General features: G+C 50.6%; 87 protein-coding genes, 6 tRNA genes, 1 other RNA gene and 2 pseudogenes. 24 read left to right on the top strand and 72 right to left on the bottom strand.

The annotated features are described in order from the left end of the window. Window positions 1–102: 102 nt before the first annotated feature. The 8 genes and pseudogenes from der to DB48_RS12315 all read right to left on the bottom strand — a co-directional run bounded on the left by der (window position 103) and on the right by DB48_RS12315 (window position 9,012). Window positions 103–1,572, bottom strand: coding sequence for a ribosome biogenesis GTPase Der (der, locus tag DB48_RS12350; RefSeq protein WP_041510547.1), 1,470 nt, complete (start codon window positions 1,570–1,572; stop codon window positions 103–105). 94 nt (window positions 1,573–1,666) lie between these two features. Next, the gene (gene bamB, locus DB48_RS12345) at window positions 1,667–2,854 is read right to left on the bottom strand and encodes an outer membrane protein assembly factor BamB (protein ID WP_041510546.1); all 1,188 of its coding nucleotides are present in this window, start codon (window positions 2,852–2,854) and stop codon (window positions 1,667–1,669) included. A gap of 11 nt (window positions 2,855–2,865) precedes the next feature. Next, the gene (locus DB48_RS12340; protein ID WP_041510545.1) at window positions 2,866–3,489 is read right to left on the bottom strand and encodes a tetratricopeptide repeat protein; all 624 of its coding nucleotides are present in this window, start codon (window positions 3,487–3,489) and stop codon (window positions 2,866–2,868) included. 14 nt (window positions 3,490–3,503) lie between these two features. After that, window positions 3,504–4,775 (bottom strand): histidine--tRNA ligase, encoded by a 1,272-nt coding sequence (hisS, locus tag DB48_RS12335; protein ID WP_041510544.1) that lies wholly within the window; start codon window positions 4,773–4,775, stop codon window positions 3,504–3,506. Between the two features lie 153 nt (window positions 4,776–4,928). Beyond that, complete coding sequence (ispG, locus tag DB48_RS12330; protein ID WP_041510543.1) at window positions 4,929–6,044, bottom strand: flavodoxin-dependent (E)-4-hydroxy-3-methylbut-2-enyl-diphosphate synthase; 1,116 nt, start codon at window positions 6,042–6,044, stop codon at window positions 4,929–4,931. A gap of 19 nt (window positions 6,045–6,063) precedes the next feature. Then, on the bottom strand, window positions 6,064–7,071 hold the full coding sequence (locus DB48_RS12325; RefSeq protein WP_041510542.1) for a RodZ domain-containing protein: 1,008 nt from the start codon (window positions 7,069–7,071) through the stop codon (window positions 6,064–6,066). Beyond that, window positions 7,071–7,859: a type IV pilus biogenesis/stability protein PilW gene (gene pilW, locus DB48_RS12320; protein WP_041510541.1), complete on the bottom strand. Its 789-nt coding sequence runs from the start codon at window positions 7,857–7,859 to the stop codon at window positions 7,071–7,073. Before pilW ends, DB48_RS12325 begins: the two co-directional genes overlap by 1 nt. Window positions 7,860–7,891: 32 nt before the next feature. Beyond that, window positions 7,892–9,012 (bottom strand): annotated as a pseudogene (locus DB48_RS12315) (bifunctional tRNA (adenosine(37)-C2)-methyltransferase TrmG/ribosomal RNA large subunit methyltransferase RlmN). Window positions 9,013–9,156: 144 nt separating this feature from the next. Between DB48_RS12315 and DB48_RS12310 the strand changes: the two are divergent. Continuing rightward, on the top strand, window positions 9,157–10,290 hold the full coding sequence (locus tag DB48_RS12310) for a CNNM domain-containing protein (RefSeq protein WP_041510540.1): 1,134 nt from the start codon (window positions 9,157–9,159) through the stop codon (window positions 10,288–10,290). A gap of 91 nt (window positions 10,291–10,381) precedes the next feature. Beyond that, window positions 10,382–12,127 carry a bifunctional metallophosphatase/5'-nucleotidase gene (locus tag DB48_RS12305; RefSeq protein ID WP_041510539.1) on the top strand — a complete coding sequence of 582 codons (1,746 nt, stop codon included), beginning with the start codon at window positions 10,382–10,384 and terminating at the stop codon, window positions 12,125–12,127. 118 nt (window positions 12,128–12,245) lie between these two features. On the opposite strand, the gene DB48_RS12300 is transcribed toward DB48_RS12305, so the two are convergent. From DB48_RS12300 to DB48_RS12290, 3 genes are all read right to left on the bottom strand, one after another. Further along, on the bottom strand, window positions 12,246–12,746 hold the full coding sequence (locus DB48_RS12300; RefSeq protein ID WP_041510538.1) for a GNAT family N-acetyltransferase: 501 nt from the start codon (window positions 12,744–12,746) through the stop codon (window positions 12,246–12,248). A 227-nt stretch (window positions 12,747–12,973) separates the two neighbouring features. Continuing rightward, window positions 12,974–13,276, bottom strand: coding sequence for a hypothetical protein (locus DB48_RS12295; protein ID WP_011865085.1), 303 nt, complete (start codon window positions 13,274–13,276; stop codon window positions 12,974–12,976). A 127-nt stretch (window positions 13,277–13,403) separates the two neighbouring features. Further along, complete coding sequence (locus tag DB48_RS12290; protein ID WP_041510537.1) at window positions 13,404–13,628, bottom strand: DUF3820 family protein; 225 nt, start codon at window positions 13,626–13,628, stop codon at window positions 13,404–13,406. Between the two features lie 571 nt (window positions 13,629–14,199). Here DB48_RS12290 and DB48_RS12285 point away from each other — a divergent pair. The 4 genes from DB48_RS12285 to DB48_RS12270 all read left to right on the top strand — a co-directional run bounded on the left by DB48_RS12285 (window position 14,200) and on the right by DB48_RS12270 (window position 16,890). After that, a complete protein-coding gene (locus tag DB48_RS12285; protein ID WP_041510536.1) occupies window positions 14,200–14,943 on the top strand; it encodes an AAA family ATPase in 744 nt (247 codons plus the stop codon). Beyond that, the gene (locus DB48_RS12280) at window positions 14,903–15,328 is read left to right on the top strand and encodes a hypothetical protein (protein WP_041510535.1); all 426 of its coding nucleotides are present in this window, start codon (window positions 14,903–14,905) and stop codon (window positions 15,326–15,328) included. The genes DB48_RS12285 and DB48_RS12280 overlap by 41 nt, the downstream gene beginning before the upstream one ends. A 241-nt stretch (window positions 15,329–15,569) precedes the next feature. Further along, a complete protein-coding gene (locus DB48_RS12275) occupies window positions 15,570–16,394 on the top strand; it encodes a zinc-dependent peptidase (RefSeq protein WP_041510534.1) in 825 nt (274 codons plus the stop codon). A gap of 22 nt (window positions 16,395–16,416) precedes the next feature. Further along, the gene (locus DB48_RS12270; RefSeq protein WP_041510533.1) at window positions 16,417–16,890 is read left to right on the top strand and encodes a nuclear transport factor 2 family protein; all 474 of its coding nucleotides are present in this window, start codon (window positions 16,417–16,419) and stop codon (window positions 16,888–16,890) included. Window positions 16,891–17,386: 496 nt separating this feature from the next. Here the strand turns inward: DB48_RS12270 and DB48_RS12265 are convergent, their stop codons facing one another. From DB48_RS12265 to DB48_RS12240, 6 genes are all read right to left on the bottom strand, one after another. Continuing rightward, the gene (locus tag DB48_RS12265) at window positions 17,387–18,835 is read right to left on the bottom strand and encodes an HDOD domain-containing protein (protein WP_041510532.1); all 1,449 of its coding nucleotides are present in this window, start codon (window positions 18,833–18,835) and stop codon (window positions 17,387–17,389) included. Between the two features lie 349 nt (window positions 18,836–19,184). Then, a complete protein-coding gene (gene aceA, locus DB48_RS12260; protein ID WP_041510531.1) occupies window positions 19,185–20,510 on the bottom strand; it encodes an isocitrate lyase in 1,326 nt (441 codons plus the stop codon). Between the two features lie 107 nt (window positions 20,511–20,617). Continuing rightward, entirely contained in the window at window positions 20,618–22,252 is a 1,635-nt protein-coding gene (gene aceB / locus DB48_RS12255) for a malate synthase A (protein ID WP_041510530.1), read from the bottom strand. A gap of 1,484 nt (window positions 22,253–23,736) precedes the next feature. Continuing rightward, window positions 23,737–25,524 carry a tetratricopeptide repeat-containing diguanylate cyclase gene (locus DB48_RS12250; protein WP_160290149.1) on the bottom strand — a complete coding sequence of 596 codons (1,788 nt, stop codon included), beginning with the start codon at window positions 25,522–25,524 and terminating at the stop codon, window positions 23,737–23,739. 36 nt (window positions 25,525–25,560) lie between these two features. Further along, on the bottom strand, window positions 25,561–25,782 hold the full coding sequence (locus DB48_RS12245; RefSeq protein ID WP_041510529.1) for a hypothetical protein: 222 nt from the start codon (window positions 25,780–25,782) through the stop codon (window positions 25,561–25,563). 84 nt (window positions 25,783–25,866) lie between these two features. Next, window positions 25,867–26,694, bottom strand: coding sequence for an SAM-dependent methyltransferase (locus DB48_RS12240; RefSeq protein ID WP_235375392.1), 828 nt, complete (start codon window positions 26,692–26,694; stop codon window positions 25,867–25,869). Between the two features lie 377 nt (window positions 26,695–27,071). On the opposite strand from DB48_RS12240, the gene DB48_RS12235 reads away from it, so the two are divergent. Then, complete coding sequence (locus tag DB48_RS12235; RefSeq protein WP_041510528.1) at window positions 27,072–27,572, top strand: outer membrane protein assembly factor BamE; 501 nt, start codon at window positions 27,072–27,074, stop codon at window positions 27,570–27,572. A gap of 127 nt (window positions 27,573–27,699) precedes the next feature. Here the strand turns inward: DB48_RS12235 and DB48_RS12230 are convergent, their stop codons facing one another. After that, complete coding sequence (locus DB48_RS12230) at window positions 27,700–28,032, bottom strand: RnfH family protein (RefSeq protein ID WP_041510527.1); 333 nt, start codon at window positions 28,030–28,032, stop codon at window positions 27,700–27,702. 28 nt (window positions 28,033–28,060) lie between these two features. Continuing rightward, window positions 28,061–28,492: an SRPBCC family protein gene (locus DB48_RS12225; protein WP_041510526.1), complete on the bottom strand. Its 432-nt coding sequence runs from the start codon at window positions 28,490–28,492 to the stop codon at window positions 28,061–28,063. 203 nt (window positions 28,493–28,695) lie between these two features. Between DB48_RS12225 and smpB the strand changes: the two genes are divergently transcribed. From smpB to DB48_RS12210, 4 genes are all read left to right on the top strand, one after another. Then, entirely contained in the window at window positions 28,696–29,187 is a 492-nt protein-coding gene (gene smpB, locus DB48_RS12220; protein ID WP_011865070.1) for an SsrA-binding protein SmpB, read from the top strand. Window positions 29,188–29,309: 122 nt separating this feature from the next. Then, window positions 29,310–29,665, top strand: a transfer-messenger RNA (tmRNA) gene (ssrA, locus tag DB48_RS19920). Window positions 29,666–29,830: 165 nt separating this feature from the next. Beyond that, window positions 29,831–31,024 carry an integrase domain-containing protein gene (locus tag DB48_RS12215; protein WP_041510525.1) on the top strand — a complete coding sequence of 398 codons (1,194 nt, stop codon included), beginning with the start codon at window positions 29,831–29,833 and terminating at the stop codon, window positions 31,022–31,024. 433 nt (window positions 31,025–31,457) lie between these two features. After that, a complete protein-coding gene (locus DB48_RS12210) occupies window positions 31,458–36,323 on the top strand; it encodes a DEAD/DEAH box helicase (RefSeq protein ID WP_041510579.1) in 4,866 nt (1,621 codons plus the stop codon). Window positions 36,324–36,463: 140 nt separating this feature from the next. Here the strand turns inward: DB48_RS12210 and DB48_RS12205 are convergent, their stop codons facing one another. The 10 genes from DB48_RS12205 to DB48_RS12160 all read right to left on the bottom strand — a co-directional run bounded on the left by DB48_RS12205 (window position 36,464) and on the right by DB48_RS12160 (window position 44,820). Next, a complete protein-coding gene (locus DB48_RS12205; RefSeq protein ID WP_041510524.1) occupies window positions 36,464–37,033 on the bottom strand; it encodes a recombinase family protein in 570 nt (189 codons plus the stop codon). A gap of 164 nt (window positions 37,034–37,197) precedes the next feature. Further along, window positions 37,198–38,298, bottom strand: coding sequence for a tyrosine-type recombinase/integrase (locus tag DB48_RS12200; protein ID WP_041510523.1), 1,101 nt, complete (start codon window positions 38,296–38,298; stop codon window positions 37,198–37,200). Further along, complete coding sequence (locus DB48_RS12195; RefSeq protein WP_041510522.1) at window positions 38,285–38,776, bottom strand: helix-turn-helix domain-containing protein; 492 nt, start codon at window positions 38,774–38,776, stop codon at window positions 38,285–38,287. Before DB48_RS12195 ends, DB48_RS12200 begins: the two co-directional genes overlap by 14 nt. Next, the gene (locus DB48_RS12190) at window positions 38,769–38,969 is read right to left on the bottom strand and encodes a helix-turn-helix transcriptional regulator (RefSeq protein ID WP_033538542.1); all 201 of its coding nucleotides are present in this window, start codon (window positions 38,967–38,969) and stop codon (window positions 38,769–38,771) included. Before DB48_RS12190 ends, DB48_RS12195 begins: the two co-directional genes overlap by 8 nt. Window positions 38,970–39,069: 100 nt before the next feature. Beyond that, window positions 39,070–39,984, bottom strand: coding sequence for a hypothetical protein (locus DB48_RS12185; protein ID WP_041510521.1), 915 nt, complete (start codon window positions 39,982–39,984; stop codon window positions 39,070–39,072). A 1,886-nt stretch (window positions 39,985–41,870) separates the two neighbouring features. Then, window positions 41,871–42,155, bottom strand: coding sequence for a ParE family toxin-like protein (locus DB48_RS20620; protein ID WP_443018650.1), 285 nt, complete (start codon window positions 42,153–42,155; stop codon window positions 41,871–41,873). Further along, window positions 42,152–43,048, bottom strand: coding sequence for a viperin family antiviral radical SAM protein (locus DB48_RS12175; protein WP_052813773.1), 897 nt, complete (start codon window positions 43,046–43,048; stop codon window positions 42,152–42,154). The genes DB48_RS20620 and DB48_RS12175 overlap by 4 nt, the downstream gene beginning before the upstream one ends. 64 nt (window positions 43,049–43,112) lie before the next feature. Continuing rightward, window positions 43,113–43,814, bottom strand: coding sequence for a hypothetical protein (locus DB48_RS12170; protein WP_041510519.1), 702 nt, complete (start codon window positions 43,812–43,814; stop codon window positions 43,113–43,115). Further along, on the bottom strand, window positions 43,805–44,158 hold the full coding sequence (locus tag DB48_RS12165; RefSeq protein WP_041510518.1) for a hypothetical protein: 354 nt from the start codon (window positions 44,156–44,158) through the stop codon (window positions 43,805–43,807). Before DB48_RS12165 ends, DB48_RS12170 begins: the two co-directional genes overlap by 10 nt. Continuing rightward, entirely contained in the window at window positions 44,155–44,820 is a 666-nt protein-coding gene (locus DB48_RS12160) for a hypothetical protein (RefSeq protein ID WP_041510517.1), read from the bottom strand. The genes DB48_RS12165 and DB48_RS12160 overlap by 4 nt, the downstream gene beginning before the upstream one ends. Before the next feature lie 536 nt (window positions 44,821–45,356). Between DB48_RS12160 and DB48_RS12155 the strand changes: the two genes are divergently transcribed. Beyond that, window positions 45,357–45,749 carry a group I intron-associated PD-(D/E)XK endonuclease gene (locus DB48_RS12155; RefSeq protein WP_041510577.1) on the top strand — a complete coding sequence of 131 codons (393 nt, stop codon included), beginning with the start codon at window positions 45,357–45,359 and terminating at the stop codon, window positions 45,747–45,749. Window positions 45,750–45,848: 99 nt separating this feature from the next. Here the strand turns inward: DB48_RS12155 and DB48_RS19705 are convergent, their stop codons facing one another. The 5 genes from DB48_RS19705 to DB48_RS12130 all read right to left on the bottom strand — a co-directional run bounded on the left by DB48_RS19705 (window position 45,849) and on the right by DB48_RS12130 (window position 50,042). After that, window positions 45,849–46,790: an HNH endonuclease gene (locus tag DB48_RS19705; RefSeq protein ID WP_052813772.1), complete on the bottom strand. Its 942-nt coding sequence runs from the start codon at window positions 46,788–46,790 to the stop codon at window positions 45,849–45,851. A 480-nt stretch (window positions 46,791–47,270) separates the two neighbouring features. After that, window positions 47,271–48,368, bottom strand: a complete 1,098-nt coding sequence (locus DB48_RS12145) for a 5-(carboxyamino)imidazole ribonucleotide synthase (RefSeq protein ID WP_041510516.1) — start codon at window positions 48,366–48,368, stop codon at window positions 47,271–47,273. Continuing rightward, the gene (gene purE, locus DB48_RS12140; RefSeq protein WP_011865050.1) at window positions 48,368–48,850 is read right to left on the bottom strand and encodes a 5-(carboxyamino)imidazole ribonucleotide mutase; all 483 of its coding nucleotides are present in this window, start codon (window positions 48,848–48,850) and stop codon (window positions 48,368–48,370) included. The genes DB48_RS12145 and purE (DB48_RS12140) overlap by 1 nt, the downstream gene beginning before the upstream one ends. Window positions 48,851–48,859: 9 nt before the next feature. Continuing rightward, entirely contained in the window at window positions 48,860–49,792 is a 933-nt protein-coding gene (locus tag DB48_RS12135) for a sodium-dependent bicarbonate transport family permease (protein WP_041510515.1), read from the bottom strand. A gap of 1 nt (window position 49,793) precedes the next feature. Continuing rightward, window positions 49,794–50,042 carry a hypothetical protein gene (locus tag DB48_RS12130; protein ID WP_041510514.1) on the bottom strand — a complete coding sequence of 83 codons (249 nt, stop codon included), beginning with the start codon at window positions 50,040–50,042 and terminating at the stop codon, window positions 49,794–49,796. 138 nt (window positions 50,043–50,180) lie between these two features. Between DB48_RS12130 and DB48_RS12125 the strand changes: the two genes are divergently transcribed. Next, window positions 50,181–51,122 carry a LysR family transcriptional regulator gene (locus DB48_RS12125; RefSeq protein ID WP_041510513.1) on the top strand — a complete coding sequence of 314 codons (942 nt, stop codon included), beginning with the start codon at window positions 50,181–50,183 and terminating at the stop codon, window positions 51,120–51,122. 234 nt (window positions 51,123–51,356) lie between these two features. On the opposite strand, the gene DB48_RS12120 is transcribed toward DB48_RS12125, so the two are convergent. The 3 genes from DB48_RS12120 to DB48_RS12110 all read right to left on the bottom strand — a co-directional run bounded on the left by DB48_RS12120 (window position 51,357) and on the right by DB48_RS12110 (window position 52,569). Then, window positions 51,357–51,764 (bottom strand): DoxX family protein, encoded by a 408-nt coding sequence (locus DB48_RS12120; protein WP_041510512.1) that lies wholly within the window; start codon window positions 51,762–51,764, stop codon window positions 51,357–51,359. Window positions 51,765–51,788: 24 nt separating this feature from the next. Next, window positions 51,789–52,211, bottom strand: a complete 423-nt coding sequence (locus DB48_RS12115) for an organic hydroperoxide resistance protein (protein WP_041510511.1) — start codon at window positions 52,209–52,211, stop codon at window positions 51,789–51,791. Window positions 52,212–52,353: 142 nt separating this feature from the next. Further along, the gene (locus DB48_RS12110; RefSeq protein ID WP_041510510.1) at window positions 52,354–52,569 is read right to left on the bottom strand and encodes a TIGR02450 family Trp-rich protein; all 216 of its coding nucleotides are present in this window, start codon (window positions 52,567–52,569) and stop codon (window positions 52,354–52,356) included. Between the two features lie 420 nt (window positions 52,570–52,989). On the opposite strand from DB48_RS12110, the gene DB48_RS12105 reads away from it, so the two are divergent. From DB48_RS12105 to DB48_RS12095, 3 genes are all read left to right on the top strand, one after another. Next, a complete protein-coding gene (locus DB48_RS12105; protein ID WP_041510509.1) occupies window positions 52,990–53,778 on the top strand; it encodes an alpha/beta fold hydrolase in 789 nt (262 codons plus the stop codon). Window positions 53,779–54,014: 236 nt separating this feature from the next. Next, the gene (locus DB48_RS12100) at window positions 54,015–55,100 is read left to right on the top strand and encodes a M35 family metallo-endopeptidase (RefSeq protein ID WP_041510508.1); all 1,086 of its coding nucleotides are present in this window, start codon (window positions 54,015–54,017) and stop codon (window positions 55,098–55,100) included. A 139-nt stretch (window positions 55,101–55,239) separates the two neighbouring features. Then, window positions 55,240–55,656: a hypothetical protein gene (locus DB48_RS12095; RefSeq protein WP_052813771.1), complete on the top strand. Its 417-nt coding sequence runs from the start codon at window positions 55,240–55,242 to the stop codon at window positions 55,654–55,656. A 138-nt stretch (window positions 55,657–55,794) separates the two neighbouring features. Here the strand turns inward: DB48_RS12095 and hpf are convergent, their stop codons facing one another. Next, the gene (hpf, locus tag DB48_RS12090) at window positions 55,795–56,151 is read right to left on the bottom strand and encodes a ribosome hibernation-promoting factor, HPF/YfiA family (protein ID WP_041510507.1); all 357 of its coding nucleotides are present in this window, start codon (window positions 56,149–56,151) and stop codon (window positions 55,795–55,797) included. Between the two features lie 640 nt (window positions 56,152–56,791). Here hpf and DB48_RS12085 point away from each other — a divergent pair. The 5 genes from DB48_RS12085 to DB48_RS12065 all read left to right on the top strand — a co-directional run bounded on the left by DB48_RS12085 (window position 56,792) and on the right by DB48_RS12065 (window position 60,254). Beyond that, entirely contained in the window at window positions 56,792–57,100 is a 309-nt protein-coding gene (locus DB48_RS12085; RefSeq protein ID WP_082035633.1) for a hypothetical protein, read from the top strand. A 4-nt stretch (window positions 57,101–57,104) separates the two neighbouring features. Continuing rightward, on the top strand, window positions 57,105–58,811 hold the full coding sequence (locus DB48_RS12080; RefSeq protein WP_041510506.1) for a PepSY-associated TM helix domain-containing protein: 1,707 nt from the start codon (window positions 57,105–57,107) through the stop codon (window positions 58,809–58,811). Next, a complete protein-coding gene (locus DB48_RS12075) occupies window positions 58,808–59,140 on the top strand; it encodes a DUF3325 domain-containing protein (RefSeq protein ID WP_041510505.1) in 333 nt (110 codons plus the stop codon). The genes DB48_RS12080 and DB48_RS12075 overlap by 4 nt, the downstream gene beginning before the upstream one ends. An 82-nt stretch (window positions 59,141–59,222) precedes the next feature. Further along, window positions 59,223–59,750 (top strand): hypothetical protein, encoded by a 528-nt coding sequence (locus DB48_RS12070; RefSeq protein WP_152619151.1) that lies wholly within the window; start codon window positions 59,223–59,225, stop codon window positions 59,748–59,750. 63 nt (window positions 59,751–59,813) lie between these two features. Beyond that, entirely contained in the window at window positions 59,814–60,254 is a 441-nt protein-coding gene (locus DB48_RS12065; protein WP_041510504.1) for an OsmC family protein, read from the top strand. A 262-nt stretch (window positions 60,255–60,516) separates the two neighbouring features. On the opposite strand, the gene DB48_RS12060 is transcribed toward DB48_RS12065, so the two are convergent. The 10 genes from DB48_RS12060 to DB48_RS12015 form a co-directional block, all read right to left on the bottom strand. Beyond that, window positions 60,517–63,831 (bottom strand): S41 family peptidase, encoded by a 3,315-nt coding sequence (locus DB48_RS12060; RefSeq protein ID WP_041510503.1) that lies wholly within the window; start codon window positions 63,829–63,831, stop codon window positions 60,517–60,519. 389 nt (window positions 63,832–64,220) lie between these two features. Continuing rightward, window positions 64,221–64,988 (bottom strand): hypothetical protein, encoded by a 768-nt coding sequence (locus DB48_RS12055; RefSeq protein ID WP_041510502.1) that lies wholly within the window; start codon window positions 64,986–64,988, stop codon window positions 64,221–64,223. Continuing rightward, complete coding sequence (locus tag DB48_RS12050) at window positions 64,978–65,604, bottom strand: sigma-70 family RNA polymerase sigma factor (RefSeq protein WP_041510572.1); 627 nt, start codon at window positions 65,602–65,604, stop codon at window positions 64,978–64,980. Before DB48_RS12050 ends, DB48_RS12055 begins: the two co-directional genes overlap by 11 nt. A 93-nt stretch (window positions 65,605–65,697) precedes the next feature. Next, window positions 65,698–66,066, bottom strand: coding sequence for a hypothetical protein (locus tag DB48_RS12045; RefSeq protein ID WP_041510501.1), 369 nt, complete (start codon window positions 66,064–66,066; stop codon window positions 65,698–65,700). Between the two features lie 131 nt (window positions 66,067–66,197). Then, the gene (purE, locus tag DB48_RS12040; RefSeq protein ID WP_041510500.1) at window positions 66,198–66,707 is read right to left on the bottom strand and encodes a 5-(carboxyamino)imidazole ribonucleotide mutase; all 510 of its coding nucleotides are present in this window, start codon (window positions 66,705–66,707) and stop codon (window positions 66,198–66,200) included. A 325-nt stretch (window positions 66,708–67,032) separates the two neighbouring features. Next, window positions 67,033–67,650, bottom strand: coding sequence for a transglycosylase SLT domain-containing protein (locus DB48_RS12035; protein ID WP_041510499.1), 618 nt, complete (start codon window positions 67,648–67,650; stop codon window positions 67,033–67,035). A gap of 122 nt (window positions 67,651–67,772) precedes the next feature. Further along, window positions 67,773–68,213, bottom strand: a complete 441-nt coding sequence (locus DB48_RS12030) for a hypothetical protein (RefSeq protein ID WP_041510498.1) — start codon at window positions 68,211–68,213, stop codon at window positions 67,773–67,775. Window positions 68,214–68,215: 2 nt separating this feature from the next. Continuing rightward, window positions 68,216–69,805: a glutamate--cysteine ligase gene (gshA, locus tag DB48_RS12025; RefSeq protein WP_041510497.1), complete on the bottom strand. Its 1,590-nt coding sequence runs from the start codon at window positions 69,803–69,805 to the stop codon at window positions 68,216–68,218. Between the two features lie 180 nt (window positions 69,806–69,985). Then, on the bottom strand, window positions 69,986–72,820 hold the full coding sequence (locus tag DB48_RS12020) for a M16 family metallopeptidase (protein ID WP_041510496.1): 2,835 nt from the start codon (window positions 72,818–72,820) through the stop codon (window positions 69,986–69,988). A gap of 88 nt (window positions 72,821–72,908) precedes the next feature. Next, window positions 72,909–73,331 carry a YqaA family protein gene (locus DB48_RS12015; RefSeq protein ID WP_041510495.1) on the bottom strand — a complete coding sequence of 141 codons (423 nt, stop codon included), beginning with the start codon at window positions 73,329–73,331 and terminating at the stop codon, window positions 72,909–72,911. Window positions 73,332–73,610: 279 nt separating this feature from the next. Between DB48_RS12015 and DB48_RS12010 the strand changes: the two are divergent. Continuing rightward, window positions 73,611–74,860 (top strand): annotated as a pseudogene (locus tag DB48_RS12010) (dicarboxylate/amino acid:cation symporter). A gap of 130 nt (window positions 74,861–74,990) precedes the next feature. Continuing rightward, complete coding sequence (locus DB48_RS12005) at window positions 74,991–75,176, top strand: hypothetical protein (RefSeq protein WP_041510494.1); 186 nt, start codon at window positions 74,991–74,993, stop codon at window positions 75,174–75,176. 10 nt (window positions 75,177–75,186) lie between these two features. On the opposite strand, the gene DB48_RS12000 is transcribed toward DB48_RS12005, so the two are convergent. From DB48_RS12000 to recA, 14 genes are all read right to left on the bottom strand, one after another. After that, complete coding sequence (locus tag DB48_RS12000; protein WP_041510493.1) at window positions 75,187–75,372, bottom strand: hypothetical protein; 186 nt, start codon at window positions 75,370–75,372, stop codon at window positions 75,187–75,189. A gap of 298 nt (window positions 75,373–75,670) precedes the next feature. Continuing rightward, window positions 75,671–76,804, bottom strand: coding sequence for a sodium ion-translocating decarboxylase subunit beta (locus DB48_RS11995; RefSeq protein ID WP_041510492.1), 1,134 nt, complete (start codon window positions 76,802–76,804; stop codon window positions 75,671–75,673). Window positions 76,805–76,812: 8 nt separating this feature from the next. Further along, on the bottom strand, window positions 76,813–78,612 hold the full coding sequence (gene oadA / locus DB48_RS11990; protein ID WP_041510491.1) for a sodium-extruding oxaloacetate decarboxylase subunit alpha: 1,800 nt from the start codon (window positions 78,610–78,612) through the stop codon (window positions 76,813–76,815). Window positions 78,613–78,631: 19 nt separating this feature from the next. Next, on the bottom strand, window positions 78,632–78,871 hold the full coding sequence (locus DB48_RS11985) for an OadG family protein (protein ID WP_235375391.1): 240 nt from the start codon (window positions 78,869–78,871) through the stop codon (window positions 78,632–78,634). A 513-nt stretch (window positions 78,872–79,384) separates the two neighbouring features. Continuing rightward, window positions 79,385–79,476, bottom strand: a tRNA-Ser gene (locus DB48_RS11980). An 8-nt stretch (window positions 79,477–79,484) separates the two neighbouring features. Continuing rightward, window positions 79,485–79,561 (bottom strand) — tRNA-Arg (locus DB48_RS11975). A 52-nt stretch (window positions 79,562–79,613) separates the two neighbouring features. Then, window positions 79,614–79,690 (bottom strand) — tRNA-Arg (locus DB48_RS11970). 25 nt (window positions 79,691–79,715) lie between these two features. Then, window positions 79,716–79,792, bottom strand: a tRNA-Arg gene (locus DB48_RS11965). A gap of 38 nt (window positions 79,793–79,830) precedes the next feature. Further along, a tRNA-Arg gene (locus tag DB48_RS11960) sits at window positions 79,831–79,907 on the bottom strand. A gap of 21 nt (window positions 79,908–79,928) precedes the next feature. Continuing rightward, window positions 79,929–80,020: transfer RNA gene (locus DB48_RS11955), tRNA-Ser, on the bottom strand. Window positions 80,021–80,233: 213 nt separating this feature from the next. Then, a complete protein-coding gene (gene csrA, locus DB48_RS11950; protein WP_011865020.1) occupies window positions 80,234–80,431 on the bottom strand; it encodes a carbon storage regulator CsrA in 198 nt (65 codons plus the stop codon). 306 nt (window positions 80,432–80,737) lie between these two features. Beyond that, window positions 80,738–83,362 carry an alanine--tRNA ligase gene (gene alaS / locus DB48_RS11945; protein WP_041510489.1) on the bottom strand — a complete coding sequence of 875 codons (2,625 nt, stop codon included), beginning with the start codon at window positions 83,360–83,362 and terminating at the stop codon, window positions 80,738–80,740. 316 nt (window positions 83,363–83,678) lie between these two features. Continuing rightward, window positions 83,679–84,131 (bottom strand): recombination regulator RecX, encoded by a 453-nt coding sequence (recX, locus tag DB48_RS11940; RefSeq protein ID WP_152619150.1) that lies wholly within the window; start codon window positions 84,129–84,131, stop codon window positions 83,679–83,681. A 63-nt stretch (window positions 84,132–84,194) separates the two neighbouring features. Further along, window positions 84,195–85,256, bottom strand: a complete 1,062-nt coding sequence (gene recA / locus DB48_RS11935) for a recombinase RecA (protein WP_041510488.1) — start codon at window positions 85,254–85,256, stop codon at window positions 84,195–84,197. A gap of 330 nt (window positions 85,257–85,586) precedes the next feature. Between recA and mutS the strand changes: the two genes are divergently transcribed. Continuing rightward, on the top strand, window positions 85,587–88,154 hold the full coding sequence (gene mutS / locus DB48_RS11930) for a DNA mismatch repair protein MutS (protein WP_041510487.1): 2,568 nt from the start codon (window positions 85,587–85,589) through the stop codon (window positions 88,152–88,154). A gap of 272 nt (window positions 88,155–88,426) precedes the next feature. Here mutS and rpoS read toward each other — a convergent pair whose 3' ends face one another. The 10 genes from rpoS to DB48_RS11880 form a co-directional block, all read right to left on the bottom strand. Then, entirely contained in the window at window positions 88,427–89,401 is a 975-nt protein-coding gene (gene rpoS, locus DB48_RS11925; RefSeq protein WP_041510486.1) for an RNA polymerase sigma factor RpoS, read from the bottom strand. A 77-nt stretch (window positions 89,402–89,478) separates the two neighbouring features. After that, window positions 89,479–90,363 carry a peptidoglycan DD-metalloendopeptidase family protein gene (locus tag DB48_RS11920; protein WP_041510570.1) on the bottom strand — a complete coding sequence of 295 codons (885 nt, stop codon included), beginning with the start codon at window positions 90,361–90,363 and terminating at the stop codon, window positions 89,479–89,481. Window positions 90,364–90,472: 109 nt separating this feature from the next. After that, window positions 90,473–91,108: a protein-L-isoaspartate(D-aspartate) O-methyltransferase gene (locus tag DB48_RS11915; protein WP_041510485.1), complete on the bottom strand. Its 636-nt coding sequence runs from the start codon at window positions 91,106–91,108 to the stop codon at window positions 90,473–90,475. Continuing rightward, the gene (surE, locus tag DB48_RS11910) at window positions 91,105–91,854 is read right to left on the bottom strand and encodes a 5'/3'-nucleotidase SurE (protein ID WP_041510569.1); all 750 of its coding nucleotides are present in this window, start codon (window positions 91,852–91,854) and stop codon (window positions 91,105–91,107) included. The genes DB48_RS11915 and surE overlap by 4 nt, the downstream gene beginning before the upstream one ends. Beyond that, a complete protein-coding gene (gene truD, locus DB48_RS11905; RefSeq protein WP_041510484.1) occupies window positions 91,847–92,914 on the bottom strand; it encodes a tRNA pseudouridine(13) synthase TruD in 1,068 nt (355 codons plus the stop codon). The genes surE and truD overlap by 8 nt, the downstream gene beginning before the upstream one ends. A gap of 9 nt (window positions 92,915–92,923) precedes the next feature. Next, window positions 92,924–93,409 (bottom strand): 2-C-methyl-D-erythritol 2,4-cyclodiphosphate synthase, encoded by a 486-nt coding sequence (ispF, locus tag DB48_RS11900; protein WP_041510483.1) that lies wholly within the window; start codon window positions 93,407–93,409, stop codon window positions 92,924–92,926. Beyond that, window positions 93,410–94,141 carry a 2-C-methyl-D-erythritol 4-phosphate cytidylyltransferase gene (gene ispD / locus DB48_RS11895; RefSeq protein ID WP_041510482.1) on the bottom strand — a complete coding sequence of 244 codons (732 nt, stop codon included), beginning with the start codon at window positions 94,139–94,141 and terminating at the stop codon, window positions 93,410–93,412. It lies immediately after the preceding gene. Between the two features lie 41 nt (window positions 94,142–94,182). Then, window positions 94,183–94,485: a cell division protein FtsB gene (ftsB, locus tag DB48_RS11890; RefSeq protein WP_041510481.1), complete on the bottom strand. Its 303-nt coding sequence runs from the start codon at window positions 94,483–94,485 to the stop codon at window positions 94,183–94,185. Window positions 94,486–94,584: 99 nt separating this feature from the next. Beyond that, window positions 94,585–95,880, bottom strand: a complete 1,296-nt coding sequence (eno, locus tag DB48_RS11885) for a phosphopyruvate hydratase (protein WP_041510480.1) — start codon at window positions 95,878–95,880, stop codon at window positions 94,585–94,587. A gap of 131 nt (window positions 95,881–96,011) precedes the next feature. Beyond that, a complete protein-coding gene (locus DB48_RS11880) occupies window positions 96,012–97,649 on the bottom strand; it encodes a CTP synthase (protein ID WP_041510479.1) in 1,638 nt (545 codons plus the stop codon). Window positions 97,650–97,726 lie beyond the last annotated feature (77 nt).

Raw genomic sequence — 97,726 nt, 5'->3', positions numbered from 1 at the left:
GCAGGATTTTTAGATAAGTAGTTATTCTACAATTAAAAATACTAATACCGTTATCGAGCGTTTTAACAAGCTAGAATGATCAATTGTTTATTACGATTAGTATTACTTCTTCTTGTCCTTGATATGGCTCATCATGCGCTTACGACGGCGCTCCTGGCTCACGGTGAGCTTCTTGGTGTTGAGCCCTTCGAACGGGTTGCCCCCTTCCTGGAAGCGTACCTGAATCGGCGTCCCCATCACCTTGAGAGAGCGACGGTAGTAGTTCATCATGAAGCGCTTATAGGAATCGGGCAGCTTCTTCACCTGGTTACCATGGATAACCACGATAGGCGGGTTATATCCACCGGCATGAGCGTATTTAAGCTTAACGCGGCGACCGTTAACCAGAGGCGGCTGGTGATCGTCCTGGGCCATCTGCATGATTCGGGTGAGCATAGAGGTGCTCACACGGCGCGTGGCGCTCTCGTAAGCTTCCTCTACCGACTCGAACAGGTGTCCAACACCCGTGCCGTGTAGCGCCGAGATAAAGTGAATGCGGGCGAAGTCGATAAAGCCAAGACGACGGTCAAGCTCGCTCTTCACACGCTCCTTCACGTCCTGATCGATACCGTCCCACTTGTTGACCGCGATCACCAAGGCGCGACCTGCATTCAGGGCAAAGCCCAGCAGGCCAAGATCTTGCTCGGCGATCCCCTCGCGGGCATCGACCACCAGCAGCACCACGTTGGCGTCTTCGACCGCCTTAAGGGTCTTGATCACCGAGAACTTCTCGACGGTTTCATGCACCTTGCTGCGACGACGCACACCGGCGGTGTCGATGATCACATACTCCTGACCATCGCGCTCTAGCGGAATATAGATGCTGTCGCGAGTCGTACCCGGCTCGTCATAAACCACGACGCGCTCTTCCCCCAGGATGCGGTTAGTCAGGGTCGACTTACCCACGTTAGGCTTACCGATAATCGCCAGCTTAATTGGCAAGTCCTGCAGACGCTGCTGCTCGGCCTCGGCCTCTTCCTCTGTGTACTGACGCTCATCGGCTTCCTCTTCGCCTTCACCTTCACGGTTCAGCCCCATGGCCTCGGCGTAGGGGGTCAGCGCGTATTCGATCATGTTGGTCACACCGCGCCCCTGGGCGGCGGCCATCTGGTATACCTCACCCAGGCCCAGGGCCCAGAACTCGCCACAGGCGGAGTCGGCGTCGATACCATCAACCTTGTTGGCCACCACGAAGGTGGTCTTCTCGCGGCGACGCAGATGCTCGGCAATCGCCTCGTCGGCGGCCGTCATACCCGCGCGGGCGTCGGTGAGAAACAGTACCACATCGGCTTCTTCGATCGCCGCCAGCGACTGCTCGGCCATGCGGGTCTCGATCCCCTCTTCGGTACCGTCGATACCGCCGGTATCCACCACGATAAATTCGTAACCAGACAGATGTGCACGACCATACTTACGATCCCGAGTCAGACCTGGGTAGTCAGCTACCAAGGCGTCTCTGGTGCGCGTAAGACGATTGAACAGGGTCGACTTACCTACGTTTGGTCGGCCTACCAGGGCCACAACTGGAATCATTTTTTTGCCTCTAATCTACAAATCTATCTGAATATCTTAAATAAAAAGCCCCCAGCACAAGGTCCAGGGGCTTTAAAAACTGTTAAAGCTCGCCTTAGGGAAGCGTAATTCTTGCTACCTTGCCGCCACGACTCTGGACGTAGATCTTATCATCTATTACCAGTGGCTGGCTAAATAAACCTGAACTATCCACGTCGACGCGGCCAACCAGCTTGCCAGAGGTACGATCGATGAAATGCAGATAGCCTTCGAAGTCACCCACCACCAGGTAGTCTTTGAAGACGACAGGTGAGGTCAACTCGCGGTTGGTCAGCTCGCTGTTGCTCCAGCTTTCCAGGCCGTTGCGCTTATCGACCGCATAGATGCGACCATGGTCATCCACCAGGTAGAGGTTCAGACCGGCAGAAGCCAACTCGTTGAAGCTGGAATATTTACGGCTCCAGACGACACGTCCGCTGCGCAGCTCCATCGACACCAGGTTACCGTTATAGCTCACCGCATAGATGTTCTCGCCCACGATAAGCGGCTTCATATCCACGTCGGCCATACGGGTAAACTCGTTACCGCCCTTAGGTGTATAGATAGGCTGCTCCCAGGCGGCCTGACCATTGCTTTTCACCACGACAGCTATCTTGCCATCGGCGGTGCCGACGAAGAAGCCACCGGCCTCATAGGCGGCCGAGCCTGTGCCCCTCAGGGTCAGGGTGGGCAGCTTGCTCTCGTAAACCCAGAGCTTCTCGCCATCATCGACGTTATAGGCTTCCAGGCCACCGGTACTTGTGTGTACCACGACCACATCTTCGCCTACCGTCGGCCCCGACAGCAGCTCACCACCGGCGGTCACATGCCAGACCATCTCGCCGGTCTCGGCATCGACGGCGCCCAGCAGGCCACTCTCACCACCGAAGAACACCTTGTTACGGGCAGCGGTAATGCCTGAAGAGAGACGTGCGCCCTTGTTCTTAGACAAGGCGCCTTCCTTAAACCAGGAGCTGATATCCAATGACCAGACCTGCTCGCCGCTGGCTTCGTCGTAGGCGGTCACTTCGCCGTAACGATCCATGACGAACAACTTGCCGTAACGCACGGCAGGACGGATCTTAGAGTAATAATCACCGACACCACTGCCGACGGAAGCACTCCAGCTCACCTCGGGAAAGACACTCGCTTCGATCTGCGGCAGCGGACTTACCGGCTCTTCTTCAACGTCGTTGGAAGAACAGGCCGACAACAACCCCAGGCTCAAGCTGCAAGCCAGTAATGTTTTGCACCAAGACTTCATGGGCAGCTTCCTTATGCCTTGTTCAGGTTATCTAGCTTCATCTGCAAGGCTGGGCTTGAAGTCGCTCCGCCGTTGTCCAGGGCCGACTGATAGGCGCTCTTAGCCTTATCGGCTTCGCCTTGACGCACCAGGAAATCACCTTTTAATTCATCACGCTGTACGGCAAACGATGGCGTGTTCAGCTGCTCCAGGGTAGCCAACGCCGTTGCCAGCTGGCCTTGCTCGGCCTGCACGCGGGCAAGACGCAGGGTAGCAACCGCCACCAAGCCTTCTTCTGGCTTGCTGATGAGGATCTGCTTCAGGGCCTGTTCGGCCTTGTCCAGCTCACCGGCTTCTACCGCGGCCTTAGCCACGATCAGTTGTAACAATGCCTGATAGCCCTGCTGACCGTCATGGTCTTTAGCAAAGCTCTCGGCGGCCGCCAGCATGCTAGAGTCGGCTTTGACCGAGTTGCTAATAGTTTGGAAGGCTTCAGAGGCTTCTTCTGCCTGAGCCACCTTGTAATCTGAATAGTAGTTCCAGCTGTATAGACCACCCAGGCCTACCACGGCACCGATGACAATCGAGTTGCCATAGTCTTTCCAGAACTGTTTGATAGCATCGACTTGTTGTTCTTCTGTGCTATAAATTTCCACGTTTCTCTTCCTCTTTAAATCAGTTCTGCAACGTAAGCTGCTAACGAATCCTGTGCAACTAATTCTTGTTCTTTCTCTTCACGCAGATATTTCAGCGCCACCTGGCCGTTAGCCAGTTCGGTCTCGCCGATCACTATGGCGAGTTTGGCGCCACTCTTATCGGCACGTTTCATCTGCTTCTTGAAGTTACCGCCGCCGCAGTGAGTCATCACCTTGAGGCCGTCCACTTCACGTAACTGCTGTGCCACCTTGATGGCCGCGATACGACAATCATCACCCATGGCGGTGACATACACATCGACCGGACCCGATACGTCGTCGGTCAGGCTTAAGGTTTCCAGCATCAGGACGATACGCTCGAGCCCCATGGCAAAACCGACTGCCGGGGTGTCTTTGCCCCCTAGCTGGCCGACCAGACCGTCGTAACGACCACCGGCCAACACTGTGCCCTGAGCACCCAGGCTATCGGTGACCCACTCGAATACGGTGCGGTTATAGTAATCTAAACCACGCACCAGACGAGGGTTAATTTCGTATTGGATGCCAACGGCTTCAAGTAGTTCACACAAATGTGCAAAATGACCACGACTTTCTTCGCCGAGGTAGTCCATCAGCGCCGGGGCATCCCCCAAGAGCGCCTGAACTTCAGGGTTCTTGCTGTCGAGCACACGCAGTGGATTTGAATACATGCGGCGCTGGCTGTCTTCGTCCAGCTTTTCTTTGTGCTGCTCCAGGAAGGCAATCAGGGCCTCACGGTAGGCGGCGCGCTCCTCGGCGTCCCCCAGGGTGTTCAGCTCCAGCTTCACGTGCTGACTGATCCCCAGCTTCTGCCACAGGCGGTGAGACATCATCAGCACTTCGGCTTCGATATCGGCCGAGGCAATACCATAGACCTCGACACCAAACTGGTTAAATTGGCGGTAACGCCCCTTCTGTGGACGCTCGTGGCGGAACATAGGTCCCATGTACCACAGACGCTGCTCCTGATTATATAGCAGGCCGTGCTCGTTACCCGCACGTACGGTAGAGGCCGTGCCTTCGGGACGTAGCGTCAGCAGATCGCCATTGCGATCGGCAAAGGTGTACATCTCTTTCTCGACGATATCTGTCACTTCGCCGATAGAACGTTTGAACAGGTCGGTACTCTCTACGATGGGGGTGCGGATCTCGCTGTAACCATAGGCCGCAACGGTATCACGCAACACTGCTTCTAGTTTTTGCCATAGCGGGCTCTGGGTCGGCAGAATATCGTTCATTCCGCGAATCGCTTGAATCTGTTTTGCCACTGTATCAACTCGTCCGAAATTTAGCTGTAAAAAATAAAAAAGCGCCTCGCATTATAGGCGCATCATCAATAAACGCAAAACCGGCGCGGCGCGCCAGTGAGCTGCGCCACAATCGGGGCCGTTCGCCCCGGATTCTGCGCAGCAAGCAAAGGGTTATTCCGTGATATCGGTTGTCGGAATACGTGCGTCGACGCTGGCCACCTTGGCGCGGATCTTCGCCTCGAGCTGATCGACGATATGCTCGTTGTCGAAGCGCTCTTTCTGACGCACGCCGTCGTCGTAATAGCCGCTCTTACGGTTACCACCGGTTAGGCCAATATCCGATACCAGGGCTTCGCCCGGGCCGTTGACCACACAACCTATGATAGAGACATCCATAGGGGTCACCACATCTTCCAGGCGACGCTCCAGCTCGTTCACCGTGGCGATCACATCAAACTCCTGACGCGAGCATGATGGGCAGGCGATGAAGTTGATGCCGCGTGAGCGAATACGCAGGGATTTGAGAATGTCGAAACCGACCTTGATCTCCTCGACAGGATCGGCAGCCAGCGAGACACGCAGGGTATCGCCTATGCCTTCGGCCAGCAACATGCCCAGACCCACCGCCGATTTTACGGCGCCGGCACGGGCGCCACCGGCCTCGGTGATCCCAAGGTGCAGCGGCTGTTTGATCTGCTTGGCCAGCAGGCGGTAAGACTCCACCGCCAGGAAGACGTCAGACGCCTTAACGCTCACCTTAAACTGATCGAAATTGAGTCTGTCGAGAATATCCACATGACGCATGGCCGACTCGAGCAAGGCCTCCGGGGTCGGCTCCTTGTACTTGTCCATCAGATCTTTCTCTAACGAACCGCCGTTAACACCGATACGAATGGGAATGTTTTTGTCGCGGGCACACTCCACCACGCTACGGATACGCTCTTCGTTGCCTATGTTGCCCGGGTTGATACGCAGACAATCTACGCCATATTCCGCCACCTTGAGCGCGATACGGTAATCGAAATGAATGTCGGCGATCAGCGGGATCTTAGTCTGCTGCTTGATCACCTTGAACGCCTCGGCGGCATCCATGGTCGGCACAGAGACACGTACGATATCGGCGCCAACATTTTCCAGCGCGCGGATCTGAGCCACCGTGGCCTCCACATCTGTGGTGCGGGTGTTGGTCATAGACTGCACGGCGATGGGCGCGCCATCACCGATAGGCACATCGCCCACATAGATGCGTGTCGAAGGGCGGCGAATGATTGGGGACTCGTTGTACATCTTAATTCACTCTTTTACTTCAAAGATTGACGGCGTTACCGACCGTCAGTCTGGCAACTCGGCCACTGGGATACTTAGCCAGATCGATTGGTTCACCATTGAGGTGCATGGTCAATGACTGCGGCGCCCCCAATATAACCTTAAACGGCGCCTGACCAAAGACATTCATCTCTTTGCCCGCCAGCTTAAGGCCATTAACAAGTACCTTGCCGTTGGCATCGGTCACCTTGATCCAGCAATCGCCGCTCAGACTCAGGGCCAACTCGGCATCGTCCACGGCCTGAGCCGTGTCATCTGTCCTGGATGACTCGAGGGCTTGAGGCGCTTGAGACTGAGAGATTTGGGACTGGGTCGCTTGGGATGCTTGAGTGGCTCGCGCTAAGGGCTCGGCGGTTGCAGGCTCTGCTGCCGATTCAGTAACAGTCGGTTCAGAAGCCGTCTGTTCAGAAGCAACCTGGCTCAAGGACGCGCCTGGCATCTCGATACCCGTATCGGCCTGTGGATCCTGGGCGGGCATCAGGCTGGGCTCTCCAGGCAAGGTCGAAAGCTCGGCGGCTTCTTCCACCGATGGCTTGGAGAGATCCAGATCCGCCACCATGGCCGACTTTTGCACCCACCAAAGTACCAATAAGGCTAATAAGACGAAGATGATCAAATAAGTCACCAACATCAGGCGACCATCTCTGGCCTGACGCGTGGTCTTGCGGGAGAAGCTCTGCATGGTAGGGGCATCGACCACAGGAAAGCTTTCGGCCAAGTAGGCATCTACCCTGGCCATCTCCAGGCCCAGGATGCGGGCGTAATTCTTCACATAGCCTTTGACATAGGTTGCCGACGCTATGTTGTCATAGTTGTCCGCCTCAAGATCTTTAACAATCGATGGGCGCAGATTGAGTCTCTCGGCCACGCTGGTTAAAGTCATCTGGCGCGACTCACGCGCCGCCTTTAACCACTGGCCCAGGGTTTCACCGGTTTCCTTTGGTTTCTCAGCATCATCCTTGAGCATATCGATTTGATTATCAGTCATTAGTGCATGCTAGCTCTATACTGCTTGGCCTCATTGGAAGCGGGAAACTTGGCCAGGAGAAGAATGCCAAATTTTCTCACCGCTTCAGGGTCATTTAGGCCTTGCTCAATTTTAATTCCCAACGCCAGACTCTGAGCCGATTCGGGCACCACTCTATGGTAACGCGCCAAACCTTTCTTGGCGGCGGAGTAGTTCCCCAGATCCAATTCGATCTCAGACAGTTCTAATAGGGAGTTGGCACGACGCGGGTCATAGTTAAGTGCCATCTCGAAGTAGCGTTGTGCTTTTTGTAGATCACCCGACTTGCGGCTACAGATCCCCAGGTTTTCATAGCTGGAGGCCGAACGGGTGTATTTGGGCATCTTTACTGCCCGAAGAAACATCTCTTCGGCCTGGTCGTATTTTGCCTGCTGGCAAAGAAACACGCCGAAGTTATTCATGGAATCGCCGCTGGCATCGCTGGCGTTGATGGCGTTGCGATACGCCTTCTCGGTCAGGGCTAACTCGCCAACCGATTGATAGTAATAGGCTAAGGCCACGTGTACATCTTCGATGTTAGGGGCAAACTCGAGCGCCTTATCCAGATTGTACTTGGCTTGTTCGCTGTTGCCCTTTTGCAGGTAGGTCAAACCCAGCTGCACCCGTTGACGGGCCGCAGCAACGTTGTCGAAGGTTCGCTCTTGAACGGGCACATCTGTGCCACTGTATGTTCTCTCAGTTACGCATCCTGACATCAGCGTCGAAGTCAGGATGACTAACAGGGTCAATGTTGGCTTTTTGCTTAACATTCGCAAGCCTATCTAGTAGCAGATACAATAAGTTAGTTTATTGTGACTGAAATCTGACTATCTTGCATGCGTTTTTTCGCCAAACGTTTGGTTCGGTCGCGAATATCCCCGGCCAACTGGCCACAGGCCGCGTCAATATCGTCTCCGCGGGTCTTACGGACGATGACGGTAAGGCCATATTCCATCAGCACCTTAGAGAATCTGTCGATACGCGAGTTCGATGAACGACCATAGGGCGAGCCCGGATACGGGTTGAAGGGGATCAGGTTGATCTTACAAGGAGTATCCTTCATCAGCTTGGCCAGCTCATGGGCCTGATCTGTGCTGTCGTTGATATGATCAAGCATCACATATTCCAGGGTCACACGGCCGCGGTTAGCGTTAGATTTGGCCAGGTAACGACGGATCGCCGCCAAAAACTCCTGCAGTGGATACTTCTTGTTAACCGGTACCAGCACGTCACGCAGCTCATCGTTTGGCGCGTGAATGCTCACCGCCAGCGCTACATCCAGGTTATCGCCTAAGATATCCAGCGCAGGCACCACGCCCGAAGTCGATACGGTCACGCGGCGCTTAGACAGGCTGAAGCCGAAATCGTCCAGCATGATGTCGATAGCCGGCATGACATTTTTCAGATTCAACAGCGGCTCACCCATGCCCATCATCACCACGTTAGAGATGGGACGCTCACCGGTTTCTTTCTGGAAACCAAGAAAGTGAGACACACGCCAGATCTGGCCGACAATCTCAGACACGGTAAGGTTACGGTTAAAGCCCTGCTGGGCGGTAGAGCAGAAGGTACACTCGAGGCACAACCCACCTGTGAAGATACACATAGGGTGGCACGGTCATCTTCCGGGATGTAAACGGTCTCAACCTCCTGACCATTACCCACATTGATGGCAAACTTAATGGTGCCATCGGCAGACTTCTGATAGCTGGAGATCTCTGGAGCCACCACCTCACAACGCGCGGCCAATTTGGCACGTAACGCCTTGTTGATGTTAGTCATCTGTTCGAAGTCGCTGACGCCAAAATGGTATAGCCACTTCATCAATTGATCGGCACGAAAAGGCTTTTCACCCATCTCGGTAAATAGCGCTCTCAATCCCTTACGATCGAGATCCAATAAATTGATCTTTTTTTCACTCATTTTGACTAACCTCAACACCAAAACCTGCCACAGGGCGGCGAATTATACAGATATCAATAAATTTTAGCCAGTAAGGAAATAGACTATGCTAGAATCCCCCCAAGCTAATATTGGCTTGCTACTCGGAGTTGTTTTACCTCCCCCATGATAACCCTTATTGTTATTGTCTTTGTCGCTATCGGGATCTCTTTTCTCTGTAGTGTATTCGAAGCCGTGCTTCTGTCTGTTACCCCTAGCTTTATTGCGAACCTAAAAGAAACCCATCCCGCGGCGGCCGAGCGTTTGAGCCACCAAAAGGAGAATGTGGAATCGCCACTGGTTTCTATCTTGACCCTAAACACTATTGCCCACACCGTAGGTGCCGCCGTTGCCGGTGCGCAGGCAGCCAAGGTGTTTGGCGACGAGATGCTGGGTGTCTTCTCTGGTGTGCTGACCTTTCTTATCTTGTTCTTCTCTGAGATCATTCCAAAGACACTGGGCGCAAACTACTGGCGCAGCCTGGCCCCTAGCGTGTCTCTGGTTCTGCTGTGGATGGAGCGCATCACTAAGCCGCTTATCTGGATGTCTCAGCAGGTCACTCAAAAGCTCGGTAAGGGCGACGACGGTCAATACATTCGTCAAGAGATGAGTGCTATGGCCAAGATAGGTCACGAGTCGGGTGAGCTGGACGAACAGGAATCTATGATTCTGACCCAGATGCTGTCGGTCAAGGAGATGCCGGTGACCGCCATCATGACCCCAAGAACCGTGATGTTCAGCGTGCCAGCTTCGATGACCCAGGCCGAGTTTGCCAAGCTTCATAAGAAGAGCCCCTTTACCCGTATCCCGGTTTTCGATGGCGATCGCGACAATATCGTGGGTTATGTCAACCGCAACACCATCTTGTTGTCGGAGCGAGACACCCCCATGGCGCCTATCTCTGCGGTACGGCGTAACCTAGTGATCGTGCCGGAAACGGCCAAGATCTTGCCGCTGTTCCAGCTGATGATTAAGCGCAACACCAAGATCGCCATGGTGGTGGACGAATATGGTAGTGGCCACGGTATTGTCACCCTAGAAGATATTATCGAATCCCTGCTGGGCTTAGAGATTGTCGACAGTAATGACCCTGTGACCGATATGCAGCAACTGGCGAGACGCCTATGGAAACGCCGCATGACTCACAAGGGCATACGCATCTCGGATGAGGGCTCGTCTGAAGATGAGGATCTCCCCAAAGGCGAACAGCAAGCCACCAGTATCACAGAGGCCGAGCCGCTGGATAAGGTGAGCAAATAACTTAAGAAAAGTTAATAAAGGGAAGCAAATGCTTCCCTTTTTCATTTAGCCCTGCTGAGGTATACTTGCCCGCTTCACAAATGAGGCCTACATGACCAACAGATACTCCCTAAAGCTTGCACACATCAACGACACCCACTCTCACTTCGATCCTTCGCGCGTCCAGTTTCTGCTCAGCCATGAGCAACAAAGTTATGAGGTCTATAACCACAGCGGCGGCTATGCGAGGATCGGATATCAGGTGCAACAGGCGCGCAGTCAGGCGGCCGATGCCGGGCAAGATTTTCTGTTTCTTCATGGGGGCGACAGCTTTCAGGGCACCCTCTACTTCAACCAATTTAAGGGCGTAGCCAATGCCGACCTGCTCAACCGCCTAGCACCCGATGCCATGGTCCTCGGCAACCACGAGATAGACGCAGGCAATCAGCCGGTTAAGCAGTTTCTCGATAACATCAATTTTCCGCTGCTGGCAGGCAACATGGATCTCAGCCAGGAAGATCCCCATAAGCAAGACAAGCTGACTGGGCACCCCAAGCTGTTTGACTATATTCCCGAGCACCGCTCGGCCAAGGTACTCTTAAAGCCGTTAGGCGATAGGCAGCTTGCCATCATAGGCATCACCCTAGATCAGATGAAAGAGATCGCCAGGCCAGATGAAGATACTCACTTTGCCGACGCCATTGAGACCACCGCCAATACGGTAGCCACGCTAAAGGCGCAGGGCATAGATCATATCCTGGTACTAAGCCACTTAGGCTGGGATAAAGACAAAATATTAGCCCAAGAAGTGGCGGGGATCAGCCTGATCGTCGGTGGTCACTCTCACACGCTTCAGGGCGACTTCAGCGCCATCGGCCATAATGCGCTGCCCTATGGCTATCGCGTCGACAACACACCGATACTACATGCGGGCAAGTATGCCGAAACTCTGGGGCTGTGCGACCTAGAGTTTGACGACCAAGGCCTAGTGACCTCCCTTGCCGGACACAACTACTTCATGCTCGACAAGCACCTGCTTATCGAAGGGGAGCAAGAGGTCACCGCCGCCACCTATGACGCACTCAAGCGGCAGCTCATGGCGCATCCCGGGATCTTATGGGATGACGAACTCACAGAGATCAATCAGGTGATCACCCAGCACTATCGCCCGGCCATCGACGCGCTGGAGCATCAGGTGCTGGGATTTGTGCCCAAAAACTTGATCCACACCCGCCTGCCCAGCAAGGCACTGCCCCACGGCAGCGAGATCGCCCCCTGGGTCTGTAAGAGCATCTATCACGAGACTCGCAACCTGGACATTCAGGTAGATTTTGCCCTGCACAATGCCGGTGGAGTCAGACAATCGCTCAACAAGGGCACGGTGACCATGGCGGACATTCTCGGGCGACTGCTCCCTTTCGCCCTGCCCCTGGTGAAATATCGCATCCAGGGCCGTTACCTGTATCAAACCTTGGAGTCGGCCATCAACTCGGCCACCAACAACAGCATTACCGGCACAGGTGCGGGAAGCTTCCCCTATACCTACGGCCTTAAATATTGCTACGACGGCAGACAGCCGCTGGGCGCCCGCATCCTGCAACTGGAGATCTTGACGGAAATAGCCGGTGAGATGCAGTGGCATAGCGTGATGCCAGACCGCTTGTATAGCGGCGTTTCCTCGGCCTACACGGCGTCGGGCAAGGAAGGTTATCAGGCGCTACTTAGCGCAGAACAGCAGGAATCGATTGAGGCGCTTACCCTGCCCCAGGCCTTCATCCGCTTCATGCAGCGAGAAGAGGGGCTACACGGCGTCATGCCGCCTCATGTGTTATACACGAGTCACCTGGATGGCCATTAGCGCGAGCTATATAAGGCTAGAAAGTTTGGCGCCTTGCTGGCCGGCTATGCACGCCTAGGTTATCGCGAGGGTGTGGTGAGGGTATTGCAAGTGACTAAACCAGGAACTTTGCCAGAGACTAAACTAGGGACTTTGCCAGATAGTAAGCCATAAACACCTGGCCAGCCTTTTCCTGATACCGCTTGTGTCGCAGCGCAAACCCCTCTGCCACAAACAGTGGCCGCGACAGGCTGGAGGCATCGACCCTTAGCTCATCCATCCCCTGCGAAGCCGCCCAGGATTCGAGTTGTTGCAATAACTGTCGCGCAATCCCCTGCCCCTGATATTCAGGGTGCACATAGAGGCTGTCGATATAGCCCCGCGAGGCATACTGGGTCTCGACATTGATGAAACCGACACAGCGGGGATACTCCCCCGTCATACAAGCGGTATCGACGGCCAGCCAGGCCTGAGAGCGGGTCAGGCGTTTATGCCAGTGATAACCGGAGCGCGGCGCCTGGGACCAGGCAAGCTTCTGCGCCGCACTGTAATGGGTCTCATCGATGGCGCGCACCGCCAGATGATAGACCCCACTGACCGCTTTGCTATACCCCTTACGATAGGGAATTATCTTAATCATCGCCTTGTTCTATCGATACGTGTTCTATCTGTATGAGTTCTGTCTACAGGTGCTCTGTCAATATCAGGCAGAGAAGCTCAGGCGCTCATCACCCCTTTGCCAATCCATACGGCCACCTGTTTGCGTAAATTGCAGCTGATTTTAGTCCCTATTAGGTAAAAAAATAGTGCCGATAACAAGTTATCGGCACTATTTCTTATATTCATCCGGCTACTTAGCCGCGCAAATTACTTCTTGTCGATGCGACCCACAAACAAGAGTTCATCGAAGGTACGGTTAAGTGTCTTGCTGGTAAAGTCATTCATCCACATCTGCTCTTGAACGACAACAACGTCACCTTTTTTCACCTCGGCCTGAGGTCCTGCCGCCCAGAAAGTCTTATCGGCTTCTTTGATCTGCACATAGGTATAACCGCCACCATTCATGGTATCGACCACAGTACCTTGATGCACTACACCAGCCGCCCAGGCACTCGAGATCCCCAGGGCTAAGGTGGCCGCAGCGGCTAAACGAACTAATTTAGTTATCATTGTCATTCCTTAAGTGTTTGCCTTTAACCCCTGCATTAAAACATGGCCTTAGCCATAAATCTCTACCCGGGTGTCTTAAAACAGCATTCAATGAATCAGTTTTAGATCAAGCTCTCATTCCCGAATTTTATCCCTGCTTACGTGGAACTAATAAAGGCTTGAGCATGCCCTCCAGGCCATTGAGCTTCACCTCATAGATCAGCGCCAACTGCTGACCTAACTTCCCCTCGGGAAAGCCTTTACTATGAAACCAGACTAAATAAGGCTCTGGCAGCTCGAGTAAGCGTAACCCGGCATATTTACCAAAGGGCATTTTTTGATTTATCGCCTCGATTAAGGCCTGTTGATCCATCTTGACTATCCTAAACGGCTATTGGAAAAAGTACGCTGCCCAGCTTACGTGACTACAAGCGTCAAACCAAGAAGCTTTGACGACATCGCGATTACACATGCTCATTTCCCGCGCGTCGCATTGAAACATAAGGTAAATTTTCGCAGCGACAAGCCAACCGACTTCAAAGTTTTAGCCACTACAGATATAACATTTGAGAATATAAAAACCAACAAACAAGCAAAATAGAAATAAGAGTAGGGTGAAACTCTTACGCTTTTAAGGCATAAGTATGAAAAACAAGCCGCTAAAACCAACACAAAAACAGTAACACACTGTTTTATAAAAGCTTTAAGATAACTTTTTACTCCAAAAGCCCTTAGCGTCAAATATCCGCCAAACAAGCCGAAACGTCAACTTAATGACAAGCGCCATAATCAAAAAAAACGTCAATTTTCATGTAGTTGACCAACAATTAATTAACACCTAAATTGGAGTCATGCCCAAACAGGTGAGATCGCGAGATAGCAGTACATCACTTGGGAACCTAACAACAAACATCGGCAATCATTGGCAGTCGAGAGGAAATAGAATGATCATTTTAGTTGGCGGTGAAAAAGGCGGTAGCGGAAAGAGCTGTTTAGCCCAAAACATAGCGGTATTTCTCACGGTAGAATGCGGCGCGTCGGTCATCATGGTCGATTGTGATCCCCAGCGGACCACCTCGGACTGGATTCAAGCTCGTAACAACAACGGCACCCTGGCTGGCATCAACTGTGTACAGCTCTACGGCAAGATACGTAACGATCTGCTCAGCCTAGAGCAACACTATGACTATGTGCTGGTCGACTGTGGTGGCCAGGACAACCTGGCACTGCGTGCCACCATGTCTGTCGCCTCACATGTGTTGATGCCACTGCGTCCGAAGCGCAGAGACTTGAAAACCGTCAGTCACATGGATGATATCGTCGCGACCTGTATGATGATTAACCCTAAGATGCGCGCATCTTTCGTGATCACCCAATGCCCTAGCCTGCCAAATCAGGCTAACCGCATCATGGAAGCTAAAGAGGTGTGTAAGACGTACGACATCAACGTACTCGACGCCATCACCTACAGCCGAAACATTTATGATGACAGCGAAGAATCGGGTCTGTCTGTCATGGAAACACAACCAAAAGGCAAGGCCGCCGAAGAGATCCGCAGCATCGCCTGTGAAATGCTACAGGCTTCCAGTGCCACAGAAATTCGCAATCGTCTCGCCGAAAAACAGATGGATAAGTTAAGGGGTAACTATGGGTCTGGCCGATCTCAAGAAAAGCTCTACGCAGTCTAGTGCCGCGAGACAAAACCGTAAGCGACTGAATATTTCGCTCGATGCCTTGATCGATGACTTCATCGACGATGCGACCCACTATGCCGCCGGGCAGCCGAGCAATGTACAGCAGATGGCCGAGGTTATCGCCTTAGAAACGGGTTTCGATGGTGATTTTTTAAATCGCCACGCATCTCAGGCGACACCTAAGGTGGTACCCAAGGGAACAGGGCCTTATCGCAAGGCGACCTTCACCCTGAGCGAGTCTGCTATCGCGCACCTCGCCGAATTGGCCAGCGGCTGCGATGTAGCTAAGTCTAAACTGATCCGTTTTCTCATCGAGCATCATTACTCGTTATCTGAGAGTGAGCGGCAACAGAAGGAACAATCAATCATAGTCGATTAAATTAGGCGATTAAATTAGCCGATAAAATTAGTCGATTAACATATATCCCCAGACGCGCTGGGCACATCATCACCCAGCGCGTCGCTCCTTTCAGCCCGTCTCCCTAACCTTTCTGGCAGCGACAGATTTCATTTTCCGAACTTAGGGCTGCCAGCTTTTTTTCTCCACTGCTTTTTTCTCTCCCTAAGATTGAATTTGCGGCAAGCAACACCATATCTTGCTATATCATAGGGAGATTTTTATGCTAGCCATCTTTATTCTCGCGCTGGTCAGTAGCGCCGCCATAGGTTACATACTGTTTAGGCCAAAGTATGTCAGGTATCGCCGCGCGCAGATCGCCAAGCGCCCCTTTCCCGAGAGCTGGCGCGCCATACTCAAACGCCGCATGCCCTATTTTCGCGCCCTGCCCAGCGACCTGCAGCTACAGCTCAAGCGCCACATCCAGATCTTCATCGCCGAGAAGCGCTTCGTCGGGTGTCAGGGCATAGCAATTGATGATGAGATCCGGGTCACCATCGCCGCCCAGGCTTGTCTGTTACTGCTCAATCGCGACACTGACTACTACCCTAAGCTGAAACAGATACTGGTTTACCCTAGCCTGTTTATCGTCAATCAGATGCAGCAAAATGGCGACGGAACCTTCTGGGAACGAAAAAATATTCTTTCGGGTGAGTCCTGGGAGTTTGGCAAGGTCGTGCTCTCCTGGCATACCGCCAAGGAAGACGCGGCTCAGCCTTACGATGGCCACAACGTGGTGATCCACGAGTTTGCCCACCAGCTAGATCAAGAAGATGGCCACTCCAACGGCGCGCCCATCCTGGCTAATGCTAACGACTACCAGTCATGGTCAAGCATCATGACTCAGGAGTTTGAACAGCTGCGCGAAGACGCCAAGTACCATCAGCCCAGCCTGTTTAACTATTACGGCGCTACCAACGAGGCCGAGTTCTTCGCGGTGATCACCGAAACCTTCTTCGAGCGTCCCCATGACTTTTATCAGCAGCACCCGGCCCTCTATCAACAGATGAGTCAATTTTTCAAACTAGATCCGGTAAACTGGCATTAAACGGATTTAAAAGGAGAACACCATGGCCGTCAGACATCACTCGCTGACCTGGATACTTGCAGGCTGCGCCCTGCTGCTCAGCAGCATTAGCCGCGCCGAGACCCCACTAGAGGCGACTCAGACCTTAGACAAGTTGCACAGTTACGCCGCCAGCGCCGATTGGGACAAGTATTTTGCCCTCTATACCGATGACGCCCATTTTATCGGTACCGATGCAACGGAAAACTGGACCATGAAGGAGTTTGCCGCCTATGCCCGTCCCACCAAGGGCTGGCACTACACCCTGGTATCCAGGCAGCTAGAACAGCACGGCGAGGTGATCGTCTTCGATGAGCATTTAAGCAGTAAGTCCTATGGCAACTGCCGCGGCACAGGCACCCTGGTCCTCACCCCTGAGGGCTGGAAGATATTGCAATATCACCTGAGTTTTCCAATCCCCAACGCCATGGCCAAACGGATCACGGCGCAGATCAGCGCCGCCAGTAAAAGCAAATAGTGCTAGGGCCTGTTGACCTTGCAGTTTGGGGGTTATACCAATCGTAATAAACAATTGATCATTCTAGCTTGTTAAAACGCTCTATAACTGTATTAGTATTTTTAATTGTAGAATAACTACTTATCTAAAAATCCTGCTTGGTTCTCAAGCGTTTTTCCTGCGCTATTTCTGATCACATGTTTACTGTGATTGGTATTACTGCTCGCCATTCACATAGTACGACCAATAGTACGACCATGTGAATGGCTTCATTGCTTACTCTTGCATCAACCAAAGCACGATTAGATTGAACAAATCTTAAAGCAACAGAAGGCTGACAGGTAAAAGGCTCTAGGGCCTGTTTATCTTTCGCGTTCATTTTTTGCAGGGTTCGTCTTGAGCACGTTCAACGCTTTGTTACTCGGCTTTTATATAGAATTACTATATCTCAAGCCTCGAGCCGCGATTTTAACGTGCTCAATTAGAACAAAATTTGTTCTCAAAAGGTCAACGGGCCCTAGTGCACCGAGACAGAGAGGCAGAGATTGGTCAGCTGAGCGAAATGGGTAAAACGATCGAAATCCGCATCAACCAGCTTGCGCTCTGAGCTGTGCCTGTCGGCATATAACAGGCCAATCACCTTGTTATCCACCAATATCGGCGCCAACATGAAGCCCATTGGCGAGGTATGGCGCCTGAGCGCTTCGTCGGTATAGAGGCGCCACTTTTCCGAGCCTGGGTTGTCGATAAACAGCGGCTTCTTGAGATCGACACTCTCGCCAAACACATTCTTGTCTAGATTGAGCTCGACGACAAATTCGTTCTTCATCTTGTCGCTGTTCTCGCCAACCACCACCCTAGGTTGCAGGCGCTTACGATTTGGCGAGAGTAGCATGACGGCGCAGCGATCCATGCCTATGCCATCGAGCAGGCCGCTGAGGGTAATAGTGATCACCTCATTAAAGTTCGCCTTATTGATGGCACAATCTGTGAGCTCCCGAAGCTTCTTCAGCTGCAGCTCGACATTAAACTCGCGTACCTTAACCGGCTCATCCTCTGGCTCAGCCGCCAGCGTCAACTGATGGGTATCGGGCAGGAAGGCCACCAGCACCTTGGCACCATAAGTATCGGCCAACTTTCGGGTGGCATGGCTACACTGGATCATCCGCCCTTTAAACTCACCCACCTCTAGGTCCAGCATGTCTGCTGCCTGCTTGATACGGTGATTCAGCTCGGTAATATCTTTGCTGTCGCTCGCCATCAACTCGCTGATCTTATTAGCAAGATAGATGGAGCGGATCTCGGGAGTGCGCTCATTGGGATTCGACAAGGACTTCACCAATACCTCGCCAAGTCCCCAGTTTTTAGCGATACCCATGGACAGCTGGGTAAAGGAGGTTCCCAGCACCTCTCTGACCACGGCGCTGGCTTCTTTTTCATCCACCTGATTGAGACGCGCATTGAGCTGCTCAGTCGTTTCACCGCCCATGCTCCAAAAGGCACTCTCTCCCAGGTGATAGAGCAGTGCGGCGATAAACACCTCTTCCTGCAGCTCTTCGTCGTGATCTTTAAGCATCATCTTGGCCAGCATGGCTGCCTGGAAGGCTCTTGCCATCAGGGTGAGTAGCCTCTGGTAGACATCCTCTGATAATCCTTTGTTTTCTAAAAGGCTACTGAGGAGCTTAGCGGTAATACAGATATTACGTATGGTATCGAAGCCCAGGACGACGGCCGCGCGGCTCACGGTCGTAACGTGGGAGATCCCCTTGTTATAGATGGCGCTGTTGGCCACCTTAAGAATTCGCGAGGTCAGCGCGTTATCATGCATCACGCTGCGGCCGAGTATCGCCAGGGAGGAAACATCGTCTTTGGCAAGCTTCTCTAGGGTCTTCACCGTCGAGCTAAGTGCCGGCATCTCCTGTTCGCTGATGCGTTTGGTCCAGTACTCTGCACCTTTTCCTGACATAGCAGTGTTCAATGCTTATCTACTCTTTATATGAAGAAATAAGGATAGCGCTTAGTTGCCTGGCGCCGTCTTTGATGAATTATAGGCAGAAAAACTTATAACATAACAATTACATCTGTCGCCAGAGGCAAATCACGTTTATCACCTACACCCGATTCACATGGCGAGGATTTCACCTTTATATCGACGAGCGGGCACAAAAGATAAGAAGAAAATAAAAAAAGGCGGCTCAAGAGGGACCGCCAAGGCAAGCAAAAATAACAATTTGGAAAGGAAAGAAAAACCTCGCACCGCACGTAGGAACACGGTGCGAGGAACAACCGCTGCTAAAGGACAGCAAGTCGAAACTTTAGAACTGCTCCTCTTCGGTCGAGCCAGTCAGCGCCGTAACCGAAGACTGACCGCCCTGGATCACATTGGTCACCTTATCGAAGTAGCCTGTACCCACCTCTTGCTGGTGTGCCACGAAGGTGTAGCCCTTCTTCGCCGCCGCAAATTCGACTTCCTGTACCTTCTCAACATAGTGCTTCATGCCTTCACCGCGCGCATAGTCATAGGCGAGGTCGAACATGTTGTACCACATGTTGTGAATACCGGCTAAGGTGATGAACTGGTACTTATAACCCATGTCCGACAGCTCCTGCTGGAAGCGGGCGATGGTGGCATCGTCCAGGTTCTTCTTCCAGTTGAAAGACGGTGAACAGTTATAGGCCAGCAGCTGATCTGGGTATTGTGCGTGAATCGCCTCGGCAAAGCGGCGCGCCTCTTCCAGATCAGGCTTGGCGGTCTCACACCAGATTAGGTCGGCGTAAGGCGCGTAGGCCAGACCGCGAGAGATAGCCTGGTCGATGCCGGCATTTACACGGTAGAAACCTTCAGAAGTACGCTCGCCGGTGATGAAGTCGCGATCGTATGGGTCGCAGTCAGAGGTCAGCAGATCCGCCGCGTTTGCATCGGTACGGGCGATAACCAGAGTCGGTACGCCGCTCACGTCGGCCGCCAGACGCGCAGACACCAGCTTCTGTACCGCTTCTTGAGTCGGTACCAGTACCTTACCGCCCATGTGACCACATTTCTTCACTGAGGCCAGCTGATCTTCAAAGTGCACACCGGCTGCGCCAGCGTCGATCATGTTCTTCATCAACTCGTAGGCGTTAAGCACACCACCGAAACCCGCTTCTGCATCGGCTACGATAGGCAGGAAGTAGTCGGTGTAGGCCTCATCTTGTGGGTCAACCTGGTTGCTCCACTGGATCTGATCGGCGCGGCGGAACGAGTTATTAATGCGCTGAACCACTGCAGGTACTGAGTTTGCCGGATAGAGAGACTGGTCCGGGTACATGGTGCCCGCCAGGTTCGCGTCGGCAGCCACCTGCCAGCCCGACAGATAGATAGCCTCGATTCCCGCCTTAGCCTGTTGTACCGCCTGACCACCAGTGAGGGCACCCAGTGAATTGACATAGCCTTTCTTAGCGCCGCCGTTAACCAGCTGCCATAGTTTTTCCGCACCGCGAGTTGCCAGGGTATTTTCCGGGACAATCGAACCGCGTAAGGCCACTACGTCCTCTGCTGAATAGGGGCGACGAACGCCGGCCCAACGTGGATTTTCAGCCCAATCTTGTTTAATCGCATCAATCTGTTCTTGACGTGAAATCTGTGTAGTTGCCTTAGTCATAATCTTCTCCATCTCAGGTGTTAGCATCCAGCTCCCTCAATACCACTCACATTCAAAGGCGCTAAATAGGTTTTGGGTATTACCCTTTCATTTATAAAATCATCGCGTTAAGCATTGTCGCCCTGGGTCAATATCTCGTAGCCTGGCAGGGTGAGGAAATCCACCAGCTCATCAGAGGTGGTGATCTCTTCCAGCAAGACTGCCGCTTGAGTAAAACTGCCGTGGGTAAAGCGATCTGGTCCCACCTCGAGTTTGACGTTGGCCAGCTCTTCGACCAGCATCTCTTTAAACAGCTCCTTGGTGACCAGCTTGCCGTTTGAGAGCTTCTGCTCATGTTGGATCCACTGCCAGATAGAGGTGCGCGAAATCTCTGCCGTCGCCGCATCTTCCATCAGGCCATAGATGGGTACACAGCCGTTGCCGCGGATCCAGGCCTCGATATATTGCAGCGCGATACGGATATTGAGGCGCATACCCGACTCGGTGCGTTCGCCTTCGCAAGGCATGAGGAGATCCCTTGCCTGGATTGGCGCATCGACATCACGAGTGATGTGCAGCTGGTTGACGTGATCCTCACCTATATACTCGTTGAAGATCCCCATGGCAGTGTCCGCCAGACCTGGATGTGCTACCCAGGTACCGTCGTGGCCATTACGCGCCTCAAGCTCTTTATCGCCGCGAACCTTAACCAGCACAGCCTCGTTTTGCGCTGCGTCTTTGGCAGGAATAAAGGCCGCCATGCCTCCCATCGCCAGGGCGCCGCGCTTGTGACAGGTCTTAATCAGCAGACGCGAGTAGGCGCTCAGGAACGGCTTATCCATGGTGACCGCCTGACGGTCGGGCAAGATGCGATCGCTATGTTTCTTCAATGTCTTGATATAGCTAAAGATGTAGTCCCAGCGGCCGCAGTTGAGCGCCACTATGTTTGAGCGAAGTTCATAGAGGATCTCTTCCATCTCGAACACCGCGGGTAAGGTTTCGATGAGGCAGGTACACTTAATGGTGCCCGGCGTCAGACAAAAACGTTCTTCGACAAAGGCAAACACCTTTGCCCACCAGCGTGCCTCCACATGACTCTCGAGTTTAGGGATGTAGAAATAAGGTCCGCTGCCCTTCTCCAGCAATTGACGATAGTTGTGGTAGAAGTAGAGGCAGAAATCAAACAGCGCGCCAGGGATCGCCTCACCATTGAAGGCCACATGCTTCTCCTTAAGATGCAGGCCGCGAACGCGAGCGATAAGCACCGCGGGATCATCATTAAGGGTGTAATGCTTGCCTGTTTCGGGGGCGGTATATTCAATCTCGCCACGCACCGCATCACGCAGGTTAATCTGTCCCTGGATCACCTTAGTCCAGCTTGGGGCCAATGAATCTTCAAAGTCGGCCATAAAGACTTTAACGTTGGCATTTAGGGCGTTAATGATCATCTTGCGGTCCACCGGACCGGTGATCTCGACGCGTCTGTCCTGTAGATCTTGCGGGATACCGCGGATCTGCCAATCGCCGTCTCTTATGGCACGAGTCTCGGGTAAGAAGTCCGGCAAGGCGCCGTTATCGATCGATGCCTGCTTCTGCTTACGCATGTCGAGCAGATTTGGCACCTCTGCCGCAAACTGATCACATAAGACTTCAAGCAAGCTAAGCGCGCCTTCGTTAAGCACTATCTCTTGCCCTGGTACTGTCGCCCCCAGGATAGACAATCCCGTATCCAGCTGATGTTTATTCATTACCTGTTCAGTCATCCCGATATCTCCCAAGCGCTCATTTACCGTTAATTTCAATTCATCCAGCCCACAACATTAGGGCTTGCCACGCCTCTATTACTGGCCATACAGCTTGAAACACCAGTAATGGGTTACAAATGTACGTTTTGAACAAAACCTACTAACAAACTGTTGGGATTGCAACAATACAACTGGCGAGAAAAACAGCTAAAAGACCGGAGTTACATCACAAAAAATTGGTAAGACCAAAATCGCAACCCACACATTACCCATTGATTTTTATCCACTTAACACTCTTGCGTCAACATTAAAAACAACAGAACCTTAAACTTGTCAGACAAATTAACCAACAACCAATCAAAGAAAGTTATTACGTAATTTAATTACACCAAGTAAGATTAACAGTACACACAATCAAGCTTAAAGCCTGTTAGAATTTAGAGCCGTTCGTTTTGCTTTCCTTGCGAGTAAACCATAATAAACCATTAATATTCAGTGAATTACCTGGCTCACAGAACAAACAAAAATCAAACAAGTGTTTTAATTTGACGTTTACGTAAACGCAAGACAAGACAAACGCAATGACTTGTCACAAATCGGTAACGTTTGTCGATCAACATCACGATTTTTTTTGGTTTGATGCAAAAAAAATCCAAAAAAACCGAATAAATTGCATACTTACCCCAAAATAGTCATTCATCATTCGCGCCAAGCTCCGCTCTCTATGCGGGCAGACTTGCCCTCCTAAGGCTAATTGCCTAAGTGATCCGATACACAAACCACATCAGAAGCTGTGAGGAAGGAAGCTAAAGCCTAAAAAATAATGCTGGAAATCTAGTGCCTAAAACCCAAAAGCTAATATCCAAAACCTAATATCCAAAAGCTAAGGCCTAAAGCCAGGAAACCTCCCCTAAGCCATTCAAAAATAAGCTATAAAAACAAACCTCTAGTGATATCGACTTTATTCTCAAACCAAGATACGAGTGCTTTCCTATATGGATTGATTCATGAGATAAGAGTTAAAGAGGGGCGATACGATGAAAGGCAAGCAGACGGGCAATTAGTGGGCACAGGCAAAGGCAAAGGCAAAGGCAAAGGCAAAGGCAAAGGCAAATGATTAAGCCAAGGCTCTAAGATAACTCCAATACCAGATCAGATGAACATGCCCAACAAGGGATTAAATACCCGCGATTAATAGCGACCTACGGCATGAACACATAGGCCCATGGCGTTTTCACCAACGTCAGAGGGAGCCACTTAAAAGAGTCACTTAAAGCACTATTAAGTAGGAGATACATCACGGGAGAAGCAAGTTAGATGGCCTAAAACCAGATTTAATGCGCAGGACGAGAGGCCAATCAAGAGTTCAGCTTAATCGCATTCAAATACATAACTTCAAGGGGTTAAAGGGTAAAGGCGATAAGCCAGCACTATGTATTAATACTGAGCATTAATACTGGGCACTAAACGCTAGCCTATAAATACTAAGCACTAAATAGCCACTATGCATTTACTGCATTAGTGGCATTAGCACCGTTAGTCGGGTTTGCCGCCTTGTCTGACATGGTCGCCATACCTGGACGGTACATCACCACACAGTTGCGGCCATTGCGCTTGGCCTGATACATGGCGATATCGACGCGCTTCATGAGTGGGTCCAGGCTAAGGTCATCCTCCACACTGGTACAGACACCGAAACTTGCGGTAATACTTAAGTCGCTATAGTGAGGACGGGTCTGAATAGACTCTATGGCAAGGCGGCACTGCTTGGCGATCTTTAAGGCTGCCTGTTCATCTGTATAAGGTAAGAATATCGCAAACTCTTCACCGCCCATACGCACAAATAGATCGCGCCCCTTGAGACTCGGTGAAACGGCTTCCACCACGCGACGCAGCGCCCAGTCTCCGGCACTATGACCATAGGTATCGTTAATCGATTTAAAGTGGTCTAAATCGAACATCACCACACTAAACACGTTGCGATGGGCCAGCACATCGACAAACAGGTTTTCTGCAAAATCTTGTCCCGTACCACGATTCAATACGCCGGTTAACGGATCTCGTTGCGAGATACGCTTGTATTTGCGCTTTTGCACAAACATTGAGGCGCCGAAGATGATGAGGCAGATAGAGCAGCCAATGGCAATCATCAACGCCATGCTCTCGTTATACCTCTCCAGTTCAACCACTTTTTGCTGCGCCGTATAGAGTGCCCTGTCCTGATTCAGCATCTTGATCTCGCGTGCCTTCTCGGCATTCTCAAACTTAGCCATCTGATAGGCATAGGCCTTCGCCTTGGTCTCATCGATAGCGGCTTCACTCAGCTGCAAATACTTGTCCAGATAGCGATAGGCCTGCTGATACTCTCCCTCTACGGATAAGGCGTCAGCCATCACCTTATAGGCACGCTTCTTCGCGCTGAGGACGCTAGGATCGTCTGCTACGTCTATGACTTGTTGTGCATATTGCTTGGCACTGTCCACCTCTTTCTTCATCAAGTAGGTTTCGGCCAGCAAGGCGTTTACATCGTTGATCTCTAACTGGAACTTAAATGTCTTGTATTCGGTTAGGGCTGACTGGAATAGCCTCTCGGCCTGCTGTAGCTCACCCAATTTAAGGAGCGACGTCCCCTTACCTTTGTCGGCCATGGCGACAATAAGCGGTATGTTATGTTCATGACAGAAGGCTCTGGTATCGGCAAATAATTGCTTGGCCTCATCATATTGAGAGAGCTTTAACTCCCCTGCCGCCAGTAGCACCTGGGCGTAACACTGCTCCTTAGGAGAACTATCACGACTTAGGCTATAGGCCAGTGAGGCGTAGCGCTTCACCTCATCATAGACTTCGAGATCCAAATAGAGATTGGCGAGCCTTAGGTAGGAGGTCATCTTGATGGTGACATCATCTATCTGTTCGATACGGTCGAGATTCTTCGCCATCGCATCCAATGCCCCCTGATAGTTCTTCATGGCGATCAGTGCGGTGGCTTGATATAGATAGATGGAATTTTGAATTTCGGGAGAGTGGCTCAGTTGCTCGGCCTGAATGAGTAGATTAAAGGCGCGTTCATAGGCACCGTTAAACATCTCCTTGTTACTCTCGAGTGTTAACACCCGAGCCCTCTGTTCGCGGCTCAAGTGCTGGGTATTCTCTTTAAGGTAGGCAATTACCTCAGACGATTTGGCTGGCTCTGCAATCAGGGCGGCCTTTAACTCATCGATAACGGCGTCGTAGTCGACGTCACTCGCGGTGGCAAGCGGGCAAAATGCTATCGAAAAGGCACAAGCCAAGAATAGTCTGAGGTAATGCATATAAATTACTAAGGGTTACTTGCTGTCATCTGGGTTAGTGATAATCAGATATGACTGTACTTCGCTGGTATCGCCCGAGAGCGAATCGAGCTGCGCCTTATCGCCAGACAATACCGCCTGAATCTCCTCATCCGTCAGGCCATTGGCCTTCATCACTCCTTTAGGGTCAGCCTTGTAAGCCTCTAACAGCGCGGCATCCGAACCTAATTTCTGAAAAAAATCGCTTAGCTTAGACATATCATTCTCCATTGTTATGTAATAACACTAGTTGCTAGACAATAGTTTGACCACTCTAGGATTAATCAAACATAGTCTCATTTTTTAACCCAATAAGTCTTCTGAAATTCCGAGTTTTGCCAAAACCTTATGATTTACGCTGAGTGGCGCTGCAGGTGGTATTAACAGGGTAGTAATAGGACTTAACCTAGCATCGGGCAAGGCCTTAAGTAATAGACGTTCGATTCGAGGCGCCTGAGTCGGTAAATTGGGCGCCTCATAAAGAATGACCTCATGGTCTAAGGGATACCACTCGCTAAGCTGCTCGACCAAGACCCGTAAGCAGTCCGAATTGGTGTGAAACTTGGTAAGGGTGTGCTCACCGGCGATGGCGATCTGCCACAGCAGCAGATGGGTAGCAGGGTCCGGCGTATGGCAATAAAACATGAATTGGCTGGCCTCGAAGCTCTGATGACCAGATTGCCCCGGGTCGATCCCCACATCGGCCCATAAACAGGCCTCAGCCGAGATCCCTGGCTCCATTTTGGCCTCGAAACCTTCTTCCCGCGCCCGGCGAATGGCCATATGAGACACGCAGGCAAAGACACCAGGATGGCCATATAAGGCACAAACCACCCGCTTACCCGCCCTGACTTGGGTTAATATCGCCTCAACCATCTGCTGATAGGTATCGCGACGGCTCTTAACTTCTTCACCTTGGGCGTAATAGCGATGCAGCGATCTAACATCGCTATTCATCTTCTGCAGCCACTGGAGGGAAAAGGCATCGGGTACTAAAGAAAAAATGACATCGGCCAACTCGATATAACTCTTACTCAGCACAGTTATCTGACCGCCCAGGTTTAAACCTGTGCCTACGCAAACCAAACTGCCTTTTGTATAGGCTTCACCCATATCGATGCTTCCGTCCATTGCCCGGGTAATCAACCACCGTTTGCTCCTTGGCTTGTTGCAGCTTTTCAATTAAACAAATTAAGCCAATGCTACAAAGGTGTAAACCAAAATAACTTACCACAAATCGGGATAAAACAAATACTAACAATTAATTAGTCTGCCATTTTTATCACGCCTCTAGGCTTAGGCCACACTATTTGGACAAAATTCATGCAAGGCGATGAAACTAATCGTTAGCACGTCGGTCTGAACTACTCGCCCTCCCCTTGGGCGCCCCAAACACAAAGGCCTTAGCTGATCCGCAGGCAAGATCCAGAAAACGGCGATTGCGCTTGTCAGCATGGGGAATGCTTGGGTATCATGGCCGACAGATTTTTAGGGAAGTAGCGCATTCAATGACCATCAAAAAACATAGTATTACTCTATTAGGCGCAGCGGCGCTGTCTCTTTCATTAAGCGCATGTAGCGTATTTGACTGGCTGATCTATAAGCCAGATGTGCCGCAAGGCAACTACATGGAGACGCAACAGGTCGAAAAACTCAGAATCGAGATGACCAAAGAGCAGGTCGAATACATCCTGGGCCGTCCCGTGCTGCGCGACAGCTTCTCTGACGATACCTGGTACTATGTTTATCACTACAAGAGTGGTCGCGATGCCAGCATCACCCACAAAGAACTGGTGCTGCACTTTACCAACGACAAGCTTTCTAGCGTCGATGGCGACTATGAACTGGCGGCCGACTTTAACACGCCGCTGGATCAGAGCTCGCTGCCAGAACTTGGCGCACCTAAAGGCGATCTGGTTCCGCTGAACCCAGAGCAGCGCCCGGATACCAAACCACTCGTTGAAGAGAAAAAAGCGCAAGAACTCAACGAAGTTAAAGAATTTGAATAAAGGCGATGACTAGCACCAGGCCTGTTTTAGCGCCTGGGCTTTCAGACGAAAAAAGGGTCCTAAGCATTGCTTAAGACCCTTTTTACTATCTAAATTCTGTTCTCGCTCGCGGCCAGATAAAACCTGGTTAACTCACCTTGGCCCCTGTGGTCTTATTGGCCCGGCCTTCACTCTTAGCCTTTTCGGCCCGTTGACGACGCACATCTTTAGGATCGGCAATTAGCGGGCGATAGATCTCTACTCTTTGCCCTGGATGCAACACCTCATCATGCTTTACGGCGCGGCTGAAAATACCTAATTTAACCTTTTCCAGATCGATCTCAGGAAAGAAACGGCAGATATCACTCTGTTTCACCGCCTCGATACAGCTAGTGCCCGGCGGCACCATTACACTGATACGCTTCTGCTGGGTCGGCAAGGCATAAATTACTTCAACGGCAAACTTATCTTGATCGCTCATCTTACATCCTAGGGAGACTAAATAGCTGTTAGCTGTAAATCACTTTGGCGCGGCTGGTAAAAGCGGTCACCATAGAAGACATGAGTTCCTTGAACACCTTGCCAAAGGCCATATCCGCTAGCGAACTGGAAAACTCGAAGTTAAGCTCAAAGTCCACTTTGCAGGCATCTTCCGTCAGCTCGGTAAACTCCCACTGACCATGTAGATGCTTGAAGGGACCATTCTCTAGCGCCAGCTCAATCCGCTTACCTGGGATCACCTGATTACGTGTGGTAAAGGTCTTACTTATCCCCGCCTTAGAGACATCGACCGAGGCCACCATGGTTTTACCATCGAACTCAAGCACCTTACCGCCAACACAACCCGGCAGAAACTCCTTGTAGGACTCCACATCGTTGACTAACTCATACATCTGCATGGCACTAAAGCGCACTAATACGCTACGGGAAATCTTGGGCATATGACTGTTTAACCTGAAACCTTGGCCTTGACACCATAAAGCAAAAAACTGATTTTAACATGCTCGAATGAACGGGTCACCTCACCCTGCACTGACACCAAGCTCAAAAAAACACCATCTCGACCCGTTTACGCAGGCAAATTATACAAATAATCACGCGAGCCAATTCCAAATTGGGTAACCGCGCGTATAATAGCCCTCCTATGGCTAAGAAAAACGCAAAAAAATCAAAGAATCCACCGGCGACGATTGCACGCAATAAACGCGCAAACTTCGACTATAAATTTGAAGAGAAATTTGAAGCCGGCTTATCCCTGATGGGATGGGAAGTGAAATCGATCCGAGTCGGAAAGGTAAACCTGTCTGAGAGCTATGTGTTCCTCAGAGATGGTGAGGCCTACCTGTTTGGATGCACCATCACACCGCTCAATACCGCATCGACTCACGTGGTATGTGACCCTATGCGCGATCGTAAGCTACTGCTCAACCGCAGAGAGCTTGATAAGCTGCAGGGCTTGGTCGAGCGTCAAGGTTACTCTATCGTGCCTATCTCCATGTATTGGCGCAAGAATGCCTGGGTAAAGCTCGAAATCGGCCTGGGTAAGGGTAAGAAAGAGCACGACAAGCGCGACGACACCAAAGAGCGCGAGTGGAAGATTGAAAAATCTCGTACCATGAAACATGCCGCACGATAATAACCGCTGTTATTCAGCGACTTGTCTGGCATAAAACGTACGGATAACGAACAAACGATAGTAGCCCCCGTGATTAATCCTTGGAAATCGAGGACAACGCGGGTTACAATCGACATTGTACTGGGGGCGATTCTGGATTCGACAAGATTCACGAAACCCTAGGAGCATGCCGAGGGGCGGTTGGCCTCGTAAAAAGCCGCACAGTTATAGTTGCAAACGACGATAACTACGCTCTAGCAGCTTAGGCTAGCTAGCCATCTTGCTCACGTTTCTCAAATGGGCAGAGTATTAAGATGGTCACCTTTACATTTGATAGCGAGGGAACCATGTTCAGGGGTGAACCGCGAAACAGTACTGAACTCGCCAATAACAATCCTGTCTTTCGGAGTGTTGTTGGTTAACCAATAGAAAGACTAAGCATGTAGCGCCGAGGATGTAGGCTTTTTGGACGCGGGTTCAAGTCCCGCCGCCTCCACCAATATAAGGATTAAAGACGTCTCAGGACGTCTTTTTTTCTATCCAGTGCAAGCTAGAATCAACAACTTAGAGTCTACTAACGTCTTATAACGTCTCAGGAAAGCTTGAGGTTTTTGTAACACCTAATGTAACATCAGACCAAAATACGAATCTGGGTGTTACAATTATGGGCAATACCACTAAACAGCTCAGCGCAACTCAAGTCGCCAACGCAAAGCCAAAGGACAAAGAATACAATCTCTCCGATGGCAGAGGATTATCACTCAGAGTTAAAACCAGTGGCTCCAGATTCTGGCTATTAAACTACACTCGGCCCATAACCAAAAAGCGAGCCAACCTAGGCTTAGGTACCTACCCTGACGTATCGCTGGCGGAAGCGAGAAAACGAAGAGAAGCCGCACGTGAATTACTTGCTCAAGGTATTGATCCCCAGCACCACCAGCAACAACAAAAAGAAGCTATAAATATCGATGCCAAGAACACACTGAGATCGGTAACTGACAGTTGGTTTGAGATAAAAAAGCAGAAGGTCTCTGAAAACCATGGTCAGAAGCTATATCGACGTCTTGAGATGTACCTGTTCCCAGCACTGGGCGATACGCCGATCAGCTTGCTAACTGCTCCCCAAGTCATTCAAGTGCTCAAACCCGCCGAAGCAAAGGGCAATGTTGAAACCTGCAAACGCGTGATTAGCTGGTTAAACGAAGTTATGACCTTTGCAGTCAATACTGGCCTAATACACTCAAATCCATTGATTGGTATAGCTGCTGCCTTCGGTGTCCCAGAGAAACGGCAAATGCCTACTCTCAAACCAGCTGAGCTGCCTGAACTAATGGAGGCATTGTCATATGCCAGCATAAAACTGACAACTCGCTGCTTAATTGAATTTCAGCTTCACACAATGACTCGACCAGCAGAGGCGGCAGAAGCGAAATGGCAGGAGATAAACCTAGATAAAGCCCTTTGGGTAATACCCGCTGAGCGCATGAAGATGAAGCGTGAGCATATCATCCCACTAACGCCTCAAGTCATCGCACTATTAGAGCGCATGCAACCAATTAGCGCCCATTTAGACTATATCTTCCCCGCAGATCGTAACCCTAAAAACCATACCAATACCCAAACAGCCAATATGGCTCTCAAGCGGATGGGCTTCAAAGGCCGCCTAGTTGCTCACGGCCTGCGTGCATTAGCTAGTACTACGCTTAATGAACAAGGATTTGATGCGGAGCTGATAGAAGTATCACTGGCTCACGTAGATAAGAACACAGTAAGAGCAGCGTATAACCGCGCAGATTACATTCAGCGACGCAGAGAGCTTATGTGTTGGTGGAGTGAGCATATTCAAAAAGGAATGTAGATCTAGTCTAAGCTAGCAATTCAATACCGCTTGCCTGTTTACATTATGCCACTAAAAAGCACATAAAGCATTAATTTAAATGATTTTTAAAACAGAAAAACACTTATCCCCTGATATACTACTAAAATCTAGTAACTCTAATAGTTGAAACTAAAACTGACTCATCTATGTAATCAAATGTTTAATACTAACTAAGCTAAAATTTGCCCTCCCACACCTTTGAATTTTTCAACGAAAGCTGAACTTTATTGAAATGATTCTACTGATTTAATAGCCAGTTAGGTCAAACATCTGCGCGCTAAATGTGGAGTTAGGAGCATCACAAGTGTAGTATCAAGCCTAAAATTTAATGAATAGGTCACAGCAGCTCTATCTGATGGCCAAAATAATACGCTTTCCACAAAAATCAAATTTTCATTCTAAGGAGAATCCGATGACTGCGCTGGAAAAACTGCTAGCAGAATATCGCCAAGTATCGCGATCGGAACGTGAAAAAGGGACTTACTTCGAAGAGCTGATCCAAGCATATTTCAAGAATGAACCAACCTACGCTGATTTATACTGTGATGTTTGGATGTACAAAAACTGGGCAAAGGAATATGACCGTGACGGAAAGGATGTTGGTATTGATTTAGTAGCCAAAACACGTGATACCAATGAGTATCATGCGATTCAATGTAAATGTTATGACGAATCCTATCGCCTTCAAAAAAAAGATATAGACAGCTTCTTCACCGCTTCCGGACAAGCACCATTTAGTCATCGGATTATTGTCTCAACCACCAATAACTGGAGTTCAAACGCTGAAGCTGCATTGATTGGTCAAAATCCCCCTGTCACAAGAATAGATCTACAAGCCCTCGAAGATAGCGTAATTGATTGGTCAAAGTACCAGCCAGACACAACCGTTCAAATTAAGGTAAAAAATAAACCTCGCCCACATCAGCAAACAGCAATCACCAAAGTGAAAGAAGGCTTAGCAAAAGCCGAACGCGGAACCTTGCTTATGGCATGTGGCACAGGTAAAACCTTTACCTCACTTAAAATTGCTGAAGAACTAGCTGGGGCAGGGAAACGAGTATTATTTCTTGTGCCAAGTCTATCCCTCTTATCACAAACGCTCACCGAATGGACACAACATTCTGAAGTCCCGCTCCATAGTTTTGCCGTCTGCTCTGATAGCGACGTTGGTAAAAAACGTAACGCGAATGAAGATACTGTTCAAACGTTTACGCATGAACTCCGTTATCCTGCTACAACAAATGCCAAGCGGTTAGCTGAAGAAGTTGCCAAACGCCAAGATTCAAGTCACATGAGCGTTGTATTTAGCACGTATCACTCTATCGAGGTTATCGCTAACGCCCAGAATGAGTTTGGACTAGCACCATTTGACTTGATTATCTGCGACGAGGCACATCGGACTACAGGTGCAACCTTTGCAGGTGAAGATGAGAGCGCCTTCGTCAGAGTACATGACAAAAAAATCATTCACGGCATAAAGCGCCTTTACATGACAGCAACACCTCGAATCTATGGTGAAGCAGCTAAAGCTAGTGCGGATAAAGGTGATGTCGCTCTGGCATCAATGGATGACGAAAGCCTCTTTGGTAAGAACCTACATACTCTCACATTCTCAGAAGCAGTGAGTCGCGGCCTATTGTGCGATTATAAGGTCATTGTGCTCACTATGGACGAACACCACGTAACACGCCGTATTCAAAGTCTGCTAAAAGATGAAAACAACACAATCAAAGTTGATGATGCTGCAAAAATCATTGGTTGCTGGAAAGCCCTCAGTAAGCACCAGATGAAAGAAGGGCTTGAGCTTGACCCAGAGCCAATGAAACGTGCAGTGGCTTTCTGTCAGGTGATTGAGCGAAACACAGGCAAGACTCATAAGGTGAGTTCAAAGCAAATTGCTGAAATGTTCCAAGCCGTAGTCGAATCCTACCAAGAACATGAAAATGATGCTGACGACCTTGTATGTGAAGTACAGCATGTCGATGGCAGCATGAATGCCACCGAAAAGGAATCCAAAATTAACTGGCTTAAAGCTCAGCCAGAAGAAAATAACTGCAAGATCCTCAGTAACGTTCGTTGTCTATCTGAAGGTGTCGATGTTCCAGCCTTAGATGCTGTTTTGTTCCTAACCCCCCGAAATTCACAAGTCGATGTAGTGCAATCTGTTGGACGAGTGATGCGCAACGCCCCCGGTAAGGTTAGAGGCTACGTCATATTGCCAGTAGTGATTCCAAATGGCATGTCACCAAATGAAGCACTAAATGACAACCAAACCTATCGAGTAGTTTGGGAGGTGTTACAGGCGCTTCGCTCCCATGATGATCGCTTTGATGCCATGATTAACAAGCTTGATCTAACTGGTAATGAGCCGAAAAAGATGGAGATTGTTGCAATCAATGATCGCACTGTAGCGGCCTATAAGGGACAAAAAACCAAACAACGCAAAAAAGCTGCTCTAGTTGGCAAAGCCAAACAAGGTCACATCATTGGTAGCAAGAAAAGCACGCCACCATCTCTTCAAGGAGAATTAGCACTTGATTTTGAGGTCGGTGAAATCGAGCGTGCTTTAGTGGCAAAAATTGTCGACAAATGCGGTAATCGTCACCACTGGGAAGAGTGGGCGAAAGATATCGCCAAAATCGCACAAACGCACATTAGCCGGATCAAGACCATTGTAACTTCACCTGAGAATAAAGCAGAAAAAGCGGCATTCAAGGCATACGTTGAAGAGCTACGTGATGACCTAAATGATGCGATTACTGAAGAGGAAGTGATTGAGATGCTGGCACAGCATCTAATCACCGAACCTGTTTTTGAAGCACTTTTTGAAGGCTATAGCTTCAGCCAGAGTAACCCTGTTTCTCAGGCAATGGATAAGGTTGTTAAGCTACTTCACGAGCACAACCTAGACAATGAAGCCGATACCCTAGAAGGGTTTTATGCCAGCGTTAAGATGCGGGCAGATGGTATAGATAACGCGGCAGCTAAGCAGAAAATTATCGTTGAACTTTACGATAAGTTTTTCCGCAATGCTTTCCCTCGTCTTACCGAGCGGTTGGGTATCGTTTATACACCAGTCGAAGTTGTGGACTTTATTATTCATAGTATCAACCACTTGTTAAAAACTGAATTTGGGCAAGAGCTTGGCAGTGACGGCGTTCATATCCTCGACCCATTTACGGGAACAGGAACATTCATCACTCGCCTGTTACAAAGTGGTTTAATCAGCCAAGATCAGTTACCTCATAAATATGCCAAAGAAATCCACGCTAACGAACTTGTGCTGCTTGCTTATTACATTGCAGCAATCAACATTGAGGCCGTTTATCATAGCCTGGTCGGTGATGATTATAAGCCATTTCCTGGTATCTGTTTAACTGATACATTCCAAATGTATGAGCATGAAGATCGCATACAAGATCGTTTAGCTGAAAATAGTCGCCGTCGCACTGCTCAACGGAACCTTAAAGATATTCGTGTCATTATGGGCAACCCGCCATATTCAATTGGTCAGCGTAGCGAGAACGATAACAACGATAATGTGGAATACCCAATTCTTGATGCTCAATTGGCTAATACCTACGTTAAAAAGTCAAATGCGACACTATCCAAAGGAATGTACGATAGTTATATTCGTGCCTTTCGCTGGGCATCTGATCGACTTGGAGAGCGAGGGGTTGTTGGATTTGTGACAAATGGCGGGTTCGTCGAAGCCAACACCTCAGACGGAATGCGGAAGTGTTTAGCAGAGGAATTCTCAAACATTTGGATATTCCATTTACGTGGTAATGCCAGAACATCAGGAGAGTTAAGGCGTAAAGAAAAAGACAATGTATTTGGACAAGGGACTAGAACACCTATTGCAATTACTTTATTGGTCAAGAACCCTGATGCAAGTAAGCACGGCCAAATTTATTTCCATGATATTGGCGATTATCTCTCCCGTGAGGAAAAACTGGCAAAAATTGCCGATTTTGTAAGCATTGCAGGTATTAGTGAAAATGATGGTTGGACAAAGATCGTGCCAGATACTCACGGTGATTGGCTTAATCAGCGTGATGATAGTTTCAATGAGTTCATTGTCTTAGGTGCAAAAGGAAATAGCTCTTCAGCAATTTTTGATAACTATACTCAAGGAGTACTAACTTCGAGGGATGCTTGGTGTTATAACCCAAGCAAAAATACTGTTGCCCGAAATATGGAGAAAATGATTAATTTTTATAATAACGAGGTTTCGCGTCTTCAGGCAACATATCCAAATAAATCACCTAAAGAACTTGCCAATGTTGTTGATCAATTTGTGAATTCTGATTCAACCGAAATTAGTTGGTCTAGGGCTCTCAAAAAGGAGCTTACTAAGTGCAGGCAATTTATGTTCCGTTCTCATTTTATGGTTAAAAGCCTTTATCGTCCGTTTACTAAACAGTGGGTATATTTTAATCGCAATTTTAATGAAATGGTCTACCAGTTGCCTAAAATATTTCCAAATCAGTCAAGCGATAATATCGTCATCTGCATTTTGGGTTCAGGAAGTAAAAAAGAATTTTCTTGTATCGTTTCAGATTTGCTTCCTAATTATGACAATCTAGAAAAAGGACAATGCTTCCCGCTTTATCTCTACGACGAAGATGGCTCAAATAAACGTGATGCGATTACGGATGATGGTTTAACGCACTTCCAAAGCTATTACCCAAGCTTATCATTAAGCAAAGGGGATATTTTCTATTACATCTACGGCCTGCTGCATAGTGGAGAGTACCGTAACCGCTACGGCGATAACTTGAGTAAAGATTTGCCACGTATTCCACGAGTGAACAAGGCAGAAGACTTTCTTGCCTTTAGCCAAGCTGGACGAGCTTTGGCGAAACTTCACCTCGACTACGAATCTGCTCCTTGCTACAAAGCAACCTTAGATAGCTCCGCCAATGAAGATAGCCACTATCGCGTGCTTAAGATGAAGCATCCGAAAGTAAAAGTGAATGGTAAGAGTGTCAATGATAAAAGCACCATCATCTATAACGACCGTATAACGATTAAGGACATACCAGAGAATGCCTACCGCTACGTGGTCAATGGCAAACCTGCTATTGACTGGGTAATGGAGCGCCAATGCGTCAAAACTGATAAAGCTAGCGATATAGAGAATGATGCCAACCTATGGGCAGCAGAGACAATGAACAATCCGAAGTACCCTTTGGAGTTAGTACTTAGGGTGATCACGGTAAGTCTGGAAACCATGAAAATTGTGGATGCACTACCAGCATTACACTTTGACTAAGGTACATTTAAATACCGGGGCGGTAAAGACAGATTTGCCGCCCTATTTGATTTTTAAATCTGTATAGCTACATATCTAGCACTTCAAAAATTGTGCTGATTCAGACTTCCTTAAGACTATTTTAAATATGCATTATACCACTATAGCTTATTCCAGTGCCTTTTCACCGTGGCAATACCAATACCTAATGCTTCAGCCGTTTTAGATTGAGATAGGCCTTCCGCCTTTTTTGCCTGAACCAAAGCGGTAGTGTTATGCGCTACTGGCCGACCGAGCTTTTTGCCTTCGGCTTTAGCTCGTACAAGGCCTTCTTTTGTACGCTCTCTTATCCGGTTTCGCTCGAACTCAGCATAGGCTGAGAACATCTGCAACATTAGCTTGCCCTCAGCACTTGATAGATCAGCTACGGGTAAATCGAGGCAAACAACCTTGATGCCCTTCTTCATCAGCAAGTTAATGGTGTTTTGTACATCTATGTTATCTCGACCTAGCCTGTCGAGCTTAAGGACCACCAGCATATCACCACTTTCCATCTGATGATTGATTAGCATCTTAAACTTTTCGCGCTTCATCGCTTCGACAGAACCTGAAACCGTTTCGCTGATAACCCTGGAATCATTTACCTCATAGCCCTTCTGTCGAATAGCTATAATTTGATTTTCTGTAGTTTGCTCAGTCGTTGAAACCCGGCAGTAAGAAAAGATACGCATTATTCACTCACATCTGTAAAAGGTATCAAATATCTGGATATCATATAAATTTGGAATCATAAAATCCACACCCTAATTTAATGGTACCATTAATAAAGAGAAAAGACTGGTATCAATATACGAATGTTTATTGATACCAGCTGTTTAGGTCGATTTGCTAGCTTTTAGTTTGCCGCCATCATTTTTTGAAACTCCATGAACTGCTTAAATTGGTCTTCCATTTCCGGCGTGGTCTTCTCAGCAGGCTTTGACAACTTACGCAACAACTCGGCTTGTTTGTAGTCAGGCACATCCCCGTAGCTATAAAAGCTGGTCAACACGCTTTCATGCCCTAGGTTTTGACTCCACGCTTTAAACTCTTCAGGTGTTCGGCACAGATTTTCACCAAGCCTGACCAACGTGTTACGAAAGCTATGGGGGTTGAAATATGGCAGACCAACAGCCTCAAAGGCTTGTTTGAAAACTTTACGTATAGGGGTAGCATTACTCCAACTCTCTTTAAGCAAGCCAACCGCTGTAAACTGTTGATTGTCGTTGTGTGCCAACTTAGTCTTGGGAAACAACGGATCATTTGGCTTATACCCGAGGTCTTTAGTCAAACACTCAAGCCACTCTGCCAGAATTTGTGACGGCAACTCTCCCACGGGGAAAAAGTAAGTGACAAACGTTTTACTGAACTTGGTCTTAACCTCCCTAGCATCCTGATAGAAGCTTTGTTCAGCAAGATCAACATGCTTGATCTTAACCGAAGCAACCGCCCCATCTCTGGCGCCAGTCAAGAGAACGAATGCAAGTAACGCTCTATCACGCTTTTCTAATGCAGTCTCACTAGGCATCGCTTCCAAGGTCTGCAGAATTTGTTCAATCGTTGCCACGTTTCTTTTCCGCTTGGCATTGGCAATACGGGTATCTTTTTCAGACAGGTTGAAGTACTCAATATCGCTGTAGCTGATTTTCGATCTATAGCCTTTCTGGGTAACCAAATACTGGAAAAACATCTTCAAGTGACGAGTTGCCGTAAGCACCGTAGCCTTACTTAGTTGATCTCCTGTTACGCATGATTTTTGGCCGAGAAGATGCTTCTTAAACCCTATGGCATGCTTCGCCCGAAACCTATTGAAATCTAGATAGCCCGTATACTCTTCAAATCGGTTAATTGACTTCAACGCACCATCAATTGTTGAGTCATCTTGGCGTCTTGCATCCCTCAAATACTTGATGTAATCATGCAAAATTCGAACATTATTCGTACTACTCTTTTTCATGATCAAATCCCCCCTTTAAAGGACAATTTAAGAGAGCTTTTCCTCCCAGGTTTAAGTGTTTTTCAGCTATCGGTAGTTTCCCCCCGAGATCACTCCAAATTGCGTTTACATTGCGCCATGAAACATACTTATTTGCTTTGCTTCCACACACACTACAACGCCCAGCCATTTGAGCCATGCCAGCTGGTTTACCTATAAAACTGACGGACTCAATGTTTGGCTTATTTGATTGTTTGCACATGAAACAATACACCTCATTGGCGGCACATTGGTGCATGTAAGCTTTGCGCTTCCGCTTCAAAAAGATCTTTAGGTCAGCACCTTGTATGAGTAAAGGGCGGGTTTCATCGAAAACTGGCAAACCAGCACGAATCCAGTTACGCACCGTCCTGGGGTGAACTCCCAGGAGTTCGCTAACTTCAATGACCGTATAGCAACGATGAATTTTGATACGGTTAGGGTTGCAACGACTAGTCATTGTCGGCCCCCTTAGATACTGCGATACGCTTATCTAGCCACAGTTCAATATCTGACTGAAGCCAGCCTACAGCTCTGCCGCCAAGTGATATTGCTGGGGGAAAATCCCCAATAGCCATGCGTTTATAGATGCTTGGTCGGGATAAACCGACCATCTCTTTAACTTCAGGTAGTCGTATAATCTTATGAGACATTATAAGTCCTCTTAAGTGGTTAATAGTTCGCTTAAGAGGTTATTGAATTGATGCCTTGTAGAACCTTAATTAAGGAAACACGATCCTTAATTAAGGTTTGTCAGTTCTGTCTATTGTCTATAACAACAGCGACCTGCCTCAGTATATTTCTGATAGTTACTTCGTTTACGGTCATACCTTTGAGTTCAACTATAGTCTGCACTGCTGTAGTCACTCCTCTCTGTGAAGGGTCTATATTCAGCTCATTTAACAATGAACCGATAATCACCAACAACGTATTACGCTCTCTAGTTCCTAATGGTTTTTCGGCCGGTACTATTGAAGATGGCTCACCTTGAAGCGATCGAACAAAGCGTGTGAGCTCGGAAGTTCTAATAACAAATTGGTAACCAACATTTTCAAGGGCTAGGTAATCATCATTTTTAATATAATTACCATCTTCATCTTGCATAAGTGCTTCATTAATTGACATAAACTCATCAAGCTCAGTAGAGCTAAAGCGATCGAATACTAAACCATTATGACTTTCACTAAGGTCATCAATAGTTAGACCCTTTGATTTCAACAGGTTGTCCCGCCTAGATTCTAACGCATTGAAATTATGTCTATTACCCTCTAAATGAAGGCTTTTTTGCAGCTTGTAAATAACTTCAGCACGTTTTAAGCAAAAGCCGTTCACCTCTGGATACATTGGCCCAGGACCACCAACTTCCTCTTGGTGTAAAGTCTCAATCTCCTGAGACTCTGTGCCAATCATCGCTAAGTCCCATACTCCATCAAGTACATGAACCAATTTATCAAAGACAAGAGCGTTACTGTGATCATCTTGATTGCATACATAGTGACCCGCTTGAGCATAGACCTGATTATTGAATCTAACTGACATAATTAGATGCTTATCAAGCACTAACCTGTATAGGTCAGCTAGCAACACTGTCTCCTCAATTAAGTTGGATAGGTGTTTCGCAGCTTCTGCAACCGTAAAATAGTTCTTTAATTTAAATAACTTGCTCATTTTCGACTTTCCCCTTTTACTTGTTCAACAGGTAAGTCATGTACTCTGTCGATCAAAAGCATAAGAATCGACCGCTTATAAAATCCGTTCGGGCAGTAGTCATGGAACACGTTATGGTTACATAGAAGGCACTTTAGGAGTATGAAGAAGTCATTGATTTGGGAGGAAGAGCAGACAAATAAAAGCCCGTTGGCTTGGGCTTAAAGCGAAGGCTTTAGCTTATAATCAGAAAAAGAGATAGGTATATCGACGACTCAATCTGTCAGTAAGATGCCAGCATGCATTTAGCTCAATTAATGTTCAACGCTGGCCTTTATACTCACTTTCTGCAAATATTTTAAATTGGCTCCACGATAGACCCTTTTTATTGTAACACCCAATGTAACACCCCAAATTAACCATCACCTATAAAATAATAAAAAACAATCAACTAATGGTTTTATTTGAGCCCCGCCGCCTCCACCAATAAAAACAAAGGGTTAGCGGAAACGCTAACCCTTTGTCACATCTGAATGACGGCAAAGTTGCGGCAACAGAATACAACTACCGCTCTTTAAGTTGTCATGAGTCTTGTGAAGAATCTTTAGGGCTAGATCTATTCAGTTTAAACAGAAAAACAGATACGCCTGCAAATCTAGCTGAAGTCTGTAGGATATCCTCAGCTATCAGTTTTCCTTCAAATACGAGGTAAATACCTAAAACAAAACCGACTAGAGCAACGGACAGAACGAGGGATGCAAAAATTTGATATCTTTTCATAATAAGCCCACCAATGAAAAACATTACGAAGCTCAAATAGAAGCAAAGGGATTAAAACACTCTCATTTGCTACTCAACTTTGAGCTGTTAAATGCATTCATCGATCAGACTCAATAGGTATCACGATAAATCGACCTGTACATCGTACATCTAAATTCTTATTAGTTTTGCCTGATTTCGTCAAGCTTTCTTCAAAAAACCAGGTTAAACATCGTTAACGTAATCTATTATCATCCACTTCATCAATGATTTACTTAATTCAGTTTTATTTCGATCTAACTTACTGTTTTTAATCGCTTAGATCTTTACCGCTGTTTTTAGCACATTCAGCTGCCCCCCCACGTAAACGAGACGAAACCCAGCAGCCATGCGGCCTTGACTAGCCTTTCACCTCTAAAAGCGCCTGTATGAAACTGTAAAACACTGAAATTTACTTCGATCCTTTCAGATCTTTGATCACTTAAAAGTCCTAGGCGTGGCGCTGACTGCACCAATGAACTGCAATAATCTAAAACTGAAAAAAAATTAAGGTATAAAGCGCGCAGGGGGGTGAGGAAGAGTGCGGATTTCGTGGCGCAGATTCTCTGTAACGCTGGTTTAAGTGAAGAAATTACTTCACATCAAGTTTATCTAGGTTTGGGTCTGGTTGAGCTAGAAAGCTGCGCCAACTGTACCACTTATCTACTAGATGAGTGGTACAGTTGGCGCATGTTAGTCGAGGGACATTTACTTGGTGATCGGGTCCAGTCTGCCTTTTTCACTTTAGGCCTGTGATAACTGGCAGCTTAAGTAGCTAGCTTCATCTGAAGCATTAGAGGGGTCAATGAAATGCGCGCCATTCTAGTTACTTTAAACCTACCATGAATTAGCTTTGTAAAAAGTAAGCTATTAGCTAAACTCCAATACAATGCTATAGCTAACCTGCTTGCACATAGCTACCTCACAATCGACATGCTGTAAGGAATAGAATAACTAATCGCAAGAGTTATCCTAGTCAATAAGCTTATGATAACACAGTGGAATATTGGCAATTGATGACAACAACAATTGCCCACCCACACTAACAGAGCGAACGTTAAGCCGCTACTGCAATGCGAGCCCCTATGGTTATCCAAGTATTGAGTCAACTAATGCTTGTTCACCCAGAGATCAAACTCGGCATGACTCAGGCAGTAATAAGGGCCCGTTTGACAGCATGATCGCTGTACCAATAGCCTATATTGTCGGTTTACCCTATAGCTCAACCAATGCTTCTTCCGCTGTAGCACTTTGGGGCGCATGCCACGGACGACTTGATTTGCCATTACTCTTACGACCAACCGTTCAGCTCTTTTGGTTATCTTGCAAGAAGCCTTGGATATTACGAGTTGAACATCCAAATCACCTAGGGTGACGATACGTTGATGACTCATGCCGCCCCCAGCACCTGAGTCGCACTAACGTAGCGCTGGGCAAATTTTACCGCGTCAAATCCAGTTTCCGCCAAAGCCACATCAATCGGGGTGGTGAGTAATGGTCGGCTTTTGAAGTATCCCTGTGCCTGGTCCCCATTTTGGAAAAAAGCACCATCGGGACTAAGCATTAGATAGGAGTTAGTCATTGAATCATTATTCTCAACCGACATGACCTGCTTCACCGCTTGGTGCCGCGCCACAAAGGCTTCAAACTGCGGGTCACGGATGGTTTGAATAGAATCAAATACAGGAAGAACACGCAGTACCTTCCACTTATTGGGCTGAAGAGCTGTTATTAATGCCGTAAAGTCCTCCTCGACATTAAATTGGTTCACCACTGTGTTAATTTTCAGCTCAGTAGTTGGCGATTGACGCTTAACTTGATGAAAGATAGATTGTAAGCGCGCCGCTGACAATACCTTACCAGACGCCGTTATCCGCCCAATTTTTTGCTGACCTCCTATATGGCACGAGTCGTAACTAATCCCCAATAATTGCAATTTATGGCTGTGTTCTATGATGAATTGGTCGCTGATTAAATGACCGTTTGTGATAATCGACGTCTTAAAGCCAAGTTCGATAGCATAATCTAATGCTTCAATGAATAGCTGCTTCAACAGCAAAGGTTCGCCACCAGCAAAATTAAGCCGTACGCTTTGATATTGAAGTTGTTGCTGAATGGGATTTGGAGAAAGAAAGTAATCTGCCAATCTACTTAGCACCAACTTCATATCGTCCAGGTTTCGATGAAGTTCGTTGGGTTTCGCCCATTTGGCGTAACAGTAATGACAGTCGTAATTGCACTTTTCAGTGATGTGGTAGTTGATAACTAACTGGTTTGCTTTGCTCATAACACAACTCCTTATGGTAGACAGGAGTAGTGTTAATTTGTGCACTGCACAAAAAAGCGTTATGTCAGTCCGGTAGCAAACTTAATAGCGCATTAAAATTTTGTGCCTCTTGATACTCGTTACGCAGCCGTTGCACCAATCCGACCAACGCCAAATCACTTTGTAACAATTCCGGCTCCAGTTGATCTGCAAAGTTTATAGCAGCGCTGAGACCATGCTCTACCAAGCACAACAGTATATTATCTTTATGGCAGAGCAACAGACGCTGTGATCTTAGCAATTCATACAAAAGGCCGGTATTTCGAAGAGGCATGTCCATTTGTGGTAAACGCTGGGCGTCAAATGGGCATCTTAGGCGCAAGACCCGCAGATTGAATGTCTCATCCCGCATTTGGTCAAGAAATTGCTGAGCTGCTTCCGATAACAGATCAACCGTATTTACCGCCTGAGCCTTCAGTACAATCTCTTCACACAAGTTAGCGCTGGCCATTCGGGTAGCCGGAACCTCTAATATCGCTTTAACATATTGGGTATCGTCAAAAAAGGCATCCAACACCAACGCATTGAACAAACAGTCGACAGCTTGGGGCTTCAACCATTTTTTTCCTCGTTTATCCATGCTCTGATCGCTAAATCCATCATCTACTATGAGTGATGATGGGATAACCCCGTTTCGTAGATAGCTGTTGGCCTTGGAACGCAGTGCTTCGCTACCTTCAAGGCCAAACAACTGCTGTACCGCCTGATTGGTATTGACTAACGACATACAACCTTCTCCAACAAGCTGGCCTCAGTATATGAGCGATCAAGATTGACCGATGCTATCGCTTCCGCAGCAAGATACACAGACTTAGCATAGGAGTAAGAACAGGTACTGTTGGCATGCATTATTGCCCCCAAACAATAACCGGCACGAAAACTCTCCTCTTTTGAGGTAGTGAGAAAAGCACCAAATCGGGGTTCCTCGCGCTTTTTATATAACTCGGTATATTCCTGACACGCGTAAATCAAAAACTCTGCGCTACCGGGTTTAGCGTTAGAATTGACCAGCGCATAACTTGATTGGCTAAACAACATCAGTAAACTAAGAAAATAACCAACAGGTTTCATTGAGCACCTCCCGCATTTACCGAGTCACCCTGTCCGATAGCCAAATCTCCCTTCTCATTGCTCTGGTTAAGGTCATCCGTTGGCTTATTCGCAGCCTTGCCGGGATCTGCTTCAACTGCCACAGCGTTATTGCCGTCTATGTCGGCAACCCAATAATAGCTATACCCCAGTGTTATCAAGATCAAAAGATAAACAGCCAAATCCAGCAACGGCATGTCAGTATAATCATTAAAAGTTAACTTATTGGCTTTAGCAGCGATCCTCAACACAAAAAAAGCAACCAAGCTAACTTGTGCTTGATGCACAAAGGGCATAATGATTTTACGCACCAGAGGAGCATCACTTCGGTAACACAGCTTTAAATAATGAAAGACAAACAGTACTAGTCCAACAAAAAATAGGGTTTCGGCCAAATCCAGCTCAGACAATGAATATGAATATTCGAATATCTTTTTTGTCATGAGTAAACTCAGGGCAATGCCGAGTAAAAACATAGTCAATAGCCACAACCACTTCACTAAAAATGTCACTCCGCGCCCAATTCGCGCGGCGAGACTGACTTGTTGCGACTGATTCTGGTTTTGCTGAGTAGTTGTATTTTGCCAAGCACTGTCATTTTGATTCGCGCTGCTACTTTGCGATGCTGAGTCGATTTGCTGCATAGGTTTTACCAATGTCCATTTTTGTTGTCCTAACTTAAGTGATATCCGTAATCTTTGGCACCTAAGGTCATTTGACTGGAATTATGCTTTGTTGATACTCATTGTCAATCCTGGTCATTCTTATAAGATAACAAACAGTTACCGACACCTAACCTAAGCTAAACACATTTTTTAGCTAGCTGTATTAGTAACAAAAGAATGAGACAGCAACAGCACTTATCGTACCTGTTCGAACTTTCGCGGAAATCATGCCTGATAGAGTTAAATAAATTATTAGTTAAAGCAATCGCAAGCAATAGACAAAGGACTAAGCAATAACTAGATTATGTCTGAACGCGATTCACCAGTGAGATACTGAATTGGCATTTATGGAGAGTATGGGTTGAGCCCGAAATCCAAGCTTGGCCGCTTTGCCATGGACTACATTCCATAAGGAGTAGTTGTGAATCCTGATTGAAAGCATTCCGTTATGGGATCTTTCGGCCATAGTCATGCAGCCAATAGCAGACAAGTGGCATAAATTCAGGATCATAATTATGCCTATCAAACAAACTCAGGCTAAACCCGAAACAGCTAAGTTCTACAAAAGCATCTCTTTCGAAACATTGGCCGCATCTTGGTTCCAAATGGATGGCTGGGAAGTGTTTCTCCCCATGGCCGACCATGGCAGTAAGACTGACTTAGTTATTTCGGATGGCAGCTCGTTTTATCGAATCCAAGTAAAGTCTCTCGATACTCATAAAGAAAACGTCATTGTCCAGTCACAGTGGGATGGGGTCGATATCGATTATGTGCTGTTCTTTTCAAGATACGGTCAATGGGGTTACATCACCCAGCCATTTACAGGAAAGGTTAAACTTAATCAAAAAGGTCATTTACGATTCCATCAAAACGGCAAAAATTTTAATAGGATGTTTGCGCGCATTTAGCGAGCCCCCATTAATCATGATTTTTAGTAACACTAGAAATCAAGATTTATAGTCAGGTACATGACCACACTAAACTCTTTTGGAAGTTTATGATATCTCTCATACGTGCGATTTCTTTATTAAATTTTTAAATGCCACTTTGCGCCAACTTTCAAAAACATACTCCCTATGGAATTCCAAATATTTAATATGCCCACACTCAAATTTTCTTAATACTTTTAAGTCAGAACGAATAATTCCCAAATATATTTTATCAACATAATCCAAACTTTCTGAAATAATGATACTCCCATTATCGTCAAATGATATAAATCCAGCATCAAAAGCAGAATCAAGCCCAGGCATTAGTAACAAGCCATTATAAACATCCAAACGCTCATCATCATTACTATCCATCCATGGTTTAATGTGGGATGCTTTTAACAATGAGAGGTTTTTACTATTAGAAATAGAGCATCCTCCCCAGTAGTCAATAAGCTTTTTTCTGAATTTATTTTGACCTATTCGGCTTTTTGATGACGTTTCACACTCGGTTTTACTTGCATCAACATTAGACTTATAATTATCATCTACCTCTTTTAAATTATTAAATTTAAAAATCATTTCCTCGACATTGGATATTGTAAAGTTTACAAACTCATCAGACTGATTAAATATGGATTTTAGGCGTGTGACAACATATTCAATTTCTTTTGGTTTTGAGTCTACTCGATTCGATCTTGTTTGATCCCATTCATCTATCTCCAGAAAGCATTCCTTATCTGCAAGTATCATTCTGTCATCATTCAATAAGAGAGCGGCACCAATTTCTCCATCAAACCAGATTGCACAGAAATATGGAATTCCATAATTTACTTTATGTCCGTCCCCATCGTATACATCTCCGCCTGAACCAAACAAATGTGAGGCACCTTTATCCCCAATTAATGCGTTCTCAACAGAGGTAAATTGTTTATGTCTTCTCCAAGCTCTGTTGGCACTGCATGCTCTAAAATTTATCGCTGATGTATTTTTTAAAAATATTTCGCCCCAAGAAACCATGAACTTATCCCTTTTTTATGTAAATATTCTTGACTCTACTGTTCCTTATCTCAGAATTATCTACCAATCTTCCATACACTCTTACTTGTAGTAACTTAAATTATACCTTCTCCAACATGCTGTCCAATTTTTAGCCGACCGAACGTTTAGGTACACCAATTGGTACACATTTTATTTTGATAGATATTAAAAACATTAAATATCAATTAAATACAAAAAAATTCAGATGACGCCGCCCCACCAACATCAGGTTAGCGATAACCTTCAAAAGCCGCTAAGCCCTACCAGAGGGGATTAGCGGCTTTTTTGTGCCTATCACTTTTTAAGTCTGTCAATAACAAAACCAATTTACGCTTTCATATCAGATATTAAGCACAAAAAAGGCCCCGACAAATCTTGTCGGAGCCTTTAATATTGATGCGCTATCAATCTAGATCTTAGTTGCCTATCTATTGCACTAAACCAGAAATTAGACTGAGTTTAACACTTCACCAGTGACTGCTCGACGCTTTGCATCTGACTGGCCAGCTGGGTGTAGTCATCCAGCATGAAGTTGATGTGTCCTAGCTTACGGTTGGGCTTGGCGGCCTTGTTGTACCAGTGCAGGCTGGCATTACTGCTGAGCACCTCCATTGGTGGAGCAGCTACGCCCAACAAGTTAAGCATACCTGTCTTGCCAATGGCGGATGTGGCGCCCAGCGCGAGTCCGGCGACGGCGCGGATGTGATTCTCAAACTGGCATGTCTGGGCACCGAGCTGAGTCCAGTGACCGCTGTTATGTACCCGAGGTGCTAACTCATTCACCAGCAGCTTATCACCCACCACAAACAGCTCCATGGCGAGCACGCCCACATACTCTTGGGCTTGCAGCAGTTTGGTCATATAGGCTTGTGCCTGCTGCACCATCTCTGCGTTTAATCCTCTGGCAGGCGCCATTGAGCGCACCAGAATCCCGTTTTGATGTTGGTTTTCGGTGAGGGGGTAACAGCTGACCTCACCGCTTGCACTACGCACACCGATAATAGACACCTCGGCGTCGAAGGGAATCCATTGCTCAGCCAAATAATGGCCTTGTTTCAGCTCTGGCGATACCTTCGCAAGATCCTCATCACTGCGCACCATCCATTGGTTCTTGCCGTCATAACCCTCATCGAGCGACTTGATCACCATGGGGTAACCCAGTGTCTTGGCACTCTCTTCGAGGCTGACATCATAGGTAAAGGGGGCACAGGGAATGCCGAGCTGGGCTAGTAGCTGCTTCTCATGAATGCGGCTCTTGCACTTGGCGATGCTGTCGACATTTGGCCGTATGGTGCAGTGGGCTTCGAGTGCGCGAACTAGCTCCAGATCCACCTGCTCCTTCTCGACCGTTATTACTTCCGGTTTTCCCAAGGCTTCATAGAGTGAGCTGACACTCTCCCCTGGCTGCCAGGACGCAACAGGCCCCAGGCCTTCGACGCAGCTGAGATCCGTATCTGGGCCGCCATCGGCGACGAAGCTAAATTTAAGCCCTAAGGGAATGCCCGCCAGCGCCATCATGCGCGCCAGCTGACCACAACCGATAATGCCGATGCGCATTATTCCACCTCCAGCGGCACACCTGAGGTTTGGCTTGCACGCCAGTCACACAGACGCTGGGTCAGCTCGCTATCGCCCAGCGCTAAGATTTGCGCCGCCATCAGGCCTGCGTTGAAGGCGCCTGAATCGCCAATTGCCTGGGTGGCTACCGCAACTCCTTTGGGCATCTGTACGATAGACAGCAGGCTGTCCATCCCTTTTAGCGCCTTGCTCATCACGGGCACCGCAATCACAGGCAGATGCGTCATGGCCGCCGTCATGCCCGGCAGATGCGCCGCGCCGCCCGCACCGGCGATGATCACCTCTATGCCTTCATCGGCCGCACCATGGCTGAAACTCACCAGACGCTCTGGGGTACGGTGCGCCGATACGACCTGTTTACTGTAGGCGATACCCAGGGCATCGAGGACTGTGGTGGCATTTTTCATGGTCGGCCAATCGCTCTGTGAACCCATGATGATTGCTACTCTTGCTTTGTTCATATGTGCCTCTTAATTTGATAACCAATTGGTGAACAGCGCATAGGTAGGTATGCCCACCAATACGTTGAACGGAAAAGTAATTGCCAGTGAATAGGTGATAGACAGGCTCTGATTCGCCTCGGGAATCGCCACTCGCATGGCCGCCGGCACGGCGATGTAAGAGGCGCTCGCCCCCAGTACCGCCAGCAGGGTTGCCCCGCCAGTCGACAAGCCAATCTGTAAGCCTAAAATGCAGCCCAGCAAACCGCCAACCAGGGGCATGAAGACGCCGAATGCCAGCATGAAGTTCCCCATCTGCTTGAGCTCTTTTAGGCGGCTAGCGGCCAGCATCCCCATCTCGAGCAGGAAGAGCGCCAATATACCGTGGAACAGATTAAAGAACAGCGGTGTTACCCCCTCGATGCGCTCGGCCCAGAGATAGCCGATGATCAGCGCGCCGACGAGCAATACCAGGCTCTGGTTGCAAAACACCTCGTGAATGAGTGTGCGCCACTTAAGATTGGTGCCCGAACGTCTGGCCAGGGCGATACCCACGGCGATGGCGGGGATCTCCAGCAGAACCACAAACAAGGGGAAATAGGCCTCGTAGCTGATATTTTGCGTCTCGAGAAACGCCACGGCTACCGCGTAGGTGCCAATACTTACCGAGCCATAATGGGCGGCGATAGAGGCCGCATCTTCGAGCTTAAGTTGCCCCACATAACGCAGGATGGGAAAGGCGATTAGCGGCAGAACAAGCCCCAGACAGATCACTAGTAGAGACTGGGGCAAGAGCGCGATAGAGCCATATTTTGCCAGTGCCACGCCGCCCTTGAGGCCGATGGCCAACATGAGAAACAGCGTGAGGCTTTGATAGAGCGCCTTGGGAAACTGTATATCCGAGCGGATTAGGGTCGCGAGTGCCCCCAGAATGAAAAAGGCGATGGTGATATCTAGCTGCATCTTAGGCGCCCTTCACTTGCAGGCGAGTAGCGGGCTTTAAGCTGCGACGCTTAGACGACAGCTTAGACGACAACTTAGCAGCGATAGAGACCAGGGTCAGAGAGAGCAGACCGAGACCGACAACCAGTAACCCCATACCGTTGTGCCCTTCCCTCATGGTCGCAAAAGCGAGAGTGGTCACGATCAGGCCCACGACTACGCTAAAGAGTGACTGTTTTTCTGCCTGGATAAGTTGAGTTAACTGTTTCATAAGATCCCCCGTTTACGACTGATACCGCGAAAAATTCGGTGTTCTTGCAACTGGAGCGATCTTGCCAAAAACAATTTATATATAAAAATAGATATTTTTGTGTTTTTATATAGATAAAAATCTATATATGGAGCGACCATGTCTCTCAGACTTCAGGCACATCTCGGTACCCTCAGGCAGATGGAGATCTTGCTGGCCGTCTATGATAGCGGCAGCGTCAGCGGCGCCGCCGAGACCTTGCACCTCACTCAGCCCACCATCTCGATGCAGCTCAAGAAGCTCGCCGACGTGATAGGTTTCCCGCTCTATAACATAGTGGGGCGTAAGGTGGTGTTTACCGAGGCAGGGCTGGAGGTAGTCAAGTCGGCCACAGAGATCCTCGACAGCTTTGCCCGCCTGGAGATGTCCTTATCGGACATGGGGGAACTAAAGTCGGGTACCCTCCGCCTGGCGGTGGTGACCACCTCAAAATACTTTATTCCCCATCTGCTCGGCCCCTTCTGCGAACGCTACCCCAATGTCGCGGTGCAGCTCAATGTCGGCAACCGCCAGCAAATCATCGAGCGCCTCAAGCAGGGGATTGATGACTTTTATGTGTTCAGTCATCCACCGGGGGATATCAACACAGAGAGCATAGAGTTCTTCAACAATCCTCTGGTGGCCATAGCCCCCGAGAATCATCCCTTCGTCAGTCAGGAAGGCGTCTCACTGGCAGAGCTCTGCGAGGCGCCCTTCTTGATGCGTGAAAATGGCTCGGGCACACGCTTGGCGATCGAGCGTTTCATGGCTAAGCAGGGGGTGAAGCTAAACGTGAAGATGACCATTGAAAGCAACGAGGCGATCAAACACTCGGTCATGTCGGGGCTGGGTGTCAGTATTCTCTCAGCCCATACCCTCGCCTTTGGCGGCAATACCGGACTGGCGCAACTCAATGTGAAGGAATTGCCGATCAACTCTAACTGGTATTTTCTCTGGCTGAAATCAAAACGCCCCTCGGCGATCGCCCAGGCCTTCTTGACCCATGTTGAAAGCGAGGGCCGTGAGATGCTGCTTACCGAGCTCGCCAAACATAAGCTATAAAAAAGCCCCATAGAATGGGGCGTTTTATTGTGTCCTGGTGAATACCTAGAGCCTGTTGATCTTAAAAGCTTATTGCTCTTAAAGACTTATTGATGCGCCTTTTTGCAGGCATTTATACAAGTCTTAGGCATTGGACATTAGGCATTTGGCATTAGGCATTAGGGGATGCCACAATAACAGCCCCCCATAGGCAATGGCCGACAAACCAGGCTTACGGATTATTCTAGACTAGGCCTAGCGTAACCCCTTGTTACCAAGGTGCTTCAGGTGACTGTGGCCAGCCAACACCAGTAAACCCGCGAATATCCCCAGATTCTTAATGAAATTTTGCATCTCATGTGCCGCTTCAAGCCCTTCGAAATGCCAAAAATCATGCAGTGTAACGTTAATCAGTAACACCATCATAGCTAACAGCGAAGCAACCACTGACGTATAACGGTTTAACATTAAACAGATACCCGCCACAATCTGGCTAACGCCGGCACTGGCAAGCAGCAGGGGAATTAGCACCATGTGATGTCGCTCCATTAAGGCAACATGCATATCCCAACTGACAAACTTCATGATCCCAGGGACGAGAAAATAGAGCGCTAGCATGATACGCCCAACTAAGATCCCCGCAGAAGCGAATCGTTCATCCATCGAATGACTCTTCATAACTTGCACTTACAAAGACTCACCATTAACCATTAGCCCTACGTCAATGTTGTTACGCACGGCATTAGAGTATGGGCAAACCTGATGGGCCATCTTGACCAATTCAACAGCCTGCTCCTGAGGTAGTGACAGTTCAACGTTGAGCTTAACGCTCAGTCCAAACCCACCTTCGGCGCGGGCGCCTATGCCAACTTCGGCCGTAACCGGCGCCTGAGTCAGCTTCACCTTAGCCTCTCTCGCAACATGCAATATGGCGTTAGAAAAACAGGCGCTATAACCCGCGGCAAACAGCTGCTCTGGGTTGGTCGCCTCACCGGTTCCACCCATCTCCTTAGGATAGCTTAGGTCTAGCGACAGTTTACCATCGTCGGTGGCGACTCGGCCGTTACGGCCGGCACTGGCAGTAGCACTGGTTTGATATAATGTCTTCATCTCATTTTCCTCGCTCAATTTTGATAAAATAAATTGCACACAATTTAACTAGGACTATTTATAGCAAACAATAGAGTGTTGCGCAAATAAATTGTGCGCAATTTAAATAAAAAGACTCGATGGCGATTATTGGTTAAGCCGATTAGCGCCAGCCCACAAGCCAGATATCACTGTCTTTCAGTGAACGCCAGTCGATAGCGTATTGCCTGCCACTATGCAGGGCCTCGATGACGCAGCCTTGGACATTTCGCTGCTCGTCATAATCCACCTCGGTCACTATGAAGTGTTTCTCACGCGCCTGTGGCGTTACTTTTGTCCATTTACTCTGGAGCAGTTTCTTGGGATGTAATCGATTCATAAATAGGCCTACGACAATAGCCGCCCTAGGGATCACTCGACGGGCGTTAAAGTTTAACTATGCCCCGCTGCTATTGCCCTCCTAAAGACGATAACTTTTAATAGAAAGTTAAACCTCACGTTCACCAGCTCTTGGTATTGCTAGCCTCATGGTATTGTTAACCTCCTGGTATTGCTGACCTCATGGTCTCACCGCTTAACATTGGGCTTAATCATGCTATCTACAAACATTCTACGATGATCACACTATGCTCACCCAATGCTCAAGCCATGCTCGCATCGGCACCCGTTTTTCATCCCACAGGTTTACGTTGAAAACATGATCTGATGCATTAACATCTTCTGGACATGCTCTCTTTTTCGCCTTACCTTAAAATAGAGTAATTACTCTAAACCGTTTTCACCAAGAGTGGGAGTTAACATGGTTGAATTAGTAGATGTAAACGGAACTCAGGTTCATATAGAAGGCCAAGGCGAACAGACCATACTGATGCTTCACGGCTGGCCCGATACCTATCGGCTCTGGCAACCACAGGTCGATGTCCTTAAGTCAGATTATCGTTGTGTTCGATTTAGCCTACCCGGCTACGAGGACAAACAATCGCGCACGCTCTATACCTTAGAGCAGATCGTCACCTTAATTGACGCTGTCATCGACGCCGTTAGCCCTAACCAGAAGGTGATCTTAATGCTTCACGATTGGGGCTGCTTCTTCGGTTACCAGTTTTATCTGCGCCATCAGGATAAAGTCGAGAAGATCATAGGTGTCGACATTGGTGACGCCGGCTCAAAGGAGCATCAGTTAACCGCAAGCGTCAAAGCCTTTATGTTTGCCTACCAGATCTGGTTAGCCACGGCCTGGAAAATTGGCGGCAGCATTGGTGATGCGATGACCCGCAAGATGGCTAAGTGGCTTCATGCACCGGGAGATCCTGCCTTGATCGGTTCATCTATGACCTATTCCTACTACTGGAAATGGAGTCGAACGCTGACGGGCAAGCCTCTGGGTCATCTGCCACTAAAAATCGATTGTCCCTTGCTGTTTATATACGGAAAGAATAAACCGGGTATGTTCCACTCCTCTGCGTGGGAACAAGAGATGGCCGCAAGAGAAGGTAATCGGGTCATCGCTTTCGATACCCGTCACTGGGTCATGACAGAAGCGCCGGAGGCCTTTAATCAAGCCATCACCCAATGGTTAACACGTTAACCTAACCGGGCTCGTTTCGATGAGGAATCGAGCCCGCATGCCCTGCCACGCCCCTAAATTGTGCCTTCCTATTGGGTGCTAAAAAAGCGTTTTACACTAGATATTAAGATCATAACGAAACAAATCGCCAACTTAGTCTTGCTTTTCATTAGCGGTTCGACATAAACTCGATTTCGCAACATTTGAGTAACATTTGTAAACACAATAAGAACAACCTCAATCAAAAGGACAAATTGATGAGCAAGCTATTCAAATTATCAACACTCGCCATTGCTACCACCTTACTGAGTCAATCGGCCCTCGCCGAGGGGATCGCCGCTAAGCTGCAGATGAGCCAAGACAGCTTTAGCAGCGACCAGGACGTGATGGTCACCCTAACCCTGACCAACGAAGCAAACGTTCCGGTGAAACTACTCAAGTGGTTTACCGCGGCAGATGGTGTTGAAGAGTCGCTATTTAAAGTTACCGCTGACGGTCAGGAGCGCCCTTACCTTGGCGCTCACTACAAGCGTCAAGCACCAAGCCATAAGGACTACATCAAGCTAAAATCTGGCGAGAGCATCTCTTACCAGGTAGAGCTTTCGTCGCTATATGACATGTCGTCTACAGCCAACTATGAGATCAGCTACGATGTCAGCTCTATGCAACTGTTTGCGCCAAATCCTGGCCAAGCCAAGAAGCTGGCTCGCTTGGGCGTAGAAGGCATACATTCGGCGCCAGCAAGCTTCTACCTAGAGGGTCGCGAATTTAAAGGCGGCGCTAACAAGGGTAAGCCAGGCACTGGCGATGGTGGCGGTACTACACCTGACGGTATCTCTTTCACCGGTCGCTGCAGCAACTCACAGCAGAGCGATATCCTTGCCGGCCTGGCTGCGGCTAAGACTATGTCTGCCGACGCTAACCAGCACCTGGCCACGGCCAGCAGCAACTCTCAGCGTTACAGCACCTGGTTTGGTGCCTACAGCTCTTCTCGCTGGAACACGGTAAGCAACAACTTCAGCAAGATCGACAGTGCGCTTAACAACGAGCCGTTGACCTTTGACTGTAGCTGTAAGAAGCAATACTACGCTTATGTTTACCCAACTCAACCATACAAGATCTACATGTGTAATGCCTTCTGGTCAGCCCCAACATCGGGCACTGACTCTAAGGGCGGCACCATCATCCACGAAACCAGCCACTTCAACGTAGTTGCCGGTACCGATGATATCGTTTACGGTCAGAGTGGTGCAAAATCTTTGGCGATCAGCGATCCTTCACAGGCGATTCAAAATGCTGACAGCCATGAATATTTTGCTGAAAACACGCCTAACTTAAACTAATCTTCTTATTATCTTTCTTGTCAGTTAGAGGGCGGAATTATCCGCCCTTTTTTTGTTTGGTCTATGCCAAAGGTTAACGCCTATGTTTACGCCTTTAAGGTCTCTGTCTCTTAGCCTCTTGCTACTCTGGACGATCAGTATGAACAGCCTCGCACATCAAGCATTGCCCACCTGTCGCCTAATAAAGGCGGAGCAAGACAATACCCTCACCTTCGAGATACAGGCCCCCACTGAGACCAGCTGGTATCTGCTTAGCTGGCACACGCCCTTCGATGCCTGGTTTAGTGAGTTTCTGACCCTGACCGACCTTGGTAATCAACAGGCACTCGATTACCAAGGCGCACTGGCCAAGCGCGGCGAGCCACTTGATGACGACTACCTGCTGCTACCTGCGGGTAAATCCCTAACCGTCTCTCTGGCGCTTGCTCAGGCGTTTGAGATCCCGCCAGGTCGATACAGAGCGGCGCTGAAGCCCATGAGACTCTATCAAGACCTAAGCGACAAGCAGCAGGTCGCGACGCTTGAATGCCCGGCGCTAGAGGTAGAGTTGCCCTAACCGCACTGACTTTTACTGCATTTGCTTTAACAGCCTGGTCTTAACCGCATTAGCCTTTCAGGCCTGTTTGCCCAAAATCCGAACATAAAAAAGCCACCCTTAGGGTGGCTTCTCTATATCACTTACCTGGCAGGCTGATTAGACCAACTTCATCTCCTGGATGATCTCATGGGCTATCTCAGGTGTGGTACTTACCGGCTTTTGATGCAAATCTGCCTTCAACTGCCCTTTTCTGTGCTTTAACGCCGCATCCAGTTTTTTGGCGGCATTTGCGATAGCTGGATACATAACATCGTCACTCCCAGAGGCGGATATCCGGCTACCTTCATAATTGGTACTGAGTTCGACCTGAAACTCTCCGTGCTCTTTAGCAATGATGACATCGAGTGAAATGAGCGTTGGGAAATGGGTCGCGATCTTGGAAAACTTTTGATTCACATGCTCTTTAATTGAATCGGTGATATCTACGTGATGACCAGAAAGATTTATTTTCATAGGTTTTCCTTTTTAGGATGACTTCAATAATGAACTTGGGATGATTAAAAGAAAAAACAAGGGACTGAAGCACTTTTTTTTCAATTGACGCCTATGTAGCATGGGCGATATCCAAGTAAATCTCCATTCACTGTCTACTAAGATCTACTCCCCATACAGGTTAAAATCAAGCGGCAAAAACAGGATATCGGGTGCAAACGAGCGGTTTCGGCCATAAATCCCACAAAATAAACAAAATTTAATCAATCTGACTTTATGACGTCACCTTAGGGCCTGTTGACCTTTTGAGAACAAATTTTGTTCTAATTGAGCACGTTCAAATCGCGGCATCAGGCTTGAAGTATAGTTATTCTATATAAAAGCCGAGTAACAAAGCGTTGAACGTGCTCAAGACGAACCCTGCGGGCAGCGTCTGTATCATTTTTCTACTGCGTTATCGCTCATTGATGTAGCACACCACATTACAATCGCTCTGCCTTCTATAAAAGCGATACAGAATGCTGCAAAAATGAACGCGAAAGATAAACAGGCCCTAGCATCCTCGCTAGGCTAAGAGATGAGCTTTACATGTAAATACGAATGAGAACTTATCTCAACAAGTGTATAATGACCTGAATTATAGGTCATCAATTTATCCATAGTGAATACAAGCATTTCTCAGCGTCTAACGCCAACCAAGCGAGACCTCTCTCCCAGGGCTTCGGTCATCGTACGCCTGCTCGCCTCCCTGCTTGGTGGCTATGGCGTAGCGGCGCTCACCACAGTTCTGCTGGCACAGTCTCTGCCCCTAAGCCGTCTCGACGCCGTACTTGTGGGCACCATGGTCTCCTTTAGCCTCTTTGCCATGATGATCATTCGACTCTTTAGCCTAAGGTCCCACCTACGCGTGGTGCTGGAACCCGTGGCACTCTGCAGCCTGCTCTACGGCCTCACACTCGTTTTAGGTTAATCCCATGAAAGAGACTTTTTTTCGCTCCATGACCTGGCTGCACACCTGGGCCGGTCTCGCCGTCTGCTGGCTACTGCTACTCATCTTCTTTGCCGGCAGCCTGAGTTATTTTCGCCATGAGATCAGCCTGTGGAGTAAGCCCGAGCTGCATCAGGCCGTGTTTCAAGACTATGACCAACGACAAGTTGAGCAGCAAATCACCAAGGGCCAGGCATATCTGGCCGACAAAGCGCCCGATGCCGCCAGCTGGACCATATCTTTCCCGAGCGAGCGTAAGCCCTATCTGAGCTTCGGCTGGGCGGATGCGCCGAAAGCAGGCGAACGCCGCGGCAAGTTCCACGAGCATGTGGTAAGCCAGGATGGTCAGCAGATGATCACAGACATTCGCGACTCCCGCGGTGGCAACTTCTTCTATCGCCTGCATTTCGATCTCCATTACCTGCCTGTGGTGGCCGCGCGCTGGATAGTGGGGCTCGCCACCATGGCGATGCTGATCGCCTTGATCAGCGGCGTGGTGATCCACAAGCGGATCTTTAAAGACTTCTTCAGCTTCAGGCCAGCCAAGGGCAGTCGCTCCTGGCTCGACGCTCACAATGTCAGTGCCGTGATGGCACTGCCCTATCATCTAATCATCACCTACACGGGTCTCATCACCCTGATGTTCATGTTCATGCCATGGGGCGCTTTGCAGCAATACGATGGTGACGTGCGCGCCTTCAGGGCCGATCTCAACCCAGCGCGAATACAGGAAAAGCCAGGCGATACTCAGGCGCCCCTCTTCGATGCGGCCAGACTCGTCAGTCAAGTCGAGCGCCAATGGGGCGCGGCGCCCCTGAAACAGGTGAGCATCACAGGCCCAGGGCGTGACAGCAGCCGCATCAGCTTTACCCTTAACAGCGAACACACGGTTACAGATAGGCGCAGCCTGCTTGTCTTCGATGGGATAACGGGTGAGCTTAAATCCTTAGGCAACCCAGAGAGCGCCACCTACAAGACCTACGACACCCTGATGGCCCTGCATACCGCGCGCTTTGCCGACTGGGCCTTGAGGGGATTGTTCTTCCTCTGTGGTCTGCTAGGTTGCGCCATGGTGGCCACAGGCACCCTGCTGTGGGCGGTGAAAATCGCCCAGAAACAACAAAAAGCCATTAAAACAGGTGCCAAGCCAAGCATTGGCCTCAGGCTGGTCGATGGGCTCAACATCAGCTTCATCTGTGGCCTTCCTCTCGCCACGGCAGGCTTTTTCTATGCCAACCGCCTGTTACCAGTCGATATGTTTGACCGAGCCCAACGAGAGGTGGATGTCTTCTTTATCACCCTGGCCGTCATCGCCATCGTTGCGCTGTGGGATGGGCTGCGCTGCACGCAATCTTGGCGACGTTGGCGTCAATGGTTAGCCCTGGGTGCCCTGGCCTTTGCGGCGCTGCCGCTACTAGGCGCCGTCACCTCTGGACAGAGTCTGCTTAGCAACATGGCCGATAACCAATGGACCCTAGTGGGTTTCGATATGGTCAGCCTGCTGTTTGCCTTGGCACTGGGGTTTGCCGCCAGGCAGGTGTCACGCACTAAGCTGATCCCTTTGCGCCAAGGCGCCACTAGCAGGCTAAACAGTAAATCAGCCGCGTCTAGCACAGCTAACACTCTTACTGCCAGAGCAGCGGTTAATAAGAAAGAATCGAAAGACCTAAGCTTAGAGGAGGCTCGCCAATGATATTAGCCCTTTGTCTAGGCGTCATCGCCTTTGGTTTAATGGCGCTGTCAATGTTCGGCCACTATAAAGACTGCTTTGGTCGAGCCCCGACGAGGGCCGAGCAACGCTGGCTAACAGGATTTGCCTGGTTACTATTACTCGGCAGCTATGGCCAATGCATCCACTATTATCATCTGGGCTACGGCAGCATCGTCTTCTTTGGCGTGATGACCATTACGGCACTGTCCACCATCTTGCTGCTGAGTTACCAGGCCAAGCGCCTGCCTTTGGTGTTAACCCTAACCAGTGTCTTTAGCTTAGTGTTTGGAGGCAGCGGCCTTATCGCCTAACTGGTTATTAATTCAGCTAAGGTACAGCCTCAGTCCATTAGGATACGCCTAATCAGACTACAGGTGACTAAGGCGAATTAAGATGCGAGTTTCTCCGGCGATGGCCTACCAACAGCTCAATCAACCAGTGAATCAACCGGCCAATCAACAAGTGGAAAGGCAAGATAACAATACGGCCATCATGCCACCAGCAGGCAAGATGACGCCACATCAAGTCTCGCAGACTGTGGAGACTAAGGTCGATGGCGTGCAGGACACAGTAACCATCTCGGCCCTGGCGAGACAGCTAAGTGAACATGATAAGGCCTCTGCTCAAGCTTCTGACGAGGCAACCGAGACGCAGCCATTGAGCCGCCCAGTACCTGACGATGCGCTGGACAAACTAAAGGCCTATAAGCAAGCCCAGCTCGAATACCAGGTACGCAGCGACATGGCCTCTATCGTCACGGGCAATCATAATGGTCTTTCACCGGTCAGCATCTATTATCTATCCCAGCATGACGACGCGCGCAGTGCAGTCGTCAACGCTAGCATGCAACAGCAACAGGTTTCTGCCATGCAGACCTATGCCAAAAGCAATGAACAGGCGATGAGTTGGTATCAGGCCTAAGCACCTGCTAAGTCAGCGTGACTCTGGTATATTAATCCCACCTCACATTAACGAGTCGCACGCGTGTCTTTTTCGGTAAACATCTCATGGCCAGCACAGGACAGTGCTACCAACCTCACATCGACAGATCATGAGCTTAGCTTTGGTAGTGGTCAGCATTTGCAAGGTTCGGCCGCCGCCGAATATCGCGGCAATGACACGCGAGTCAATCCAGAAGAGAGTCTGCTCAGCGCGCTGGCGGCCTGCCACATGCTGAGCTTTCTCACCATAGTGCAAAAGAAGCGACTCACCCTGATAAGCTATCATGACGAGGCGAGCGCCGAACTGGGCACCAACGCTCAGGGGAGAACGGCGATCACCCGCATCACCTTAAACCCCAAGGTTGAATCGGTGCCGCCATTAAACGATGAACAGTTAACTAAGCTGCATGCCCTGGCCCACAAACACTGCTTTATTGCTAATTCCCTGGCCAAAGAGATAGCAATCGAGATCATCCCTGGCTAACGCTGGCGACTCAAGATGCCCTTACCTCAAGATGCCCTTATCTCAAGATGTCCTTACCTCAACATACCAATGCCCCACGACACGCTGGACTGGTACCACGCCATAGGGCTCATGCAGTCTAGGCGCCTAGCCCTTGTCACAGAGAAAGCGTGCTCAGCATACATATATCTGCGCCCATAAAAATGGAGGTTACCGACCTGGGAACTGCTTGGTCGGTAACCTCCTAAAATGGTATGGGTTAAGTTAAGGCGTTATAAAAGCTTTATTTAACGTCTTGGGCCATCCCGCTGCCTGGCATCGGCTGCGCCTTAATCGGCAGTACAGGCTCGAGTTCCAGCTTCTGCTTGAGATAGTTAAGCGCCTTGTTCAACTGGGCATCTTCTCCCTTAAAGGTGGCGTGGGGCAGATTGTCGACCTCGATATCCGGACTGATGCCTCGCCCCTCCACTATCCAGCGTCCATCCATGGCGTACTGAGGATACTCGGCCACACGCGCCATCCCCTTATCGGTCAGCGAGTTTCGACCCGAGAGCCAGACACCGGCACCGGCGGTCTGCTTACCGATGAGCGGCGCCAGGCCTAACGCCTTGATGCCGGCAGAGAAGGTCTCGCCGTCTGAATAGGTCAGCTGATCGGTTAACACCACCAGGTGACCGCGGAAGGTCTGCTGCATGTTGGTATTTGGCGTGCCTTGGGTAGGCTGCCAGAACATCCAGGCGCGGCGCAGCAGTTTCTCGATGATCCAGCTGTCGATGTTACCGCCACGGTTACGTCGCACATCGATGATCAAGCCCTTCTTCTCAATGTTGGCGTAAAACTCGCGGGCAAAGTTGGCGATATCACCTGAGCCCATGGCATACAGGTGTAGGTAACCTATGTCACCCTCGCCGGCCTTAGCCACCTTCTGGTTATTGTTGTTGACCCAATCTAGGTATCTCAGCTTGGCATCGACGCGGTTAGCCACAGGCAAGACTATGGTCTTGAGCGTCTTACCCTCGCGTTTAAGGGTCAGCAGCACCTGCTTATCGGCCTGATTGCGCAAATGGCGTGCCACGTCGGCAACGTTTTCAACCGGCTTACCATTGATAGCCAAAATCAAGTCACCCACCCTGGCATCGACATCGACCCTGGCCAGCGGCGAAGCCTGCTGGGGTAACTCGGCATCGTTTTGGTAGATATGGGCTATCTTGACCCCTTGCTTGGTCTGTAACAGACGGGCACCTAAATTCGCCCCCTTAGGCTGGTTAGGATCTAGCGGCAGATCGCCGCCACGCACCTGAGAGTGCAAGGCATCGAGCTCACCCATCATCTGCATAAAGATATCGTTGAGCTCATGGCGATCCGTCAGCCTGGCCAGCAATGGCTGATACTTGGCCTTGGTCGCCTGCCAGTCGAGGCCGCGCATCTTTTTGTCGAAGAAAGAATCTCTGTGCATCAACCAGGCATCTTCAAACATCTGCTGCCACTCGAGCTGAGGAGAAATAGCCAGTTGCCATTGTTCGGTCTGCACCTTGGCATGATTTAGCTCCTTGGGCAGCGACTCGCCCGCATCGACGATTAGCATCTCCGCGCCCCCTTTGCTATGGCGGCGCAGGAAGAGCTTGCTGTCATCGGCTGAAAGCCCATAGCTGGCCACATCGTCACTGAAGGTCTCAACCTTAGGCCCGAGGGGATCAAATTTGATCCACTTAAGCGACGGCGCCTGGGCACCATCTACCGAATTAGACAAGAGATACAACCCCTTGGTGGTTACCTGCAACTGACTATAGTTGCCCGACGCCACAGGCACCTGCCATAGACGCTTGCCAAGCCCCTGCCACTGAACCTGAGTCTTGGCGGGCTTATCGGCGGCGCTCGCTTCTTTAGCAGGCTGCTGATTTAATTCGTTAGGCTTAGTAAAGGGGAAGACCGCCTTTGGCGTCAGTGCCAGGGCGAAGATCTGTCCGCGCTTGTCGAATACCGGCCCCATGTTGCGATCGCCCCAGGGTGAGGTGGGGGTCGCATTAAATTCGCGATTAGAGATGAAATAAAGCCACTGACCATCGTCGCTGAAGGCCGGCGAGAATGACTCATACTTGTCGCTGGTCAGCGCCTCGGCTCGCTTCTCATCCAGAGAATAGAGCACTATCTGTGGCCTCTGCTGGCCTCGCTCATCCTTGGTCACAGCAATAAAACGGCTATCGTTCGACCAGACCACATCGCCGTATGGCCCCAGTCCCTGGCCATTGGTCAATATCTTGCTATTACGGCCCTTCTTGAGATCGAGGAGCCATAAATCGCCATTGTAATCGTCATGGGCAATGTAACGGCCATCGGGCGACAGGCTGATACCCATACGCAGGGCGCTGGCATCTTGGGTAAGCTGCTTGGCCTCATCGCTGCCATCTGCGCTGTAACGCCAGATCTCCTGCTCGCCCGATGCGTCGCTGATGCCATAGACCCATTTGCCATCCGGGCTCATCACGGCGCCGCGAACCCGGTAGTCGCCGGGCAAAGCCAGCTCTATCAGGCGCGAGCCGTCTGTGCCCGCCAGCGCCACATGGCTGCGGGCGGTGATCACCACCTTGTCACCACTCGGCGCCAGGCTGGTCGAGGTGGCATACTTCATTGGTTGATTGACCCAGTGCTCACGGCGCTCGGCAAAATCCGAGGTCAGATGAATATCCAGGGTCGACACCTGATTGCTGGCAATATCATAGAGCTTGATGTCGGCGCCCTGCTGAAACACCACGCGCCCCTGCTCTAGGCGGGCACCGCGTACCTGCCAGTCACTGAATTGCGTATGTTGACGTAGATCCTTGCCATCGAGCGCCATGGACCAGATATTATCGTTGCCGCTGCTGTCGCTGACGAAATAGAGGCGGTCTTGCCACAACATGGGCTGGCGCACCGAGCCTTCATGCTCGGCGGTCAGAGGCTGAGCCTCCTGGTCGCTGCCGAGCTTATAACGCCACAACTCGCCTTTGGCACCGCCGCGATACACCTTGGCATTATCGCCGGTGGCCTGCAGACCGAAGCGGGTAAAGTAGACATAATCACCGGCATCGTCCACCACACCTTCGATGGCATCGGCCAGCGGCAGATCTTGGGTGGTTAGCGTCTTAGGATCGACGCTGCGTAGCACCCAATAGTTGGCTGGGCCGAAGGCATTATCCGTGGCATAGAGCACCTTGCCATCAGCCGTCCAGCCCTGCACTCTTACTCGGCTGTTCTCGAAACTGACTCGCTTGGCCACGCCCCCCTGAACCGGCATCACGTAGACCTCGCTGGCCCCTTCATAGTTGGCGACAAAGGCGAGCTGCTGACCATCGTTAGAGATGGCGGCGCCCAGCTCCTGCGCCGGCAGGCTGGTAAGCCTTCTCGCCTGGGCATCGCCCAACTGCTGAACCCATAGATCGCCCTCGGCGGTAAACACTAAGGTATCGCCATGAATGGCTGGCGAGCGGTAATAACCAACATTCTGCTCGGCGGCTTGGCTCTCGGCTTTTACATTTTCAGCTTGAGCGGCGAAGAGTGGTGCGGAAGAGGCTGTGCCCAAGGCGATCGCGCAGCAGGCAAACAGGTGAGAAAGTTTCATAAAGCGCCCATGATTAAGTCAGATTTATTCTTATGGGGCAACAAGGTAGCAAACTTTCCTTAAATCTACAGTAATTTGTGACCAAAGAAGTATTAGCAAATGTGTACAAATATCCATAATCCTACGCTGATCTTTAGTCGGCTGATTGGGGGAGTGGATATCGCTATCCATTTAACCCAAATAAGTAGCAAACGGAGGTGGCAAACGGAGGTAGCAAAAGAAGCTAGTCAAAAGAGAGGGCAGAGGGTGAGTCGCAAAAGATGATGGCAAAAGATGGTGGTAAAAGATGGCGTAAAAGATTGGTTGATAATAACCAAGCCAAGTCCACCAGCGAATTAAGCCCTTCTAAACAAAAGGGGCCCATAGGCCCCTTTTGCTAATTCAACCCGTTAGTTGTCCTGTCGGTGCGCCTTAATCTGACTCACCAACTCACGCCACTGGGCATGTTGAGGATGACTGTTATCTTCTAGCCTTGGACGCTCCTTTAACAATCTTTGGTAGAGGGTATCGGCATCAGGCCACAGCTCGGCATCGACCAGATGCTGCAGATGATTCACCGCCTGAATATCCGATATCACCGCCTTGGCCTGGGCTTTCACTTCGGCTTCGGGAGGCGTTAGCGACTCGAGCTTGGTCTGCTCGCCTGTCTTCACCTCTGTGTTGAGATCCGCAGGCGCTTTACGAGACATCATAGTGACGGCCTGGGGGCTCGCCATCTCGGGCGCGTCGACATCGGCCTGGGCACTGGGTCCCTGCTGCACTTTCGGCTCTTGCTTCTCGTGCGGCGCTGCCATGCGCATCAGCTGAGGCTCACTGGCGAGCATAGGCCGAACCTGCTCGTCTATGGGGTTTGGTCCATTGAGGTTCATCAGCAGCAGGCTAGACAACAGGAGTACGGACGCGGCCGTTGACATCGGCCAGCGATAACGGCGCCAGAAGCTGACCTGGATAACATTGGCAGACCCACTCTGCTTATCCGCCCCCTCACTCTCTTGCTCTGATAGGTCTTGCTCATTTAGGCGTCGCTCATTTAGGCGATGCTGGGCCATCGCCAGGATACGGGCATCGACTTCGGATGATGGCTGCTCTGTCGCCTTAGCGAGATAGAGTGCCTTTAGCTCGGCATCCGAGAGCATTTTATCGTTTTCATCTGACATTAGACTGCTCCTGCCATTTCTGTTGCACACAGGCCTTAAGCGCCTGATTGGCATAACGAATACGACTCTTGGTGGCTTCCATGCCGACCCCGGCGATCTCACCAATCGCCGCCGCGGTAAATCCCATCTCCACATTCAGCAGAAAGGCTTCTTTCTGCACATGGGGCAAAAGGCTGATGCAATCCTTTAAGATCGAGGCCTTCTGCTCATCCTCAAGCTGGTCATCCGGGCCGCTCTCATCGCTGGGAATTACGGCTTCCAAGGGCTGTTCATCGCCCGCCGGATCACTCAGGCTATCCACTGGCTTGAGCGCCCTGACATGATCGATTAGCAAGTTATGGGCGATGCGATAGAGCCAAGTGGTAAACTTGGCACGCTGCTCATAGCCTGCGGCGGCCTTAATCACCCGGCTCCAGGTCTCTTGGTAGAGGTCTTCGGCCAAGGCAGCGTCGCCGAGTTGACGCTTAAAATAGCGATACAGGCCACCCTTGTGTTTATGATAAAGCTGCTCAAAGGCTCCCTGATCTCCCTGGGCATATTGCATCATTAAGGTTTGATCAGGATCCTTTACAACATCATCTTCAGATACCTTAGTCACGCTAGGCTCCCTATGCATATCCATAAATGGACCATCAGTCATCTATGACTGAGTCTGCATCGCCTCGCTCCGTTTGTCTACGGCTAACCTAAGGTATGCTTGTAAATTCAACTATATGCTGTCCTTTCTAGGCTTATCTTCCAATACAGGTTTAGGATCCGGTTGAGGCGGCCAAGGCTTATCAATTGGTTTAACTAAGGTATGCTCTCCCTGCTTTATTTGCGGGGCAGCAGGCTCTTCTCGTGTTGATGACTTAAGCACTTTTAGCGGCTGTTCGCTGCTATTATCAGTTGCCTGTATCTCAAGGCTTTCAGTCTGTTGCACCTGCGCTTCAGCTGTGTTTTCTTCAACCGATTGTTGATTTGTCATGTGACAGCCCGAGAGCATAACCAACAAAAATCCCATCACCAACGAGGACAAATGATTTAGGTTCCCAGTGCTCGGCACGGCGTTAACTTGGGTCGATAGATTCATCCACATTTCATACTCCCGCTGTCACGTTAAACTCATCATTAATTCTAGTAACGTTAGAAATTGGCTAAAGGGTTAAACAAGACAAAAAAAAGCCGTCAACCTATAAGGTTGGCGGCTTTTTTCTCATAAAAATGAGATTATGCGTTGGCTAATTTCTCTTGTAGCTTGGCATCTTTTGCCTGCACGGCTTCGGCAGACTTAGCACGCTCTTCTTTCACCGCAAGCGCTAGGGCGTCATCGCCAACGGCCAGCATCTGCGCCGCCAGGTAACCCGCGTTCTTCGCGCCTGCACTGCCGATAGCCACGGTTGCCACAGGCACACCGCCAGGCATCATCACTGTCGATAGCAGAGCATCATGACCCTGTAGTGGACCGCAATCTACTGGCACACCGATCACTGGACGTGTGGTGATACCGGCTACGGCACCTGCCAGGTGAGCCGCCAGACCCGCTGCGCAGATAAATACCTTACAACCACGTTCTTCGGCATCGTGAACGTAAGCGTGGGTCGCTGCAGGCGTGCGGTGCGCCGAAGTAACCTTGGCTTCGTACTGAATACCGAAAGTTTTAAGTACATCTAAGGTGGCTTGCATTGTTGGGAGATCAGAATCCGATCCCATGAGTACGGCAACAAATGGCTTAGTCATCTTTTATCCTTTTTGTAGGGTAAGGCTATTGTTTTGCGCGCATTATAGTCATTTTTAAATGCAGATAATAGTGATCGGCGGGATTAACCTAAGTGCAGTAAAAAGGCTTAGGCAGCATTGACTTAGCCCACAAATAACCGATTAACATTGTGCGAATATAAAAACAGTGAGTTCTGGAGTGCTGGGTAAGTAATAGATAGGTGATAAATCGCTAATTGTTAGGCGATTTGACGACGCGACCAGGCATATTTAGCCATGTCGCGAGTCTTGACTCAGCACCTCGCCCGCCCCTTTCAAAAAGGCTGGCGAGGTCAATTCATACAAGTTAGCCGAAGAAGAGACGCCACAACCAGGAGGAGTCAAGATCTTCCTTACAGCTGTGGTACTGGGCAGCATAACGCTTAGAGCGCTTGTCGACCTTGTCGGCCACCTTGATCAGCCAAGGCTTCTGCCTGTAGGTGCCGCGCTTATAACCGCCCCACCCCTCATGGTAATTGAGATACTGATTACGGGCATCCCACTTGGAGACTCCGTTGATCTTATGGGTCTTGTAGATAAACCAGCCCATGAAGTCCATGGCATCATCGAAATCACTGCGGCTCGACCAAGAGTTGCCCGTCTCACGCACATAGTCATCCCAGGTCAGCGTCTTGGCCTGGGCATAGCCATAGGCGTCGCTGGCACGGCCGATAGGAATGAAGCCTAGGAAATACTCCATCGGCGGCGCGGCATTATGTTTAAATGAGCTCTCCTGATACATCATGGCCAACGGGACATGTACCGGGACGCCCCACTTCTCGCGGGTATTGACTGCGGCCTCATACCAGTCTCGATTCTCTTGATAGATGGCACAGAGGTTCTCAGGATCCTCCGGTGGAGAGGTGGCACAGCCGCCCAGAGTCAGAAGCGTGGCAGCAAGTAAGGCAAAGGAAATCTTTCTCATCAAAAGGCCCGAAACAATAACTCAATCAAAAGGCTAGTGTCACATCCTTACTAGAGAGATGCAATCGGCCAAGGGGATTTTTCAACACGGCCAAAGGGATTTTTAACCTTGGCAAAGGCGCACTAATTGCTTTCGCTTAGAAACTCACACTCGTGACTTTCTTGGGCCCACACCACCGGCTGCCAGTAGTCGCTGTCCAGTCCGCGGTAGATCTTGTCTTGATTAAATTGCGCGGCGAGATGATAGCGCTGATTCGCCTCCAGGTGCAGCGTCAGCGTCTTGGTCTTGCGCGCCGCGAGTTTCACCTTGAGCCGCGGCGAATCGATAAGCTCGGCCAGGGTAAATTGGTAATCCCCTGGTGCGAGGCGATAATTAGGCCTTGAGATCACAGGCTTACCGTTGAGGTGGGTCACCACGGCGCGGTATAAGCCCTGGGACTCATCGGGCATCTGATAGCCAGATACGGTCGCGCACAAAGACTCGTTATCGGGCCCGGAGGCGCAGCCCGATAGCATCATCAGCGTCAGCAGGCCAGCACCTGCACCAATAGCGCGAGCCTTCATGTTTACACCACTTGCTCTACCGGCGCGGGCGCCTCGGCGAAGTAGTCGGCAAGATACTGTTCAAAGTCCTGGGTTGATTCGGCCTCAAGCTGGGCCTGGGCCGCGAGGGATTGCGTAGCCGCCGCCTCATAGGCCGCCTCAACCTCTGGTGAGAGTGGATACTCAAGCAGGGCCTGATAATAATCTTTCGCCAGCGATTTCACCCACTGGCTGTGGTCTATCCCCTCGGCCAGTAGCGTCGACATCACGCGGCCAGATAGGGTCTTCGCGGGATCACGCACCGCCTCAAGCCAATGGGCCAGACTGTCTTGATAGGCCTGTTCTTCACCATCGAGCAGCTTGGCCAAAGTATTTAGCTCACCAAAGAGCGACTCCAGCCAGGCCTGCAGCGTCACTTCCTCACCGGCACGGTTAAGGGTCAACCCCGGCTCTCGGCCGCGGGTGATCACCCGGCTCAGGTTATCGCCGATGGCTGCCTCGTCCTGTGCATCGCTCTTCGGCGATGGCGTCAGCAGGCAGTGCAGCAGGAAGAGATCCAGGAAGCGCACCTGATCGGCATCAATACCCACGGGGCTGAATGGGTTAACGTCCAGTGCACGCACCTCGATATATTCGACTCCGGCGCGGGCCAATGCCTGAGAAGGCTTCTCGCCGGCCAGCGTGACCCGCTTGGCGCGGATGGGTGAGTAAAATTCGTTTTCTATCTGTAGCACGTTGGCATTCAACTGACGGAATTCGCCGTCAACCTTGACGCCTATCGCCTCGAAACTGGCCGATGGCATCTTGATGGCCGCGTTGATCCCCTCGAGGTAATCCGCCAGGGAGTTGTAACTGATGTTAAGCCGCTCCTGCTCCTTGTTGGTGTACCCCAGATCACTCATGCGTAGCGAGGTGGCATACGGCAGGTAGAGGGTGCCCTTACCCAGTTTTTCGAAGGCGAGATCGGTTTTTTGATCCTTGATGAAGGAGCCACACAGAGCCGGCGACGCGCCAAACAGATAAGGTAGTACCCATACCAAACGGCGATAGTTACGGATCAATCCAAAATAGGATTCGGAAATAAAATCGCCCCGGCTGAGGCGCTTATCCGATGCCTGGTAGAGTTGCTCCCACAGGGCATCGGACACGGAAAAGTTAAAGTGTACGCCAGAGATGATCTGCATCTGGGCGCCATAGCGATAGGTTAACCCTTTGCGATACAAACGCTTAAGCTTGCCGGTATTGGAACTGCCATAATCGGCAATGGGAATATCGGCCACATCGCCCACATAACAGGGCATGCTCACCGGCCAGAGCTGCTGCTCGCCCAGGTGCCTTACGGTAAAGGCATGGGTCTGGGTGAGATCCGTCAGTAAGGCGGGGATATCTTGATAGACAGGGGTAATAAACTCTAACAGGGATTCGCTGTAGTCTGTGGTGATCCGCGAATGGGTCAGGGCCGAGCCGAGCGCCTTAGGATGTTTATCCATGGCCAGATGACCATTTGGCTCGATACGTAATGCTTCGCGCTCAATACCTCGTTGCATACCTGCCAGTGCGGCGCTTCCCTGCTCGTTATCGAGTAGGCCTATCACTTCATCGAAAGAGTTCAAATTCTTCGTCTCTCATTGCTTCAACCGTTTGCCTTGCAAGTCAGACCTGCAAAAAGCGCGTTTGCTTTCGCCATCACCACAAAATAGCCGCTGTGCTAGATCCTTGGCAAGGGAAAAAATAAAGCGGTGAGCAGAGTTAATGCTCACCGCTAAGGCTTATATTGGGGCGCAATCTACAGATTACAACTCTAAATTACTCACCCGGTAGCCAAGGGCCTTAATCTCTTGCTCTATCTTGGCCCTGTCGCCGACGATCAGGACGATCATCTTGTCCAGTGCCAGCTTATCCTTCGCCAGCTGATTGAGCTCATCCTTGCTGACCGAGTTGATGATCTCGGCCTGCTGCTGAGTGTAATCGGCGGCGAGATCATAACGCTGGATCTTCCGCATGAAGCCCGCCTTCTGGTATGGCGTCTCATAATCCAGAGCCTGCCCCTGAGAGATAGAGCTGCGCAGGAAGCTCAGTTCCTTGTCTGTCATGCCGGCAGCCTGATAGGCATTGATCTCCTTGGCAAACTCGCTGAGCGCCTGCGCCGTCACATCGCTGCGTACGCTGGCCGACGCCTCGAACAGGCCAAGCTCGCTGCCGCCGCTGAAGTAGCTGCGGGCGCCATAGGTGTAGCCCTTGTCTTCCCGCAGATTGAGGTTGATGCGGCTGTTAAAGGCGCCGCCGAGCGGGTAGTTCATCAGGTAAGACTTGAAGAACTCATCTGTGGCGTCGTAGGCCATGGCGCGCTTACCTATCTTGATCACCGACTGCGCCGCGCCCGGCTTATCCAGAATATAGACGGTACCGGCATCAAGCTTTGGCATGGCTGCAAGCTCAGGCATAGGCGTCGCCTCCCCCTGCCACTTGGCAAGGCCCTTAAGCTTAGGCATCAGCTGCGCCTTAGACAGGTTAGTCACGGCCACTATCTGGGCGTTTCCGGCGCGGAACTGCTTGTTGTAGAAAGCCTTAACATCATCCAGTGTCAGCTGAGATACTGTCTCTGGCGTGCCCATGTCGCTCACCCCCAGGGCCGTGTCTTTGCCGTAGAGCAAGGCATCGAACTGGCTGTCGGCGACATAGTTAGGGTCAGACTGCATGTGCTGCAGGCTCTGCAGGTGTTGCTGCTGTACCCGGGCAAAATCGCTCTCTTTAAAGCCAGGATGGAACAGCTTCTCCTGAACGATGGCCAGGGTCTCATCTAGATGTGAGGTCAAGGCCGAGACCTTGATATAGCTCTGATAGACGCTGCTGCCGAAGCTGACGCTACTGCCAAGCATCTCAAGTGCCTGAGCCAGCTCTTCGGTGCTGCGCTGCTCGCTCGACTCGTTAAGCATGGCCGCGGTCAGGCCGGCTAGCCCCGCCTGTTTCACATCCGCCAGGCGATGGCCACCGTTGAGGTAGATAAGCAGCTCGACGGTAGGCGTCTCGTCGCTCTCTGTGCCCATGACCTCTATGCCGTTGCTCAGCTTATCTGTCCACAGGCTTGGCGCCGTAATAACGGGTGCCTGCTGGGCGTTCGGCATGACGCTGCGATCGAAGCTGCTTCCAGCCTTTGCCACATCAACCATGCCGCTCACGGCCTCGGCAGCCACACGCGGCGCCGGCGGTACAAAGTTATCCTGACGGGCGATCAACTGCTTCTGCCCCTGAGGCACGACACTCATCACCACAGACGGCTTGCCCTTGATGTAGGTGTTAAACACCCGCATCACATCTTCCTTGGTCACGTTGGCGTAGCGCTTAAGATCGTGCGCTATCATGTCGGGATTACCGAAGAAGGTCTGATTCAGGGCCAGAGTCGACACCTTACCCTTAACACTCTGCAGGCCGAAGATGGTGCTCGCCTCGAACTGCACCTTCACCTTCTGCAGATCATCGTCGGTCACGCCACGCTGTTCAAACTCGGCAATAGATTCCCTGATGCGCTGCTCGACATCCGCAAGCTGACCGCCTCTGGCCGGATTGGCCAGGGCATAGATAGAGAACTGACAGGCCAGTTCCTGACAAGGGTGGCTCACCCCTGCCTGCACCGCATAACCATCTTTGACTAAGTTCTTGTAAACCAATGAGGTGGGGCCGCCACCTATGATGTTGGCCAGCAGATCCAGCGCCGCCTCATCTTCATGGCTGGCGTAGACAGTTGGAAATGCCATGCGCAGCAGCGGCAGGTGCACCCTGTCTTCCATGGAGATGTAACGTGTCTTATCCAGTGTCACCAACGCCTTTGGCTCAGGTTTCACCTCTGGACCTCTGGGGATCTCGCCGAAATATTTGTTCACCCAGGCCAGGGTCTGCACCTCGTCGAAGTCGCCACCAATGGTGAGGGTGGCGTTGTTGGGCCCGTACCAGCGCTGGAAGAAATGCTTCACATCATCGAGCTCGGCGCGATCAAGATCCTCGGGCCAGCCGATGACGGGCCAGGAATATTGATGACCGCTCGGATAGAAGGCCTGATTAAAGCGCTCGTTCATGCGGCCATAGGGCTGGTTGTCGATACGCTGGGCGCGCTCGTTCTTCACCGTCTCACGCTGCACCTCAAACTTGTTATCCGTGAGTGCGGGCAGGAAATACCCCATGCGATCCGACTCCAGCCAGAGCATCTTCTCTAGCTGATTGCTGGGTACTGTCTCGAAATAGTTGGTGCGGTCCGTGTTGGTGGTGCCGTTTAGATTGCCGCCTGCCTCGGTGACCGTCTTGAAGTGCTGCTCGTCGGCCACATGCTCTGACCCCTGGAACATCATGTGCTCGAACAGGTGCGCAAACCCCGAACGGCCGGGCAGCTCTCTTGCCGAGCCCACATGATAGGTGACATCCACATGCACCAGAGGGTCCGAATGATCCTGATGCAGGATCACCGTCAGGCCATTGGCCAGCTGATATTTCTTATAGGGGATCCCCACGCCCGACTCGGCCAGGGCAACATTTTCGACCAGCGAAACGCCTTCAGGCAGTGCCAGATTAGCCGGCGCGTTGGCACAGGCGCTCAGCGCGGCCGAAATTGCCGCAGCCAATATCCATTTTTTCATTCTTTACTCCTATTTGAAGCAGTGGTGTGTTTTTTATCGAGTCGGCTCTATGACGAGGCGACTCAGTATCAGACACAAACCAGACTGCTCACAACCAATGTAGCGCCAAGGCTGCAACCAGCAGATAGCGCACTCCTTTCCCTATAAAAATCATTATGCTGGACTTAATCAGCGGCAGCTTTAGCCACCCCGCCAGCAGGCATAAGATATCACCGATGAGGGGGGTCCAGGCGAGCAGCAGGCTCCAGTAGCCGTAGCGCTCGATAAGCTGTAACCCATGACGATAGCGACCGCTAGCCATCTCCTCGGGCGTCTTGGCAAAGCGTCCCAGTGCGCCCAGATAGTAACTGGTCAAAGATCCCAAGGTGTTCCCCAGGGTTGCCATCACCACCAGCGACACCCAGGTCTCTGGTGCCTGATTGATCAGCGCCGCCAGCAGCACCTCAGAGCCTCCGGGCAACAGGGTGGCCGCCAAAAAGGCGCCACTAAAGATCAACCATAACGCGGTCATGATCCCTTACCTAATGAAAAAAAGTAAATTTTTATGTGTATATCATTCAAGCTGATGATGTTACCTAAAAGTAAAAATTTAATCTTATTAAAACAAACTCTTATATCACAATAAGTTATAACAAAATCGCTTTGGTAAGCAAGGCTGCGGCCAGATACAATGTCTGGCTCACTCGCTAAGGTTGAAATACCTGGATGGCTCATGCTAGAACAAGCAATTCATTTTTGATTCGACAACGCCATCCACAATAACGACTTAATAAAATTTGGAATAGATCCCATGTGGCAAATAATTAAACAGATCCCCTTTTGGCAGAAGGTTCTCGCCGGTTTCATTTTAGGGGTAGGCCTGGGCGTGATCCTAGGCGAACAAGCAACCCAACTAAAGCCCCTTGGCGACCTCTTTATCGCGGCAATCAAGATGCTGGTTGCGCCGCTTATCTTCTGCGCCATAGTGGTCAGCATCACCTCTCTTGGTAATGATGTCAGCCTTAAGCGCCTAAGTATCAAGACCCTGGCCATGTTCATGCTAACCGGCACCATCGCCTCGCTTATCGGCCTGACCATCGGCAGCCTGATCGACATGGGTGGCTCGCTAGAGCTGGCCACCACAGAGGTGCGCGAACGTAACGTGCCCGGCTTCGCTCAGGTGCTGCTAGACATGATCCCGGTGAATCCGTTTGCCTCCCTGGCAGAAGGCAAGGTGCTACAGATCATCGTCTTTGCCGCCTTAGTCGGCATCGCCATCAATAAGGTTGGCGAGAAGGCCGCGCCACTCAAGCACGCCATCGAAGCCGGTGCCGAGGTGATGTTCCAGCTGACCCGCATGGTGCTGCAACTGACCCCTATCGGCGTATCGGCCTGATGGCCTGGGTCGTCGGCGAATATGGTCTATCTACCCTGCTGCCCCTTGGTAAGTTTATCGCTGCCATCTATATCGCCGCGTTGATCCACATGATCTTCGTCTATGGCGGCCTGGTGAGATTTGGTGCAGGCCTTAGCGCGGTGCAGTTCTTCAGAAAGGCGATGCCGGCCCAGCTGGTTGCCTTTACCACGGCATCGAGCTTCGGCACCCTGCCCGCCAGCACCCGTGCCACAGAGACCATGGGCGTGTCGAAGAAATATGGCGCCTTCGTGCTGCCACTCGGTGCCACCATGAACATGGATGGCTGTGGCGGTATCTATCCGGCAATCGCCGCCATCTTCATCGCCCAGATCTACGGTATCCCACTGGAGACCACCGACTATATGCTGATCGCCGTTACCGCTACAGTGGCCTCTGTGGGCACCGCCGGCGTACCGGGCAGTGCCATGGTAATGCTTTCTGTCACCCTGGGGGTCATAGGTCTGCCGCTCGAGGGGATCGCCTTCATCGCCTCTATCGACAGGGTGATCGACATGATCCGCACCGCCACCAACGTCACCGGCGACATGATGACAGCCGTCGTGGTGGGCAAGTCGGAAGGCCAACTCGACCAAGAGCAGTTTTATCGCAACGAAGAGGCTGAAACCCCAGAGGTCGCCAGTTAATTCCTGTCACGCCTTTTAAAGAAGAAGCCGCATATTGCGGCTTTTTTATTGCTAATTGCTTGTTAAAACAGAAATAGTAAGTTTAAATCATATAATACTCGCACCAGCAATAAGGTAACGATTAACCGCCATGGCCCGCCTGTTTTTACTACCTATCATACTGAGTTTGTTCTGGGCACTGTTTCTCTATCTCAACGGCGTGCCGCTAAAACAAGGCAAGAAGGGCTTTATCTACATCATAGCGATCAGCGCGACCCTCATCTTCTCACTCGGTTTCTTACTCTGGCTGACCGCCGGGCAAAACCTGCGCGGTTGACTTAACCGCGTTAGCCCTCGCGGGTAAAGCTTTCCAGGTGCGCCTCAAGCTCGGCTTCTGTGGTGGGCTGCTCACTCAGCTCGAAGGTTAAGGGATCGCCGCCGTTTAACATAAACACCGAAAGGTCGCCGTGATCATAATGAAACCATTTGCCGTTCACACAGATATCGGTATAACAGTTGGGTCGTAATTCCATCGTCTACTCCTCACTTATTGGATCATGGCTCACCAAAACAGACGTATTGAGAGCTGTGTCACACTTATTAGACGCTAAACCTGCGAGGCAGACGTTGATCTGCATCAAGCGCTTTAGCATTAGCTTGATTAAGGTAAGCCCAATGGCAGCCACCTTGGTGGAGAGGCGTAATCAATCAAGCCATAAAAAGGCGTTAAATCAGGACTAATGCCACAAGTCGAGTAAGCAGAGACAAATAAAAACGGCCGACACAAATGCCGACCGTTTTGAGGTTTAAGACGCTTCGAGTCTAAATAGGCTAGCCGCCCAGCACCGCCAGCAAGACACCGGCGGCGACCGCAGAGCCCAGCACACCGGCCACGTTCGGCCCCATGGCATGCATCAGCAAGAAGTTTTGCTGATTGGCCTGCAGACCTACCTTGTTCACCACCCTGGCAGCCATAGGCACGGCCGAGACACCTGCGGCGCCGATAAGTGGGTTGATCTTACCGCCAGACAGCTTACTCATCAGCTTGGCCATCAGTACGCCGGCGGCCGTACCGATGCCGAAGGCCACGGCCCCCAATACCAAGATGCCTAAGGTCTCCAGCTGCAGGAACTTGTCCGCCGAAAGCTTAGAGCCGACCGCCAGACCCAGGAAGATGGTCACTATGTTGATCAACTCGTTCTGCGCCGTGTTGGAGAGTCTGTCGACCACACCGGACTCGCGCATTAAGTTGCCCAGACAGAACATGCCCACCAAAGGGGTTGCTGCCGGCAGGAAGAGTATGGTCAGTCCCAGCACGGCGAGCGGGAAGATGATCTTCTCAAGCTTACTCACCTCACGCAGCTGCTCCATCTTGATCTGGCGCTCGGCCTCTGTGGTCAGCAGCTTCATGATGGGCGGCTGGATGATGGGCACCAGCGCCATATAGGAGTATGCTGCCACCGCGATGGCACCGAGCAGCTCGGGGGCCAACTTGGAGGCGAGGAAGATTGCCGTCGGACCATCGGCGCCGCCGATGATGGCAATTGCCGCCGCATCCGTCATGGAGAACTCAAATCCAGGCACCGCATTGAGCGCGATGGCACCAATTAAGGTGGCAAAGATCCCAAACTGCGCCGCCGCCCCCAGTAATAGCATCTTAGGGTTGGCGATAAGGGCACCAAAGTCTGTCAGCGCGCCGACACCCATGAAGATCAGCAAGGGGAAGACCCCGGTCTCGATCCCCACGTGATAGGCGTAATAGAGCATGCCCCCCTCTTCGGTGAAGCCCCCGTTGGGAATGTTGGCCAATATGGCACCAAAACCGATAGGCAAGAGCAGCAGTGGCTCAAATCCCTTGGCGATGGCCAGATAGAGCAAGAGCCCACCCACAGCCATCATCAACAACTGGCCACCGGTAAAGTTAGCAATACCCGACTCGGCCCAAAAGGCGATTAATCCGTCCATCTCAGCTCCTATGCAATGGCAAGCAATTGATTGCCAACGGCAACAGAGTCACCTTCCTTGACCCACACCTTGGCGACCACGCCATCGGATTCGGCGCGGATCTCCGTTTCCATCTTCATCGCCTCTAGGATGATCACCACATCCCCCGCCTTAACGGCGTCACCTGGCTGTACATTGACCTTGAAGATGTTGCCCGACAAAGGCGCGTTCATGGGCGCCCCGTCGCCGACGGCAGGCGCTGCGGGTTCTGGCGCCGCGAATGGCACCACGTTCTCACTCGGCACTATCTGACTGATATCGCCGCCGGGAGAGACCTCTACCACGAAGCTCTGGCCCTGAACATTGACCGTATAGGTCTCCTTACCTTGTGGCTCGCTCGCCGGTGCGGCTTGAGTTGTGGCTTGAGCTGCGGCCTGAGGTGCTTCGGGTTTAGGCTCGAAAGCATCAGGATTATCACGATTCTTAAGGAACTTAAGGCCAATCTGTGGGAAGAGCGCGTAGGTCAATACGTCATCGTCCACCTCTGTAGCCAGACTTATCTTGTCGCTGGCGGCCTTGTCGTTAAGCTCGGCTCTCAGGCTGTCTAGCTCATTGGGCAGCAAGTCGGCCGGGCGACAACAGATCGCCTCGCCACCGGCCAGCACACGAGCCTGCAGCTCACTGTTAACCGGGGCTGGTGTGGCGCCATATTCGCCCTTAAGTACCCCTTCGGTCTCCTTGGTCAGCGATTTATAACGCTCGCCGGTGAGCACATTGATCACCGCCTGGGTGCCAACGATCTGCGAGGTAGGCGTGACCAACGGAATAAAACCAAGATCTTCACGCACCTTAGGGATCTCTTCGAGCACCAGGTCCAACTTATCGGCGGCGCCCTGCTCCCTCAGTTGATTTTCCATGTTGGTAAGCATGCCACCGGGTACCTGGGCGCGTAGAATGCGCGAATCGATCCCCTTGAGTTCTCCTTCGAAGGCGGCGTATTTCTTACGCACCTCCCTGAAATAGGCGGCGATCTGCTCCAGCAGCTCCATGTCATAGCCTGTGGCCCTGTCTGTGCCTTCTACCATGGCCACCAGAGTCTCGGTAGCGCTATGGCCGTAGGTTTGACTCATGGAAGAGATGGCGGTATCGAGCACGTCGATGCCGGCCTCTATCGCTTTTTGGTAGGTTGCCGTGCTCAGGCCTGTAGTGGCATGACACTGCATGGAGACAATCAGGTTTGTCTGCGCCTTGAGCTGGCTAATGAGGTCGAAAGCATCGAAAGGCTTTAACAGGCCAGCCATATCCTTGATACAGAGCGAGTGACAGCCCATATCTTCCAGACGCTTAGCCATATCGACCCAGGTATCTAAGGTATGTACCGGACTCGTGGTATAGGAGATGGTACCCTGAGCATGACCGCCCACCTCGACCACCGACTTAACGGCCGTCTCCAGGTTACGTACGTCATTCATGGCATCGAAGATACGGAACACATCGACGCCGTTGTCATGTGCGCGTTCGACGAATCTGTGTACCAGGTCGTCGCCATAGTGGCGATAGCCTAAGAGATTCTGCCCCCTGAGTAACATCTGCTGCGGCGTATTGGGCATCGCCTTCTTGAGCTCACGGATCCGCTCCCAAGGATCCTCCCCCAAATAACGGATACAGGCGTCGAAGGTCGCACCGCCCCAGGATTCCAGCGACCAGAAGCCCACCTTGTCCAGTAAGGGGGCAATAGGAAGCATATCGTCGATACGAAGACGCGTGGCAAGAATCGATTGATGGGCGTCGCGTAACACGACGTCGGTTAATGCAAGTGGCTTGCTCATAAAAACTCCCTACTTCTATTTATGCTTTGGCGCGATATTGATGTACGGCGGCGGTGATCACGGCGACCATCTTAGGGTCGACGCCCGGAAAGCGTGGCGCTTGCGGCTCACTCGCCTCGGCGAGTGGTGCAAGACTGGGCTTAGGCGCACATCTCCAGGCCACCAGATTAACGACCCCAATGAGTATAGTTAGGAAGATAAACACCAACCCCATTCCCAGCACCATGATCGTCAGTGCTTCCATTATCTGTTGAGCCATTGATTCCATACTATCCTCTCAGGTTAATCGAGCACATCAGACTAACGGACTAGCCGCACGACATGCTATTTATTCAGGTAACACGCTTAAAAATCGACAGATGACATGACAGGTGTCGTCGATTAGGGCGCAAAGGGATCGCCTTTAGGCAGGAAACCTTAACCAATCTATAACAAAAAGGCGAGCACGTTGTAAATTGGTCTTACCAAAATAAGACTAATTGATAAGGGGCTTTCGGTTATTTCACAATAAATGGCAGTTATTTTTGACGATCACATAAAATTTTAGCCGCCATATGCAGAGTTTGATTAAAAAGCCCTAACCCGCTTGAAAATTGAATTCACGAATACGAACGAGAACCTGCGAGAAATGCAAAATTATGCAATCTACACAGGTTATCGGCTGTGTATGGAGAGGTCTGGCTTAACCATGGGCCAGATAGGGGTAAGATTTGAGAGAGATACGAAAAACAGGCATAAAAAAACCCGCAACCTAAGTTGCGGGTTTTAATAATGGCGGAGAAGGAGGGATTCGAACCCTCGATGGGAGATAAAGCCCATACTCCCTTAGCAGGGGAGCGCCTTCGGCCACTCGGCCACCTCTCCGTCTAAAATGGTACGCGTGAGAGGATTCGAACCTCTGACCGCCTGGTTCGTAGCCAGGTACTCTATCCAGCTGAGCTACACGCGCAAATTCTAGGCTTTCAAACAAAACGACGGCCAAAACCGTCGATTTTAAAATATGGTACGCGTGAGAGGATTCGAACCTCTGACCGCCTGGTTCGTAGCCAGGTACTCTATCCAGCTGAGCTACACGCGCACAGAAATTTAAGTAAGTGAAGAGATGGTACGCGTGAGAGGATTCGAACCTCTGACCGCCTGGTTCGTAGCCAGGTACTCTATCCAGCTGAGCTACACGCGCATCTTATATCTATAAACCTACTTTTACTGAAAAACAAATGGTACGCGTGAGAGGATTCGAACCTCTGACCGCCTGGTTCGTAGCCAGGTACTCTATCCAGCTGAGCTACACGCGCCCTGTTTTGTCAGTTAAGAAATGGCGGAGAAGGAGGGATTCGAACCCTCGATGGGAGATAAAGCCCATACTCCCTTAGCAGGGGAGCGCCTTCGGCCACTCGGCCACCTCTCCGTTTTCTTGGCGCACATATTACTGTTTGAAGAAAATAAGTCAAACCATTTCTCCTAAACAAATGCTGTTTGAGCTGTTTTTAAGCAGTTATCCATATTTCCCCTAATAGCCTGTATGCTATGTCGCCGTTATGGTTAAAAAGCTGCCAGCTAAAAACAAAAAAGCCAGCAAACTTGCTGACTCTTATCGTGTAACGCCGGTTATATCTATCGCTTAAAAATTGCCGCCTTCCGAAGAGCTACCTGACTTTTCAGACTGAATACGCTGATAAATCTCTTCACGATGAACTGAAACTTCTTTTGGTGCATTCACACCAATACGAACTTGATTACCCTTTACGCCTAAAACGGTGACAGTAACTTCATCACCAATCATCAGTGTTTCACCAACACGACGAGTCAATATCAGCATTTTTTGCTCCTTTAGTTCCTAATTCTGCTTATACGGCATTATTCCGTTATGACCTTATTATACGGTCAGCTTAGTACAAATTAATAGTGTTCTGATGAAAAACACCCTTTTATTGCATGTTAGTTCGCTTAAATGTGCCGCACATCGCTGATTTAGCCAAATCTTCATTAACAGATATCCAAGATATTAAGGGCGGTCAAGTAAACCAGCTTTATATTTAACACCTTAAACCGTACCTCGACCTATGCTTCAATCAATATGGCACAAAAAAAGCGCTCAGGGAGCGCTTTTTTCTATTGAGGCAACTTAGGCCAAACGTTCAGACAGCCAAGGGATCACAGAATCCAATGCGCCCGCTAGTTTAGCAGGCTCGCTACCACCGGCCTGGGCCATGTCTGGGCGTCCACCGCCCTTACCGCCCACCTGAGCAGCCACCATGGCAACAAGCTCACCGGCCTTGACCTTACCGGTCAAGTCTTTGGTCACGCCGGCAATTAGGTTCACCTTGGCATCACCGGCAATCCCCAGCACTACTATGCCAGATTGCAGCTTCTGCTTGAGCTCATCCTGTAGGCCACGCAGCGCACCGGCTTCGACGCCGTCAAGCTGCTTAACCAGCACCTTAACGCCTGCAAGCTCCTGAGCCTCACCGGCCAGGTCGGCGCTGGTCGCCGCCGCAAGCTTGTCTTTAAGCTGAGACAGCTCCTTCTCAAGTTGCTTGGTCTTGTCCAGCTGCGCCTTAAGCTTAGCCACAACAGAGGCACTATCGCCCTTGAGCAAGGAAGCCGCTTGTTCGAGCTGAGCCTGCTGCTCTCCAACATAAGCGATCGCCGCCGCCCCTGTGACCGCCTCGATACGACGGATACCGGCGGCGATGCCACCTTCAGAGGTGATCTTAAACAGGCCGATATCACCGGTGCGACCCACGTGAGTACCACCACATAGCTCGATAGAGAAATCCCCCATGGTCACCACGCGAACCTGAGAATCATACTTCTCACCAAACAGCGCCATGGCACCCTTTTCTTTGGCCTGGTCTATATCCATCACCTCGGCCTTCAGCTCGTGGTTGCGACGGATCTGGGTGTTAACCAGATCTTCGACCTGCTTAAGCTCTTCACGCTTAACGGCTTCGAAATGAGAGAAGTCGAAACGTAGACGCTCAGGCTCTACCAAAGAGCCCTTCTGGCTCACGTGAGTGCCCAGAACCTGACGCAGCGCGGCATGCAGCAGGTGAGTCACAGAGTGGTTGAGTTCGGTGCGATGTCTTAGCTTCTTGTCCACGGCCGCATTAAGGGTTTGACCCATGGTGATGCCACCAGTCTTAACCTGACCGATATGGCCCATTGCCTGACCATATTTCTGGGTGTCTTTCACCTGGAACTCGACGCCTGCGGCGCTTAGTAGGCCCTTGTCGCCACACTGACCACCAGACTCGCCATAGAATGGTGTGCTGTCGAGCACTACGACACCTTGGTCGCCTTCGGCTAGGGCATCGACCGCCTGACCGTCGACATAGAGACCAATCACCTTAGCTTCACCGTTAAGGTCGCTATAACCGCAGAACTCGGTCTCGGCATCTATCTTCAGGCTTTCGTTGTAATCTGTATCAAACTGTCCCGCCGCCTGGGCGCGACTACGTTGCTCGGCCATGGCCGCCTCGAAGCCGGCTTCATCGACCGTGATATCGCGCTCGCGGCACACATCTGCGGTGAGATCCACTGGGAAACCATAAGTATCGTAAAGCTTAAAGGCTGTCTCGCCGTCAAGCTCCTTACCCGCTAGCTGACTCAGAGCGTTATCGAGAATGCCAAGGCCACGTTCCAGGGTGCGAGCAAACTGCTCTTCTTCCGCCTTCAGTGCCTTTTCGACGATCGCCAGGGTCGCCACTAGCTCTTTGGCTGCGTCGCCCATGACTTCGATAAGTGTCGGTACCAGCTTATAGAAGAAGGCTTCGTTGGCACCCAGCTTATTACCATGACGCACGGCGCGGCGAATGATACGGCGCAGTACGTAACCACGGCCCTCGTTTGATGGCATTACGCCATCGGCAACCAAGAAGGCACAAGAACGGATGTGATCGGCGACGACGCGCAGCGACTTGTTCTCCAGGTCGGTAACGCCCAATATTTCGGCGGTCTTCTTGATCAGTGACTGGAAGATGTCGATCTCATAGTTTGAGTGCACGCCCTGCATGATAGCCGCGATACGCTCTATGCCCATACCTGTATCGACCGAAGGCTTAGGTAGCGGATCCATGGTGCCGTCGGCCTGACGGTTGTACTGCATGAATACGATGTTCCAGATTTCGATGAAGCGATCACCATCTTCTTCAGGTGTGCCAGGACGGCCACCCCAGATATGCTCGCCGTGGTCGTAGAAGATCTCGGTACAAGGACCACAAGGGCCGGTATCGCCCATCTGCCAGAAGTTGTCAGAGGCATATGCTGCCCCCTTGTTATCGCCGATGCGGATGATGTTCTCGGCCGCTACGCCAATCTCTTTGTTCCAGATCTCGAAGGCTTCATCGTCTGTCTCATAGACGGTGACACACAGACGCTCTTTTGGCAGCTTGAGTTCTTCGGTTAGAAAGGTCCAGGCAAAACGAATCGCATCTTGCTTGAAATAATCACCGAAGCTGAAGTTACCCAGCATCTCGAAGAAGGTATGGTGACGCGCGGTGTAACCGACATTATCTAGGTCGTTATGCTTACCGCCAGCGCGCACACAGCGCTGGGCCGTGGTGGCTCGAGTATAGTCACGCTTGTCTTCCCCAAGGAAAACATCTTTAAACTGGTTCATCCCTGCATTGGTAAATAGCAAGGTGGGATCATTGCCAGGTACCAGTGAACTGCTGTCCACAACCTGGTGACCGTTTCTGCGGAAAAACTCCAAGAAAGCACTTCTCAGCGCTGCAGTGGTTTGATACATGAAATCATCCTGAATTTGATTATTTTAGCGATGAAAGCAAAAGGTTCACCGACGATGCTCAGTTAGCCCAGCATTATAAGCAGTCTATGGGGGAACAACCAGAGGTTTAGCCGAGGATCCCCAAAGAAACCGTAAAAAGCCTCAGTTTCCATTGGGTCTGTTAGCTATAGAGCGAGGATGACTTTCAGGCTATGACTTAATCCTAGTCTGAAACATTGCCTGGGTCATAATCAGGGCCATTGTGTGAGTCATTGCCTGATTCATAGCCTGCGCCTGAGCCATAGCCATTGCTTAGATAGTCGTCAGGGAATTGGTCTTAATCTAAGTCGGGGTCGACCTCTAAGGCATAGGCGACCTGATCGAAGCCAAAACCTTGGGAGAGAAGATAACGCACTCGCCTGGCGCGGTCTTTCTGATCTTGAATAGGGCCGCTAGCGGCATACTTCTTGGCGGCTTTCTGCCTCGCCAGCTCGAACCAGTCACAATCGCTCTGATTGAGGATCGACTCGATAACCTCTTTAGTCAGTCCCTTCTGCGACATGGATTGACGAATCTTATTATGACCATGACCTTTGGCGATATGAGAACGCAACAAGAGTCCGGCAAACCTGGCGTCATCGAGATAGCCCTGGCGCTCACATTCGCCTAGCACCGCTTCGATCTCGCCGTCGAGAAAGCCTTTCTGATTCAGCTTACTCTTTATCTGATAGCGGGAATAATCGCGGCGGGCCAGCAGGCCCACCGCAACTTGCATCGCCGACATGGTCATGAAAAAACCAAGGTCATTGCAAAGCCTGAGTCATCAAAAACCGATTAGCTGAAACGGGCCAGCTTAAAATACTTCACCGGTTTCCAGATCGACATTCTCATCGCCAGTGGCCGACTCGGCAACCACTTGACCAGCACCCAGCAGCATGGCGCGCAGCGCCTGGTCGATTTCGGCAGCAATCTCTGGGTTCTCTACCAGGTACTTACCGGCATTAGCGCGGCCCTGGCCAATCTTGTCGCCCTTGTAGCTGTACCAGGCACCCGACTTTTCGATCAGCTTGTGCATCACACCAAGGTCCACCAGCTCACCGGTGCGGTTAATACCTTCACCATAGAGGATCTGGAACTCCGCCTGCTTAAACGGTGCGGCAATCTTGTTCTTCACCACCTTAACGCGGGTCTCGTTACCGATAACCTCTTCACGGTCCTTGATGGCGCCCGTACGACGAATATCCAAACGAACGGAGGCGTAGAACTTAAGGGCGTTACCACCAGTTGTGGTCTCAGGGTTACCGAACATCACACCAATCTTCATACGGATCTGGTTGATGAAGATCAGCAAGGTGTTAGATTGCTTTAGGTTACCCGCCAATTTACGCATCGCCTGACTCATCATACGCGCGGCTAGACCCATGTGAGAATCACCGATCTCGCCTTCGATTTCCGCCTTAGGCGTCAGGGCAGCTACCGAGTCGACGATGATCACATCCACAGCACCAGAACGCGTCAGTGCGTCACAGATCTCAAGGGCCTGCTCGCCAGTATCGGGTTGAGAACACAGCAGGTTATCGATATCCACACCCAGCTTTTGCGCATAGATAGGGTCCAGCGCGTGCTCGGCGTCGATGAAGGCACAAACCTTACCTTCGCGCTGAGCCGCCGCAATCACTTCCAGGGTCAAGGTTGTCTTACCCGAAGATTCAGGACCATAGATCTCGACGATACGACCCAGTGGCAGACCACCGGCACCTAATGCAACGTCCAGCGACAGAGAACCCGTTGAGATAGTCTCAACATCCATAGAGCGGTTTTCACCTAGCTTCATGATAGAGCCTTTACCAAACTGCTTCTCAATCTGGCCAAGAACCGCGCTCAGGGCTTTCTCTTTATTCGCATCAATCTTCATTCTGCTTTCCTCTCAATCACAGACGCTGCGCTGTGGGGTATCCGTTAAGTTAAAGCCCGCAGACGGTTTCTGCATCGCTTTAGGCTGTCTCAATATGAAACCTAGTATACTGTACAATCATACAGTATCAAGTACTGTATGCGATTATTTTTGCCTAAGCTCTGACAAAGCCAGCTAAATGCCCCAAGGCGCATTAGCACTAAATTTATCCAAACAGGCAGGATAAATGCGCAACCGCCATCAATTTATTGTTAGTATTGAGGCCATTCATTCTGTGCTAGCCGCGGGGCTATGACAGACATTTTTGTAGCAGGATACCTTGGTTAATTCATGAACGCCGTCGATACTCAACATCTTGAAAAGCACACCCCCATGATGCGTCAATATCTGACGCTGAAAGCCGAAACACCCGATATGTTGCTTTTTTATCGTATGGGAGATTTTTACGAGCTCTTCTACGACGATGCTAAACGCGCATCTGAGCTGTTAGGGATCTCCTTAACGGCCCGGGGCAAGAGTGGTGGTGACCCTATCCCCATGGCGGGCATTCCCTACCATGCGGTAGAAGGCTATTTGGCTAAGCTGGTGCAACTCAGGGTATCTGTGGCTATCTGCGAGCAGATAGGTGACCCTGCCACCACTAAGGGACCGGTGGAGCGAAAAATCGTTCGCATCGTCACCCCTGGCACGCTTACCGATGAAGCCCTGTTGCAGGAGAGGCAAGACAACCTGCTTGCCGCCGTCTATCACGGTAAGGTTGGCTTTGGTTACGCGACCCTGGATGTCTCATCTGGGCGCTTCGTGGTTACAGAGCTGGCCAGCAAAGAGGCACTGGAAGCCGAGCTACAACGCACCAATCCGGCAGAGCTGCTCTACAGCGAAGATTTCAGCGAGCCGGCACTGATCGCTTCGCTTTCGGGTAAGCGTCGCCGCCCCGAATGGGAGTTCGACTATGACACCAGCTACAAGCTGCTGCTGGAACAGTTCGGCACCAAAGACCTCTATGGCTTCGGCCTAGGAGAAGTCAGGTTGTCGCTGCAGGCAGCAGGCTGCCTTATCCAGTATGTGAAAGATACCCAGCGCACCGCCCTGCCCCATATCAACGCCATCACACGTTTCAATCAATGCGACAGCATAGTGCTGGACGCGGCCACCCGAAAGAATCTGGAGCTGACCCGAAACCTGCAGGGGGGCAGCGATAACACTCTGGCCTCGGTACTGGATAACACGGCAACTCCTATGGGTAGCCGCATGTTACAGCGCTGGATCCACGAACCGCTGCGCAACCACAACATCATTCGTGCCCGTCACGATGCTATCGACGAGCTACTGGACAATGGTTATCACGAGAGTCTGCATGAGCAGCTAAAAGCCCTGGGCGACATAGAGCGTATCACGGCGCGTCTGGCCATTCGCAGTGCCCGCCCCCGTGACTTTGCCCGCCTGCGTCAGGCTCTCGCCCTATTGCCCGAAATACAGCAACAGCTAGCCGATTGTCACAGCGCACATCTGCGTACCCTGTCACAATCTATCGGCGAGTTTCCCGAAGAGCATGCCCTCCTGAGTCGCGCCATCGTCGACAACCCGCCTATGCTGATCCGCGACGGTGGAGTGATTAAAGAGGGCTATCATGCAGAGCTGGATGAGTGGCGCAAACTCAGCCAAGGCGCAACCGACTACCTTGCCGAACTCGAGGCACGCGAGAAGGCCGCCACAGGCGCCTCGACCCTGAAAGTTGGCTACAACAGGGTGCACGGCTATTACATCGAGGTGAGTCGCCGCGAGTCAGATCTGGTTCCCATGAGCTATCAGCGCAGACAGACGCTGAAGAACACAGAGCGTTATATCGTCGCCGAGCTCAAGGAACATGAGGAGAAGGTGCTTTCCAGTCAGGGCAAGGCACTGGCACTGGAGAAACAGCTATGGGAAGAGCTGTTCGATCTCTTAATGCCACGTCTACATGAATTACAGGCCTTTGCCCGAGCGGCCGCCGAACTCGACGTGATCACTAACTTTGCCGAACGCGCCGAGCAGCTCGACTATCACAGGCCGGAACTCACCGCCCAGAGCGGCATCCATATCGAGGCGGGCAGACATCCCGTGGTCGAACGTGTCAGCCAGTCGCCTTTTATCGCTAACCCGGTGGCACTAAGTCCGGCGAGACGCATGTTGATTGTGACCGGCCCGAACATGGGCGGTAAGTCGACCTATATGCGTCAGGTCGCACTGATCACCCTGATGGCCCATATCGGTAGCTTCGTGCCGGCGCAGAAGGCCGCCATCGGCCCAGTGGATCGCATATTTACCCGTATTGGCGCCGCGGACGATCTCGCCTCCGGCCGGTCGACCTTCATGGTTGAGATGACGGAAACCGCCAACATACTGCATAACGCCACGCCGCAGAGTCTGGTGCTGATGGACGAGATTGGCCGGGGCACCTCGACCTATGACGGCTTATCGCTCGCCTGGTCGGCCGCCGAACATCTGGCGCAGAACTTAAAGTCGATGACTCTGTTTGCCACCCACTATTTCGAACTGACCCAGCTACCCGAGCAGATGGAAAATGTGGCTAACGTACACCTTGACGCCATAGAGCATGACGACACCATCGCCTTCATGCATGCGGTGCAGGAAGGCGCGGCGAGTAAGAGTTATGGCCTGCAGGTGGCGGCGCTCGCCGGGGTACCGGCCAAGGTGGTACAGGCCGCCAAGCACAAGCTGCATCATCTCGAGAGCCGTGACAGAGAGGAGGGCCAGCCCGAGCTCAGACAGGCTCAGCTGAGTCTCGCCATGCCTGAAGCCTCGAAGGCACTAGACAGATTAGACACCATAGATCCCGACAGCCTTACCCCGAGACAGGCGCTGGATCTGCTCTATGAGCTCAAACAACTACGTTGATTAAATACAGCTGGTTAATTAAATACAGTTAGGTTAATTAAGTCTAGACAGCAAAAAGCGCACCTCTAAGAGATGCGCTTTTTTTAATTCTGGGGTCGGCTCTTCATGAAAAAGGTTTACACCTTAGGGCGCTTACCGCAACTTTTCTCAACAAGACGCTAGCACTGCTCATCGACCTTCTGGCCATCATACGGCCTGTTCAACCAGGCGACGAATTCAAAACGGCGATAAGTACATTAAATCAGCCCTTAAGCCTACACCCCGATACACACTTATACTCTGAAGATAGCTTCTACCGATAGTCCTTGTGCACTGAGCAGATCTCTTAACCGTTTCAGGGCTTCCACCTGGATCTGGCGCACTCTCTCACGAGTGAGACCTATCTCCTTACCGACATTTTCAAGCGTCGATGGCTCATAACCTAGCAAACCGAAACGACGGGCAAGCACTTCTCTCTGCTTGCTGTTCAGCTCGTCTAGCCAGCGCACGACAGACTTAGACATATCATCGTCTTGCACCTTGTAATCCGGGCCCACGCAATCATCATCGGCTAAAACGTCCAGCAGTGCCTTGTCGTTGTCACCACCCAGCGGGGTATCGACAGAGGTGATACGCTCATTGAGCTTCAGCATCTTACTCACATCGCTACTGGGCAAGTCTAACTGTTCGGCGATCTCTTCGGCGGTAGGCTCATGATCTAGCTTGTGCGCGAGTTCCCTAGCGGTACGAAGGTAAACGTTGAGCTCCTTCACCACATGAATAGGCAGGCGAATGGTACGGGTTTGATTCATGATCGCACGTTCTATGGTCTGGCGGATCCACCAGGTAGCATAGGTTGAGAATCGAAAGCCGCGTTCCGGATCGAACTTTTCGACGGCGCGGATCAAACCTAAGTTACCTTCTTCAATCAGATCTAATAAGGCTAAGCCACGATTGTTATAACGACGTGCAATTTTTACGACGAGTCTGAGATTACTCTCAATCATACGGTTGCGAGATTTTTCACAGCCTTTTAGGGCCTTACGTGAGAAATAAACCTCCTCTTCCGCACTCAATAGGGGGGAAAATCCAATTTCACTTAAATACAGCTGAGTGGCATCTAAGTTCTTTTGTAAGTCATCTTGTACTTGCTGTTCTAGTTCTGCTTCTTTCAAAACCTCCTTGCTGTTGGTAACTGATAGATCAGACTCATTCTTAGACAAGTCAACCAAGGGCTCCGCCACGGCGGTAGATTGTTTACGACCCATAATATACTCTCCCAAATTTTACATGCTAATTTACTGCACTTTACTGTCCTCCAATTGCCAAAATGGCGCCTATAAAATTATGATTTAGGCAAAAATTTAAGTGGGTCAACGGATTTGCCGTGATACCGAATCTCGAAATGCAGCATCACTCTGTTGGTACCCGTTTGTCCCATTTTCGCCACCGTTTGTCCCGCGGTAACGAACTGCTTCTCTTTTACTAAGATCTTATCGGCATGGGCATAAGCACTGAGATAGTCATCGCTATGCTTAATGATCACCAGATTGCCGTATCCCCTTAGTGCATTTCCCGCATACACCACTCGCCCATCGGCGGCGGCCTGAATGCGATCGCCTCGGGATCCTGCGATCTTAATCCCTTTATTACCTTGCTCCTTGGTAGAGAATGTGCCGATCAACTTGCCTTTAACAGGCCAATGCCAGCGCTGAACCTTCTTGGGTAGGGTGCTACTGGGCTTGTGGATAACCCCGTTAACATTTTGTTGACCAGTTGTTACAGCGTACGCAGATTTATCGCCCCGATCAAGCGATTTTTTCACCGGTGCCGTTTTACTGGCAGCCACCTGCTGACTAGGTTTAACTGTTTGTTTAGGTTGATTTTTAACTGTGTTTTGCTGCGTTTTTTTGCTCGATACCTGAGTGCTACGCTGGGTTTTGCTATTTGTAACAGCGTTTGTCGATTTTAGCTTTAAAACCTGTCCTGGATAGATGGTATAGGGCTTGCGAAGCCCGTTATATCGGGCAATTTCGACAAAATCTTTGTTGGCCGCCCAGGCGATCGAATAGAGGGTGTCGCCGCGCCTGACCTTATAGTGGTCGGAGGTGAGGCCGCCTCGTTTATAGGCTTTTTTCACCGGCGAGTTAACGTTAACCACGGGAGCGGGAGAATGGGCCTGAAAACTACAGGCGTTCAGCAGACCGGCAAGCATTAAGACACATAGCATGCCGACAGGCTTTTGAACAAGCTTTTGCAAAAACCTACACCGACTCGGGGGGCTCAACATGACAGCTCCCCTATTCCCTTAGCGCCAGCGAAAAACATGACAACCACCACTAGGCGAGTTCACCGTTAACCAGAGGGACAAACTTCACCATCTCGATAGTCTGCGAATGAAATTGGTCGCCTTGGCGCACCACGCGCATCAATTGTTGAACCTCGTCGCCGACGGGGATAACCAGCACGCCACCATCGGCCAACTGCTGGAGCAGCGCCTGAGGCACACTGCTGGCCGCGGCCGTCACCATGATGGCGTCGAAGGGCCCCTTGTTCGCCCATCCCTTCCAGCCGTCACCATATTTAAAGGAGACGTTATGCAGATCGAGCCGCTTTAGACGTTGACGCGCCTGGATCTGCAGACTCTTGATGCGCTCGACAGTACAGAGCTCGTCCACCAATTGCGCCAATATAGCCGCCTGATAACCAGAACCTGTGCCTATCTCCAATACCCGCTTTGGATGCGACTCCAGCAGCAGCTCCGTCATGCGCGCAACTATGTAGGGCTGAGAGATAGTTTGTCCCTGTCCTATGGGCAGAGCAGTATTTTCATATGCCTTATGGCCCAGGGCCGCATCGAGAAACAGCTCTCTCGGCGTCTTAGCCACCACAGATAAAACATCGGCATTAACTATCCCCGCCCCCTGAAGGTGATGTGCCAGATTCAATGCCGCCGTTGTGGCTACCCCATTCATAATTGCTCTATCCATTGCTTTATCTTTGGTACTTGTTCAAATGCGGTCAGATCCACCGTCAATGGCGTCACCGACACATAGCCGTTGGCCACGGCATGAAAGTCAGTGCCTTCGCTGGCATCTTGCTCTTCACCCGGCGGACCAAGCCAAAATATCTCGCGTCCGGCCGGATCTTGCATGCGTACCATGCCCTCGGCCCTATGTCTGGCGCCGAGGCGGGTCACCTTTATGCCCTTGATCTCACTGAGCGGTAAGTCCGGCACATTCACATTTAAGATCTGGTCCGAAGCGATAGGGCTATCGATCAAGCCAGCCACTATCTTACAGGCGTAATGGGCTGCGCTGTCATAATGCTTCAGCTCTCGGCCCACAAGCGAGATGGCTATCGCCGGCAAGCCCAGAAAGCGCCCTTCCATCGCCGCCGCGACGGTGCCCGAATAGAGGGTGTCATCCCCCATATTCGCGCCGGCATTGATGCCGGACACCACGATATCCGGCTCATGGGCATAAAATTCGCGAATGGCCAGATGTACACAATCGGTTGGCGTACCACTGACGGAAATATAACCATTGTCTAACTTATTAATTCTCAAAGGGTTAGTCAAGGTTAGTGAATTACTGGCACCGGAGCAGTTACGATCCGGTCCGACAGTCATCACGTCAAAGTGCTTCGCCAGGGCATTGGACAGGGCCGCGATACCCGGCGCCGTGATGCCATCATCATTGCTTACCAATATCTTAATCATGGGCTTCTTCACTCGCAGCGGCCTTTCTGGCCTGATATTCCCGCTCTTTGACATCTTGATAATTCACCAGTTCCCGCAGCACAGAGGTGGCAAAGCTACCGGCCGGTAGGGCGAACTTTATCACTATGACATCATCCTCAATCTCGTAACTCAGTTGCTGCGGCATAAGCAGCAGGGGGCGACGCTCCTGATTCAGACCTGCCTGCTCCAGGCCGGCAAGATCCTCAGGGTACTGATCGCAAACACTCTGCTCAAAGGCTAACGCCTCGGCTTCGCTCAATGCCTGACCTCTGCCCCACATGGGCGCCGAGAGTTGAATGTCCTTCTGTGACAGACGGCCCATCAGCTCCTCGTCCCAGGGGTTGGCCACGAAATAGCTCTTGCTGCCGGCCAACATCACACAGTCGCCCTCGAGCGTCTTCAGCTCATGCTGGCGCAGTCTCTCGCTCACCAACTGATTAAAGAGATGAGAGCGCACTGCTGAGAGATAGATGCTGCGCTTATTTCTGTCTTTCACCTTCTTGCGTCCGCTGAGCATCAGGCGACCAAAAGCGAGATTCTTGCCATCGTGGCCGAAGCGTTGCTCGCCAAAGTAGTTTGGCACGCCAGTCGCTTTAATCAGCTCGATGCGCCGCACCAAAGCGTCCATGTCAGACACCGCCCTTAAGGTCAGGGTGAAACGGTTACCCGCGAGGGCACCGGTGCGCAGCTTCTTGCCGTGACGGGCACTGGAAAGCACGGTGAGCTGCTCGCTATTGAGCGACTGCCAGTCGGGCATACTCTTGCCGGGGATACGCACCCCGAACCACTGCTCAGTGATGGCGTGTCTATCTTTCTGGCCGGCAAAGGTCACCTCTTTAGGATGCACCCCGGCAAAACTTGAGAGCATGCGCGCCACATCGGCGGTATTTAACCCCTCTTTGCGAATGTGCAGCATATGATGCTCCCCCTCTCCTGTCGGAAGGAATGGCAAGAGCTCCTGCACGATAAAATCGCGATTAAAGGTTCTTAAGTCGGCGCTCGCCTCGGGCTGGCCATGCAAATAATGTAGTGGGGTCATAACTCTCTCTTATCTCGGGGAGGCGCACATCAGCACCACGGCTTCCACCGCTATCCCCTCTTTGCGTCCGGTAAAGCCGAGTTTCTCTGTGGTAGTGGCCTTTACATTGATCGCTTCAATGTCACTGTCTAAGTCACTGCTTAAACACTCGCGTATCGCTCGAATATGGGGCAGCATCTTAGGCGCCTGGGCGATGATGGTGACATCCAGATTACCAAGCCGATAGCCCTTATCGAGCGCCAACTGATAGCAGTGACGCAGCAATACGCGGCTGTCGGCCCCTTTAAACTCTGGATCGGTATCGGGAAAATGTTTACCTATATCCCCAAGGGCCAAGGCGCCAAGAATGGCATCTGAGATGGCATGCAGCACCACGTCACCGTCCGAGTGCGCGACCAGGCCGGTATCATAGGGGACTTCCACCCCGCCGAGGATAAGCGGTAACTCGCCGCCGAATTTATGCACATCGAAACCATGGCCGATACGTATATTCATCTACTTTTCACCTGTGTTCGAATTTAAATCACTCGCTGCCGCCTGCAAAAATAGCGCCGCCAGTTGCAAATCGTCTGGATGGGTCACCTTGATGTTGTCGAAGCGTCCACTCACCAATAGCGGCCGACCTCCGGCCCACTCCATCGCCGATGCCTCATCGGTAATGGCAACATCCGCGGCCAGGGCATCATTAAGATTGTGCTTAAGGCGCTGAACCGGGAACAGCTGGGGCGTCAGCGCATGCCAGAGATTCTCCCGGCAGACAGTCTCTTGAATAGCTCCCCCTTCACCCGAGCGCTTCATGGTGTCGCGCACCGGCATCGCTAGGATGGCGCCCTGCTCACTGCCCACATCTGTCTCACAGGCGGCGATCAGCTTGTCGATATCCAAGGCGCTCAGACAGGGGCGCGCGGCATCATGTACCAGCGCCCAGGCACCACTCGGTGCTGCCTTGAGAGCGCTCAGCACAGAATCGGCGCGCTCTTTACCGCCGATGACTGTCATCAGCTTAGGATGGGCTGCCTGGGTCAGCTTGGCGAAATAGGTATCTTCAGGGTTCAGGGCAATAATCACCTTGGTGATGCGCGGATGTGCCAACAGCACATCTAAGGTGTGCGCCAGGATAGGTTGATGATTTAACATCAGATATTGCTTTGGGATCTCGGCGCCCATTCGCGCGCCTATGCCGGCGGCGGGCACGATAGCAACCAGCTCTTGTATGCTACTTGTCATAGGTGTTAACTCGTGTCACTTTTAGGCGAAACCGTCTGAGGCTAGTGCTCGCCGATCTCGGCTTTACGCTGAGGCTCACCCACTACCCGAAAGAAGGTCTCTCCCTGTTTCACCATCCCCAGTTCGTTGCGGGCGCGTTCTTCAAGCGCCTCGGTACCGCGTCTAAGGTCGAGAATCTCTTCTTTGAGTACCTGATTTCGTTCGATGAGTTTGGCGTTACTCTCGCGCTGCAACTTGATCTGTTCCTGCAGCTGAAAAGATTCGGGAAGGCTATTTTGTCCCCACCAGAGTCGATACTGGAGCAGACCAAGCAGCATAAACATGGCGATAAGAAGTCGCTTCATCCTTAATGGGCTTTATCTCTGTTAAAAGGCTGAACTGATATTACAACAAAAAAGGCCACCAAGTGGTGGCCTTTTACCAAATTAACCGTAAAAACTCGGTTATGCTTGACCTTTGATCTCGCTACGGCCCTTGTAAGGAGCCTTTTCACCTAACTGCTCTTCGATACGTAGCAGTTGGTTGTACTTAGCAACACGGTCACTACGACACAGAGAGCCGGTCTTGATTTGGCCAGCCGCAGTCGCTACCGCCAGATCTGCGATGGTCGCATCTTCGGTTTCGCCGCTGCGGTGAGAGATAACCACAGTGTAACCAGCATCTTTCGCCATGCGAATTGCCGCTAGCGTCTCAGTCAAAGAACCGATCTGGTTGAACTTGATCAGGATTGAGTTAGCAATCTTGTTCTCGATACCACGGCTTAGGATCTTAGTGTTGGTTACGAACAGGTCGTCACCCACCAGCTGGATCTTGTCGCCCAGGATTTGAGTCTGGTATGCCCAGCCATCCCAATCTGACTCGTCCAAGCCATCTTCGATAGAAACGATTGGGTACTCTTCGGTCAGTGACTTAAGGAAGTCAGAGAAACCGTTTGAGTCAAATACCTTGCCTTCGCCAGACAGGTCGTACTGACCGTCTTTGTAGAACTCAGAGGCTGCACAGTCAAGAGCCAGAGTAACGTCTTCACCCAGCTTGTAACCGGCTTTTTCTACTGCAACCTTAATCACAGCAAGCGCATCGGCGTTAGAGGCCAGGTTAGGCGCGAAACCACCTTCATCACCCACTGCCGTATTAAGGCCTTGCTCTTGCAGTACCTTCTTCAGGTTATGGAAGATCTCGGCGCCCATACGCAGCGCTTCACGGAAGCTCTTAGCACCAACAGGCTGAACCATGAACTCCTGGATATCAACGTTGTTGTCGGCGTGCTCACCACCGTTAAGGATGTTCATCATAGGTACAGGCATAGAGTACTGGCCTGGGGTACCGTTTAGCTCGGCGATGTGCGCGTATAGTGGCATGCCTTTGAAGGCAGCAGCAGCTTTCGCAGCTGCCAGAGACACGGCCAGGATAGCGTTCGCGCCTAGCTTGTCTTTGTTTTCAGTGCCGTCTAGGTCGATCATGATCTGATCCAGCTCGGCTTGCGCCGTCGCATCTTTACCCAGTAGGGCATCACGGATCTGACCATTGATGTTAGCCACAGCAGTCAGTACGCCTTTACCCATGTAACGGCTCTTGTCACCATCACGTAGCTCTAGTGCTTCGCGGCTACCGGTAGAAGCACCCGATGGTGCAGCTGCCATGCCTACGAAACCGCCATCTAGATGCACTTCCGCTTCAACCGTTGGGTTACCGCGTGAATCCATGATCTCGCGACCAATGACATTGATAATTTTAGCCATAATTTCCTCGACTCTAAGTTTAAGATTTAAGTTTAAAAGTTAATGCAAAACTAAAATTCTTATCGCTAAATTTACATCATCTGAAACAAAAAAGCCGCCTCCGAGACTCGGAAGCGGCTCTTGTATAAAGATTAGCCTAAATCGCGTTTCTGGTACGCAACGGCTGCAGCAACGAAACCTTGGAACAATGGCTGACCATCGCGAGGTGTTGATGTAAATTCAGGGTGGAACTGACCCGCCACAAACCATGGGTGGTTAGGTAGTTCAATCATTTCAACCAGCTGACGGTCTGTCGACAGACCGCTGAATACCAAGCCGGCTTTCTCTAAACGTTCTCTGTATGTGTTATTCACTTCGTAACGGTGACGGTGACGCTCTACACAGGTCAGTCCCTTGTAGGCTTCAGCCGCCTTAGTACCTTCGACCAGATGACACAGCTGCGCGCCTAGACGCATGGTGCCACCGAGATCTGATTCTTCATGACGTTGCTCGATATTACCTTTTTCGTCAATCCATTCTGTGATCAAGCCCACAACTGGGTGCGGCGTGTCTTTGTTGAACTCGGTTGAATGCGCATTTTCTAAACCAGCCACGTGACGAGCGAACTCGATCAGCGCCACTTGCATACCCAAACAGATACCGAAATACGGCAGGTTATTCTCACGGGCATACTGAGCCGCCATGATCTTACCTTCTACGCCGCGCTCACCAAAACCACCCGGTACCAAGATACCGTCGAGACCTTCCAGCACTTCTGTGCCCTTGGCTTCGATGTTTTGTGAATCGATATACTTAATGTTGACCGATACGCGGTTAAACAGACCCGCATGTTTCAGCGCTTCGTTCACCGACTTATAGGCATCTGGCAATTCAGTGTACTTACCGACCATACCGATAGTAATTTCACCGGTTGGGTTGGCTTCTTGATAGATCACATTTTCCCACTCAGACAGATCGGCTTCTTTACACTCGAGGCCGAAACGCTTGGTGACCAGGTCATCTAAGCCTTGCGCCTTCAGCAGAGCCGGGATCTTATAGATGCTATCGACATCTTTCAGTGAAATAACCGCACGCTCTTCGACGTTACAGAATAGCGAGATCTTCGCCTTCTCATTAGATGGGATCGCACGGTCACCACGGCAAACCAATACGTCTGGTGCGATACCGATTGAGCGCAGCTCTTTCACCGAGTGCTGGGTAGGTTTGGTCTTCACTTCGCCCGCGGCGCCTAGGAAAGGCACCAGGGTCAAATGCATAAATAGGGTACGGTCACGGCCGAGTTCTACGCCTAACTGACGAATAGACTCAAGGAAAGGCAATGACTCGATATCACCAACGGTACCGCCGATCTCTACGATCGCCACGTCGTGCCCTTCTCCGCCCTCAAGCACTTTCTCTTTAATCGCATTGGTGATGTGTGGGATCACCTGAATGGTGGCCCCTAAGTAGTCGCCGCGACGCTCTTTGCGCAGCACTTCTTCGTAGATACGACCCGTGGTGAAGTTGTTACGACGGTTCATCTTGGTACGGATGAAACGCTCGTAGTGACCCAGGTCGAGGTCAGTTTCAGCACCATCTTCGGTGACGAATACTTCACCGTGCTGGGTTGGGCTCATGGTACCCGGATCCAAGTTAATATAAGGATCCAGCTTCATAATGGTTACGTTAAGGCCCCGAGCCTCTAAAATTGCCGCCAATGATGCTGCTGCAATGCCTTTACCTAGTGATGAAACCACGCCACCAGTAACGAAGATATACCTTGTAGTCATGCTGAACCTGAGAAAATGAGTTGGAAATATGTGCTTGCAAGAAAGCACTAGGACGGGGCGTTATTATATCAAAGCCC

This window comes from Shewanella sp. cp20, from assembly GCF_000832025.1.
Lineage (GTDB): Bacteria > Pseudomonadota > Gammaproteobacteria > Enterobacterales > Shewanellaceae > Shewanella.
Note: the sequence above shows the minus strand (reverse complement) of the source record. Positions and strands in the feature narration are given on the sequence as shown.

Bases quoted from the DNA above. Each gene is read 5' to 3' on its own strand.
- der (WP_041510547.1), bottom strand. From the start codon at position 1,572: ATGATTCCAGTTGTGGCCCTGGTAGGCCGACCAAACGTAGGTAAGTCG.
- bamB (WP_041510546.1), bottom strand. From the start codon at position 2,854: ATGAAGTCTTGGTGCAAAACATTACTGGCTTGCAGCTTGAGCCTGGGG.
- ispG (WP_041510543.1), bottom strand. From the start codon at position 6,044: ATGTACAACGAGTCCCCAATCATTCGCCGCCCTTCGACACGCATCTAT.
- DB48_RS12325 (WP_041510542.1), bottom strand. From the start codon at position 7,071: ATGACTGATAATCAAATCGATATGCTCAAGGATGATGCTGAGAAACCA.
- pilW (WP_041510541.1), bottom strand. From the start codon at position 7,859: ATGTTAAGCAAAAAGCCAACATTGACCCTGTTAGTCATCCTGACTTCG.
- DB48_RS12310 (WP_041510540.1), top strand. From the start codon at position 9,157: ATGATAACCCTTATTGTTATTGTCTTTGTCGCTATCGGGATCTCTTTT.
- DB48_RS12305 (WP_041510539.1), top strand. From the start codon at position 10,382: ATGACCAACAGATACTCCCTAAAGCTTGCACACATCAACGACACCCAC.
- DB48_RS12300 (WP_041510538.1), bottom strand. From the start codon at position 12,746: ATGATTAAGATAATTCCCTATCGTAAGGGGTATAGCAAAGCGGTCAGT.
- DB48_RS12295 (WP_011865085.1), bottom strand. From the start codon at position 13,276: ATGATAACTAAATTAGTTCGTTTAGCCGCTGCGGCCACCTTAGCCCTG.
- DB48_RS12290 (WP_041510537.1), bottom strand. From the start codon at position 13,628: ATGGATCAACAGGCCTTAATCGAGGCGATAAATCAAAAAATGCCCTTT.
- DB48_RS12285 (WP_041510536.1), top strand. From the start codon at position 14,200: ATGATCATTTTAGTTGGCGGTGAAAAAGGCGGTAGCGGAAAGAGCTGT.
- DB48_RS12280 (WP_041510535.1), top strand. From the start codon at position 14,903: ATGGGTCTGGCCGATCTCAAGAAAAGCTCTACGCAGTCTAGTGCCGCG.
- DB48_RS12275 (WP_041510534.1), top strand. From the start codon at position 15,570: ATGCTAGCCATCTTTATTCTCGCGCTGGTCAGTAGCGCCGCCATAGGT.
- DB48_RS12270 (WP_041510533.1), top strand. From the start codon at position 16,417: ATGGCCGTCAGACATCACTCGCTGACCTGGATACTTGCAGGCTGCGCC.
- DB48_RS12265 (WP_041510532.1), bottom strand. From the start codon at position 18,835: ATGTCAGGAAAAGGTGCAGAGTACTGGACCAAACGCATCAGCGAACAG.
- aceA (WP_041510531.1), bottom strand. From the start codon at position 20,510: ATGACTAAGGCAACTACACAGATTTCACGTCAAGAACAGATTGATGCG.
- aceB (WP_041510530.1), bottom strand. From the start codon at position 22,252: ATGACTGAACAGGTAATGAATAAACATCAGCTGGATACGGGATTGTCT.
- DB48_RS12245 (WP_041510529.1), bottom strand. From the start codon at position 25,782: ATGTCTAAGCTAAGCGATTTTTTTCAGAAATTAGGTTCGGATGCCGCG.
- DB48_RS12240 (WP_235375392.1), bottom strand. From the start codon at position 26,694: ATGGACGGAAGCATCGATATGGGTGAAGCCTATACAAAAGGCAGTTTG.
- DB48_RS12235 (WP_041510528.1), top strand. From the start codon at position 27,072: ATGACCATCAAAAAACATAGTATTACTCTATTAGGCGCAGCGGCGCTG.
- DB48_RS12230 (WP_041510527.1), bottom strand. From the start codon at position 28,032: ATGAGCGATCAAGATAAGTTTGCCGTTGAAGTAATTTATGCCTTGCCG.
- DB48_RS12225 (WP_041510526.1), bottom strand. From the start codon at position 28,492: ATGCCCAAGATTTCCCGTAGCGTATTAGTGCGCTTTAGTGCCATGCAG.
- smpB (WP_011865070.1), top strand. From the start codon at position 28,696: ATGGCTAAGAAAAACGCAAAAAAATCAAAGAATCCACCGGCGACGATT.
- DB48_RS12215 (WP_041510525.1), top strand. From the start codon at position 29,831: ATGGGCAATACCACTAAACAGCTCAGCGCAACTCAAGTCGCCAACGCA.
- DB48_RS12210 (WP_041510579.1), top strand. From the start codon at position 31,458: ATGACTGCGCTGGAAAAACTGCTAGCAGAATATCGCCAAGTATCGCGA.
- DB48_RS12205 (WP_041510524.1), bottom strand. From the start codon at position 37,033: ATGCGTATCTTTTCTTACTGCCGGGTTTCAACGACTGAGCAAACTACA.
- DB48_RS12200 (WP_041510523.1), bottom strand. From the start codon at position 38,298: ATGAAAAAGAGTAGTACGAATAATGTTCGAATTTTGCATGATTACATC.
- DB48_RS12195 (WP_041510522.1), bottom strand. From the start codon at position 38,776: ATGACTAGTCGTTGCAACCCTAACCGTATCAAAATTCATCGTTGCTAT.
- DB48_RS12190 (WP_033538542.1), bottom strand. From the start codon at position 38,969: ATGTCTCATAAGATTATACGACTACCTGAAGTTAAAGAGATGGTCGGT.
- DB48_RS12185 (WP_041510521.1), bottom strand. From the start codon at position 39,984: ATGAGCAAGTTATTTAAATTAAAGAACTATTTTACGGTTGCAGAAGCT.
- DB48_RS20620 (WP_443018650.1), bottom strand. From the start codon at position 42,155: ATGAGTCATCAACGTATCGTCACCCTAGGTGATTTGGATGTTCAACTC.
- DB48_RS12175 (WP_052813773.1), bottom strand. From the start codon at position 43,048: ATGAGCAAAGCAAACCAGTTAGTTATCAACTACCACATCACTGAAAAG.
- DB48_RS12170 (WP_041510519.1), bottom strand. From the start codon at position 43,814: ATGTCGTTAGTCAATACCAATCAGGCGGTACAGCAGTTGTTTGGCCTT.
- DB48_RS12165 (WP_041510518.1), bottom strand. From the start codon at position 44,158: ATGAAACCTGTTGGTTATTTTCTTAGTTTACTGATGTTGTTTAGCCAA.
- DB48_RS12160 (WP_041510517.1), bottom strand. From the start codon at position 44,820: ATGCAGCAAATCGACTCAGCATCGCAAAGTAGCAGCGCGAATCAAAAT.
- DB48_RS12155 (WP_041510577.1), top strand. From the start codon at position 45,357: ATGCCTATCAAACAAACTCAGGCTAAACCCGAAACAGCTAAGTTCTAC.
- DB48_RS19705 (WP_052813772.1), bottom strand. From the start codon at position 46,790: ATGGTTTCTTGGGGCGAAATATTTTTAAAAAATACATCAGCGATAAAT.
- DB48_RS12145 (WP_041510516.1), bottom strand. From the start codon at position 48,368: ATGCGCATCGGCATTATCGGTTGTGGTCAGCTGGCGCGCATGATGGCG.
- purE (WP_011865050.1), bottom strand. From the start codon at position 48,850: ATGAACAAAGCAAGAGTAGCAATCATCATGGGTTCACAGAGCGATTGG.
- DB48_RS12135 (WP_041510515.1), bottom strand. From the start codon at position 49,792: ATGCAGCTAGATATCACCATCGCCTTTTTCATTCTGGGGGCACTCGCG.
- DB48_RS12130 (WP_041510514.1), bottom strand. From the start codon at position 50,042: ATGAAACAGTTAACTCAACTTATCCAGGCAGAAAAACAGTCACTCTTT.
- DB48_RS12125 (WP_041510513.1), top strand. From the start codon at position 50,181: ATGTCTCTCAGACTTCAGGCACATCTCGGTACCCTCAGGCAGATGGAG.
- DB48_RS12120 (WP_041510512.1), bottom strand. From the start codon at position 51,764: ATGGATGAACGATTCGCTTCTGCGGGGATCTTAGTTGGGCGTATCATG.
- DB48_RS12115 (WP_041510511.1), bottom strand. From the start codon at position 52,211: ATGAAGACATTATATCAAACCAGTGCTACTGCCAGTGCCGGCCGTAAC.
- DB48_RS12110 (WP_041510510.1), bottom strand. From the start codon at position 52,569: ATGAATCGATTACATCCCAAGAAACTGCTCCAGAGTAAATGGACAAAA.
- DB48_RS12105 (WP_041510509.1), top strand. From the start codon at position 52,990: ATGGTTGAATTAGTAGATGTAAACGGAACTCAGGTTCATATAGAAGGC.
- DB48_RS12100 (WP_041510508.1), top strand. From the start codon at position 54,015: ATGAGCAAGCTATTCAAATTATCAACACTCGCCATTGCTACCACCTTA.
- DB48_RS12095 (WP_052813771.1), top strand. From the start codon at position 55,240: ATGAACAGCCTCGCACATCAAGCATTGCCCACCTGTCGCCTAATAAAG.
- hpf (WP_041510507.1), bottom strand. From the start codon at position 56,151: ATGAAAATAAATCTTTCTGGTCATCACGTAGATATCACCGATTCAATT.
- DB48_RS12080 (WP_041510506.1), top strand. From the start codon at position 57,105: ATGAAAGAGACTTTTTTTCGCTCCATGACCTGGCTGCACACCTGGGCC.
- DB48_RS12075 (WP_041510505.1), top strand. From the start codon at position 58,808: ATGATATTAGCCCTTTGTCTAGGCGTCATCGCCTTTGGTTTAATGGCG.
- DB48_RS12070 (WP_152619151.1), top strand. From the start codon at position 59,223: ATGCGAGTTTCTCCGGCGATGGCCTACCAACAGCTCAATCAACCAGTG.
- DB48_RS12060 (WP_041510503.1), bottom strand. From the start codon at position 63,831: ATGAAACTTTCTCACCTGTTTGCCTGCTGCGCGATCGCCTTGGGCACA.
- DB48_RS12055 (WP_041510502.1), bottom strand. From the start codon at position 64,988: ATGTCAGATGAAAACGATAAAATGCTCTCGGATGCCGAGCTAAAGGCA.
- DB48_RS12050 (WP_041510572.1), bottom strand. From the start codon at position 65,604: ATGCATAGGGAGCCTAGCGTGACTAAGGTATCTGAAGATGATGTTGTA.
- DB48_RS12045 (WP_041510501.1), bottom strand. From the start codon at position 66,066: ATGTGGATGAATCTATCGACCCAAGTTAACGCCGTGCCGAGCACTGGG.
- purE (WP_041510500.1), bottom strand. From the start codon at position 66,707: ATGACTAAGCCATTTGTTGCCGTACTCATGGGATCGGATTCTGATCTC.
- DB48_RS12035 (WP_041510499.1), bottom strand. From the start codon at position 67,650: ATGAGAAAGATTTCCTTTGCCTTACTTGCTGCCACGCTTCTGACTCTG.
- DB48_RS12030 (WP_041510498.1), bottom strand. From the start codon at position 68,213: ATGAAGGCTCGCGCTATTGGTGCAGGTGCTGGCCTGCTGACGCTGATG.
- DB48_RS12020 (WP_041510496.1), bottom strand. From the start codon at position 72,820: ATGAAAAAATGGATATTGGCTGCGGCAATTTCGGCCGCGCTGAGCGCC.
- DB48_RS12015 (WP_041510495.1), bottom strand. From the start codon at position 73,331: ATGACCGCGTTATGGTTGATCTTTAGTGGCGCCTTTTTGGCGGCCACC.
- DB48_RS12005 (WP_041510494.1), top strand. From the start codon at position 74,991: ATGGCCCGCCTGTTTTTACTACCTATCATACTGAGTTTGTTCTGGGCA.
- DB48_RS12000 (WP_041510493.1), bottom strand. From the start codon at position 75,372: ATGGAATTACGACCCAACTGTTATACCGATATCTGTGTGAACGGCAAA.
- DB48_RS11995 (WP_041510492.1), bottom strand. From the start codon at position 76,804: ATGGACGGATTAATCGCCTTTTGGGCCGAGTCGGGTATTGCTAACTTT.
- oadA (WP_041510491.1), bottom strand. From the start codon at position 78,612: ATGAGCAAGCCACTTGCATTAACCGACGTCGTGTTACGCGACGCCCAT.
- DB48_RS11985 (WP_235375391.1), bottom strand. From the start codon at position 78,871: ATGGCTCAACAGATAATGGAAGCACTGACGATCATGGTGCTGGGAATG.
- csrA (WP_011865020.1), bottom strand. From the start codon at position 80,431: ATGCTGATATTGACTCGTCGTGTTGGTGAAACACTGATGATTGGTGAT.
- alaS (WP_041510489.1), bottom strand. From the start codon at position 83,362: ATGTATCAAACCACTGCAGCGCTGAGAAGTGCTTTCTTGGAGTTTTTC.
- recX (WP_152619150.1), bottom strand. From the start codon at position 84,131: ATGACCATGTCGGCGATGCAAGTTGCGGTGGGCCTGCTGGCCCGCCGC.
- recA (WP_041510488.1), bottom strand. From the start codon at position 85,256: ATGAAGATTGATGCGAATAAAGAGAAAGCCCTGAGCGCGGTTCTTGGC.
- mutS (WP_041510487.1), top strand. From the start codon at position 85,587: ATGAACGCCGTCGATACTCAACATCTTGAAAAGCACACCCCCATGATG.
- rpoS (WP_041510486.1), bottom strand. From the start codon at position 89,401: ATGGGTCGTAAACAATCTACCGCCGTGGCGGAGCCCTTGGTTGACTTG.
- DB48_RS11920 (WP_041510570.1), bottom strand. From the start codon at position 90,363: ATGCTATGTGTCTTAATGCTTGCCGGTCTGCTGAACGCCTGTAGTTTT.
- DB48_RS11915 (WP_041510485.1), bottom strand. From the start codon at position 91,108: ATGAATGGGGTAGCCACAACGGCGGCATTGAATCTGGCACATCACCTT.
- surE (WP_041510569.1), bottom strand. From the start codon at position 91,854: ATGATTAAGATATTGGTAAGCAATGATGATGGCATCACGGCGCCGGGT.
- truD (WP_041510484.1), bottom strand. From the start codon at position 92,914: ATGACCCCACTACATTATTTGCATGGCCAGCCCGAGGCGAGCGCCGAC.
- ispF (WP_041510483.1), bottom strand. From the start codon at position 93,409: ATGAATATACGTATCGGCCATGGTTTCGATGTGCATAAATTCGGCGGC.
- ispD (WP_041510482.1), bottom strand. From the start codon at position 94,141: ATGACAAGTAGCATACAAGAGCTGGTTGCTATCGTGCCCGCCGCCGGC.
- ftsB (WP_041510481.1), bottom strand. From the start codon at position 94,485: ATGAAGCGACTTCTTATCGCCATGTTTATGCTGCTTGGTCTGCTCCAG.
- eno (WP_041510480.1), bottom strand. From the start codon at position 95,880: ATGGCTAAAATTATCAATGTCATTGGTCGCGAGATCATGGATTCACGC.
- DB48_RS11880 (WP_041510479.1), bottom strand. From the start codon at position 97,649: ATGACTACAAGGTATATCTTCGTTACTGGTGGCGTGGTTTCATCACTA.